The sequence below is a fragment of the Cupriavidus pauculus genome (assembly GCF_003854935.1).
Lineage (GTDB): Bacteria > Pseudomonadota > Gammaproteobacteria > Burkholderiales > Burkholderiaceae > Cupriavidus > Cupriavidus pauculus_C.
Genome location: NZ_CP033970.1, coordinates 1,308,945 through 1,423,199, shown reverse-complemented (window position 1 = coordinate 1,423,199; position 114,255 = coordinate 1,308,945). Strand labels below are relative to the sequence as shown.

At 70.1% G+C, this 114,255-nt stretch carries 98 protein-coding genes, 1 tRNA gene and 1 pseudogene (2 of these 100 running past the window's edge); 47 read left to right on the top strand and 53 right to left on the bottom strand.

Features of this window, described 5'->3' with window-relative positions:
• On the bottom strand, positions 1–746 hold the 5' portion of the coding sequence (locus EHF44_RS24470; protein ID WP_124686263.1) for a LysR family transcriptional regulator. It extends 184 nt beyond the left edge of the window; the window shows 746 of its 930 coding nt (coding positions 1–746); it begins with the start codon at positions 744–746; the stop codon falls past the left edge of the window.
• A 138-nt stretch (positions 747–884) separates the two neighbouring features.
• On the opposite strand from EHF44_RS24470, the gene EHF44_RS24465 reads away from it, so the two are divergent.
• Both EHF44_RS24465 and ahbB read left to right on the top strand, forming a co-directional pair.
• A complete protein-coding gene (locus EHF44_RS24465) occupies positions 885–2,129 on the top strand; it encodes an MFS transporter (protein ID WP_172966175.1) in 1,245 nt (414 codons plus the stop codon).
• Positions 2,130–2,271: 142 nt separating this feature from the next.
• The gene (ahbB, locus tag EHF44_RS24460; RefSeq protein WP_124686262.1) at positions 2,272–3,282 is read left to right on the top strand and encodes a siroheme decarboxylase subunit beta; all 1,011 of its coding nucleotides are present in this window, start codon (positions 2,272–2,274) and stop codon (positions 3,280–3,282) included.
• 1 nt (position 3,283) lies between these two features.
• On the opposite strand, the gene ubiT is transcribed toward ahbB, so the two are convergent.
• The 4 genes from ubiT to EHF44_RS24440 form a co-directional block, all read right to left on the bottom strand.
• Positions 3,284–3,736, bottom strand: a complete 453-nt coding sequence (gene ubiT, locus EHF44_RS24455) for a ubiquinone anaerobic biosynthesis accessory factor UbiT (RefSeq protein ID WP_124686261.1) — start codon at positions 3,734–3,736, stop codon at positions 3,284–3,286.
• The gene (locus EHF44_RS24450; RefSeq protein ID WP_124686260.1) at positions 3,733–4,689 is read right to left on the bottom strand and encodes a U32 family peptidase; all 957 of its coding nucleotides are present in this window, start codon (positions 4,687–4,689) and stop codon (positions 3,733–3,735) included. The genes ubiT and EHF44_RS24450 overlap by 4 nt, the downstream gene beginning before the upstream one ends.
• Before the next feature lie 53 nt (positions 4,690–4,742).
• Complete coding sequence (gene ubiU / locus EHF44_RS24445; RefSeq protein ID WP_124686259.1) at positions 4,743–5,768, bottom strand: ubiquinone anaerobic biosynthesis protein UbiU; 1,026 nt, start codon at positions 5,766–5,768, stop codon at positions 4,743–4,745.
• 111 nt (positions 5,769–5,879) lie between these two features.
• Positions 5,880–6,689: an IclR family transcriptional regulator gene (locus EHF44_RS24440; protein ID WP_124686258.1), complete on the bottom strand. Its 810-nt coding sequence runs from the start codon at positions 6,687–6,689 to the stop codon at positions 5,880–5,882.
• 163 nt (positions 6,690–6,852) lie between these two features.
• On the opposite strand from EHF44_RS24440, the gene EHF44_RS24435 reads away from it, so the two are divergent.
• The 4 genes from EHF44_RS24435 (at position 6,853) to EHF44_RS24420 (ending at position 10,087) form a co-directional block, all read left to right on the top strand.
• Entirely contained in the window at positions 6,853–8,301 is a 1,449-nt protein-coding gene (locus EHF44_RS24435; RefSeq protein ID WP_124686257.1) for an NAD-dependent succinate-semialdehyde dehydrogenase, read from the top strand.
• Positions 8,302–8,352: 51 nt separating this feature from the next.
• The gene (locus EHF44_RS24430) at positions 8,353–9,510 is read left to right on the top strand and encodes an iron-containing alcohol dehydrogenase (RefSeq protein ID WP_124686256.1); all 1,158 of its coding nucleotides are present in this window, start codon (positions 8,353–8,355) and stop codon (positions 9,508–9,510) included.
• Between the two features lie 196 nt (positions 9,511–9,706).
• A complete protein-coding gene (locus tag EHF44_RS24425) occupies positions 9,707–9,865 on the top strand; it encodes a DUF3309 family protein (RefSeq protein ID WP_124686255.1) in 159 nt (52 codons plus the stop codon).
• Positions 9,866–9,898: 33 nt separating this feature from the next.
• On the top strand, positions 9,899–10,087 hold the full coding sequence (locus EHF44_RS24420; RefSeq protein WP_124686254.1) for a DUF3008 family protein: 189 nt from the start codon (positions 9,899–9,901) through the stop codon (positions 10,085–10,087).
• 75 nt (positions 10,088–10,162) lie between these two features.
• Here EHF44_RS24420 and EHF44_RS24415 read toward each other — a convergent pair whose 3' ends face one another.
• From EHF44_RS24415 to EHF44_RS24405, 3 genes are read right to left on the bottom strand one after another with little or no spacing between them, the layout of a single operon-like run.
• Positions 10,163–10,888: a ParB-like protein gene (locus EHF44_RS24415; RefSeq protein ID WP_124686253.1), complete on the bottom strand. Its 726-nt coding sequence runs from the start codon at positions 10,886–10,888 to the stop codon at positions 10,163–10,165.
• 11 nt (positions 10,889–10,899) lie between these two features.
• On the bottom strand, positions 10,900–11,388 hold the full coding sequence (locus EHF44_RS24410) for a hypothetical protein (RefSeq protein ID WP_124686252.1): 489 nt from the start codon (positions 11,386–11,388) through the stop codon (positions 10,900–10,902).
• Between the two features lie 36 nt (positions 11,389–11,424).
• Positions 11,425–12,282 carry an SDR family oxidoreductase gene (locus tag EHF44_RS24405; protein ID WP_124686251.1) on the bottom strand — a complete coding sequence of 286 codons (858 nt, stop codon included), beginning with the start codon at positions 12,280–12,282 and terminating at the stop codon, positions 11,425–11,427.
• A 227-nt stretch (positions 12,283–12,509) separates the two neighbouring features.
• Between EHF44_RS24405 and EHF44_RS24400 the strand changes: the two genes are divergently transcribed.
• Positions 12,510–13,142, top strand: a complete 633-nt coding sequence (locus tag EHF44_RS24400) for a ParB-like protein (protein ID WP_124686250.1) — start codon at positions 12,510–12,512, stop codon at positions 13,140–13,142.
• Here the strand turns inward: EHF44_RS24400 and EHF44_RS24395 are convergent.
• From EHF44_RS24395 to EHF44_RS24375, 5 genes are all read right to left on the bottom strand, one after another.
• Positions 13,121–13,576 carry a hypothetical protein gene (locus tag EHF44_RS24395; RefSeq protein WP_124686249.1) on the bottom strand — a complete coding sequence of 152 codons (456 nt, stop codon included), beginning with the start codon at positions 13,574–13,576 and terminating at the stop codon, positions 13,121–13,123. The two genes, EHF44_RS24400 and EHF44_RS24395, sit on opposite strands and share 22 nt — an antisense overlap.
• A gap of 258 nt (positions 13,577–13,834) precedes the next feature.
• Positions 13,835–14,908 (bottom strand): DNA topoisomerase IB, encoded by a 1,074-nt coding sequence (locus tag EHF44_RS24390; protein ID WP_124686248.1) that lies wholly within the window; start codon positions 14,906–14,908, stop codon positions 13,835–13,837.
• 134 nt (positions 14,909–15,042) lie between these two features.
• Positions 15,043–15,969, bottom strand: coding sequence for an alpha/beta hydrolase family protein (locus EHF44_RS24385; protein WP_124686247.1), 927 nt, complete (start codon positions 15,967–15,969; stop codon positions 15,043–15,045).
• Positions 15,956–17,155 (bottom strand): DUF3182 family protein, encoded by a 1,200-nt coding sequence (locus tag EHF44_RS24380; protein WP_253700206.1) that lies wholly within the window; start codon positions 17,153–17,155, stop codon positions 15,956–15,958. The genes EHF44_RS24385 and EHF44_RS24380 overlap by 14 nt, the downstream gene beginning before the upstream one ends.
• A 58-nt stretch (positions 17,156–17,213) precedes the next feature.
• On the bottom strand, positions 17,214–17,741 hold the full coding sequence (locus tag EHF44_RS24375; protein ID WP_124686246.1) for a low affinity iron permease family protein: 528 nt from the start codon (positions 17,739–17,741) through the stop codon (positions 17,214–17,216).
• A gap of 220 nt (positions 17,742–17,961) precedes the next feature.
• Between EHF44_RS24375 and EHF44_RS24370 the strand changes: the two genes are divergently transcribed.
• A complete protein-coding gene (locus EHF44_RS24370) occupies positions 17,962–18,312 on the top strand; it encodes a BON domain-containing protein (protein WP_124686245.1) in 351 nt (116 codons plus the stop codon).
• A gap of 48 nt (positions 18,313–18,360) precedes the next feature.
• Here EHF44_RS24370 and EHF44_RS24365 read toward each other — a convergent pair whose 3' ends face one another.
• The 5 genes from EHF44_RS24365 to EHF44_RS24345 all read right to left on the bottom strand — a co-directional run bounded on the left by EHF44_RS24365 (position 18,361) and on the right by EHF44_RS24345 (position 22,390).
• Positions 18,361–18,825 carry a PRC-barrel domain-containing protein gene (locus EHF44_RS24365; protein WP_124686244.1) on the bottom strand — a complete coding sequence of 155 codons (465 nt, stop codon included), beginning with the start codon at positions 18,823–18,825 and terminating at the stop codon, positions 18,361–18,363.
• A 29-nt stretch (positions 18,826–18,854) separates the two neighbouring features.
• Complete coding sequence (locus EHF44_RS24360) at positions 18,855–19,424, bottom strand: hypothetical protein (RefSeq protein ID WP_124686243.1); 570 nt, start codon at positions 19,422–19,424, stop codon at positions 18,855–18,857.
• A 112-nt stretch (positions 19,425–19,536) separates the two neighbouring features.
• The gene (locus EHF44_RS24355) at positions 19,537–19,863 is read right to left on the bottom strand and encodes a hypothetical protein (protein ID WP_124686242.1); all 327 of its coding nucleotides are present in this window, start codon (positions 19,861–19,863) and stop codon (positions 19,537–19,539) included.
• 172 nt (positions 19,864–20,035) lie between these two features.
• Positions 20,036–20,857, bottom strand: a complete 822-nt coding sequence (locus tag EHF44_RS24350; RefSeq protein ID WP_124686241.1) for a sensor histidine kinase — start codon at positions 20,855–20,857, stop codon at positions 20,036–20,038.
• A gap of 132 nt (positions 20,858–20,989) precedes the next feature.
• The gene (locus EHF44_RS24345; RefSeq protein WP_124686240.1) at positions 20,990–22,390 is read right to left on the bottom strand and encodes a sigma-54-dependent transcriptional regulator; all 1,401 of its coding nucleotides are present in this window, start codon (positions 22,388–22,390) and stop codon (positions 20,990–20,992) included.
• A gap of 314 nt (positions 22,391–22,704) precedes the next feature.
• Here EHF44_RS24345 and EHF44_RS24340 point away from each other — a divergent pair, with 314 nt between their 5' ends.
• The 6 genes from EHF44_RS24340 to malQ all read left to right on the top strand — a co-directional run bounded on the left by EHF44_RS24340 (position 22,705) and on the right by malQ (position 37,432).
• Positions 22,705–23,721: a sigma-54 interaction domain-containing protein gene (locus EHF44_RS24340; protein ID WP_253700205.1), complete on the top strand. Its 1,017-nt coding sequence runs from the start codon at positions 22,705–22,707 to the stop codon at positions 23,719–23,721.
• 306 nt (positions 23,722–24,027) lie between these two features.
• Positions 24,028–27,324, top strand: coding sequence for an alpha-1,4-glucan--maltose-1-phosphate maltosyltransferase (locus EHF44_RS24335; RefSeq protein WP_124686238.1), 3,297 nt, complete (start codon positions 24,028–24,030; stop codon positions 27,322–27,324).
• Positions 27,321–30,701: a maltose alpha-D-glucosyltransferase gene (gene treS / locus EHF44_RS24330; protein ID WP_124686237.1), complete on the top strand. Its 3,381-nt coding sequence runs from the start codon at positions 27,321–27,323 to the stop codon at positions 30,699–30,701. The genes EHF44_RS24335 and treS overlap by 4 nt, the downstream gene beginning before the upstream one ends.
• 2 nt (positions 30,702–30,703) lie before the next feature.
• Complete coding sequence (gene glgB / locus EHF44_RS24325) at positions 30,704–32,977, top strand: 1,4-alpha-glucan branching protein GlgB (RefSeq protein WP_124686236.1); 2,274 nt, start codon at positions 30,704–30,706, stop codon at positions 32,975–32,977.
• A gap of 76 nt (positions 32,978–33,053) precedes the next feature.
• A complete protein-coding gene (gene glgX / locus EHF44_RS24320; RefSeq protein WP_124686235.1) occupies positions 33,054–35,201 on the top strand; it encodes a glycogen debranching protein GlgX in 2,148 nt (715 codons plus the stop codon).
• The gene (gene malQ, locus EHF44_RS24315) at positions 35,198–37,432 is read left to right on the top strand and encodes a 4-alpha-glucanotransferase (RefSeq protein ID WP_124686234.1); all 2,235 of its coding nucleotides are present in this window, start codon (positions 35,198–35,200) and stop codon (positions 37,430–37,432) included. The genes glgX and malQ overlap by 4 nt, the downstream gene beginning before the upstream one ends.
• Before the next feature lie 13 nt (positions 37,433–37,445).
• Here the strand turns inward: malQ and EHF44_RS24310 are convergent, their stop codons facing one another.
• The gene (locus tag EHF44_RS24310; protein WP_124686233.1) at positions 37,446–39,317 is read right to left on the bottom strand and encodes a hybrid sensor histidine kinase/response regulator; all 1,872 of its coding nucleotides are present in this window, start codon (positions 39,315–39,317) and stop codon (positions 37,446–37,448) included.
• Positions 39,318–39,910: 593 nt separating this feature from the next.
• Between EHF44_RS24310 and EHF44_RS24305 the strand changes: the two genes are divergently transcribed.
• From EHF44_RS24305 to treY, 4 genes are all read left to right on the top strand, one after another.
• Positions 39,911–42,466 carry a glycogen/starch/alpha-glucan phosphorylase gene (locus tag EHF44_RS24305; RefSeq protein WP_253700367.1) on the top strand — a complete coding sequence of 852 codons (2,556 nt, stop codon included), beginning with the start codon at positions 39,911–39,913 and terminating at the stop codon, positions 42,464–42,466.
• A gap of 270 nt (positions 42,467–42,736) precedes the next feature.
• Complete coding sequence (glgA, locus tag EHF44_RS24300) at positions 42,737–44,335, top strand: glycogen synthase GlgA (RefSeq protein WP_172966174.1); 1,599 nt, start codon at positions 42,737–42,739, stop codon at positions 44,333–44,335.
• 59 nt (positions 44,336–44,394) lie between these two features.
• Positions 44,395–46,347 carry a malto-oligosyltrehalose trehalohydrolase gene (gene treZ / locus EHF44_RS24295; RefSeq protein ID WP_124686762.1) on the top strand — a complete coding sequence of 651 codons (1,953 nt, stop codon included), beginning with the start codon at positions 44,395–44,397 and terminating at the stop codon, positions 46,345–46,347.
• 23 nt (positions 46,348–46,370) lie between these two features.
• Positions 46,371–48,968, top strand: coding sequence for a malto-oligosyltrehalose synthase (gene treY, locus EHF44_RS24290; RefSeq protein WP_124686230.1), 2,598 nt, complete (start codon positions 46,371–46,373; stop codon positions 48,966–48,968).
• A 43-nt stretch (positions 48,969–49,011) separates the two neighbouring features.
• Here treY and EHF44_RS24285 read toward each other — a convergent pair whose 3' ends face one another.
• Both EHF44_RS24285 and EHF44_RS24280 read right to left on the bottom strand, forming a co-directional pair.
• Positions 49,012–49,458 carry a hypothetical protein gene (locus EHF44_RS24285; RefSeq protein WP_253700203.1) on the bottom strand — a complete coding sequence of 149 codons (447 nt, stop codon included), beginning with the start codon at positions 49,456–49,458 and terminating at the stop codon, positions 49,012–49,014.
• 315 nt (positions 49,459–49,773) lie between these two features.
• Positions 49,774–50,640: a LysR substrate-binding domain-containing protein gene (locus EHF44_RS24280; RefSeq protein WP_124686229.1), complete on the bottom strand. Its 867-nt coding sequence runs from the start codon at positions 50,638–50,640 to the stop codon at positions 49,774–49,776.
• Between the two features lie 125 nt (positions 50,641–50,765).
• On the opposite strand from EHF44_RS24280, the gene EHF44_RS24275 reads away from it, so the two are divergent.
• From EHF44_RS24275 to EHF44_RS24240, 7 genes are all read left to right on the top strand, one after another.
• Positions 50,766–51,353 (top strand): cysteine dioxygenase family protein, encoded by a 588-nt coding sequence (locus EHF44_RS24275; RefSeq protein ID WP_124686228.1) that lies wholly within the window; start codon positions 50,766–50,768, stop codon positions 51,351–51,353.
• Positions 51,354–51,449: 96 nt separating this feature from the next.
• On the top strand, positions 51,450–53,063 hold the full coding sequence (locus tag EHF44_RS24270) for a rhodanese-like domain-containing protein (RefSeq protein ID WP_172966172.1): 1,614 nt from the start codon (positions 51,450–51,452) through the stop codon (positions 53,061–53,063).
• 54 nt (positions 53,064–53,117) lie between these two features.
• A complete protein-coding gene (locus EHF44_RS24265) occupies positions 53,118–54,122 on the top strand; it encodes a Bug family tripartite tricarboxylate transporter substrate binding protein (protein WP_124686227.1) in 1,005 nt (334 codons plus the stop codon).
• A gap of 51 nt (positions 54,123–54,173) precedes the next feature.
• Positions 54,174–55,388 (top strand): cystathionine beta-lyase, encoded by a 1,215-nt coding sequence (gene metC / locus EHF44_RS24260; RefSeq protein WP_124686226.1) that lies wholly within the window; start codon positions 54,174–54,176, stop codon positions 55,386–55,388.
• On the top strand, positions 55,372–56,403 hold the full coding sequence (locus EHF44_RS24255; protein ID WP_124686225.1) for a M14 family metallopeptidase: 1,032 nt from the start codon (positions 55,372–55,374) through the stop codon (positions 56,401–56,403). The genes metC and EHF44_RS24255 overlap by 17 nt, the downstream gene beginning before the upstream one ends.
• A gap of 304 nt (positions 56,404–56,707) precedes the next feature.
• A complete protein-coding gene (locus EHF44_RS24245) occupies positions 56,708–57,667 on the top strand; it encodes a Bug family tripartite tricarboxylate transporter substrate binding protein (RefSeq protein WP_124686224.1) in 960 nt (319 codons plus the stop codon).
• Positions 57,668–57,671: 4 nt separating this feature from the next.
• Positions 57,672–59,918 (top strand): molybdopterin-dependent oxidoreductase, encoded by a 2,247-nt coding sequence (locus tag EHF44_RS24240; protein ID WP_124686223.1) that lies wholly within the window; start codon positions 57,672–57,674, stop codon positions 59,916–59,918.
• 269 nt (positions 59,919–60,187) lie between these two features.
• Here the strand turns inward: EHF44_RS24240 and EHF44_RS24235 are convergent, their stop codons facing one another.
• A complete protein-coding gene (locus EHF44_RS24235; protein WP_124686222.1) occupies positions 60,188–61,453 on the bottom strand; it encodes an NAD(P)/FAD-dependent oxidoreductase in 1,266 nt (421 codons plus the stop codon).
• A gap of 9 nt (positions 61,454–61,462) precedes the next feature.
• On the bottom strand, positions 61,463–62,452 hold the full coding sequence (locus EHF44_RS24230) for a LysR substrate-binding domain-containing protein (protein WP_124686221.1): 990 nt from the start codon (positions 62,450–62,452) through the stop codon (positions 61,463–61,465).
• A gap of 145 nt (positions 62,453–62,597) precedes the next feature.
• Here EHF44_RS24230 and EHF44_RS24225 point away from each other — a divergent pair, with 145 nt between their 5' ends.
• The 5 genes from EHF44_RS24225 to EHF44_RS24205 all read left to right on the top strand — a co-directional run bounded on the left by EHF44_RS24225 (position 62,598) and on the right by EHF44_RS24205 (position 69,031).
• The gene (locus EHF44_RS24225; RefSeq protein ID WP_124686220.1) at positions 62,598–63,623 is read left to right on the top strand and encodes a tripartite tricarboxylate transporter substrate binding protein; all 1,026 of its coding nucleotides are present in this window, start codon (positions 62,598–62,600) and stop codon (positions 63,621–63,623) included.
• A gap of 21 nt (positions 63,624–63,644) precedes the next feature.
• Positions 63,645–65,168 (top strand): UxaA family hydrolase, encoded by a 1,524-nt coding sequence (locus EHF44_RS24220; protein ID WP_124686219.1) that lies wholly within the window; start codon positions 63,645–63,647, stop codon positions 65,166–65,168.
• Positions 65,169–65,220: 52 nt separating this feature from the next.
• Entirely contained in the window at positions 65,221–66,690 is a 1,470-nt protein-coding gene (locus tag EHF44_RS24215) for an NAD-dependent succinate-semialdehyde dehydrogenase (RefSeq protein WP_124686218.1), read from the top strand.
• A gap of 44 nt (positions 66,691–66,734) precedes the next feature.
• The gene (gene hpaI, locus EHF44_RS24210) at positions 66,735–67,538 is read left to right on the top strand and encodes a 4-hydroxy-2-oxoheptanedioate aldolase (protein WP_124686217.1); all 804 of its coding nucleotides are present in this window, start codon (positions 66,735–66,737) and stop codon (positions 67,536–67,538) included.
• A gap of 83 nt (positions 67,539–67,621) precedes the next feature.
• A complete protein-coding gene (locus tag EHF44_RS24205) occupies positions 67,622–69,031 on the top strand; it encodes an FAD-binding oxidoreductase (RefSeq protein WP_124686760.1) in 1,410 nt (469 codons plus the stop codon).
• On the opposite strand, the gene EHF44_RS24200 is transcribed toward EHF44_RS24205, so the two are convergent.
• Positions 69,012–70,214 (bottom strand): sensor histidine kinase, encoded by a 1,203-nt coding sequence (locus tag EHF44_RS24200; RefSeq protein ID WP_172966171.1) that lies wholly within the window; start codon positions 70,212–70,214, stop codon positions 69,012–69,014. The genes EHF44_RS24205 and EHF44_RS24200 overlap by 20 nt on opposite strands.
• 91 nt (positions 70,215–70,305) lie before the next feature.
• Positions 70,306–70,497 carry a CsbD family protein gene (locus EHF44_RS24195; protein ID WP_124686215.1) on the bottom strand — a complete coding sequence of 64 codons (192 nt, stop codon included), beginning with the start codon at positions 70,495–70,497 and terminating at the stop codon, positions 70,306–70,308.
• Between the two features lie 420 nt (positions 70,498–70,917).
• On the opposite strand from EHF44_RS24195, the gene EHF44_RS24190 reads away from it, so the two are divergent.
• Complete coding sequence (locus tag EHF44_RS24190) at positions 70,918–71,976, top strand: porin (protein WP_124686214.1); 1,059 nt, start codon at positions 70,918–70,920, stop codon at positions 71,974–71,976.
• 69 nt (positions 71,977–72,045) lie between these two features.
• Here EHF44_RS24190 and EHF44_RS24185 read toward each other — a convergent pair whose 3' ends face one another.
• The 4 genes from EHF44_RS24185 to EHF44_RS24170 form a co-directional block, all read right to left on the bottom strand.
• Positions 72,046–74,046 (bottom strand): lactonase family protein, encoded by a 2,001-nt coding sequence (locus tag EHF44_RS24185; protein WP_124686213.1) that lies wholly within the window; start codon positions 74,044–74,046, stop codon positions 72,046–72,048.
• 199 nt (positions 74,047–74,245) lie between these two features.
• Positions 74,246–75,505 (bottom strand): MFS transporter, encoded by a 1,260-nt coding sequence (locus EHF44_RS24180; RefSeq protein WP_124686212.1) that lies wholly within the window; start codon positions 75,503–75,505, stop codon positions 74,246–74,248.
• Between the two features lies 1 nt (position 75,506).
• Positions 75,507–76,007 carry a flavin reductase gene (locus EHF44_RS24175; protein WP_124686211.1) on the bottom strand — a complete coding sequence of 167 codons (501 nt, stop codon included), beginning with the start codon at positions 76,005–76,007 and terminating at the stop codon, positions 75,507–75,509.
• A gap of 25 nt (positions 76,008–76,032) precedes the next feature.
• Positions 76,033–77,406, bottom strand: a complete 1,374-nt coding sequence (locus EHF44_RS24170; protein WP_124686210.1) for an LLM class flavin-dependent oxidoreductase — start codon at positions 77,404–77,406, stop codon at positions 76,033–76,035.
• A gap of 666 nt (positions 77,407–78,072) precedes the next feature.
• Here EHF44_RS24170 and EHF44_RS24165 point away from each other — a divergent pair.
• Positions 78,073–78,639 carry a helix-turn-helix domain-containing protein gene (locus EHF44_RS24165; RefSeq protein WP_124686209.1) on the top strand — a complete coding sequence of 189 codons (567 nt, stop codon included), beginning with the start codon at positions 78,073–78,075 and terminating at the stop codon, positions 78,637–78,639.
• On the opposite strand, the gene EHF44_RS24160 is transcribed toward EHF44_RS24165, so the two are convergent.
• From EHF44_RS24160 to EHF44_RS24130, 7 genes and pseudogenes are all read right to left on the bottom strand, one after another.
• Entirely contained in the window at positions 78,640–79,437 is a 798-nt protein-coding gene (locus tag EHF44_RS24160; protein WP_124686208.1) for a GntR family transcriptional regulator, read from the bottom strand. It abuts the gene before it with no gap.
• Positions 79,438–79,518: 81 nt separating this feature from the next.
• Positions 79,519–80,376, bottom strand: coding sequence for an isocitrate lyase/PEP mutase family protein (locus tag EHF44_RS24155; RefSeq protein ID WP_124686207.1), 858 nt, complete (start codon positions 80,374–80,376; stop codon positions 79,519–79,521).
• Positions 80,373–80,921, bottom strand: a complete 549-nt coding sequence (locus EHF44_RS24150) for a 3-isopropylmalate dehydratase (protein WP_124686206.1) — start codon at positions 80,919–80,921, stop codon at positions 80,373–80,375. The genes EHF44_RS24155 and EHF44_RS24150 overlap by 4 nt, the downstream gene beginning before the upstream one ends.
• A complete protein-coding gene (locus EHF44_RS24145; RefSeq protein WP_124686205.1) occupies positions 80,918–82,192 on the bottom strand; it encodes a 3-isopropylmalate dehydratase large subunit in 1,275 nt (424 codons plus the stop codon). Before EHF44_RS24145 ends, EHF44_RS24150 begins: the two co-directional genes overlap by 4 nt.
• Positions 82,193–82,202: 10 nt before the next feature.
• A complete protein-coding gene (locus EHF44_RS24140) occupies positions 82,203–83,174 on the bottom strand; it encodes a tripartite tricarboxylate transporter substrate binding protein (RefSeq protein ID WP_124686204.1) in 972 nt (323 codons plus the stop codon).
• A 242-nt stretch (positions 83,175–83,416) separates the two neighbouring features.
• Positions 83,417–85,276 carry a dihydroxy-acid dehydratase gene (gene ilvD, locus EHF44_RS24135; RefSeq protein WP_124686203.1) on the bottom strand — a complete coding sequence of 620 codons (1,860 nt, stop codon included), beginning with the start codon at positions 85,274–85,276 and terminating at the stop codon, positions 83,417–83,419.
• Between the two features lie 149 nt (positions 85,277–85,425).
• Positions 85,426–85,862 (bottom strand): annotated as a pseudogene (locus tag EHF44_RS24130) (Lrp/AsnC family transcriptional regulator).
• A gap of 120 nt (positions 85,863–85,982) precedes the next feature.
• On the opposite strand from EHF44_RS24130, the gene EHF44_RS24125 reads away from it, so the two are divergent.
• The 6 genes from EHF44_RS24125 to EHF44_RS24100 all read left to right on the top strand — a co-directional run bounded on the left by EHF44_RS24125 (position 85,983) and on the right by EHF44_RS24100 (position 89,348).
• Positions 85,983–86,888: a DMT family transporter gene (locus tag EHF44_RS24125; RefSeq protein WP_216643996.1), complete on the top strand. Its 906-nt coding sequence runs from the start codon at positions 85,983–85,985 to the stop codon at positions 86,886–86,888.
• A 53-nt stretch (positions 86,889–86,941) separates the two neighbouring features.
• Positions 86,942–88,189 carry a serine hydrolase domain-containing protein gene (locus tag EHF44_RS24120; protein ID WP_124686202.1) on the top strand — a complete coding sequence of 416 codons (1,248 nt, stop codon included), beginning with the start codon at positions 86,942–86,944 and terminating at the stop codon, positions 88,187–88,189.
• Positions 88,190–88,280: 91 nt separating this feature from the next.
• Positions 88,281–88,562: a hypothetical protein gene (locus EHF44_RS24115; RefSeq protein WP_124686201.1), complete on the top strand. Its 282-nt coding sequence runs from the start codon at positions 88,281–88,283 to the stop codon at positions 88,560–88,562.
• A gap of 67 nt (positions 88,563–88,629) precedes the next feature.
• Complete coding sequence (locus EHF44_RS24110; RefSeq protein WP_124686200.1) at positions 88,630–88,809, top strand: hypothetical protein; 180 nt, start codon at positions 88,630–88,632, stop codon at positions 88,807–88,809.
• A 54-nt stretch (positions 88,810–88,863) separates the two neighbouring features.
• A tRNA-Val gene (locus EHF44_RS24105) sits at positions 88,864–88,940 on the top strand.
• A gap of 78 nt (positions 88,941–89,018) precedes the next feature.
• On the top strand, positions 89,019–89,348 hold the full coding sequence (locus EHF44_RS24100) for a DUF2322 family protein (protein WP_124686199.1): 330 nt from the start codon (positions 89,019–89,021) through the stop codon (positions 89,346–89,348).
• 96 nt (positions 89,349–89,444) lie between these two features.
• Here EHF44_RS24100 and EHF44_RS24095 read toward each other — a convergent pair whose 3' ends face one another.
• The 6 genes from EHF44_RS24095 to EHF44_RS24070 form a co-directional block, all read right to left on the bottom strand.
• Positions 89,445–91,112 (bottom strand): cation acetate symporter, encoded by a 1,668-nt coding sequence (locus EHF44_RS24095; protein WP_124686198.1) that lies wholly within the window; start codon positions 91,110–91,112, stop codon positions 89,445–89,447.
• Positions 91,109–91,414 (bottom strand): DUF485 domain-containing protein, encoded by a 306-nt coding sequence (locus EHF44_RS24090; protein ID WP_124686197.1) that lies wholly within the window; start codon positions 91,412–91,414, stop codon positions 91,109–91,111. The genes EHF44_RS24095 and EHF44_RS24090 overlap by 4 nt, the downstream gene beginning before the upstream one ends.
• A 172-nt stretch (positions 91,415–91,586) precedes the next feature.
• Positions 91,587–91,880, bottom strand: coding sequence for a GYD domain-containing protein (locus EHF44_RS24085; RefSeq protein ID WP_124686196.1), 294 nt, complete (start codon positions 91,878–91,880; stop codon positions 91,587–91,589).
• A 273-nt stretch (positions 91,881–92,153) separates the two neighbouring features.
• Positions 92,154–92,483 (bottom strand): hypothetical protein, encoded by a 330-nt coding sequence (locus EHF44_RS24080; RefSeq protein WP_124686195.1) that lies wholly within the window; start codon positions 92,481–92,483, stop codon positions 92,154–92,156.
• 255 nt (positions 92,484–92,738) lie between these two features.
• Positions 92,739–93,122 (bottom strand): hypothetical protein, encoded by a 384-nt coding sequence (locus EHF44_RS24075; RefSeq protein ID WP_124686194.1) that lies wholly within the window; start codon positions 93,120–93,122, stop codon positions 92,739–92,741.
• Between the two features lie 220 nt (positions 93,123–93,342).
• On the bottom strand, positions 93,343–94,170 hold the full coding sequence (locus tag EHF44_RS24070; protein ID WP_124686193.1) for a class I SAM-dependent methyltransferase: 828 nt from the start codon (positions 94,168–94,170) through the stop codon (positions 93,343–93,345).
• A gap of 330 nt (positions 94,171–94,500) precedes the next feature.
• Here EHF44_RS24070 and EHF44_RS24065 point away from each other — a divergent pair, with 330 nt between their 5' ends.
• Positions 94,501–94,851: a hypothetical protein gene (locus EHF44_RS24065; protein WP_124686192.1), complete on the top strand. Its 351-nt coding sequence runs from the start codon at positions 94,501–94,503 to the stop codon at positions 94,849–94,851.
• A gap of 36 nt (positions 94,852–94,887) precedes the next feature.
• Here the strand turns inward: EHF44_RS24065 and EHF44_RS24060 are convergent, their stop codons facing one another.
• Together EHF44_RS24060 and EHF44_RS24055 are read right to left on the bottom strand one after the other, a co-directional pair.
• On the bottom strand, positions 94,888–96,684 hold the full coding sequence (locus tag EHF44_RS24060; protein ID WP_124686191.1) for an ABC transporter ATP-binding protein: 1,797 nt from the start codon (positions 96,682–96,684) through the stop codon (positions 94,888–94,890).
• Positions 96,685–96,785: 101 nt separating this feature from the next.
• A complete protein-coding gene (locus EHF44_RS24055) occupies positions 96,786–97,550 on the bottom strand; it encodes a hypothetical protein (RefSeq protein ID WP_124686190.1) in 765 nt (254 codons plus the stop codon).
• Positions 97,551–97,741: 191 nt separating this feature from the next.
• Between EHF44_RS24055 and EHF44_RS24050 the strand changes: the two genes are divergently transcribed.
• Entirely contained in the window at positions 97,742–97,936 is a 195-nt protein-coding gene (locus EHF44_RS24050) for a diguanylate cyclase domain-containing protein (protein ID WP_124686189.1), read from the top strand.
• 157 nt (positions 97,937–98,093) lie between these two features.
• On the top strand, positions 98,094–99,005 hold the full coding sequence (locus EHF44_RS24045; RefSeq protein ID WP_124686188.1) for a sterol desaturase family protein: 912 nt from the start codon (positions 98,094–98,096) through the stop codon (positions 99,003–99,005).
• 75 nt (positions 99,006–99,080) lie between these two features.
• Here the strand turns inward: EHF44_RS24045 and ybaL are convergent, their stop codons facing one another.
• Together ybaL and EHF44_RS24035 are read right to left on the bottom strand one after the other, a co-directional pair.
• Entirely contained in the window at positions 99,081–100,814 is a 1,734-nt protein-coding gene (gene ybaL / locus EHF44_RS24040) for a YbaL family putative K(+) efflux transporter (protein WP_124686187.1), read from the bottom strand.
• A gap of 118 nt (positions 100,815–100,932) precedes the next feature.
• On the bottom strand, positions 100,933–101,415 hold the full coding sequence (locus EHF44_RS24035) for a VOC family protein (protein WP_124686186.1): 483 nt from the start codon (positions 101,413–101,415) through the stop codon (positions 100,933–100,935).
• 284 nt (positions 101,416–101,699) lie between these two features.
• On the opposite strand from EHF44_RS24035, the gene EHF44_RS24030 reads away from it, so the two are divergent.
• From EHF44_RS24030 to dmeF, 4 genes are all read left to right on the top strand, one after another.
• On the top strand, positions 101,700–102,407 hold the full coding sequence (locus tag EHF44_RS24030; protein WP_124686185.1) for a hydrolase: 708 nt from the start codon (positions 101,700–101,702) through the stop codon (positions 102,405–102,407).
• 72 nt (positions 102,408–102,479) lie between these two features.
• Positions 102,480–102,674 (top strand): hypothetical protein, encoded by a 195-nt coding sequence (locus EHF44_RS24025; RefSeq protein WP_124686184.1) that lies wholly within the window; start codon positions 102,480–102,482, stop codon positions 102,672–102,674.
• 75 nt (positions 102,675–102,749) lie between these two features.
• Complete coding sequence (locus tag EHF44_RS24020) at positions 102,750–103,025, top strand: metal/formaldehyde-sensitive transcriptional repressor (protein WP_124686183.1); 276 nt, start codon at positions 102,750–102,752, stop codon at positions 103,023–103,025.
• Positions 103,026–103,035: 10 nt separating this feature from the next.
• Positions 103,036–104,040, top strand: a complete 1,005-nt coding sequence (dmeF, locus tag EHF44_RS24015; RefSeq protein WP_124686182.1) for a CDF family Co(II)/Ni(II) efflux transporter DmeF — start codon at positions 103,036–103,038, stop codon at positions 104,038–104,040.
• Here the strand turns inward: dmeF and EHF44_RS24010 are convergent.
• From EHF44_RS24010 to czcI, 4 genes are all read right to left on the bottom strand, one after another.
• Positions 104,028–107,213 carry a CusA/CzcA family heavy metal efflux RND transporter gene (locus EHF44_RS24010; RefSeq protein ID WP_124686181.1) on the bottom strand — a complete coding sequence of 1,062 codons (3,186 nt, stop codon included), beginning with the start codon at positions 107,211–107,213 and terminating at the stop codon, positions 104,028–104,030. The two genes, dmeF and EHF44_RS24010, sit on opposite strands and share 13 nt — an antisense overlap.
• A gap of 15 nt (positions 107,214–107,228) precedes the next feature.
• Positions 107,229–108,479, bottom strand: coding sequence for an efflux RND transporter periplasmic adaptor subunit (locus tag EHF44_RS24005; protein WP_124686180.1), 1,251 nt, complete (start codon positions 108,477–108,479; stop codon positions 107,229–107,231).
• Between the two features lie 12 nt (positions 108,480–108,491).
• Positions 108,492–109,766 (bottom strand): TolC family protein, encoded by a 1,275-nt coding sequence (locus tag EHF44_RS24000; RefSeq protein ID WP_124686179.1) that lies wholly within the window; start codon positions 109,764–109,766, stop codon positions 108,492–108,494.
• A 72-nt stretch (positions 109,767–109,838) separates the two neighbouring features.
• Positions 109,839–110,183 carry a cation efflux protein, CzcI family gene (gene czcI, locus EHF44_RS23995; RefSeq protein ID WP_124686178.1) on the bottom strand — a complete coding sequence of 115 codons (345 nt, stop codon included), beginning with the start codon at positions 110,181–110,183 and terminating at the stop codon, positions 109,839–109,841.
• Between the two features lie 339 nt (positions 110,184–110,522).
• Between czcI and EHF44_RS23990 the strand changes: the two genes are divergently transcribed.
• On the top strand, positions 110,523–110,987 hold the full coding sequence (locus tag EHF44_RS23990) for a hemerythrin domain-containing protein (RefSeq protein ID WP_124686177.1): 465 nt from the start codon (positions 110,523–110,525) through the stop codon (positions 110,985–110,987).
• Between the two features lie 204 nt (positions 110,988–111,191).
• On the opposite strand, the gene EHF44_RS23985 is transcribed toward EHF44_RS23990, so the two are convergent.
• The gene (locus EHF44_RS23985) at positions 111,192–112,103 is read right to left on the bottom strand and encodes a manganese catalase family protein (protein ID WP_124686176.1); all 912 of its coding nucleotides are present in this window, start codon (positions 112,101–112,103) and stop codon (positions 111,192–111,194) included.
• Between the two features lie 275 nt (positions 112,104–112,378).
• Here EHF44_RS23985 and EHF44_RS23980 point away from each other — a divergent pair, with 275 nt between their 5' ends.
• Positions 112,379–112,990: a ProQ/FinO family protein gene (locus EHF44_RS23980; RefSeq protein WP_124686175.1), complete on the top strand. Its 612-nt coding sequence runs from the start codon at positions 112,379–112,381 to the stop codon at positions 112,988–112,990.
• A 157-nt stretch (positions 112,991–113,147) separates the two neighbouring features.
• Here the strand turns inward: EHF44_RS23980 and EHF44_RS23975 are convergent, their stop codons facing one another.
• On the bottom strand, positions 113,148–113,972 hold the full coding sequence (locus tag EHF44_RS23975) for an alpha/beta fold hydrolase (RefSeq protein ID WP_124686174.1): 825 nt from the start codon (positions 113,970–113,972) through the stop codon (positions 113,148–113,150).
• A gap of 118 nt (positions 113,973–114,090) precedes the next feature.
• On the bottom strand, positions 114,091–114,255 hold the 3' portion of the coding sequence (locus EHF44_RS23970; RefSeq protein ID WP_124686173.1) for a hypothetical protein. 90 nt of this gene lie beyond the right edge of the window; only the last 165 of its 255 coding nucleotides appear in the window; its start codon lies off the right edge, out of view — the gene reads right to left on this strand; it ends in the stop codon at positions 114,091–114,093.

The following is a 114,255-nucleotide window of genomic DNA, read 5'->3' as shown; positions in this document are numbered from 1 at the left end:
TCGTCGCAGACATGCCATGTGGAATGCATGGCAATCCCGAAACCGGCCAGCGCCGCGTCCGACAGCAGTTCCCCCGTATTGGCCTCCACGCGCCCCCGCACGCGCACCGCAATTTCCCCGCCCTTGCCGTCCTCGAACCGCCAGACATCGGCCCGGCCCTGCGCGCCCACCAGCACCAGGCACTGATGCCCCGTCAGATCGGCCGGCGTCCGCGGCATGCCGTGCGCGCGCAGGTAGTCGGGCGACGCGCACAGCAGCCGCTGGTTGTCGGCCAGCTTGCGCGCCACCAGCGTGGAGTCGTCCAGCGAGCCGATGCGGATGGCCAGGTCGAAGCCGCTGCTGACCACGTCCAGCACGCGGTCGTCCAGGTTGACGCTGACATGGACGTCCGGATACCGGCGCAGAAATTCGGTCAGCAGCGGCGACACGTACTGCCGCCCGAATGACGCCGAGGTCGTCAGCCGCAGCGTGCCCGAGATGCCGCTGCCCGCCTGGCGCAGCGACCCGGCCAGCGCCTCCAGGTCTTCCACCAGCGGCCGCCCCTGCTCGGCCAGCACCGCGCCCTCGGGCGTGGCATGCAGCCGGCGCGTGGTGCGATGCAGCAGCCGGACGCCCAGTTCGCGTTCCAGCCGTTGCAGCCGCTGGCTGGCCACCGCCACCGAAATGTCCAGGCTGCGCGCCGCCGCGCTGATCGATCCCAGGTCCAGCACCCGCAGGAACAGCCCGATGTCGCCGATGCGATCCATGATTCTCAACGATTGATTGAAACTGATTCTCGATATTGCCCGTTTTTCGAAGAATCAGAAAGGCCGAGACTGGCGGCCTGCTCCGCTCCCCCGGCCGGCGCCGTGCTCGCCGGTCCACCTTTTTTGCGAGAACCGACCATGACCGCCCCCGTTCCACCCGTTTCCACCCCCGCCACCGGCGCCCCGCCCGCGCGGATGCCGGCCGCCCTCTACGCGCTGACTGCCGGCTCGTTCGGCATCGGCTGCGCCGAATTCGTGATCATGGGCCTGCTGCTGCAGGTGGCGTCAGACCTGGGCGTGACCATCGCGTCCGCCGGCATGCTGGTGTCGGGCTACGCGCTCGGCGTGTTCGCCGGCGCGCCGGTCCTGACCCTGCTGACGCGCCGCATGCCGCGCAAGGCCGTGCTGATGGGACTGATGATGGTCTACACGGTCGGCAACGCCGCGTGCGCGCTGGCGCCCGACTACACCACGCTGATGGTGGCGCGCGTGGTCACGTCGCTCACGCACGGCACGTTCTTTGGCGTGGGCGCCGTGGTGGCCACCGGCCTCGTGCCGGCCAACCGCCGCGCGTCGGCCATCTCGGTGATGTTCTCGGGCCTGACGCTGGCCACGCTGCTCGGCATGCCGGCCGGGGCCTGGCTGGGACTGCATTTTGGCTGGCGTGCCACGTTCTGGGCCATGACCGCCATCGGGCTCGTGTCGCTGACGGTGATCGCGCTGCTGGTGCACGGCAGCCGCGACGACAGCGCGCCGGTGCGGCTGGTCGACGAACTGAAGACCATCGGCCGCCCGCAGGTGCTGCTGGGCCTGCTGATGACCGTGCTGCAGGCGCTGGGCACGTTCGCCGTCATCACCTATATCCAGCCGATGCTCACGCGCGTGACCGGCTTCGGCGAGGCCGCCGTGTCGCCCATCCTGCTGCTGTTCGGCGGCGGCATGATCATCGGCAACATCCTCGGCGGCCGCATGGCGGACCGCCACCCCACCGGCGCGCTGCTGGGCGCGGTGGCCGCGCTGACCGTGGTGCTGGCCGCGATGACGCTGTCGCTGCACAGCCACGTGGGCGTGGTGATCTTTGTGGGCGTGCTGGGCATCGCCGCGTTCTCGACCGTCTCGCCGCTGCAGCTGCGCGTGCTGCGTCATGCGCAGGGCGCCGGCCAGAACCTGGCGTCGAGCTTCAACATCGCGGCGTTCAATCTTGGCAACGGGCTGGGGGCGTGGCTGGGCGGCGTGGTCGTCGACCACGGCCCGGGCCTGCCGGCGCTGCCGTGGGTGGCCGCGCTGGCGCCGCTGGCGGCGCTGGGCATCGCGCTGCTGGCCGTGCGGCTGGAACGCCGGGCGGCCGGCGCGGGCGGCGCCTACCATCTCGACCCGGCTTGATGGCGGTCAACGAGGCCGCTGCCGATCTTGACGATGATGATGCCCGCATATTGCGGGCGTGCTCCGGTCCGTCGCAACACATGGCGCCTGCGCATCGACCCTGTGCCCAACCCACGCACTCCGATTGCCCCACACGCTCGCCATGCCCGTTGCCGACCTCGACGAATTCGCCCTCTACAACCGCATCCAGGACCATTTCCCGCTCGACGCGCGCCCGTACCAGAGCGCCGGCGAGCCGTTCAACCTGTCCGAACACACGCTGCTGAGCCTGCTTGCCCGCGACCTGGGCAACGGCCGCATCAGCCGCATCGGCGCCGTCTTCGCGCCGAACACCATTGGCGCCACCACAGTGGCCGCCCTGTCGATCCCGCAGGCCCGGATGGAGCACGCGGTCGACCGCATCAACCTCGATCCCGACATCAGCCAGAGCCATGCGCGCGAAGGCCACCGCTACAACCTCTGGTTCGTGGCCGGCGCGCGCGACCGTGGCACGCTGGACGGCGTGCTGGCGCGGATTGCCGCCGACCTGGGCCAGCGCCCCGTGGACCTGCCGCTCGAACGCGAATACCGGGCCGACCTGGGCCTGCCGCTCGGCGCCGGCCGGGGCGGCCGCCGCGTGCCCGCGCAGCCGCCGCTGATCCTGAGCCCGCCCGAGCCGCCCATCCTCGACGAGGCCGACTGGCGGCTGGCGGCGGCGCTCGAAGCCGGCTTGGCGCTGACGCCCCACCCCTACCACGCCCTCACGCGCCGCGCCGGGCTGCCGCTGTCCGATACGCTCGCGCGGCTGGCGCGCTGGCGCAGCGCGGGCGTGATCCGCCGCTTCGGCGCGATCCTGCGGCACCGTCCGTTCGGCTATACCCATAACGTGATGTGTGTCTGGAATGTGCCCGACGCGCGCGTGGATGCGGTCGGCATGCGGCTGGCCCATGTGCCGCACGTCAGCATGTGTTTCCGGCGCGCGCGGCGGCTGCCGCTGTGGCAGTACAACCTGTTCGCGATGATCCACGCGCGCAGCGCCAGCGAGCTGAATGCCACGCTGGCGCGCTTTGACGCCGTCGGCGGCCTGGCCGACGCGCCGCGCGCCGTGCTGCGGGCCAGCCACTGCTTCAAGCAGCGCGGCACGCGCTACGGCGGGGCACTGCCCGAGTTCTGAATCAGGCGCCGCGCGGCTCGGGGAACAGCAGCGCCAGCCGCTGCGCCATCGCCCCCAGCCATTCGGGCCGTGGCGCGGCATCGAGCCAGTACTTGACTTCGAGCCCCAGCGCCGTGTCGCCCCGTATCGATAGCCTGCGCTGGAAGAACAGCGTGTCGGTGTCGGCATCGCCGCTGATCAGCCGCAGGTAGCTCAGCGCGCCCGCGTGCAGCGTCAGGTCGGTCTCCCGATCGTCGAACGGCCCCGGCAGGAACCGGCCGTTGGCACAGTGAAAACGCACCGCCAGGCCGATGTCGTCCACGGTCAGCGAGAACGTCCGGCCATCGAGCGCGGCTGGCGGCGCCAGCCAGCCGGCCCGGCGCATCGCTTCGAGCGCCACCACCAGCGGCGCGGCGCGCAGCGGGGCGGGCAGGTGGCGATGTACGCGCGTCGCCACCGATTGCAGGATCGTCATGCCAGCGCTCCTTGTCCGGCTTCTTGTTCCGTGTGCGACAGCCACCGGATGCCCGGCGCGCCGCTCCAGTAGCCATTGCTCGGCAACGCCCCGGCCGGGGTCACGCTGGCCGGGGCCGCCTCGCGCGCACCGCGGCGGATGGCGTCGAGATGGGCGATGACATCGAACGTGCCCGAGGCGTGCGGGCTGATCCGCAGGTAGCCGATGCCCGCCGCGGCCATCCGCGACGCCTGCGCGCACAGGTCCAGGCACGTGGCCGACTGCGTCTGGATGCCGTTGAGCGTGAAGAACGCCTGTCCCTCGCCCGTGTCGGCCACCAGGCCATCGGGATAGTCCATGCAGCGGAACTCGCACGCGTCCTTGCGCAGCCGATGGTGCCGCGCCGTGAAGCAGCGCGCCGAGAACGCCAGCGGCATGCGGCCCCAGACCATCGCCTCCAGGTCCATCCCGCCCGGCCGGGCCGCAGCCAGCGCCGCCATCGTGTCGCCATCCATCTCCACCGGTACCGTGCAGCCCGTGGCGCCCAGTTGCGCCAGCCAGGCCAGCGTGCCGGCGTGGTAGACGTTCAGGTGCGGCCCGCCGATGAACGGCCGGCCCGCCATGTTCTGCACTGCGCCCAGGTCGTTGGCCTCGACCAGATAGTCGTCCTGCGCGCAAACCCGGCGCATCACGGCGATGTCGCTGTCCGATTCCACGAGCACCGGCGTGGACAGCACCACCTGCTTGCCGGCGTCGCGCAGCATGCCGGCCACGTCGAGCCAGTCGGCCAGCCGCATCTCGTGGCGGCGCGTGCAGACGGCCTCGCCCAGGTAGACGCGGTCTACGGCGGTGTCGGCGACGGACGCATAGAACTGCAGCACGGTCGCGCGAGGCCAGTAGTAGAGCAGCGGGCCGAGCGCAAGCCGGCACGCCGGGGCCGTCGGGGCCGGATTCGTGGAAAGGGGGGTAGCCATGGTGGATGTGGGCGGAAGGTGCAGCGTGGGGGGATTCGGGAAGCGGGATCGGGCTATCGCCACGGACGGTCGTAGGCGCCCTGCGTGACCTGGTCGCCCTCGGCATGGCGGCCCAGCGTGGCCTGCCAGTCCTGGCGCGGCACGAAGCGCCGGGGGTCGCGGCAGGCATCGTCGATGGCAGCGCGCAGCACGCCCACCACGTCGGCCACATAGCGCGGGCTGCGCTGGCGGCCTTCGATCTTGATCGCCGCGATGCCGATGTCGATCAGCGACGGCAGCAGCGACACCGCGTTCAGGCTGGTAGGCTCCTCCAGCACGTAGCCGCGCTCGCCTTCCACCGTGAACCGGCCCTTGCACAGCGTGGGATAGCCGGCCGGTTCGCCGGGCGCGTAGCTGTCGATCAGGATGCCGGACAGCCGCGCCTGCATGGTGCCGTCGCGCTCGTCCCAGCGCACCGCGTGGGCCGGCGAGCAGACGCCCTTGTTGTTGGGCGAGTCGCCCGTGGCGTAGGACGACAGCAGGCAGCGCCCTTCGGCCATCACGCACAGGCTGCCGAAGCCGAATACCTCCAGCTCCACGTCGGTCTGGCGCGCCAGCCGGGCGATCTGCGGCACCGACAGCACGCGCGGCAGCACCACGCGCCGGATGCCGAACTGCTGGCGCATCAGCTCGATGGCATCGGCATGGGTGGCGGAGCCCTGCACCGACAGGTGGATGCGCAGCGACGGGTGCCGCTGCGCGGCGTAGGCGATGAGCCCGGCGTCGGCCATGATCACGGCATCCGCGCCCAGCGCGGCGGCGGCGTCCACGGCATGGTGCCAGCGCTCCACGTGGCCCATCTGGGCGAAGGTGTTGATGGCGAACAGCACCTCGGCGCCGCGCGCGTGCGCTTCGGCCACGCCGGTGCGGATATCGTCCTCGCTGAAGTTCAGGCCGCCGAAATTGCGCGCGTTGGTGGCATCGCGCAGGCCCAGGTAGACGGCGTCGGCGCCATGCTGCAGCGCCATGCGCAGCGCCGCCAGCGACCCGGCCGGCGCTACCAGTTGAGGGCGGCGGATCGCGCCCGGGGATTGTGTCATCGCGTGATGCATCGGGAAGGGGAACCCCCGGATGCTAGCGATTTGACGAGATCGCGCCTTTGACCGTGCGCAAATCCGACAGCGGGCGGACGGGCCGGCCGCCGGGCCGGCTCAGCGCGGCGCCGCGCCCAGCCGGGCCGAAAGCTGGTCGGCCAGCGCGCGCACCTGCCGGCCGATACGTTCGCCGGTGGCGGCGTCTATCTCGCTGCTCAGGTAGCTGACCGCGATGGCACCGGCGGCCCGCGTCTGCTGCGCGTCGAACACGGGCGCGCCGAAGCAGGTCATGCCTTCGCGCATCTGGCCGTTGTCGATCGAATAGCCGGCCGCGCGCACCTGCTCCAGCTCGGTGGCCAGTGCCGCCGCGCTGCCCACGCTGGCTCGCGTCAGCGGCGCCGGCAGGCCATCGGCGAACAGGCGCCGCACGTCGGCGGACGGCAGCGTGCTTAGCATCGCCTTGCCGGTGGCCGTGTACGGCGCGGGCAGCCGCATGCCGATGCGGAACGTCACGCCCAGCGGCCGGTCGCCGTTCTGGCAGGCCAGGTAGACCACTTCGGCCCCTTCCAGCGTGGACAGCGTGACCGTGGCGTCGTGGAAGGCATCGGTCTGGGACCAGAGCGCGCGGAATTCCTCGGTGATCTGGGTCTGCGCCAGGAAGGCGTTGACCCAGCCCATCACGTGCGGGCCCAGCGCCATCGCGCCGCTCGGCAGGCGCTTGAGCAGTTGAAGCTGCGCCAGCGTGTCGCACATGCCGTGCAGCGAACTCTTGGGTGCGCCGGTCAGGCGCGTCAGGTCCGCCAGCGTGAGCGGGGTGGCCGACGCGGCGATGGCATCGAGCACCTGCACGGCCCGGACCACGGCCGGCGAGGTCGGCCGGCTGTCGGGCGTCAGGTCGGCAGGCGGGGTATAGGCGGATTTGGGCATTGGAGACGGCAGGACTGGAACGGATGGCGATGCTGGCGGTCTGCCCGGCATGGGCGTATGATCGAGCATCGTTCGACATACGGAATATAGTTCAATCTATTGAACGCCGGCAAGTCTGACGTGAGGCTGCGCCGACGCCGTGACTCTCTCGGGGAAATTCGCCATGCAACTGAAGGATCCTTCGCTCTTCCGCCAACTCGCTTATGTGGACGGCCAGTGGCAAGGCGCCGATTCCGGCGCGACGTTCGACGTGACCGACCCGGCCACCGGCGAGGTCATCGCCAGGGTGGCGGACCTGGGCGCCGCCGAGACCGAGCGCGCCGTGGCCGCCGCCGAGGTGGCGCAGAAGGGCTGGGCCGCGCTGACCGGCAAGGCCCGCGCCGCCATCCTGCGCCGCTGGTTCGACCTGATGGTTGCCAATACCGACGACCTGGCCTACCTGATGACCCGCGAACAGGGCAAGCCGCTGGCCGAGTCCAAGGGCGAGATTGCCTACGCCGCGAGCTTTATCGAATGGTTCGCCGAGGAAGCCAAGCGCGTGGACGGCGAGGTGCTGGCGTCCCCCGCCGCCGACAAGCGCCTGGTCACGCTGCGCCAGCCGGTGGGCGTCTGCGCGGCTATCACGCCGTGGAATTTTCCGGCGGCGATGATCACGCGCAAGGCGGCCCCGGCGCTGGCCGCCGGTTGCGCCATCGTCATCAAGCCCGCCGAACTGACGCCGCTGTCGGCCTTTGCGCTGGCCGAGCTGGCCCATCGGGCGGGCGTGCCGGCCGGCGTGCTGCAGGTGGTGACCGGCAATTCCAGGACGATTGGCGCCGTGCTGACGGGCAGCCCAATCGTGCGCAAGCTGTCGTTCACGGGATCGACCGAGGTGGGCCGCATCCTGATGGCCCAGTCAGCGCCCACGGTCAAGCGGCTGTCGCTGGAACTGGGCGGCAACGCGCCGTTCATCGTGTTCGACGATGCCGACGTGGACGCCGCCGTGGAAGGCGCCATCGCCGCCAAGTACCGCAACGGCGGCCAGACCTGCGTCTGCGCCAACCGCTTCTATATCCAGGACGGCATCTACGACGCCTTCGCGGCCAAGTTTGCCGAGCGCACCAGCCAGTTGCGCGTGGGCAACGGGCTGGAGGACGGCGTCGTGATCGGCCCGCTGATCGAGGACAAGGCCATCGACAAGGTCACGTCGCTGATGGACGACGCCACGTCGAAGGGTGCCCGGGTGCTGACCGGCGGCGGCAAGCACAAGCTCGGCGGCACGTTCTACACGCCGACCGTGCTGGCCGGCGCCACGGCCGAGATGCGCGTGGCACGCGAGGAAATCTTCGGCCCGGTGGCGCCGCTGTTCCGCTTCACCCGCGACGAGGACGCCGTGGCCGCCGCCAACGCCACCGAATTCGGGCTGGCCGCCTACCTGTACACGCGCGACATCGCCCGCGCCTGGCGCACGGCCGAGGCGCTGGAATACGGCATGGTGGGCCTGAACACGGGCCTGATCTCCAACGAGGTGGCGCCGTTCGGCGGCATCAAGCAGTCCGGCATCGGCCGCGAGGGCTCCCGCCACGGCATCGAGGAGTACCTGGAGATCAAGTATCTTTGCCTGCAGGTTTGATGACGATTACGGTTGCGCTGCCGACGGTTTAATCAAGATCCAGGAGACCCCATGAACCCCTTCCGCTTCCAGACCGTGCCGACGGTCATCGTCGAAGCTGGCGCGGCGCGCCGGCTGGGCGCGCTGCTGCGCGAGTCGTACCCGCAGGCGCGGCGCCTGTGCGTCGTGACCGACGGGTTCCTGGCCCGCAGCGGCCTGCTGGCGCCGGCGCTGGACGACCTGCGCCAGCACGACTGGCAGGTGACCGTGATCGACGACGTGGTGGCCGACCCGCCCGAGCACGTCGTGCTGGAAGCCACCGAGCGCGCGCGCCAGGCCGATGCCGAGGTGGTGCTGGGCCTGGGCGGTGGCTCGTCGATGGACGTCGCCAAGCTGATTGCCGTGCTGCTGCCGGCCTCGCAGTCCATCAAGGACATGTACGGCGTGAAGAAGGTCACCGGCACGCGGCTGCCGCTGGTGCAGATGCCGACCACGGCCGGCACCGGCTCCGAGGTCACCGCGGTGTCCATCGTCACGACCGGCGAGACCACCAAGATGGGCGTGGTGGCGCCGCAGCTCTTCGCGGACCTGGCCATCCTGGACGCCGAGCTGACGCTGGGCCTGCCCCGCGCCGCCACGGCGGCCACTGGCATCGACGCGATGGTCCATGCGATCGAGGCCTACACCAGCGCCCATCTGAAGAATCCCGTCTCCGACATGCTGGCCGTGCGCGCGCTGGAATTGCTGTCGCAGAACCTGATGCGCGCCTGCGACAACGGCCAGGACCGCGCCGCGCGCGAGGCGATGCTGCTGGGCGCGATGTTCGCCGGGCAGTCGTTCGCCAACGCGCCGGTGGCGGCCGTCCATGCGCTGGCTTACCCCATCGGCGGCATCTTCCACGTCGCGCACGGGCTGTCCAACGCGCTGGTGCTGCCGCACGTGATGAAGTTCAACGCGCCGGCCGCCTGCAAGCGCTACGGGGAGCTCTGCGACGTGGTGCTGCCCGGCACCACGGGCAGCGACGAAACCAAGTCCGCCGCGCTGATCGCCCATATCGAGGGGCTGGTGGAAGCCACCGGCATCCCGCGCACGCTGCGCGAGGTGGGCGTGCAGGAGACCGACCTGGACCGCCTGGCCGCCGATGCGATGCTCCAGACCCGCCTGCTCGTGAACAACCCGCGCGAAGTGACCCAGGCCGACGCGCACGCCATCTACCGCGCCGCGCTGTGACGCCGGCGGGCGCCGCCGCCATGGTTCCGGCCGGCGGCGGCGTCCCAATCCAGCAGAAGTCGTCCGATTCCTACACTGATTTCAGCCCCAGACCGCCTCAGCGCGGAGTGGTGCTGTCCTAACCTGAAGGCACAGGGACAGCCAGCGCGACAGTACCCGTCTGCCGCGCTGCAGCACCACAACAAAGGAGCGCACCATGGGTATCGGTACTATTCTTCTGATCATTCTCGTCCTGCTGCTGATTGGCGCACTGCCGACGTGGCCGTACAGCTCCGGCTGGGGCTACGGACCGTCCGGCGGCCTGGGCCTGATCGTCATCATCGTCGTGCTCCTGGTTGTGTTGGGCCGCATATAAGGCCCGGGTTTCACGAACCGAAGGAGATCGACCATGCCAGCCAAATCGAAGGCACAGCAGATGGCGGCCGGCGCCGCCTTGTCGGCCAAGCGCGGCGAGCGCAAGGCCAGTTCGCTCAAGGGCGCATCGAAGTCGATGGCCAAGTCGATGAGTGAAGGCGAGCTCAAGAAAATGGCCAGCACCAGCCAGAAGGGCAAGCCCACGCACAAGTCCAAGCGCTGACGCGCGCGGCCTGCCGCGCGGGCGGCAAATGACGGAGGGGCGGTGAAAACCGCCCCTCCGTTGCTTTCTGCCCGGCTAGCCCTTGGACGACTTCGACGCTTTCCCTGCGGACGCCTTCTTCGTCGGCTTCTTCTTCGTCGACTTCTTCCCGGCGGCCTTCTTCCCGCCCGCTTTCTTCCCGGCTTCCTCTTCAAACCGCACCGGCCCCACATAGCCCGGCAGCCGGCGCGCCTTGCCGCTGCGCGCCAGCGGAATCGCCACGGTCATCGCGCGCGCAAAGCCGGCGATGCTGTGCATGTCTTCCTCGACGCAGCGCCGGAAGAAATCGGCCCAGCGGAAGTCGCCATAGGCGTTGCCAGGCTTCTGGTAGGCCCCGGCATTGCGCGTGAACGCGGCGAGGCTGCGGTACGGGTCGTCGCGCATGCTCATCACCGTGGCCGGCAGGTCCTTCTCGGTCAGGTGCTGGCCGTGCTCGTCATATGGATTCAAGTGCCCAAGCGCGCGCATCTGCTTCCAGAACTTGCCCGGCGACAGGTGGCTCAGGTCCGCGATGATGCGCACCGGCGCCTCTTCCCAGCCCAGTTCCAGCCAGGCGCGCGCCCAGTGGTGGTGATCGGCGATATAGAGCGCGCCGCCCGGCCCCACCACCGTCTCGATGCGATGCTCGGCCAGAAAGCGCTTCTGCGCGGCCGGGCTGCGCGGCCGGGCCGAGACGTCCATTTTCTCGTGCACCTGGTACATGCCGAGCGTGATCTGCGTGGGGCGCAGCGTATCCAGTTCCGCGGTCGTTTCCGTGGCCATCGGCAATGTCCTTAGCTGTTGCTGGCCACCTGGCGGTCCACGTAGTGCTCAAGCTCGCTGCCAGGGTCCTCGTTGCCGGTGCTGTCCTCGGCCACGGCCTCGTGCGCCACCGGCGCGGCGTGGGCCGGGCGCGTGGCGTCCGGCGATGCCTCGCCCGACGGCTTGCCCTTGCCACCCGGCATCGGCCAGTACTCGCCTTCCGGCGCGCCGATCAGCGACGGCGCCCGCTTCGGGTCGAAATCGGTCCACTGGCCGCCTTCCCAGGTGCCCTTGGCCTGCTCGCAGTCGCTGGCGCCGCCTTCGCGCAGCACCTCCAGCACTTCGTCGCGGCGGTCGCCCTTGGCACGCGCGGCCAGCAGCACGCCGGGCGGCCGGGCACCGCCCGGGTCCACCGACATGATCGAGACGTCCCAGACCGAGAAGCCACGCGCGTAGAGCTTCTGGGCGGCCTGCTCGGCCTCGGGGATGGATGCAAAGCGTCCGGCGACTATCGAAGACATGATCGTTTCTCCCTGTTTATCCTGCGGTCAGAGGCATCAGGCGTTCACCACCTCGCCACCATTGATGTGGAGGATCTGCCCGGTGATATAGCTCGCGGCGTCCGACGCCAGGAACACGTAGCCGGCCGCCACCTCGAACGGCTGGCCGGGGCGCTCCATCGGCGTCTTCTTGCCGAATTCCGCCACTTCCTCGGGGCTGAACGTCGACGGAATCAGCGGCGTCCAGATCGGGCCCGGCGCCACCCCGTTCACGCGGATACCGCGCTTTACCACCTGCAGCGCCAGCGAGCGCGTGAACGCGACGATGGCGCCCTTGGTGGCCGAATAGTCCAGCAGGTGCGCGCTGCCACGGTAGGCGGTGACCGACGTCGTGTTCAGGATCGTCGACCCCTTGCCCAGGTGCGGCAGCGCCGCGCGCGTGACGTGGAACATTGCAAAGACGTTGGTGCGGAACGTCCGCTCAACCTGGTCGGGCGTCACCTCTTCCAACGATTCCTGCGGATGCTGCTCTGCCGCATTGTTCACGAGGATGTCCAGCCGGCCGAACCTGGCGAGCGTGTCCGCCACGACCTTGTCGGCGTGCTGGACATCGGCGATATCGCCGGCAATGGCCAGCGCCCGCTGGCCGGCGTCCTCGACCAGCCGCTGGGTTTCCTTCGCATCCTCATGCTCGTCGAGATACGCAAACGCAACGTCCGCCCCCTCGCGCGCGAAGGCCACGGCGATGGCCCGGCCGATGCCACTGTCGCCGCCGGTCACCAGCGCCACCCTGCCTTGCAGGCGGCCGCTGCCGACGTAGTCGTCGGCGCCGCTGTCGGGCTTCGGCGTCATTTCGCTTTCCAGGCCGGGCTGGCGGTCCTGGTGCTGGGGCGGGAGCTTCTCGGGTGTGGACATGGCGTGCGTTCCGTAGGATCTGGCGGTGAATGGATCAATACGGCAAGGCGCGCAAATTCCGTGCCGCGGCGCGCGCAGGCAACCATCGGCAGCCGCTGCCACGGCGATGCGTAACCGTTACAAGCGCTGGCAAGGATTGCACCGGCCACACGGCGCCGCATCGGAAAGCACGGCGGCACAAACCTTGCTCCACCGTCGCCGGTACTGGCTTTTGCGAGAACAGATCCATGGGTAAGCGAAAAAGACGGCTTGGCGAAGGCGCGGCGCTGATGGTGCCGATCGACCATCTGCGGCCCACACAGATGACCGTGGGCGCGTACCACGTCGCGCAGAAGATGCACGTCACGCGGCGGCTGTCGCACGCCGATCTGCCTGCCTTTCTGGACCAGCATCGCGTGCACGTGGTGCAGGGCCCCGACCAGACGCTGTTCGTGGTGGACCATCACCACTGGGTGCGCGCGTGGCAGGAGATGGGCATCGACATGGTGCCGGCGCTGGTGCGGGACGACCTGAGCCACTTGTCGTGGCGCGAGTTCTGGAAGCAGATGGACGCCGAGAACATGGTCCACCCGTACGACGAGCACGGCCGGCGCCGGCCGATCCGCGAGCTGCCAGAAGACGTGCACAGCATGCGCGACGACCCCTACCGCAGCCTGGAAGCGTTCGTGCAGCTTGCCGGCGGCTACCGCAAGGTGTCGACGGCCTATTCGGACTTCCGCTGGGCCGATTTCTTCCGCAAGCACATCAAGGGGCCGCTCGATACGCACCACACGTTCGCCGGGGCGCTGGCGCGCGCCGTGAAGCTCGCGCTGAGCCCGAAGGCCCGTGGCATGCCCGGCTACATCGGGCCGGCCGACTGACCGGCCTGCGCCTTGCGCCGGGCGATGTCCCGCGCGTGCGTCAGCGCGCAGCACAGCAGCAGGTAGGCCCGCTTGAACTCACCGGCGGCCTCGCGCGGGCTGCCGTTGCGCGCGTGGCGAAAGCCGGCTTCGAGCCGGGCCTCGATGCCGCGCTCCACGTCGGGCTGCGTGAACAGCGCGCGCTCGCGGCTGTTCCACAGGGCCATCGTCGTCGCCTGGCGCGTTTCCAGCGCCGCGGCCGACAGGTCCTCGTCCGGCTTGCAGAATTCCAGCCGCATCTCGCACAACGCCTGCATCAGCACGCGCGTCTGCCGCAGGTCCTTGCCGCGCGCGGCGCGCGGGGTGCCACCCTTGCCGCGCTGGACAGCCGTGGCCAGGCGCGCCGGCGACACGTGCAGGCCGTGCCGCGCCGGCCCGCCATCGCTGGCGGTCACGATGCAGGCATTGCCGGATGTCTCGGACGATTGGAAAGATTCAGCAGCAGGCAGCGACGGGCGCGCCTCGGTATGGAAGTTTGCCTCGCTGCTGCTGTCAGCGTGAAGGCAACCAATGACTGCATGTTCCACCTTGAGCCTCGATTGCGATGCGTGTTGTGCTTGTTATGGGTATCTGCATCGATGCAATTGCCGTGCCGGTCGATGCCGTGCCGGCGCTCACCCGAACGGGTGCCGCTTCAAGCGGCTTCAAGCGCTTCAGGCGGCCTTGCGCGGCGAGGACGATACCGTGGCGGTGTTTTCCAGCAGCGCCAGCAGCCGGGCCTCGTCGGACCGCAGGCGCGCCGCTGCACGCGGTGCCGGTAAGGCGTGCAATGTGTCGTCCATGAACGCGGCCAGCACGTCGGGATGCACGTAGCACTTGCGGCAGACGGCCATCGTATTGCGCAGCCGCTGCGCCACGGTGCGGATGACTTCGACCACCGCGCGCTTGCGCGCCGTCTCGCTGTCGGCGGGCGTCTTGCGCAGCAGCGCCAGCGCATGCACGCTGCCCGCCCACGTGCGGAAATCCTTGGCGGTGAACTCGCCTCCGGTCACCTCCTGCAGGTAGGCGTTGACGTCGGTCGAGCCGATCTCGCGGATCTGGCCCTCGGCGTCCTGGTACTTGAACAGCCGTTGCCCGGGCAGCTCGGCGCAGTTGCGCACCACGCGCGCCAGCCGGGCGTCGTTGACCGAGACGTCGTGCGTCACGCCGCTCTTGCCCGTGAACTGGAAGCGCAGCCGGCTGCCGCGCACGGCCACGTGCTTGCGCTTGAGCGTGGTCAGGCCGTAGGTGCGGTTCTGCTCGGCGTAGCGCGGCGTGCCAACGCGTACCAGCGTCGCGTCGAGCAGCGCCACCACGGCCGCCAGCACCTTCTCGCGCGGCATGCCGTTGCGCGCCAGGTCGCGCGTCACGCGCCCGCGCAGGTGCGGCAGCGCGTGGCCGAATGCCATCAGCCGCGCGTACTTGTCGGCATCGCGCAGCGCGGCCCATTCGGGGTGGTAGAGGTACTGCTTGCGGCCCCGGGCGTCGCGGCCGGTGGCCTGCAGGTGGCCGTTCGGGTCCAGGCAGATCCAGACCGATTCGTAGGCCGGCGGAATCGCCAGCGCGTTGATGCGGGCCAGCGTGGCTTCGTCCACGCGCTTGCCGTCGGGCCGGACGTAGGTAAAGCCCTTGCCCGCCCGCCGCCGGGCAATGCCGGGCTCGCTGTCCTCGACGTAGTGCAGCCCCGCCTTGCGCAGCGCCGCGTCCAGGCTCGGGGTTTCCACATCGGCAACGGGGGTCGGTTTCATGTGCATGCGGGTACGCATGAGTCGTGCCACCCCGGGCGGGCGCGCCGTCGCGCCCTTTTGCAATGCTTACCGATCCAAACGGGCGACCCGGGCAACTTTGCAAGTCCTGCAAATCGCCCTGCCCGCCAGCCCCATCAGCGGCTCTTGTGCATCGGCGGGGCCGACGCGGCGATCACCTGCGGGTCGTTGTCGTCGTCATCCCCGGCCATTACCGCCTCGCGCGTCTCTTCCCTGGCCAGGCTGTCGGGCTCCAGCCCGTCGTCGTGATGCGGCGTCTTCGCCACCGACGACGGCTTGGACGGCCGCGCCGGCACGGCGGGCCCGGTACGCGCCTCGGTCACCATTTCGCGCAGCCAGCCCAGCAGCAGCCGGGTGTAGGCCCGCTGGCTGTCCTCGGACGTCAGGCCGTGATCGGCGCCCTTGAGCACGCGATAGGTGATGGAGCTGGCCTGGATGCAGGCATCGACGTAGCTGAGCACGGCCGTGTGCGGCACGATGTTGTCGTGCTGGGATTCCACCACCAGCACGTCGCCCTTGAAGTTGGTACACGCGCGCAGGGCGCGGTTGGTGTCGGCCGCCACCACCTTGCGGCGGTACGCCACCAGGTCCTGGTCGCGGTGAAGCTGGCGCTTGGGCACTTCCCAGCCTTCGTCCATGTACAGCGCCGGGGCGCGGAAGGCGAGCCAGCGGATGGGCCGCAGCTCGCACAGCACGGCGGCCAGGTAGCCGCCGTAGCTGCTGCCGACCACGGCAATCGCGTTGCGGTCCACCTCGGGGTGCCGCACGAGCATGTCGTAGGCGGCCAGCACGTCGGCCAGGTTGCGCATGCGGCTGACGGTCTCGTACTGGGCGGACGTGCCGGCGTGGCCGGTCAGGTCGAAGGTCATGCAGACCGCGCCCAGCCCGGCCACCTCGCGGGCACGCGCCAGGTACTGCTGCTGGCTGCCGCCCCAGCCGTGCACGAACAGCACGCCGGGCAGCTTGGTGGCGGGCGAGATCACCGTGCCGGCGATCATGCCCCCTTCGGTATGGATCTGTATCGATTCTTCATGTGTGGCCATCGGATGTCGACTCCAGTCTCGCGTATTTGGTCAGTGCGCCAACACTGCGGTCTTCTCCCTGAAAATAGACGTCCGCGTCTTGGGGCACGGTCGCGTCCTTGCCATAGATTTCGCGCGTGCTCGCCGTGGCGCGCACGCATTGCGGGTCGTCGCGGAACGCCGCCAGCGCCGCCAGTTCGGCGCCGGTGGCCCCGCCCACGCGCCAGGACTGCTCCAGCACGCCCAGCAGCGGCCGGCCCTGGTGCGTGCCGAACGCCACGTCGTAGTTGCAGCGCGACACCAGCACGCCCGGAAAACAATCAACGGCCGCCGCATGGTAGGCCACGGCCGCCCGCACCGCATCGCGCAGGTGGGCTTCCACCGGGTGCGCCAGCAGGTCTTCCAGCGTACCGCGCACGACGCGCAGCGTCGACCCGCCGTACACGAGCTGGCCACGGTTGTCCGGCGTCAGGTCCTGGGTGCCGCAGTAGCTGGCGCGCAGGTCGCCAATCTCCACCTGGCCGACGCTGAACGTCTGCACGTTGTCGAGATTGCGCTCCAGCACCAGCCCTTCCCGGTCCACGCTGTCCGCGTCCAGGTCCTGCAGCACGCTGTCCAGCTCGGCCTCGGTCGACACCACATGCTGGCCCAGGCCGCCAATGCCGCACGGCTCCTTCACGCGGACCTTGCCGTCGCGCAGCATCGCCACGCCGGCCTGGCGCGCATCGGCCAGCGAGAACGCGGTGTAGCCGGGCAGTACGTGGTCGCGCACGCGGTCCGTGAAATCGGCGCTCCATCCCTCGGGGGCGCGCGCGTCGGGCGCCACCAGCCCGTGGGAAATCACCTTCGTGCCGATGAACGCGTGCGGCACCACGCCGCCCAGCAGGTCCTGCAGGCTGCCGATGCCAAGCTGGCGCGCGGTGTCGATGCCGACCAGCGTATGGGCCGGCACGAAGTAGAACCGCCCGCCGGCGCCGTCGAACGGCTGCTGCATGGCGGCGTCGTAGGTGCCGGCGAACGTGAAGCCGGCCAGGCGGGCCACGCGCTCGGCAATGCCGCGCAGCGTGGCGCCTTGGTGGCTGTCCGGGTCATCGCAGTCGGCCCGGCCGTACGCCACCACGCGCACGGTGCGGGTCTCCGGCTCGGGGGCCGCGGCGGTTTCCACCGGGGCGATCGCTGCTGCATCGGGAGTCACTGGGGTTGCCAAGTCGGGCTCCTTCGCGGCCGGGCCGCATCTCCTGCATTGACGGACGGGGTGCCGCGGCTCAGGCCACGGCCGAAGTCTCGCTGTGCGCGTCGCGCTTGTCCTGCGCCGGGGGCTTGTTGCCGCGGGCGTGGCGGGCCCGGGCCTTCTGCGCGTGGTTCTCGTTGGCCTCGTCGATCGAGTGGCTGCACTTGACGTCGCCCTCCTCGTCGGCCAGTTCGGCAAGATGGCGATAGAACTTCACGAGCTGCCGCAATTCCTCCTCGTCGAGGTCCTCGATGGCCACCAGGTGGTTGCTGGCCTCGCGGTGCGACGCCAGCAGTTCGTTCAGCTTCAAATGCACCGCGATCGAATCCTTGTTCTGGCTCTGCTGGATCAGGAACACCATCAGGAACGTAACGATCGTGGTGCCGGTGTTGATCACGAGCTGCCAGGTTTCCGAATAGCCAAACATCGGCCCGGTGATGGCCCACGCGGCCACCACGAACACCGCCAGGGCGAACGCGACCGGCGACCCGGCCTGCTGCGTGGCGGCGCCGGCAAAGCGGTCGAACAGATGAAAAAGGCTGCGCGTCTTCTGCTGGCTCATGTCTGACTCCCTGGGACAAGCGGGACTGTCTACATTGTAGGGAGCGCCCTCATGCAGTTTCAGTCGGTGGCGTCCTACAAGGATGTCATCCGGCACCGTGACACGTCGTATTTACAAGCCACGACCCGGCGCCGCGGACGCGCGGTGGGCATGACGATTGCTGCTCTCCGCACGGGCGCGGCATCGTGCCGCGCGTATCCCATGACCGACGAGGACTGCCATGACCGAAAGCGAAGCCCCGGGCCGCACCAGCCCCGACGACGAAGACGAACTGCTGCGCGAGCGCGTGGGCACCTGCATCGCCGAATTCTGCGGCGGCGACATGCCCGACGGCGTGGCCGTGCACGTGGTGGACCGGCGCGTGACGATCACGGGCCAGGTGGAGGACATCGATATCGCGCAACGGATCGAAAAGGCCGCGTCGACGCCGCCAGGCATCCTGGGCGTGTCGAATCAGCTCACCACGCGCGTGCCGCCGCCCGCCGAGCCGATGGGCCAGCCGCCCCAGGCCACGGGCATGCGCGCCGACCCGGCGGAAAAGCCGGCCGGGCAGGTGAATCACAAGGTTTGAGGCAGCAGCCTGCTGGGAGCTGGCTCCCAGCAGGCAATATCACCTGCCTCACCCCCACGGGTCGTACCGGTCCTTCTCCCAGTACGGCGAAATGCCGTAGTACTCGTGGATGCTGGTGGCCCATTGCGAATTGGCCATGGTCGGCCAGTGCTCCTTGTCGAAGCCCGGCGCGGCCTTGATGCGGTCCTTCTCAACGCCCAGCACGAAGCATTTGCGGCGCGTGTCCAGCGTCAGCGCGGACCACGGCAGCGCGTGAAGCTTTTCGCCGATGCCAAGGAAGCCGCCCATGGCCAGCACGGCATAGGCAATCCGGCCGCCCAGCACGTCGAGCATGATGTGGTCGATGGTGCCGATTTCCTCGCCGGACGGGTCCACCACCTTGTTGCCTTCCAGCGTGTCGGACGCCATCACGAACGGGCCGCAGCCCGCGCCGGTCTGGTCGACGTCACCGATGATCGCGGCACCGCGCGGCGGCGTGTCGGCCGGCGGTACCTGGGGGTCCAAGGGCTTCATGTGCAAATTCCTCCTGGTGGATGAAAAACTCAGCGGCCAGCCGGAACGGGCGGCCGCAGGGGGTCGAAGTCTTCCCAGCGGCCGTCGCGCCACTGGCCTTCCGCGCGCTCCACGTCCTGCGCCCCGTTGCGGCGCAGTTCGTTGGCCACCAGCGACGTGTTGTCCGCGCTCACGTGCGCCGCCAGCAGCACGCCCGCATGCCGCACCGGGCCGCTGTGTGCATCGGTCTTGGCCAGCGCACCCATCAGGGACCCGGCGTAGGCGCCCAGCCCCGTGGCAAACGCCATCACCAGCACCAGCACCCATGGCTGCGGGGCGGCCGTGGCAAACCACGCGCGCGCCGCCGCCACCAGGCAGATGCCGATGGCAAAGCCGATGGCCGCGCCGATCACGATGCCGCGCCCGGCGCCCGGCCCGGCCTTGCGCGCGGCCGGGTCCACGGCCTCGTCGCCGCCAATCGGATAGGTGCCGTGCTGTCCCGGCGGGTTCACATAGAACATGGTCAGATCGTCCTGCCTGACACCCTGGGCCATCAATCGCGATGCGGTGGTCTCGGCCCGGTCGAACGTTTCGAATCGTCCTGCGATGATCGTAGACATCCTGAGGCTCCGTTCAAGGCATGTTGCAGTGCAATGGTCTCGGGGCGCACACTTCGCGACCCGTCGCGCGGAAAAGTCGCCGCCGGCTGCGGCGGGATCAGCGCTTTTCGAATCAGCGCTTTTTCTTGTCGCCGCCCTTGTCGGTGGCGCCGGGCCGATGTGCCGCGGCCTTCTCGCCGGCCGGCTGGTGCTCGCTGCCCTTCTTCAGGGTCCAGTCCACGTCGTCGCGCTTGGTGGCGGTCTGGCGCTCGGCATGGGCTGCCGCGCTGGGCGAGATCGGGTCGCTGGCCGGGAAGGTCATGTCCAGTGACTCGTCAACGGCTTCCTGGTAGGTTTTCTTGGCCTTGTCGGCCTTGCCCTTGCTAGCCTGGTCGGCCGACGCGGTGGACGGCTTGGCGGAAGGCTTCTGGGATTCCTTCGAGGCTTTGGCTTGTGCCATGGCATCTCTCCTGTTCGAATGACGTCCGCGCCCTGTCTGCGGGGCTGCGTCGAACAACGATGCAAACGGCGGGCCAGCGCCAAGGTGCGCGCCACGGCGCGCCAGCACAGGGATCAGGGGGGAAGATGCCCGGCCTGGCGCTGCAGATTGTGCGCCAAGCGGTAAAAAGTGCTCAGGTTGGGCGGGCGCTGATGGCGCGCGGAAAGCGCACCGCAATGCAGACCGTGACGTTGTCGCTGTCGCAATCCTGGTTCTCGGCGGTCAGCACCGCGCCCTGCAGCTCGACCATGCGGCGGGTCAGCAGCAGCGCCGTGCTCTGGCGCGGCGAATGGCCGCCGTTGTCGGGCGGCCGGCGGTCGAAGAATTCGCTCAGCGCCGACAGCCGGCTGGCGCCACGCGAGCGGTCCACGGGCGGGCTTTCGGTCACGCGGAACTTGACGAAGTCCGGCTCCGCGCTCAGGTGCACGCGCACGGAACCGCCCGCCGGCGCGCGCCACAGGCAGTGCACCAGCAGATGCCGCAGCAGCGGCCCGGCCCGCAGGGAATCGCCGGGCACGGCAAACCCGAGCCCGTGGTCGTCGTGGCATTCCAGCGGCGACAGGATGACGCCACGCGCCTCGGCTGCTGGCCGCTTGTCCTCGATGGCCAGCGCGGCCAGCATGCGCAGGTCGGTGTCTTCCCAGGTCGGCGCGCGCTCATCGGCCAGCAGCCGCACGCCTTCTTCCATTTCCTCGATCAGCGCCAGCTGCTGCTGCATGCCGGACCGCATGCCGTCCAGCGCGCGCTGCGCCGGGGCGGCCAGCGTGTCGATGGAACGGTCCAGCACATAGCTCCAGCTCTGGATGGCATTCAGGGACGACCGCAGGTCATGCGATGCCTGCTCGATCAGCGCGGATACCTCGCCAATGCTGCGCACCGTGGCCGGCGCCTGCCCGGTTGCGCCGCCACTGTCGGCGGGCACGGCGGAAGGGGGGATACGCGGAGCGTCAGTCATGGTCAACCGTCGGTAAGGCAATCGAATCAGGAACCTCCACGGGCTCCGGCACGCAAGAACCGTGCGCTGGCACGGTCAGCCCGTGTCCGGCGCACCGCCGCATGCCCCCGCCGCCGCTTTTTGCCGCCGCCATCATGCGGCGGGCGGCGCGGCATCGCTGCTGCGAGAAGCCCTCAGCCACTCCGGCAGTTCGCCTTTCGCGGCGTAGTCCTCCAGACGGTTGTACAAAGTCTTCAAACTGATGCCCAGAATTTCAGCCGCGTGCTTCTTCACGCCGGCGCACTGCTCCAGCGTGGCGAAGATCAGCTGGCGGTCGGCCTCGGCCAGCGACATGCCCACCGGCACTGACACCACCGCGGTGCCGGCGCTGGGCGCCGCGGCCACCTGCAGCGGGATCTGGACCTCGGTGATCACGTCCTGGTCGGCCATGATGTAGGCGCGCTGCACGAAGTTGCGCAGCTCGCGGACGTTGCCCGGCCACGAATGCATGCGCAGGCTTTCCAGCACCGCCGACGAGAACCGGCGCTGCGTGCCCTGCTCCGCGTTGAGCTGCTCCAGCATCGTGTTGGCAATCTGCACCACGTCGTCGCCGCGCGCGCGCAGCGGCGGCAGCTCGATCGGGAACACGTTGAGCCGGTGGTACAGGTCGGCGCGCAGCTTGCCGTCGGCCACCGCTTCTTCCGGATTCCGGTTCGTGGCAGCCAGCACGCGCACGTCGGCATGGGTCTCGCGGTTGGTCCCCACGCGCATGAACGAGCCGGTTTCCAGCACCCGCAGCAGCTTGACCTGCAGCTCCAGCGGCATCTCGGTGATTTCGTCCAGGAACAGCGTGCCGCCGTCGGCGCGTTCGAAGTAGCCCTTGTGCTGGCGGTCGGCGCCCGTGAAGCTGCCGCGCTCGTGGCCGAACATCTCGGTCTCGATCAGCGTCGGCGAAATGGCGCCGCAGTTCACGGCCAGGAACGGCTGGCGGCGCCGCTGCGACAGCTCGTGCACGGTCTGCGCGGCCAGTTCCTTGCCGGTGCCGCTCTCGCCGATCAGCAGCACGGTGGCCTCGGTCGGGCCCACCTTGCTCAACTGGTCGTAGACCGACTGCATGGCCTCGGAGCTGCCCAGCAGGCGGCCAAAGCGGCCGTAGCGGCGCAGCTCGCCGCGCAGCGAATGCACCTCGGCGCGCAGCTCGCTGGTCGTGGCAATCCGCTTGAGCACGGTCTGCAGCCGCGTCACGTTGATCGGCTTGACCAGGTAGTCGGTGGCGCCCAGGCGCAGCGCCTCGACGGCCGATTCCACGCTGGCGTAGCCGGTGGTCAGGATGACTTCGACACCGGCGGAGCCCACCTCGTCGAACAGCTCCATGCCGTTGCCGTCGGGCAGGCGCAGGTCGGCCAGGATGGCGTCCGGCATGCGCCAGCCGATCTGCAGCCGCGCCTCGCGCAGGGTGCCGGCGGTGGCGGAGGAAAAGCCTTCGATCGCGACGATTTCCGCCAGCGCCGCGCAGGCGTTCTCGTCGTCGTCAACGATCAGGATATGTGGCATAGGAGAACGTGGAAGCGTCGTATGACCGGCGTCTGTTTGTCATGGCCCGCGGGGCGTGGCTAATGGGATCACGGCGCGTACGGGACGGCACGCGCCTGAGGATAGCCTGAAGTGTAGCGACAGTGGCTGCGCCGTTATGCCAGTGTCCGTCTGACACGCCTGTGGGACCTTGCCGCGACAGCGTTTCAGGCGGTAGCCACCCGCCGCCTGAACAGATAGCATGATAGGCATCTTCCACCATTGCGACGTGCCTGCGCCCCCGAACCCGTCCGCCACCGCGCGGGCCGGCCGGGCAGGAGGCCACCTTCACGCCCGTGTCGACCACTGCCACGCTACCTTCCGGCCGCCCCGCCGCCCCGCCTCGCGCATCGGGACGCCGCGCCGCACCCGCGCAGGTCTCGCTGCTCTGGGAAAGCACCTCCCCCGCCATGCAACGGCTGATCGGTCAGCTGAATCGCGTGGCCGCCACCGACGTCACCATGCTCGCCGTGGGCGAAAGCGGCAGCGGCAAGGAAGTGGTGGCGCGCGCCGTGCACGAGCGCAGTACGCGCCGGAGCGGCCCGTTCGTGGCCGTGAACTGCGGCGCCATCGCGCCCACGCTGATCGAATCCGAACTGTTCGGCCACGAGAAAGGCGGCTTCACGGGCGCGCTGGAGCAGAAGGCCGGCTACTTCGAGCAGGCCCAGGGCGGCACGCTGTTCCTGGACGAAGTCACCGAAATGCCGGTGGAGATGCAGATCAAGCTGCTGCGCGTGCTGGAAAGCCGCTCGTTCCACCGCGTGGGCGGCGACGCCCCGCTGGTCAGCGACGTGCGCATCCTGGCCGCCACCAACCGCGACCCGATGGATGCCGTGCGCGACGGCCAGTTGCGCGAGGACCTGCTGTACCGCCTGGCCGTCTTTCCGCTGCATATCCCGCCGCTGCGCGAGCGGACGGAGGACATCATCCCGCTGGCCCGGCACTTCCTGGACGAATTCAACACGATGGAGCAGACCGAGAAGACGTTCTCGCCCGGCTCCCTCGAACGGCTGGTGCGCTACGACTGGCCCGGCAACGTCCGCGAGCTGAAGAACACGATCTACCGCGCCTACATCCTGGCCGACCGCCAGGTCGAGATCGGCAACCCCGGCCTCGCCAGCCAGCCGCCGCGCCCCACCACCGTGGATGGCGTGGTCAGCGTGCGCGTGGGCACCACGCTGGCCGACACCCAGCGCGAGATCATCCTGGCCACGCTGGCCAAGTTCGACGGCGACAAGCGCCAGGCCGCCAAGGCGCTGGGCATCAGCCTGAAGACGCTCTACAACCGCCTGGACGTCTACCGCTCCAGCTGACCGCCGCGCCATCCGCGTATCCGCTGGATCACACCGCCGGTGGCTGTCCGCGTGCACCAGTGCGGCCCAACGCCAGCGGGCATTCCTACTCCATCGCCACCCCGGGCGTGCACTTTTTACATCCGGCGGCCCAGCGCCGCCCGCCGCCCCAACCGCCCGTCCGGCGCGATTCCTTGCTGCACCGCACTCTGCCGGAAATGGCCGCCAAAGCGGCGAATCTGGCACGGCCTCTGCATGTCCGGACGGAATTGACATGACGCGCGCCCAACCTGCCCACGGGCGCCCCACGGCCAGAGGACGTGTGACGTGCGCATTTGCCAACTCAACCTGAAGAACGCGAAAGCGCTGGACCCCGAGCAACTGGGCCGCGCCGCGAAACTTGGCTTCGACCATATCCTGCTGGCCGGATGGTCGGCACCCCACACCCGCCCGGACGTGCTTCAGGCGGCATTCGCAGCCTGCCGGCAGCATGGACTGGCGCCGCTCGTCGACCTGTCGCTGGACCGCTTTCCGCATGACGCGGCGGGCATGCACGACGGCTGGGTCGACCACGCCCGCCCGGCCGGCAGCCCCGACGCCAGCGACAGCCACCTGCCCGGCGTGCGCGTGCGCTGGTTCGACGACGCCACGGCCAGCCAGTTGCTGGCGTGGTGGACGGCGCAGTTGCGGGACGTGGTGGATGCCGGCGTGGCCGGGTTCTGCTGCCGTGCCCCGTCGCGCGTGGCCGGGCGCCACTGGGCCGAACTGATCGAGACGCTGCGCCGCCAGTCCGGCGCCGCCAGCCCGGTATTCCTGGCCTGGACGCCCGGCACCACCCCGCAGCAGATCGACGACCTGTCCGCCGCGCCGTTCGACGGGGCGTTCTCGTCGCTGCCGTGGTGGGACTACCGCAGCGCGTGGCTGACCGAGGAAATCGCCCGCCTGCGCCGCTTTGGCCGCGTGCTGGCCACCCCGGCGCTGGCGCCCAATGGCGTGGACGTGCTGGCCGCGCGCCGTGCGCTGTGGACGGCCGCCGCCATCGGCGATGGCTGGCTGGTACCGGCCGGCTACGAGACCGGTGCCCATGCCGACGGTGCGGCGATCGACACGGCGCCCGCGTCGCAGGCCGACGGCCATCCCGACGACATCATCGACGCCCCGTACGACCTGACCCACGAACTGATGCAGGCCAACGCGTGGCTGGCCGCGCGCGACGACGCCCCGGCCGTGGCCGTGCGGCAGGTCAGCGGCCCCGATGCGCCGCTGACGGTGCTGGCGCGAGTACCCCGCCACCTGGCCAACGGCGCGGCCGGCGAGCCAGCGCTGACCGTGGTGCTGAACCCGTGCCCGATGGAGCCGGCCTCGTTCGGCGTGGACCGCGTGCTGAGTGCGCTGCCGCAACCGGCCGCCACGCTGGCGCCCGTCGACGGCGGCCCGGGCGGCACGCTCGAAAACGGCCAGAAGCTGGACCCATGCAGCACCATCACGCTGCCGCCGGCCGATATCCGGCTGTTCGAGGCGATCCCGAGCCCGGCCGTCCCGGTGGCCAAGCCCAGGCGCGGCGACAGCGCCGCCAAGGCCGCCGACCGCGCGCTGGCCGTGGCCATGGAGGCGCCGCGCGTGGCCATCGAGAACCTGTCGCCCACCACCGACCACGGCCGCTTTGCCGTGCGGCGCACCGTGGGCGAGCGCGTGGAGGTCTGCGCCGACATCTGGATGGACGGGCACGACAAGCTCGCCGCCGCGGTGCTGTGGCGCGGCCCGGGCGAGCAGGAATGGCATGCGTCGCCGATGGTCCACACCGTCAACGACCGCTGGCGCGGCAGCTTTCCCATCGCCACGCTGGGCCGCCACGAATTCACGGTAGAGGCGTGGCGCGACACGTTCGCAAGCTGGCTCGACGAGGTCGGCAAGAAACGCAAGGCCGGCGTGAACATCGCGCTGGAGATCGAGGAAGGCGCCCGGCTGGTGGCAGATACGCTCGGCACGCCCGACGGCCAGTCGATTGACGATGCAAACGCCATCCTGGCCGACCTGGCGGCCGCCGCCGGCGACGACGCGCTGCGGCTGGAAATCCTGCTGTCGCCGCGCACCGAGGCTGCCATGCGCGCGGCGATGGCCAGCCCGTCGGGCCGCCCGTTCGCCAGCCGCTACCCGACGCCGATGCCGGTCGAGGCCGACCGGCTGGCTGGCCGCTTTGCCAGTTGGTACGAACTGTTCCCGCGCTCGGAAAGCGGCGACGTGAACCGCCACGGCACGTTCGACGACGTGATCCGGCGCCTGCCGGCCATCCGCGCGATGGGCTTCGACGTGCTCTACTTTCCGCCGATCCACCCGATCGGGCAGGCGCACCGCAAGGGCAAGAACAACAGCCTGAAGGCCGAGCCGGGCGACGTGGGCAGCCCCTACGCCATCGGCAGCGCCGAGGGCGGGCACGACGCCATCCACCCGCAACTGGGCACGATGGAGGACTTCCAGCGCCTGCGCAAGGCCGCTGCCGACATGGGCATCGAACTGGCGCTCGACTTCGCCATCCAGTGCTCGCCCGACCACCCGTGGCTGCGCGAGCATCCCGAATGGTTCTCGCACCGGCCCGACGGCTCGCTGCGCTACGCCGAGAATCCGCCCAAGAAGTACGAGGACATCGTCAACGTCGACTTCTACGCCCAGCCGCCGGCCGGGCAGCAGCTCTGGCAGGCGCTGCGCGACGTGGTGATGTTCTGGGCCGACCAGGGCGTGCGCATCTTCCGCGTGGACAACCCGCACACCAAGCCGCTGCCGTTCTGGGAATGGATGATCGCGGACGTGCGCGCCAAGCACCCGGACACGCTGTTCCTGGCCGAGGCGTTCACGCGGCCCAAGATGATGGCGCGGCTGGCCAAGCTGGGCTTCTCGCAGTCGTACACGTACTTCACGTGGCGCAACACCAAGGCCGAGCTGATCGAGTACATGACCGAGCTGACGCAGAGCCCGCTGCGCGAGTTCTACCGCCCGCACTTCTTCGTCAACACGCCCGACATCAACCCGTTCTTCCTGCACGACGGCGGGCGCCCGGCGTTCCTGATCCGCGCCGCGCTGGCAACGCTGCTCTCGGGGCTCTGGGGCATGTACAACGGCTTCGAGGTCTGCGAAAGCGCGCCGCTGATCCTGAACGGCGTGGAGCGCGAGGAATACCTGGATTCCGAGAAGTACGAACTGCGCGTGCGCGACTGGAACCAGCCCGGCAACATCGTGGCCGAGATCTCGCGCCTGAACCAGATCCGCGCCAACCACCCGGCGCTGCAGAACCACCTGGGGCTGCGCTTCTACCACGCCAGCGACGACGCGGTGCTCTACTTCGCGCGCTTCGTGCCCACCGGGGCCGAGCACGCGGGCGCGTTCGGCGACGACGTGCTGCTGGCGGCCATCAGCCTGGACCCGCGCAACGCGCGCGAGTCCGAGATCGAGCTGCCGCTCTGGGAGTGGGGCCTGCCGGACCACGCGTCGCTGGAGGCCGAGGACCAGATGTTCGGCCGGCGCTTCACCTGGCATGGCAAACGCCAGCGCATCCGCCTGAACCCCCATGAGCTGCCGTTCTCGCTCTGGCACGTCAGGCCACAACAACAACCTGGAGACCCGGCATGAAGCGACTCTCGGAGCGCGCCAACGCCGCCCTGTTGACTGCGGACCCCCTCTGGTACAAGGACGCGGTCATCTACCAGCTGCACATCAAGTCCTTCTACGACGCCAATGGCGATGGCGTCGGCGACTTTGCCGGCCTGCTGGCCAAGCTCGACTACCTGGTGAACCTGGGCGTCGACACCATCTGGCTGCTGCCGTTCTACCCGTCGCCGCGCCGCGACGACGGCTACGACATTGCCGACTACCGCAACGTGCATCCCGACTACGGCACGCTGGCCGAGGCCAAGCGCTTCGTGGCCGCCGCGCACGCGCGCGGGCTGCGCGTGATCACCGAGCTGGTCATCAACCACACGTCGGACCAGCATCCGTGGTTCCAGCGTGCCCGGCGCGCCAAGCCCGGCTCGGCCGCGCGCAACTACTACGTCTGGTCCGACAACGACCAGAAGTACGCCGGCACGCGGATCATCTTCTGCGACACCGAGAAGTCGAACTGGAGCTGGGACGCCGAGGCCGGCGCCTACTTCTGGCACCGCTTCTACTCGCACCAGCCGGACCTGAACTTCGACAACCCACAGGTGCTCAACGAGGTGCTGTCGGTCATGCGGTTCTGGCTGGACATCGGCATCGACGGCCTGCGGCTGGACGCCGTGCCGTACCTGGTGGAGCGCGAGGGCACCAGCAACGAGAACCTGCCCGAGACGCACGAGGTGATCCGCAAGATCCGCCGCCACCTGGACGAGCGCTACCCTGGCCGGATGCTGCTGGCCGAGGCCAACATGTGGCCCGAGGACGCCCAGCAGTACTTTGGCGGCGCCAGCGGCGGCGGCACGGCCGACACCACCGGCGCGGCCAGCCCGGACGGCGGCATCGCGGGCGACGAATGCCACATGGCGTTCCACTTCCCGCTGATGCCGCGCATGTACATGGCCATCGCGCGCGAGGACCGTTTCCCTATCACCGACATCATGCGGCAGACGCCGGAGGTGCCGCCGAACTGCCAGTGGGCCATCTTCCTGCGCAACCATGACGAACTGACGCTGGAAATGGTCACCAGCAGCGAGCGCGACTACCTGTGGGAGGTCTACGCCTCTGACCGCCGCGCGCGCATCAACCTTGGCATCCGCCGCCGGCTGGCCACGCTGATGGAGCGCGACCGCCGCCGCATCGAGCTGATGAACAGCCTGCTGTTCTCGATGCCGGGCACGCCCGTGATCTACTACGGCGACGAGATCGGCATGGGCGACAACATCCACCTGGGCGACCGCGACGGCGTGCGTACGCCGATGCAGTGGTCGCCCGACCGCAACGGCGGCTTCTCGTCGGCCGACCCCGAGCGACTGGTGCTGCCGCCGCTGCAGGGCCCGCTGTACGGCTACGAGGCCGTCAACGTGGAAGCGCAGACGCGCGACCCCCACTCGCAACTGAACTGGATGCGCCGCATGCTGGCGCTGCGCCGCCAGCACCGCGCGTTCGGGCGCGGCACGCTGCGGTTCCTGTTCCCGGGCAACCGCAAGATCCTGGCGTACCTGCGCGAGTACGAGAACGAGCACATCCTGTGCGTGGCCAACCTGTCGCGCGCGCCGCAGGCCGTGGAGCTGGACCTGTCCCAGTTCAACGGCCGCGTGCCCGTGGAAATGCTGGGCGCCACGCCCTTCCCCGCCATCGGCCAGCTCACCTATCTGCTGACGCTGCCGCCGTATGGCTTCTACTGGTTTGTGCTCAGCGAGGACGCGCAGCCGCCGTCGTGGCACGTCAACGCCCCGGAACAGATGGTGGATCAAGTCACGCTGGTACTGCAGAACGTCGGGGGCCGCTCCGAACTCACCGAGTCGGCCCGGCGCGCGCTGACCACCGAGGTACTGCCCAACTACCTGGCGCGCCGCCGCTGGTTCGCCTCGAAGGGCGAGCGCATCGAGCGCGTGAACGTGGCCTACGCCTGGCCGCTGGCCAAGATCGGCAACACCGAGGAAGTCTGGCACTGCGAGGTGGAGGTCCAGCTGCCGGGCCGCACCGAGTGCTACCAGCTCCCGGTGGCGCTGCTGTGGGACCGCGAGAACACCGAGGGCATGCCGCAACTCGTGCACGGCCTGTCGATGGCGCGCGTGCGGCGCGGCCCGCGCGTGGGCGTGGCGACCGATGGCTTCGTGGTCGAAGCCTATGCCCGTGCCGTGGTGCAGGCCATGCGCGACCGCACGTCGGCCGACGTCTCGCACGGCACCATCCACTTCCTGCCCGAACCGGGGCTGGCCGATGCGCCGCTGGAATCCGAACCGGTGCAGTGGATGTCGGCCGAGCAGTCGAACAGCTCGCTGGCCTACGGCAACACGGGCGTGCTGAAGCTGGTGCGCAAGGTGGCCGGCGGCATTCACCCCGAGGCCGAGATGACGCGCTACCTGACCAGCAACGGCTACCGGCATTCCGCCGCGCTGCTGGGCGAGGTGGTGCGCACCGGCGCCGACGGCACGCCGCACACGCTGATGCTGCTGCAGGGCTACATCCTGAACCAGGGCGACGGCTGGGACTGGACGCTGGATTACCTGAGCCGGTCCATCGACGACGCACTGCCGCTGACCGACGGCGACGACGAGTTCGGCGAGGCGCTGACCGGCTACGCGACGATGGTCGGCACGCTGGGCCGGCGCCTGGCCGAGCTGCACGCCGTGCTGGCGCGCGAGACCGACGAGGAGGCCTTCACGCCGGTGGCCGCCACCGACGCGCAGGCCAGCGACTGGGCCGAGGAAGCGATGAAGTCGCTGGACGAGGCCGTGGGCCTGCTCGAAGCGCGCCGCGAGACCGCATCGGGCGACTTCGCGCGCGACATCGAGACGCTGCTGGCCGCCCGCGACAAGCTGCCGAAGCTGGTGGCGCGTCTGGCCGCCGCCGCGCCGGGCAGCCTGCAGACGCGCATCCACGGCGACTTCCACCTGGGCCAGGTGCTGATTGCGCAGAACGACACCTATCTGGTCGACTTCGAGGGCGAGCCGCGCCAGCCGCTGGCGTTCCGGCGCCGCAAGACGTCGCCGCTGCGCGACGTGGCCGGGCTGCTGCGCTCGATCGACTACGCCGCCGCCACCGTGGGCACCGACCGCCAGGAGCGGACCCACGCACAACTTCCGCCCGCGCAGGCCGACCGCCGCGCCGCGCTGCTCGACCGCTTCCGCACCACGGCGGGCGAGGCATTCCTGAACTGCTACCAGCAGTCGATGGCGTCCGCGGCCCAGCCGTGGGCCACGCCCGAACAGCTACAGCCGCTGCTGGACCTGTTCCTGCTGGAACGCGCCGCGTACGAGGTGGGCTACGAGGCCGCCAACCGCGTGGCGTGGATCGACCTGCCCACCAGCGGCCTGGCCCGGCTCGTGCGCAAGCTGACTGGAGATTGAAGATGGCAAGCAATGATGCCGCAACGCTCGCCGCACCGGCCCCCACGCTGCCCGGCCCGGTCATCGACGCGCTGCGGGAGGCCCGCCTGGCGGACCCGTTCGGCGTGCTGGGGCCGCACCGCGACGAACATGGCGTGGTGGTCCGCGCGATCGTGCCCGGCGCCGCCGCCATGCAGCTCGCCACGCGCGACGGCGAATTCGTTTCCGACATGACCCGGCTGCATGCCGACGGCGTGTTCGCGGGCCGCCTGCCCGACGCGGCGAGCGGCCAGCTATCGGCGGCCGACTATCGCCTGCGGATCCGCTGGCCCGACGGCAGCGAGCAGATCAGCGCCGACCCCTATGCGTTCGGCCTGCTGCTGGGCGAGCTGGACCTGCACCTGTTCAACGAGGGCCGGCACCTGGAACTGGGCAAGTGCCTGGGCGCCCAGTGCCTGACCATCGAGGGCGAACCCGGCGTGCGCTTTGCCGTCTGGGCGCCCAACGCCAAGCGCGTGTCCGTGATTGGCGACTTCAACGGCTGGAACGCGTCACGGCACCCGATGCGGCTGCGCCACGGCTCCGGCGTCTGGGAACTGTTCATTCCGCAAGGCATGGGCGTGGCGCCGGGCAGCCGGTACAAGTACGACATGACCGGCCCGCACGGCGAGGAACTGCCCGACAAGGCCGACCCGGTGGCGCAGGCCACCGAACTGCCGCCGGCCACCGCATCGGTGGTGGCGTGCGCCGGCCAGGCCGCCCCGCCGTTCCAGTGGAACGACGCGGCCTGGATGGAACAACGCGCCAAAACCGACCCGTACAGCGCGCCGATGTCGGTGTACGAGCTGCACGTGACGTCGTGGCAGCGCGCCGCCAACGACAGCGGCCGGGGCTGGGACATCCTGGCCGAACGGCTGGTGCCGTACGTGCGCGACCTGGGCTTCACCCATATCGAGCTGCTGCCGATCACCGAGCACCCGTTCGGGGGATCGTGGGGCTACCAGCCGCTGTCGCTGTTCGCGCCCACCGCGCGACTGGGGTCGCCCGAGCGCTTTGCCGCGTTCGTCGACCGCTGCCACCAGGCCGGCATCGGCGTGATCCTGGACTGGGTGCCCGCGCACTTTCCGACCGACCCGCACGGGCTGGCGATGTTCGACGGCACGGCGCTCTACGAGCACCAGGACCCGCGCGAGGGCTATCACCAGGACTGGAACACGCTGATCTACAACCTGGGCCGCAACGAGGTGCGCGGCTTCCTGCTGGCCAACGCGGTGCACTGGCTGGAGCACTACCATGCCGACGCGCTGCGCGTGGACGCCGTGGCGTCGATGCTCTACCGCGACTACAGCCGCGAGCCGGGCCAGTGGGTGCCGAACCGCTTTGGCGGGCGCGAGAACCTGGAGTCCGTGGCCTTCCTGCGCGAGATGAACACCGTGGTGCACCAGCGCTGCCCCGGCGCGCTGACCATCGCCGAGGAATCCACCGCGTGGCCCGGCGTCACGGCCAGCGTGGAATCGGGCGGCCTGGGCTTCAGCTTCAAGTGGAACATGGGCTGGATGCACGACACGCTGCGCTACCTGTCCCACGAGCCGGTGCACCGCCCGTGGCACCACGGCGACATGACGTTCGGCATGGTCTACGCGTGGTCCGAGGCGTTCGTGCTGCCGCTGTCCCACGACGAGGTGGTACACGGCAAGGGCTCGATGATCAACAAGGCGCCGGGCGACGACTGGCAGCGCTTTGCCAACCTGCGCGCGTACTACGGCTTCATGTGGACGCATCCGGGCAAGAAGCTGCTGTTCATGGGCGGCGAGTTCGCCCAGTGGCGCGAGTGGAACCACGACGACGAGCTGGACTGGGCGCTGCTGGACCAGCCGGCCCACCGGGGCGTCCATTCGCTGGTGCGCGACCTGAACCGCCTGTACCGCGAGCTACCCGCGCTGCATGCGATGGACCACCGGCCCGAAGGCTTCCAGTGGATCGTCGGCGACGACCAGCAGAACAGCGTGTTCGCCTACCTGCGCCGCGCCGCGCCCAACAGCGAGGAAGTGGTACTCGTCGTCGTCAACATGACGCCGGTGCCGCGCCACGGCTACCGGCTGGGCGTGCCGTTCGCGGGCACCTGGGAGGAATGCCTGAACACCGACGCCGAGATCTATGGCGGCAGCAACCTCGGCAACGGCGGCCAGGTGCGCGCCGAGGACACGCCGTCGCACGGGCAGCCGGCCTCGGTGTCGCTGCTGCTGCCGCCGCTGGCCGCGCTGGTCCTGCGCTACGCACCGGGAGCAAACGGTTGACGCCAGGGCGGCGTAGCGGGCGGGCGGCCCGGCCGGGCCACACAGAAGAACCAGAAGAAACGGAGGAGCAACACGCATGGCCAGCACTACCGTCGACCGCCTGCTGCCGGGCAAGCCCTATCCGCTCGGCGCGCACTGGGACGGGCTCGGTGTCAACTTCGCGGTGTTCTCCGCGAACGCCAGCCGCGTCGACCTGTGCCTGTTTTCCGCCAACGGCCGCAAGGAGGTGCAGCGCCTGCCGCTGCCCGAATGCACCGACGAGATCTGGCACGGCTACCTGCCCCACGCGCAACCCGGCCTGCAGTACGGGCTGCGCGCGTTCGGCCCGTACGATCCCACGCGCGGCCACCGCTTCAACCCGTACAAGCTGCTGCTGGACCCGTACGCCCGCGCGCTGAGCGGGCCGGTGCGCTGGTCCGACGCGCTGTTCGGCTACCGGCTCAACAGTCCGCGTGCCGACCTGACGCCCGACCGGCGCGACAGCGCGCCGACCATGCCCAAGGCCGTGGTGATCGACGAGAGCTTCAACTGGGGCGACGACCGCCCGCCCTGCGTGCCGTGGCCGACGACCTCGATCTACGAGGTGCACGTGCGCGGCGCGTCGATGCTGCGCGAGGACCTGCTGCCGCAGTATCGCGGCACGTTCGCCGCGCTGGCCGACCCGCGCTTCATCGAGCACCTGCTGCAGCTTGGCGTGACATCGATCGAGCTGCTGCCGATCCACGCCTTCCTGCAGGACCGCTTCCTGATCGAGCGCGGCCTGCGCAACTACTGGGGCTACAACACGCTGTCGTTCTTCGCGCCGGAGCCGCTGTACCTGTCCGGGCGCCAGCACCACGAGGTCAAGATCGCCGTCCGCCGCCTGCACGCGGCCGGCATCGAGGTGCTGCTGGACGTGGTCTACAACCACACCTGCGAAGGCAATGAACTGGGGCCCACGGTGTCGTGGCGCGGGCTGGACAACGCCAGCTACTACCGGCTGATCCCCGGCGACGAACGCCACTACATCAACGACACGGGCTGCGGCAACACGCTGAACCTGTCGCACCCGCGCGTGCTGCAGATGGTGATGGACTCGCTGCGCTACTGGGTGCAGACCTTCCACGTCGACGGCTTCCGCTTCGACCTGGGCAGCACGCTGGGCCGCGAGAGCAACGGCTTCGACCCCGGATCGGGCTTCTTCGACGCGATCCTGCAGGACCCGGTGCTGTCGCGCGTGAAGCTGATCTCGGAGCCGTGGGACCTGGGCCCCGGCGGCTACCAGGTGGGCAACCATCCGCCCGGCTTTGCCGAGTGGAACGACAAGTTCCGCGATAACGTGCGCCGCTTCTGGCGCGGCGACGCGGGCCAGCGCGGCGAGCTGGCGGCCCGGCTGACCGGATCGGCCGACCTGTTCGACCGCCGCCACCGCAAGCCGTGGGCCAGCGTCAACTTCGTCACCGCGCACGACGGCTTCACGCTGGCCGACGTGGTCAGCTACGCGCACAAGCACAACGAGGCCAACCACGAGGACAACCGCGACGGCAACGACGACAACGCCAGCGCCAACTGGAGCCCGGACGGCGCCGTGGAAGGCCCGACCGAGGACGACGCCATCCTGGAGACCCGCGGCCGCGTGGCGCGCGCGATGATGGCCACGCTGCTGCTGTCGCAGGGCACGCCGATGCTGACCGCCGGCGACGAATGGGGCCGCAGCCAGCAGGGCAACAACAACGCCTACTGCCAGGACAACGAGCTGTCGTGGCTCAACTGGGACGATGCGGCGCACCCGTCGAACGCGCCGATGCGCCGCGTGGTCAGCCGCCTGCTGGCGCTGCGCCGCCGCCTGCCCGTGCTGCGCGAGAACCGCTTCGTCCACGGCCGCTCGCAGCCGGCGCCGGGGCTGCCCGACATTGCGTGGTTCGGCCCCGACGGCAACGAGCTGAGCAGCGAGCAGTGGGCCAACCCCGAGGACCGCACGCTGGCGCTGCGGCGCGCGATGCACAGCCCCGAGGACGAGGTGGAGGCCATCCTGCTGTGCCTGAACGCCAGCGGCGAGGACGTGGTGTTCCGCATGCCCGTGCCCGGGGAGGACTGGCACCTGCTGTTCGACAGTACCGCACCCGACCTGGAGGACGAACCCGTGTCGCTCGATGACGAGGGCCGCCCCGCCTACCGGGTGCCCGCACGCGGCCTGGCCCTGCTGACGGCCGCCGTGCCCAAGGAAGAGGACATCCCACGATGAGCGAGCATGAATCGCTATGGCGCCTGGCCGAACGGGCCGGCCTGCAGGTGCGCTGGCGCGACGCCTGGAACAACCCGCAGCAGCTGTCCCCCGACGCGCTGCACACGGTACTGACCGCGCTGGAGCTGCCCTGCGGCACGCAGGGCGAGTGCGAGGCGTCGCTGGCGCGGCTGGCTGCCGATGACGGCGCGATGGCGCTGCCGCCACTGATCACGGCCGACCAGGGCCGGCCCGTGGCCGTGCCGTGGGCGCATACGGTGCCGCAGCGGCCCTATCGGCTGGAGCTGGAGGACGGCACGACCGTCGAGGGCGTGGCGCAACGCACGGGCGCCGGCACGATGGAGATCGCGCCGATCGACCAGTGGGGCTACCACCGGCTGCTGCTTGGCGACGTGGAAACCACGGTGGCGGTAGCGCCGCCGCGCTGCTTCGGCGTGGCCGACGCGCTGGCGGCGAACGGCCATGCCGACCGCACCGGCAAGCCCTGGGGCCTCGCCGTGCAGCTCTACGGGCTGCGCCGCGGCGCCGACACGGGCCTGGGCGACCTGACCACGCTGGCGCTGGCCGCCGAAGCCGCCGCGCAGGCCGGCGCCGATGCCATCGCGATCAACCCGCTGCACGCGGGCTTTGCCGCGCTGCCCGAGCGCTACAGCCCGTACTCGCCGTCGAGCCGCATCGTGTTCAACCCGCTCTACGCCGACCCGGCGCGCGTGTTCGGCCAGGATGCGGTCCACCAGGCCGTGGCGGCGCTGGGCATCGGCGCCGCGCTGGCCGAGGCCGAGCGCCGCACCGAGATCGACTGGCCCGCCACGGCCGCACTGCGGCTGCGGCTGTTCCAATGGCTCTGGCAGCACCACGACGCACTGCTGCCACCCGCGCAGAAGCAGGCGTTCGCGGCGTTCCGCGCGCGCGGCGGCAAGGCGCTGCTGGCGCACGCGACGTTCGAGGCCATCCAGGCCGAGCGGCTGGCCGCCGCCACCGACGAGGCGTCCGCGCGCGACGCCGCCGACTGGCGCCGCTGGCCCGCCACGCTGCAAAGCCCCGACGGCGCGGCCGCCGCGGCCATGGCGACGACCGGGGCGGACGCCCTCGGCTACCACGCATTCCTGCAGTGGCTGGCCGCCGACGGACTGGCCGATGCGCAGCGCCGCGCGCGCGACGCGGGCATGGCCATCGGCGTGATTGCCGACCTTGCCGTGGGCACCGATCCCGGCGGCAGCCATGCCTGGGCCCGCCAGACCGAGATCCTGAACGGCTTTCATGCCGGCGCGCCGCCCGACCTCTACAACCCGCTGGGGCAGGACTGGGGCGTGGCCGTGTTTTCTCCGCGCGGGCTGCGCCGCAATGGCTACGCCGCGTTCATCGAGATGCTGCGCGCCAACCTGGCCCACGCGGGCGGGCTGCGCATCGACCACGTGCTGGGGCTGGCCCGCATGTGGCTCGTGCCGGCCGGCGCGCCGGCCAGCGCCGGGGCGTACCTGAGCTTTCCGCTCGACGACCTGCTGCGGCTGGTGGCGATCGAGTCGTGGCGCCATCGCGCGATCATCATCGGCGAGAACCTGGGCACGGTGCCCGAGACGCTGAATGACGCGCTGGAGTCGCGCGGCGTGCTTGGCATCGACGTGCTCTGGTTCGTGCGCGAGGAGGAAGAGGAAGACGGCGCCGACGGCGACAACGTCGCCGCGCCGGCCACCGAGGCGCCGGCGTCTGCCACGCCCGACCCCGCGCCGTTCCTGCCGCCCGAGGCATGGCCCGCGCTGGCCGTGGCCACCACGACCACGCACGACCTGCCGACCATCGCGGGCTGGTGGGCCGGCAACGACATCGCGTGGCGCGCGCGGCTGCACCAGCTGGGCGCCGACGAAACCGAGGCGGGGCTGCTGGACGGCCGCGCCGCCGAGCGCGCAGCGCTCTGGCAGGCGATGGTCGACGCCGGCGCGGCCCAGGGCGAGGTGCCGCCCGCCGACCGCCCGCCGGTCGACGTCCTGCTCGCCTGGCTCCATCGCGCGCCCACGCCGCTGCGGCTGGTGCCGGTGGAAGACCTGCTGGCGCTGGCCGAGCAGCCCAACCTGCCCGGCACGGTGGCGGGCCATCCGAACTGGCAGCGGCGGCTCGATGCCGACGTACGCCACCTGTTCACGCGCGCGGACGTGGCGAGGCGCGTCGCCGCCGTGCGCGATGGCGCGGCGCTGGGCGCCGTCCGCGCCAACGGCGCCGATGCGGATGCGTGAGGGGGTGGCGCGGTCAGTGCCCGGCAGGATCGGCCAGCGCCTTGCAGAGCGCCTCGACGGTCAGCGGCTTGACGAGGTGCGCGTCAAAGCCGGCCGCGTCGGTGCGGCGCCGGTCGTCGGCGGAACTGCGCCCGGTCAGCGCGAAGATGCGGCACGTGGTGCCGGCCTCGCGCAGCACCCGCAGCACGTCGTAGCCGCTCATGTCGGGCATTTCCAGGTCCAGCAGCACCACGTCGGGCGCAAAGCCGCGCACCGCTTCCACGGCCTGCAGGCCCGAGTAGACCGGCTGCGCCGCATGGCCCAGCACGGTCAGCAGTTCCGCCATGCTGTCGGCCGAATCGGCGCTGTCATCGACGATCAGGATGCGCCGGCCCGCGCAGGGCGTGGCACTGGCGCGCGTGACACTGGCGCCGTCCATGTACACCTGCGGCAGCAGGATCGTAAACGTGCTGCCGCGCCCTTCGCCCCCGCTGCTGGCCTGGATGGCGCCGCCGTGCGCCTCCACCACGGCCCGCGCCAGCGCCAGCCCGATGCCGAGCCCGCTGCGGGCCGACTCGTCGCCCTCCTGCGCGAACAGGTTGAAGATGCGGTCCAGCGCCTCGGGCGCGATGCCGCGGCCGGTGTCGGCAATCGTCGTGATCACGTTGCCGCCTTCGGCCCGCACGCGCACGGTCACCGTGCCGCCGCGCGGCGTGTACTTGGTGGCGTTGCTGAGCAGGTTGGACAGCACCTGCTCCAGCCGCGCCGCATCGCCATTGACGAACACGGGCTCGGCCGGCAGCGACACCGCAAGCTGCTGGCTGGCGCCGTCCAGCGCGGGCCGCATGGCCTCCACGGCCGCGTTCATCACGTCGTGATACGGAATCGGCACCGGCTGCACCTTGAGCTTGCCCGAGGTGACGCGGCCCACGTCCATCAGGTCGCTCACCAGACGGGTCAGCAGCTGGAGCTGCCGGCCGATGATCTCGGCGCAGTGCCGGATGCGCTGGTCGCCGCCCGGCGTCAGCCGGATCACGTCGACGGCGTTGCGGATGGGCGCCAGCGGGTTGCGCAGTTCGTGCGCCAGGATGGCCAGGAACGACTGCACGCGGCGCCCGGCGCTCTCCAGGTCGGCCAGCCGCGCGGCGCTGGTGATGTCCTGCGCGGTCCAGAGCACGCCCGACACGCTGCCGCCGGCATCGCGCAGCAGCACCTGCCGCACGTGGCAGCGCACCAGCGAGCCGTCGTGCCGCTGCAGCCGCTGGTCGCCGGCCCACGCGCCGCTGGCACGCACGCCGTCCAGCGCGCCGGGCGTATCGCCGGACGGCACGTCGTGTTCGGAGTACAGCAGCGACAGCGGCTGGCCCACGGCCTCCTGCGCCGTGTGGCCGAACAGCGCCTGCGCGCCGGGGTTCCAGCTTCGGATCTCGCCCTCGGGGCCCAGTTCGCAGATGGCGCAGTCGTCCAGCGTATCGACGAGGTCCTGCCAGCGGGCCGCCATGCCGCGCGCGTATTCCTCGGCCGCGTACTGGACCGTGAAGTCGCGGTAGACCACGGCAAAGCCCTCGGGCGCGCCCTCGGCGGCGGGCACCGCCACGACCACGGCGCTCACGTAGAGCAGGCTGCCGTCCTGGCGGACGCGCCAGCCCTTGTCCTCGGCCCGGCCGTGCCGGCGCGCGGCGTCCAGCAGGCGCTCGGCATCGCCGGCGGCCACGGACTCGGGCGGGTGGAAGCGGGACATGGCGTGGCCGGTCACGTCGGCGGCGGCATGGCCGAGCAGGCGGCGGGCGGCGTCGGACCACGCCGAGACAAGCCCGTCCGCCGACAACGCGAAGACCGCGATGTCGTCGACCGCATCGAGCCATGCCGGCAACGGCACGCCGTCAATGCGCGTGTGCGTATCCATGGGAACGCTCCCTCATGTCTTGCTGTCGCTGCTTTTCTTGGAAGCAGTGGTTGCACCCCGGCGTCGCCGACGCAAGGGTGCCAGGCTTTCAATCATAGGCGCGAGCGCACGTACACGTGCCGGTCCTTCGCGCGAACACGCATGCAGAAACTACAACGGAACGTCTGGAATGTCAGCCAGGATTGCGCCCCGCCCCACGGACGGAGGGCGGCGGCGGATGCTTGTCGGGCAGGTTGCGCGCCGGCTGGTCGCCTTTTTCCTTGTTGTGGTCGGGACTCTGGTCCGGCCGGCGGTCTGGCCGGCGCACAGGGTCATGCGGAATGTGGGTCGCCATGGCGCGTCTCGGGTAGGTTGCAGGGATGGGAAGCCCCCTGCGTGCTGCAGATTTCATACCAGCACTGACAGCAGTGATTCTGCGTGCATCCGCCGCAAAACTTTTCTAGCCTGATCTAGCCTGAAGGATTTTCGCCCCCTTTGATCCGCCCAGGAGTCAAGTGATGACCGAAGCATCCCGGCTGCGGCCGGCTACTGCCGATGCCACCCTGTCCACCCCGGCATCCGGCCAGGAACATGTCGACGATACGCGCACGGCGATGTCCAGCGCCACCATCCGGCACGCGTTCCTCGATCACGTGTTTTATACGCAAGGCAAGCTGCCCGGCCACGCCAGCGGCAACGACCTGTACCAGGCGCTGGCCCATACCGTGCGCGACCGGCTCGTGCAGCGCTGGATCAGCACGGCCGAGACCTACCAGAACCAGCCGTCGCGCACCGTCGCCTACCTGTCGGCCGAATTCCTGATGGGCCCGCACCTGGGCAACAACCTCGTCAACCTTGGCATCTTCGACGAGGTCCGCGCGGCGATGACCGCGCTGGACCTGGACCTCGACGACATCCTGGCCCACGAGGAAGAGCCCGGCCTGGGCAACGGCGGCCTGGGCCGGCTGGCGGCCTGCTTCATGGATTCGCTGGCCACGCTGGAGATTCCCGCACTGGGCTACGGCATCCGCTACGAGTACGGCATCTTCCACCAGAACATCATCGACGGCCAGCAGGTGGAAACCACCGACACCTGGCTGCGCCACGGCAACCCGTGGGAGATCCAGCGCTCCGAATGGGCCGTACAGGTCCGGCTGGGCGGCCATACCGAGCACTACACCGACGACCGGGGCCGCTACCGCGTGCGCTGGGTGCCCGAGAAGACCGTGGTGGGCGTGCCGTTCGACTCGCCGATCCTGGGCTACCGCGTCAACACGGTCAACACACTGCGGCTGTGGCGCGCCGAAGCCACCGAGGCGTTCGACTTCCACACGTTCAACCGGGGCGACTACCTGGGCGCGGTCAGCAAGAAAGTGACGTCCGAGAACCTGACCAAGGTGCTCTACCCCAACGACGAGACCCAGCAGGGCAAGGAGCTGCGGCTCGAACAGCAGTATTTCTTCGTCGCCTGCTCGCTGCAGGACATGCTGCGCCTGATGGCCTCGCATGGCATTCCCGTCACACGCTTTCACGAGAAGTTCGCGGTCCAGCTCAACGACACGCACCCGGCGGTGGGCATCGCCGAGCTGATGCGGCTGCTGATCGACGACCACGACCTGGCCTGGCACGACGCCTGGCACATCACGCGCAACGCATTTGCCTATACCAACCACACGTTGCTGCCCGAGGCACTGGAACAGTGGCCGCTGGAACTGTTCCGCCGCATCCTGCCGCGCCACCTGGAAATCATCTACGAGATCAACGCCCGCTTTCTGGACGAGGTGCGCATCGGCTTCTACGGCGACGAGTCGCGCGTGGCCCGGCTGTCGCTGGTCAACGAGCAGGGCGGCCGTTACGTGCGGATGGCGGGGCTCGCGTGCGTGGGCAGTCACGCGATCAACGGCGTGGCCGAGCTGCATTCGCGGCTGATGCGCGAGGACGTGCTGCAGGACTTCTACGCCATGTGGCCCGAGAAATTCACCAGCATCACCAACGGCGTGACGCCGCGCCGCTGGCTGGCGCTGTCCAACCCGCGCATGACGCAGCTGGTCAGCGACGCCATCGGCGACGGCTGGATCAAGGACCTCGACCAGCTCCGCGCGCTGGAGCCGTACGCCGACGACGCAGGCTTCCGCGAGCAATGGCAGGCCGTGCGCCGCGCCAACAAGCGCGACCTGGCCCAGCTGATCCGCGACTGCACCGGCGTGGTGGTGAACCCGGACTCGATGTTCGACGTGATGGTCAAGCGCATCCACGAGTACAAGCGCCAGCACCTGGCCGTGCTGCACATCATAGCGCTCTATCACCAGATCAAGTCCAGCCCCAACGCCGACGTGCCGCCGCGCACGTTCCTGTTCGCCGGCAAGGCGGCGCCGGGCTACCACTACGCCAAGCTGATGATCCGCTTCATCACGTCGGTGGCCGACGTGGTCAACCGCGACCCGCAGGTGCGCGACCGCCTGAAGGTGGTCTTCCTGCCCAATTTCAACGTCACGTACGGCCAGAAGATCTACCCGGCGGCAGACCTGTCCGAGCAGATCTCGCTGGCCGGCAAGGAGGCGTCCGGCACGGGCAACATGAAGTTCGCCATGAACGGGGCCATGACGATCGGCACGATGGACGGCGCCAACATCGAGCTGCGCGACGCCATCGGGGCCGACAACTTCTTCCCGTTCGGGCTCAACGCGTCGGAGGTCTACGCGCTGCGCGCCGCCGGCTATCACCCGTCCAGCTATTACGAGTCCAGCCCCGAGCTGCGCGCCGTGGTGGACCTGATCCAGCACGGCTTCTTCTCCAAGGGCGACGCGGCCGTGTTCCGGCCGCTGTTCGAGGGGCTGCTGCAGCACGACCCGTACATGCTGATGGCCGACTTTGCGTCGTACCTGCAATGCCAGCGCGAGGTATCGGCCGCCTACGCCGACCAGGACCGCTGGCAGCGGATGTCCGTGCTGTCGTCCGCCCGCTCGGGCCGCTTCTCGTCGGACCGGGCGATCCGCGAATACTGCGAACGGGTCTGGCATGTCGATCCGGTGCCGGTCTGCCTGCTGCACCGCGCCAGCGGCCACGTGCAGGGCCCGCGCCGGGGCGGGGACGGCGCCAGCGGCACCGGCGGCACGGCTGGCAACACGTCATCCAGCGTGGCCGGCGGCTTCAGCGAGCGCTGCCAGTAGCGCGTCCGGCGGCGCAGCGCTGGAACAGCGCTTTGCAGATTCTCGGCACGCCGCCGGGCCCGCGGCAGTTTCTACAACGGCACGGGCAGCTTATACACCGCCGTTGCCACGGACGCCCGTAACCGTGGTGGTGGCGCCAGCGTGGAGGCCGATTGTTGCGCGGCACAAGAGCTGGCACAAAGTTCGCATAGCCGTTGCCCTGCGCCGTGTCCTCGATGGCGCATTCCTCCAAAGCACCCGGTAACGACACCAAAAATGCGGGAGTTCTCCTTGAACGCGAATACCTTATTTGTGGCGGCTGAAGCCCAGCCCCTGGCCAAGACCGGCGGGCTTGCCGATGTGGTGGGCGGCCTGGCGCAGGCGCTGCAACAGCGCGGCAGCGACGTCACGATCCTGATGCCCGGCTATCCCCGGGCGGTGGCCGCCGCGCGCGACGTGCGCAGCCTGGGCGCCATCCGCCTGCCGATGGCCCTGCCGCCCGGACACAGCCCGGCGCGCCTGCTCCAGGGCCTGATGCCCGACGGCGTGCGCGTGGTATTCCTCGACTGCCCGTCGCTGTACGACCGTCCCGGCTCGCTGTACGTGGATGCCACCGGCCGCGACTTCTGCGACAACGCCCAGCGCTTTGCCGCGCTGGCCCACGCCGCCACGGCCATCGCCGCCGGCGAGACGCCGCTGCCGGTGCCCAGCCTGGTCCATGCCCATGACTGGCATGCCGCGCTGACGCCACTGCTGATGCACCTGCGCGGGCTGCGCATCCCCACGGTCTGCACGATCCACAACCTGGCCTTCCAGGGCGTGTTCCCGATGGAGACGGCCGGCGCGCTGGGCCTGCCCGCCGAATGCCTGACGCCGGACGGTATCGAGTTCTGGGGCAAGATCAACTTCCTGAAGGCGGGCATCCGCTACGCGGACCGCGTGACCACGGTCAGCCACACCTATGCGCGTGAAATCCTGACGCCGCATTTCGGCCACGGGCTCGACGGGCTGCTGGCCCACCGCGCCGACGTGCTGGGCGCGATCCCGAACGGCGTCGACGTCGACGCCTGGTCGCCGCGCACCGACCGCCTGCTGCCGCAGCGCTACGACGTACGCAACATGACCGGCAAGCGCGCCTGCAAGGCTGCGCTGCAGGCCCGCCACGGGCTGCCGGTGGACCCGGACCGCCCGGTCATCGCCATGGGCAGCCGCCTGACTCATCAGAAAATGGCCGATGTGGCGCTCGACGCCATCGCGCTGACGCTGGAGACCGATGCCGACGCCCAGTTCGTGGTGCTCGGCTGCGGCGACCCGAAGCTGGAAGCGGCCTACACGGCGCTGGCGCAGCGCCATCCGGGCCGCGTCGGCGTGACCATCGGCTACCGCGAGGAAGACGCCCACCTGCTGCACGCGGGCGCCGACATCCTGCTGCACGGCAGCCGCTTCGAGCCATTCGGGCTGACGCCGGTCTACGCCATGCGCTACGGCACCGTGCCGATCGTCTCGCGCGTGGGCGGCCTGGCCGACACCGTGCGTGACGTGGGCGACGAAGCCATGCCGGCCGCGCGCGCCAACGGCATCGTTTTCGACGGCGATTCGGCCGAAGCCATGCGTGCCGCCATCGTCCGTGCACTAGGATGGTATGGCCGCCCACGCTACTGGCGCAGCCTGCAACGGACCGGCATGCAGACCGACTTCAGCTGGGAGGCGCCGGCCCGCCAGTACATGGCGATGTACGGCGCGCTGTCGCCGGCACTGGCCGACCTGCCCGTCATCGCCCCCGTGGTGGAAGAGGCGCCGGCCCGGCCCGTGCGCAGCCGCCGCCCCGTGGTGGTGGCCGAGCCGCCGGTGCTGTCGCCGGCCGACGCTGGCGCGGCATCCCCGGCATGACCGGCATGACCGGCATCCGGCGTTCTGCATGGCGATTTGCGTGAAGGTGGCCCACCATGATGACTGCATCACCCGCTCTGCCGCCGCGCCACGGCGTGCCCCCGGCGGTACCGAACTGGCAGACGCTGGGCGCCGACACGCGCCTGCTGCCGTGCGGCGACGATAGCGACGAAGCGTACTGGTTCGGCCCGGTCCGCCTGGCCGACGGGCGCGTGCGCTTTCGCCTGTGGGCGCCAGACGCCGCCGCGCAGGGCCAGACGGTACGGCTGGAAGTGGCCGGCATGGCACCGGTGCTGATGGTGGAAGGCCGCAAGGGCTGGTTCGAGGCCGTGGCGCCGTGCTGCCATGGCGCGCGCTACTGGTTCCGGCTTGACGACGGCACCATCGTGCCGGACCCCGCATCGCGGCTGCAGGCCGACGACGTGCACGGCGCCAGCGTGCTGTGCCTGCCCGAGCCCGGCGCCGCGTACCGCTGGCAGCATGCCGAATGGCGCGGCCGCCCGTGGCACGAGGCCGTGATCTACGAAATCCACGTCGGCCTGTACGGCGGCTACGCGGGCGTCACCGCCGAACTGCACCGGCTGGCCGCGCTGGGCTTCACCGCCATCGAGCTGATGCCGCTGGCCGAGTTTCCGGGCGCGCGCAACTGGGGCTACGACGGCGTGCTGCCGTTCGCGCCCGAGCGCAGCTACGGCACGCCCGACGAACTGCGCGCGCTGGTCGATACCGCGCACGGCCTGGGCATGATGGTGTTCCTGGACGTGGTCTACAACCACTTCGGGCCCGAGGGCAACTACCTGCCCACCTACGCCAGCGCCTTCTTCCGCAACGACCGGCAGACGCCGTGGGGCCCGGCCATCGACTTCCGCCGCGCCGAGGTGCGCCGCTTCTTTGGCGAGAACGCACGCTACTGGCTTGAATCGTTCCGCTTCGACGGCCTGCGGCTGGACGCCGTGCACGCCATCGACGACGAAGGCTGGCTGCCCCGGCTGGCCACCGACCTGCGCGACTGCGTGCAGGGCCGGCATATCCATCTGGTGCTGGAGAACGACCACAACGACGCGGCGCTGATCGAGGGCGGCTACGACGCGCAGTGGAACGACGACGCCCACCATGCGCTGCACGTGCTGCTGACCGGCGAGGACGACGGCTACTACCGCGAATACCAGGCCGACCTGCCCGGCAGCCAACGCACGGACACCGCCGGCTCGCCGGCGCTGCACCACCTGGCGCGCGTGCTGCGCGAGGGCTTTGCGTGGCAGGGCGAGGTGTCGCCGCACCGCAGCGGCGACGAGAACGGCCCGCTGCAGGGCCGCGAGGTGCGGCGTGGGCAGCCCAGCGCGGCGCTGGCGCCCACCGCGTTCGTGATGTTCGTGCAGAACCACGACCAGACCGGCAACCGCGCGTTCGGCGACCGCCTGACCACGCTGGCCGACCCCGACGCGCTGCGCGCCGCCGTGGCGCTGCAACTGCTCTGCCCGCAGATCCCGCTCGTGTTCATGGGCGAGGAACTGGGCGCGCGCGAGCCGTTCCTGTATTTCACCGATCATCCGCCCGAACTGGCGCAGGCCGTGCGCGATGGCCGGCGCCGCGAGTTCGCGGCGTCCGCCGCGTTCCGCGACGAGACCCACGCCGCGCGCATCCCGGACCCGAATGCCGTGGAGACGTTCGACGCCTCGAAGCCGGTCTGCGACAACAGCGACGGCAACTGCCGCGCGTGGAACCACTACTACGGCGAGCTGCTATCGATCCGGCGCAACGAGATCATGCCCCGGCTGCCGCACAGCCAGTCCGCCGGCGTCACCATCCTGGGCGAGCGCGCGCTGCTGGCGCGCTGGCGCATGGGCGACGGCAGCCTGCTGTCGATCTGGCTCAACCTCGGCACGGAGCCCGTGGAAGTGGACTGCGACGGCGGGCGGATGCTGCATGCCAGCCAGTCCGGCGCCATCGCGTCGCTGATGGCCGGCACGCTGCCGGGCCTGACCAGCGTCGCCTGCCTGCAATCGTCCTGACGGCCCGCCAGGGCCCTGCCTACATGACAGACAACGTCGATCTGGACCACGCCGGCGTGCCGCGCGCCACGGCGCGGCTGCAGTTGCACGCCGGCTTTACGTTTGCCGATGCCGCCGCGCTGGTGCCCTACTACGCCGGGCTGGGCGTCAGCCACCTGTACCTGTCGCCGATCACCGCCGCGCGGCCCGGCTCCACGCACGGCTACGACGTCACCGACTTCACGCGCGTCAACCCCGAACTGGGCGGCGAAGAAGGTTTCCTCGCGCTGGCCGCGCGCGCCCGCGAGGCCGGGCTTGGCCTGGTGGTGGACATCGTGCCGAACCACATGGCGTCCGACGCGCTGCACAACCCGTGGTGGCGCGACGTGCTGGCGCGCGGCGAGCAGAGCGCCTTTGCGCACTATTTCGACATCGACTGGCAGCCGGCCGACCCCGACCTGCGCGGCAAGGTGCTGGTGCCGATCCTGGGCGACCCGTACTGGCAGACGCTGGAATCCGGCGCCATCGCCGTGCGGCATGGCAACGACGGCAGGCTGGCGCTGCACTACGGCGACCACGACCTGCCGCTGGCCGACGGCGAGACCGAGGTGCCGGCCGATGCCAGCGCGCTGCACGCGCTGCTGGAGCGCCAGCACTACCGGCTGGCGTGGTGGCGCACCGGCGCGGCGCAACTGAACCGGCGCCGCTTCTTCGAGATCACCGATCTCGTGGGCGTGCGCGAGGAATGCGAGGACGTGTTCGAGGCCGTGCACGCGCTGCCGTTCCGGCTCTACCGCGAAGGCTGGATCGACGGGCTGCGCATCGACCACGTCGATGGCCTGGCCGACCCGGCCGGCTACTGCCGCCGCGTGCGCGAGCGGCTGGACGCGCTGCGCCCCGGCCGGCCCGGCGAGCTGGCGCGCATGCACCCGTGGCTGGTCATCGAGAAGATCCTGGGCGAAACGGAGCCGCTGCCGCACGACTGGAACGTCGACGGCACCACCGGCTACGACTTCATGGACGAGGTGGGGGCCGTGCTGCACGACCTGCACGGCGAGGCGCCGCTTTGCATGCTCTGGATGCAGATCAGCGGCGACGCGCGGCCGTTCTCTGACTACGTGCGCGCCGGCCGGCACCGCGTGCTGGCCCGCCACCTGATTGCCGAAGCCGATGGCGTCTGCGCCCGGCTGCACGTGCGGGCGCGCCAGGACCCCGCCACGCGCGACCTGACGCCGCACGCGCTGCGCCACGCGCTGACCGCGTTCATGACCGCGATTCCGGTCTATCGCAGCTACTACACGGCGGCCGGCGCCGCGCCGCGCGACACCGCGTTCGACGACGCGATGGTCACGGCCGCCGCCGCCGACGCGCGCCGCCTTCTGGCGCCCGACGAGGCGGCCGCGCTCGATTTCATCGTCGCCTGCCTGCGCGTGGACGACCCCATCGACAGCGATCCGGGCCGGCTGCGCACAAAGCTCCAGCAACTGATGCCGGCGCTGGCCGCCAAGTCGACCGAGGACACGGCGTTCTACCGCTACGGCCGCCTGCTGTCGCGCAACGAGGTGGGCAGCGACCCCGGCACGCTTGCGATGGCGCCCGAGCGCTTTCATGAACGGATGCAGGCGCGCGCCGCCGACTGGCCGCACGCGATGCTGGCCGTGGCCACGCACGACCACAAGCGCGGCGAGGACGCCCGCATGCGGCTGGCCGTGCTCAGCGAGCGGGCCGACGAATGGGCCGAGGCCGTGGCAGGCTGGGAAGCGCGGCTGGCGCCGCTGCTGAGCGCCTCGCCCACCGGCCCGGACGGCGTGGACCGCATGATGCTGTACCAGACGCTGGTTGGCGCGTGGCCGGCAGATCCGCGTGAACTCGCCGCCGATGACGCCCAGCGCGCGTTCATCGACCGCGTCCTGGCGTGGCAGCAGAAGGCCATCCGCGAAGCCAAGCGCCATGGCAGCTGGACCCATCCCGATACGGCCTACGAGGACGCCTGCGAGGCGTTTCTGCCGGCCATTGCCAGCGGCGGGCCCGACAGCGTGCTGGAAAGCATCGGCGCCTTTGCGGGCCGCATCGGCACCGCCGCCGCGCTGAACAGCCTGGCGCAGACGCTGCTGCAACTGACCGCGCCCGGCGTGCCGGACCGCTACCAGGGCAACGAGACCTGGGACTTCAGCCTGGTCGACCCGGACAACCGCCGCGCGCCCGACTATGCGCGGCTGCAATCGCAGCTCGAATGCCGGGGCGGCTGGCCGCACTGGCTGGCGCACTGGCGCGATGGCCGCATCAAGCAGCAGTTGATCCGCAGCGTGCTGGCGTTCCGGCGCGACCACGCGGCGGTGTTCGCGCAGGGCAGCTATCGCCCGGTGCCGGCCAGTGGCGAGCGGGCGGGCAACGTGCTGGCGTTCACGCGCCAGTTCGGCAATACCGAGGTGATGGTGGCCGTGACGCGGCTGGCGGCGCGGCTTGTCGATCCGGCGCAGCCGCACGTGCCGCCGCACTGCTGGCAGGACACGGGCCTGCGCGCGGCCGATGCCAACTGGACCGACGCGCTGACCGGCCACGCCGTGGCCAACCACGCCGGCTGGCTGCGCGCCAAGGACGTGTTCGCGACGCTGCCGGTAGCACTGCTGGTTCGCGGCTGACCGGCTACGCCGCGCGGTCCGGGCGACACCTGGCCTGGCGCGTTCAGTGCAGCCGGTGCGCGTCGAGGTCCAGCGCCTTCTCGGCCGCGTCGCCGGTCAGGCCGCGATAGTAGAGGTGCACGCCGATGGCCAGCGAGTCGTGGCGGATCTCGTGCAGCGCGCGCCATGCCTGCACGGCATCGGTGAAGACCAGGTAATGGGCCTCGCGCGCGACCAGCGTCGCCACGTCATGCAGCCCGTGGTTGTGCAGCGCGCCGACCAGATGGTCCAGGCTGCGGTGCGTGCGGGCGTCGGTGCGCGGGTAGAGCATGTGCAGCACCGCCACGGGCGCCGCCGCTGCGACGGCCGTCGCTGACGGAGCCGCCGTGAAGGCCGCCACGATGTCCTGGTGGTGGATCGCCGTGACCGTGGGGCCGGCCGGGGTGCGGGCGGACGTGAGTCCGGTTTGTGCCTGGGCGGCCTGGGCCGCTGCGCGGGTCGTGTTGTTCATGTCAGCACCTCCTGGTCAAATCTGAACGACTGTGGTGCAAAGATAGGGCATGGATGACGCGGCGCAATATGCATTTGGCGCAACAGTGAATTCCACCGTCTTCCGCAGAACGGAACGGCTGGCAGCCTGTCCATGCAACCCGAATCTTTCCGGACACTTTCAACCGGCTTTCGGCTGGCTTTCAGCGCCGGCGTGGCAAGGGATCCGCCGGGCCGCCGCACATATCGTTACGCGATCTTCTTCGTTGGCGGCGCAGGGCCGGCCGCCTACGATCCTGCTTTTCCGCCGCCGCGCAGACGCCGGCCGGGCCGCGCCTCAGGCGCTGGCCAGGCCGCGCTGCAAGGCCGTTTTGAGCATCGAGAAGACATGTCGCGCCACAGGATTGACCGCGTTGGGACGCGCCCAGAGGTAGTAGGTGACATCGGGCAGGCGCGGCAGGCCGTCGGCCTCGCCCAGGATGCGCATGTCCGCCTGGAGCAGGTCGATGCTGCGCGCCGTGATGCCCAGCCCGCCGCGCAGCGCCGCCTTGATGCCGATCAGGCTCGGCGCCAGGTAGGCGATGCGCCACGGCACGCCGGCCTGCGTCAGCGCCTCCAGCGACAGCTTGCGGAACAGGCTCGGCTCGTCAGCCAGGATCAGCGGCACGGGCGTGCCTCGCTCGTAGACGAAGTCCGCCGCGCAGACCCAGATCGTCGGCGTGGTGCGCAGCGCGATGCCATCGAGCGTCGCGTCCTCGCGCGTGGACACGGTCAGGTCGATCTCGCCGCGCCGGAGCTGCTCCATCAGGAACGGGCTGCGCCCCACGTGGATCTCCAGCCGCAGCGCCGGCGACGACCGCGCGATATGCGACAGCAGCACCGGCAGCATGGTGTCGGCCACGTCGTGCGGCGCGCCGATGCGCAGCGAACCGGTCAGGTCCCCTTCGCGCAGCACGCGCAGCGCCTCGTCGTTGGTCGTCAGCAACTGCCGCGCGTATTCCAGCAGCTTCTTGCCGTGGCGCGTGAACTGCTTGCCGCGCCCCTGCCGCTCGAACAACGCCAGCCCGAGTTGCTCTTCCAGCCGCTGCATCTGCTGGGTGACGGCCGACTGGGTGCGCTGGACGGCCGCCGCCGCCGCGCCAAAGGTCTCATGGTCCGCAATGGCCACCAGCGTGCGGAGCAGGTCGAGGTCGAGGTTACGCATTCATTAGCCGTGCTAATGGGTTTTCGTCGCGCATTAAGTGGTTTTCAGGACAGGTGTTCATTACAGTGAAACACGAAGCACCGTTCTACCCCCGAAAAACAGAGATTGCAAGGATAGACCGCACCATGTCCATCGCAGAACAGCGTCAGTCGGCCGTCGGCGAAACGATCGAATCCATTAGAAACATCGTAGACAACGGCGGCGTGACCCGCGCCAGCCTGGCCCAGGTGCTGACCCTGGTGGAAGACCTGGCCGCCCGCACCGATTTCTGGAGCGAGGCCGACTACCCGCCGCCCGAGGCCACCGAGCGCCAGGCGCGCTACCTGATCGCCGAGGATCCGGACCAGACCTACGCGCTCTACCTGAACGTGATGCGGCCGGGCAAGCGCATCCCGCCGCACAACCACACCACCTGGGCCTGCGTGGCGGGCGTGAGCGGCGTGGAGTTCAACGACGTCTACACCCGCACCGACGATGGCAGCCAGCCCGGCGTGGGCACGCTCGCGCACGAGCGGACCGTGGAAGTGGGGCCGCGCCACGGCATCGCGCTGCTGCCCGACGACATCCATTCGGTCGAGATCCGGGGCGACGACGTCATCCGTCACTTGCACATGTACGGCCGCTCGCTCGAAACGCTGACCGAACGGCTGTCGTTCGACCTTGAGACCGGCCGCTGCCAGGTCATGAACGTGGGCGTGCAGACCCGCCGCTAGACATAGCCTGACGGGGCCGCCGCGCCCCGACTCCCGAGAATCCCGCCGCCACTTCGCGCCCCGCGCGCGAGGACGGCCCCCTTTTGCCCAAAATTCATGACCCAGGCCATCTATCGACCCGTCGACGCCCCCACGCTCAAGGGCTGGCTGCACGACCCCGACGAAATCGCGCTGTTCGACGTCCGCGAGCACGGCCAGTATGGCGAGGGCCATCCGTTCTACGCCGTGCCGCTGCCGTACAGCCGGCTGGAGCTGGACGTGGGCCGCCTGGCGCCCCGCACCGACGCCCGCATCGTGCTGGCCGACGACGGCGACGGCGTGGCCGCGCGTGCCGCCGCCGCGCTGGCCCGGCTGGGCTACCGCAACCTGCACGTGCTCGACGGCGGCATGCCGGCCTGGCAGGCGGCCGGCTACACGCTGTTCGCGGGCGTGAACGTGCCGTCAAAGACGTTCGGCGAACTGGCCGAGCACCACTACCACACGCCGCGCGTGTCGGCGCAGGAGCTGGCGGCCATGCGTACCGGCGCGCAGCCGCCCGTGGTGCTGGACGGCCGCCCCGCCAGCGAATTCCGCAAGATGAACATCCCCGGCGCCATCTGCTGCCCGAACGGCGAGCTGGCCTACCGGCTGCGCGATCTGGTGCCGGACACCACCACGCCGGTCGTCATCAACTGCGCCGGCCGCACGCGCAGCATCATCGGCGCCCAGTCGCTGATCAACTTCGGCGTGCCCAACCCGGTCTACGCGCTGGAAAACGGCACCCAGGGCTGGTACCTGAACGATTTCGTGCTCGAACACGGCGGCACGGCGCGCTACCCGGACACCGGCACGCCCGCTGGTGCCGATGCGGCCCGCACGGCCGCCCGGGCCCTGGCCGAACGCTTCGGCGTGCCGATGATCGCGCCCGAACAGGCTATCGGCTGGCTGGCCGACGCCACACGCACGACGTTCCTGTGCGACGTCCGCACGGCCGAGGAATACGCCGCGCGCACGCTGCCCGGCGCCCAGCACACGCCGGGGGGCCAGTTGATGCAGGCCACCGACCAGTACGTCGGCGTGCGCCGCGCCCGGCTGGTGCTGTTCGATGCCGACGCCGTGCGCGCGCCGGTCGTCGCCAGCTGGCTGCGCCAGATGGGCCATGACGCCGTGGTGCTGGACGGCGGGCTCGACGCCGGCCTGGCCGCGGGCGTGCGCGGGCCGCACGGCCCGGCGCCCGAAGTCACCGCGCTGCCGACCGTGACCAGTGCGCAACTGTCGGCCGGCATGGCGGCGCAAGCGATGCTGGCGCTTGATCTGCGCGGCAGCATGGCCTATCGCGCCGGCCACGTCGACGGCGCGCGCTGGTCCACGCGGGCGCGGCTTGCGCAGGACCTGCACGGCGTGCCGCACGACACCACGCTCGTGCTGGTGGGCGACGCCGATGCCGACGATCCGGCCGACCTCGCCGCCGCCGACCTGCTGGCGCTGGGCTACCGCGACGTGCGCCGGCTGCAGGGCGGACTGGGCGCGTGGCGCGCCGCCGGCCTGCCCGTGCGGCACGGCGCCGACACGCTGCCCGACGCGCGCTGCATCGACTACCTGTTCTTCGTCCACGACCGGCACGACGGCAACAAGGCCGCCGCGCGCCAGTACCTAGCGTGGGAAACGGGCCTGATCGCCCAGCTCGACGCTCAGGAGCTGGCGACGTTCCGCTTCCCGCCCGCTGCCTGACCGCCATCCGAACCTGACCCCCACCACCTGCCCAACGCATAACGAGGTCGCCCCATGTCCCGTCCGATCACCCGCCGTCTGTCGCAGTACCTGGTTGCCGCCTGCACCGTCACGCTCTGCGCCGCCGCGCTGGCGCAGCAGCCGCTGGCGCCCGTCAACGGATTTCCGGCGCAGCCGCTGCGCATCGTGTCGCCGTTCCCGGCAGGCGGCGGCAACGACGCCGTGACGCGCGTGGTGGCCACGCGGCTGTCGCAGGTGCTGGGCCAGAGCGCGGTGACCGACAACCGCGGCGGCGCCGGCGGCAACATCGGCACGCGCTACGTGGCCGAGGCCAAGCCCGACGGCTACACCGTGCTGACCTCGCAGGTGTCGATCATGGCCGTCAACCCGACGCTCTACCGCGCGCCGGGCTTCGACCCGGTCAAGCAGTTCATCCCGGTCACGCAGATCAACGCCGCGCCGCTGGCCATCGTGGTGTCGGCCAACGCGCCGTGGAAGACGTTCGAGGAACTGGCCACGCAGGCCAGGGCGCAGCCGAACAAGATCACGTTCGCCACGCCGGGCAACGGCACGCTGTCGCACCTGGTGGGCGTGGTGCTGGACAAGGACAGCAGCGTGTCGCTGCAGCACGTGCCGTACAAGGGCGCGGGCCCGGCCATCAACGACCTGCTCGGCGGACAGGTGGATGTGCTGATCACGTCGACGTCGTCGGTGGCCAGCTTCATCCAGGCCGGCCGCATGCGTGCGCTGGCCGTCACCAGCCCGCGCCGGCTAGGGGTATTCGCCAAGGTGCCCACGCTTGAGGAAATGGGCTACCGCAATGCACGCTTCGAGGACTGGTACGGCTTCTTCGTGCCGGCCGGCACGTCGCCCGAACGCGTGGCGCTGCTGAACCGCGCCATCGTGCAGGTGCTGCAGATGCCCGACGTGGTCAAGACCATCAACGACGGCGGCAGCGACGTGGTGGCCAACACGCCCGAGGCATTCGCCGCGCAGCTCAGGCAGGACATCGCGCGGTGGTCGCAGATCGTGCGGCTGTCCGGCGCGCATGTCGACTAGGCACGCGCCTTGCAAAACCCCACACACCTTCCGCCAACCCACAGGCAAGCCATGACCAAAGCGCTCTCCACCCGCCTGGCCCACGCCGGACGCACCGCCAGCGTGCCCGGCGGCCAGCCGGTGAACCCGCCCGTGGTGCGGGCCAGCACCGTCCTGTTCGAATCGGTCGCCCAGCAGCGCGAGATGCGCGCGCGGCGCGACACCGAGCGCCTGTTCACCTACGGCGCGCGCGGCAATCCCACCAACTTCGCGCTCGAAGACATGGTGACGATGCTGGAAGGCGGCCACCGCACGCGGCTGTTCCCGTCCGGGCTGGCCGCGGCGGCGATGACGATCCTGGCCTACGTGCGCCCCGGCCAGCACGTGCTGCTGCCCGACTGCGTCTACGAGCCCGTGCGCAACCTGGCCAACGGCTTCCTGCGCCAGCACGGCATCGGCGCCGACTTCTACGCCGCCGACGGCACGGACCTGGACGCGAAGCTGCGGCCCGAGACGCGGCTGGTCTACGTGGAGGCGCCGGGATCGCTCGTCTACGAGATGTGCGACCTGCCCGCGCTGGCCGCCCGCGCCCATGCGCACGGCGCACTGGTGGCGGCGGACAACACGTGGGGCTCCGGCCTGCTGTACCGGCCGCTGGCGCTGGGCGCCGATATCTCGCTGATGGCCGCCACCAAGTACCTGGGCGGCCATTCGGACGTGATGATGGGCACGGTCTGCACCACCGAGGCCGCGTGGCAGCCGCTGGCGGCCATGGCCGACGCCTTCGGCATGACCGTGAGCCCCGACGACGCCTACCTGGTGCAGCGCGGCATCCGCTCGCTGGGCGCGCGGCTGGCGCAGCATCAGGCCGGCGCGCTCGACGTGGCACGCTGGCTGCTGGACCGCCCCGAGGTGGCGCAGGTCTTCTGCCCCGCGCTGCCGCACGACCCGGGCCACGCGCTGTGGCGGCGCGACTGCCACGGCACCAACGGCCTGCTTTCGTTCACGCTGCGCTCGCCGGCCCCGGTGGCGCCCGAGCGTTTCGTCGACAGCCTGCGGCTCTTCGGCATCGGCGCGTCATGGGGCGGCTTTGAAAGTCTGGCCGTGCTGGCCGACATGCGCCGCGCGCGCAGCGTCACGGACTGGGCCGCCCACGGCACCGTGATCCGGCTCCACATCGGGCTCGAAGCGGTGCCCGACCTGCTGGCCGACCTGGACCAGGCGTTCGCCGCCATCGCCACGCTCGAACCCTCCAACAAGGACACTTCCCATGCCTATCATCGGTGACTGGCTGCGCCAGCAATCGGGCCCGGCCCGCACCAACGGCCAACTACCGGTCGGCTCCATGGCCTCGGGCATGGCCGTCACGCTGCCGTACGTGGCGGTGCGCGGCGCCCATCCCGGCCGCACGCTCTGGCTGCACGGCCAGGTGCACGGCGACGAGATCAACGGCATGGTGGCGGCGCTGCGCTTTGCCCGCGGCCTGGACCCGGCCACGATGCACGGCAACGTGGTGGTCACGCCCACCGGCAACCCGCAGGCGCTGGACGCGCGCCGCAAGCGCAATCCGTACGACGAACTCGACCTCGACCAGACCTATCCCGGCAACGCGGGCGGCCTGGTATCGGAACGGCTGGCCCACGCGCTGATCGCCGAAGTGCGCGGCGTGGCCGACGTGCTGATCAACCTGCACACGATGAACCCGCTGTTCGATGCCCGGCCCTACACGGTCTACAAGGTGCATCCGGACAGCCCCGTCACCGAGGCCGACGTGCTGGCGGCCATGGCGCCATTCCATCCGCACGTGGCCTGCCAGCAGGACGTGGGCGGCAAGGGCGAGCTGCCCGGCAACATCGCCGGCGCGCTCGACTACCAGTGCCTGGCCGCCGGCGTCTGCGCGTTCATGCTCGAACTGGGCAGCGGCAGCCGCTTCGAGCCCGACAACATCGCCGTGGCCGAAACCGGCTTCCAGACGCTGGCCGTGCAGATGGGCATCCTGTCCGGCCCGCCGGCGCAGCCAGCCGCCACGTCGCTGCGGCGCGTGAAGCGGCGCGGATGGATCACCGCCGACGAAGGCGGCCTGTTCATCCCCGGCGCCCGCGCCGGCGACCTGCTGCGCGAAGGCCAGTCGATCGGCGACACGCTCAAGCTCGACGCATCGCTCACCCCCGTCAGGCCGTTCCCGCGCGACGGCGTGCTGATCGGCCTGCGCAGCGACCCCGTGGTCCACACCGGCGAACGGCTTGCGTTCGTGGCGTGGGAGTGGGACCAGGTGTCGCTGTCTTCCGGCGCCGTCGCATGACGGACGGCCGGCCCTCTCCCCCAGCCCCTCTCCCGCAAGCGGGAGAGGGGAGCAAACCAAAGGCATCTGGACAGCTGGTGGTGGTCTCCCCTCTCCCGCGCGCGGAAACGCGGAGCAAACCCAAGCCATCTGGACAGCCCGCGGTTGTCTCCCCTCTCCCGCGCGCGGGAGCACGGAGCAAACCCAAGCCATCTGAACAGCTGGTAGTTGTCTCCCCTCTCCCGCGCGCGGGAGAGGGGCCGGGGGAGAGGGCAGGCATCGCAACCTCTTACCCAGTTTCACACAAGATCTTCGGAGCCTCACCATGCTTCCCCGCCACACCCTCCTCCTAGCCCTCGCCCTGCTTTCCCCGCTGGCCCACGCCGCCTGGCCCGACCCGGCCAAGCCGATCCGCGTGGTCGTGGGCTTTCCGCCCGGCGGCGGCGCCGATGCGCTGGCGCGGGCCATCGCCCCGGCGCTGTCGGACCAGCTCAAGGCCAACGTGATCATCGACAACCGGCCCGGCGCCGGCGGGCTGATCGCCACCGAGTTGGTGGCCAAGTCCGCGCCGGACGGCTACACGCTCTACATCGCCACGCCGGGGTCGTTCACGATCTGGCCCAACCTGCGCAAGCTCAACTACGACCCGCAGAAAGACTTCGCGCCAGTGAGCGTGCTGGTGACCATGCCCAACGTGCTGGTCACCGGCGCCGACACGCCGTACAAGGACGTGCAGGGCATGCTGGCCGCCGTGCGCAGCGCCAACGGCCGGTTCTCGTACGCGTCCGGCGGCAACGGCACCATCGGCCAGATCGCCGCCGAGCAGTTCAAGATGCTGGCCCACGTGCAGATGCAGCACGTGCCGTACAAGGGCACCACGCCGGCGCTGACCGACGTGATGGGCGGCGTGGTGCCGATCACGTTCTCCGACCCATCGGCCAAGCCGCTGATTGCTTCCGGCAAGCTGCGCGCGCTGGCCGTGACCACGGCCACGCGGTCGGCCCAGTTCCCGGGCGTGCCGACCGTGGCGGAAGCCGGCGTGCCCGGCTACGAGGTCACCAACTGGTACGGGCTGGTGGCGCCGGCCGGCACGCCCGCCGACGTGGTTGCCACGCTGAACAAGGCGCTGGTCAAGGTCATGGCCGATCCGGACATCCGCCAGCGGCTGGCGGTATCGGGCATGGATGCCACGTCGGACACGCCGCAGCAGTTCGCGCGGCTGCTGGCCACCGAGCGCACCAAGTGGGGCGACCTGATCCGCAAGGCCGGCATCCAGGGCGACTGATACCGTGATCGTCCGCCGCTATCCGCAACTGGCCCACTGGGGCGCCTTCACCGCCGTGGTCGAGGACGGCCGGCTGATCGCTTGCGAGCCGTTTGCCGCCGACCCCGATCCGTCGCCGCTGCTCGACGCCATCGTACCGATGGTCTACTCGCCCACGCGCATCCGCGCGCCGATGGTGCGGCGCGGCTGGCTGGCGCGGCGCGAGTCCAGCGACGGCCACGCGCGCGGCCGCGACGATTTCGTGGAAGTGTCCTGGGACGACGCGCTCGACCTCGTCGCCGGCGAGATCGCCCGCGTGCGCGGCACGTACGGGCCGTCGGGCGTGTTCGGCGGATCGTACGGCTGGTCGTCGGCGGGACGGCTGCACCACGCGCGCTCCTTGATCCGCCGCTTCCACTTCACCGGCGGCGGCTGCGTCGACCAGGTCGGCAACTACAGCTGGGGCACGGCGCAGTTCCTGCTGCCGCACGTGATTGGCACCTACCAGCCGCTGACCGGCCGTGTGACCGCATGGCCGAGCCTGATCGCCCATACCGAGGTGTTCCTGGCCTTTGGCGGGCTGGCGCTCAAGAACGGGCAGGTATCGTCCGGCGGCGCGGCCGAGCATACGCAGGCGCAATGGCTGCGCAAGCTGGCCGCCAGCGGCGCCACGGTCATCAACGTCAGCCCCACGCGCGACGACTGCCCGGACTTCCTGGGCGCCGAATGGGTCCCGATCCGCCCGAACACCGACGTGGCGCTGATGCTGGCGCTGGCCTACGCGCTGCGCCGCGCCGACGCGCACGACGCGGCGTTCCTGCAGTCGCATTGCAGCGGCTGGGCCGAGCTGGAAGCCTACCTGCTGGGCGATAGCGACGGCACGCCCAAGACGCCGGCGTGGGCGGCCGCCATCACCGGCATCCCGGCCGCGCGCATCGAACGGCTGGCCGCGCAACTGGCCGGCCGGCGCAGCTACATCACGTGCAGCTTCGCCGTGCAGCGCCAGCATCGCGGCGAGCAGCCCTACTGGATGGCGATTGCGCTGGCGGCCATGCTCGGGCAGATCGGGCTGCCGGGCGGCGGGTTCGGCTTCGGCCATGGGTCGATGAATGGCGTGGGCAATCCGCGCGTGGCCACGCCAGGGCCCGAGATGCCGGTGGGCCGCAATCCGGCGGACCTGGACATCCCGTGCGCGCGGCTTGCCGACATGCTGCTGCATCCTGGCACCCCGTACCGCTTCCAGGGCGAGACGCGCCACTATCCCGACGTGAAGCTCGTGCACTGGGCCGGCGGCAACCCGTTCCATCACCACCAGCAGCTCGCGCGGCTGCGTCAGGCGTGGGCGCGGCCGCAGACGGTGATCGTGCAGGACATCGTCTGGACGGCCACCGCGCGCCACGCCGACATCGTGCTGCCCGTGACCACGGCGCTGGAACGCAACGATATCGGCGGCTCGTCGCGCGACCGCTACGTGCTGGCGATGCACCGCGCCATCGCGCCGCTGCACCAGGCGCGCAGCGATCTCGACATCTTCACGGGACTGGCCGAACGGCTGGGCTACCGCGACGCATTCACCGAGCGCCGCGACGAGCCCGGCTGGATCGAGGCCATCTACGCCCGCTGCCGCGAAGCACAGGCGCGCGCCGGCATCGACCTGCCCGACTTCGACACGTTCTGGCGCGCGGGCCATGTCGCCCTGCCGCCGCCGGCCGAGGACTTCGTGCTGTTCGACGATTTCCGCCGCGACCCGCTGGCCCACCCGCTGCGCACGCGGAGCGGCCGCATCGAGCTGTCCAGCGCCACGCTGGGGCGGCTGTCCGACGACTGCGGCACCCATCCGAACTGGCAGCCGCCAGCCGAATGGCTGGGCGCACCCGAGGCGCAGCGCCATCCGCTGCATCTGGTCTCGGTGCAACCGGCCGACCGCCTGCACAGCCAGCTCGACGCGGCACCGCTGGCCCAGTCGGGCAAGGTAGCCGGCGCGGAACGCATCACGCTGCACCCCGCCGACGCCGCCGCGCGCGGCCTGACGCCCGGCATGCGCGTACGCGTCCACAACACCCGCGGCGCCATCGCCGCCGGGCTGGCCGTCAGCGACGGCATCACGCGCGGCGTGGCCATGATCGCCACCGGGGCGTGGTACAACCCGGACGCCGACGGCCTGGACCGCGCCGGCGCCGCCAACACGCTGACGCTCGACATCGGCACGTCGGACCTGACGCAAGGACCGAACGCGATGAGCTGCCTGGTGGAGGTATCGGGGGAGGGATAAGGTGGGGCTGATCGCCGGCCATCGCATCTTGAACCGCTGGCCCTCACCCCTAACCCCTCACCCAGAGGGAGAGGGGAAAAACAAGCGCCAGGGCCAGCCACCGCCCGCGTGTTTGCTCCCCTCTCCCGCATCGCGGGAGAGGGGCCGGGGGAGAGGGCGTGGCGGTGCTGCTTGCCGACCATGGCATGTTGAACCGCTGGCCCTCACCCCTCTCCCAGAGGGAGAGGGGAAAAACAAGCGCCAGGGCCAGCCACGCGCCGCGCCAGGCGCTAGCCGCCGAAGCGGCGCGGATCGTACGGCGCGGGGTCGACGTACGGTGTGTCGCGGTCGAACAGCTCGGCCAGCAGGCGCGCCGTGGCCGGGCCCAGCGTCAGGCCCTGGTGCCCGTGGCCGAAGTGGAACCACAGGTTGGCGTGGCGCGGCGCGCGGCCCACCACGGGCCGCATGTCGGCGATGCACGGCCGCGCGCCCATCCACGGCGTGGCTTCCACGGGCGGGCCCAGCCGCACCAGATCGGCCGCCAGCAGTTCGGCGCGCGCGGACTGCACCGGCGTCGGCGGTGCGTCGTGGTGGGCGAACTCGGCGCCCGTGGTCAGCCGCAGCCCCTGCCGCATCGGCGCCAGCAGCATGCCGTTCTCGGCGTCGAGCAGCGGGCGGGCCGGCATGGACGCCACGCGATAGTGGCGGTGATAGCCGCGCTTGACGAACAGCGGCAGGCGGTAGCCAAGCCGCTGCGTCAGCCCGGCCGCCCACGGGCCCAGCGCAATCACGGCGTGTTCGGCGTCGATGGTGCCGTCGGCGGTCTGCACGGTCCAGCCGCTGCCCGACGCGCGCAGCGTGTCGGCATCGGCGCGCAGCAGCACGCCGCCCTTGCGCTCGAACAGCGCCGCGTAGCGCGCCACCAGTTCGCCCGGATCGCTGACGGTCCATGGGTCCTGCCAGTGCACGGCGCCGGCCAGCGTGCGTTGCAGCGCCGGTTCCTCGCGCGCCAGCGCGGCGCCGTCCAGGATGGCATGGCGAAGATCGTGCGCGGCGGCCACCGTGCCAGCCTCGCGCGCGGCGGCGTCGAACGCGGCCGGGGTCCGGTACGCCTCGAACCAGCCGGTCTTGCGGATCAGGTCCTGCGCGCCGGCGCGCTCGACCAGCGGCGCGTGTTCGTCGATGCAATGGCGGATCAGCGCGGCATAGGCGCTGACCGTGGCGGCGTAGCGCTGCGGCGCCGACGCGTGCCAGTAGCGCGCCAGCGCAGGCACCAGCGACGGCAGCGCCCGCAGGTGGTAGTGCACGTCGTTGCCGCGCCGCGCGGCCACGCGCAGGATGGCCTGCCAGGCGCGCGGAAACGCGTAGGGCTGCACCGCCTCGCGCTGGATGATGCCGGCATTGCCGTACGAGGTCTCGCGCCCCGGCGCGTTGCGATCCACCAGGCAGACCGCGTGGCCGCGCTGCTGCAGCGCCAGCGCCGTGGCGACGCCGACGATGCCGGCGCCCAGCACGATCACATCGGTCCGGCGGGAGGGTCTCGGGTGTTCTGTCATGACGTCCTGTCAGGTCTCGCGGGTGGTCTTTCGGGTTCGGGGCCGGGGCGCGGCGGCGCCGGCGCGTTCGATGTCGCGCGCCGCTTCGCGCAGGCAGGCGGCCAGATCGGATACGGCCGGCGGCAGCCGGCGGTCGCGCAGCGTGATCAGCCCCACGGGCGGCAGGTCTACCTCCACCGGCATCGCCAGCACGTGAAAACGGCCCTCGGCCTGCAACTGGCGGCCCACGGCGCGGGCGACGAATCCTACCGCCTGGCGCTGCGCGACGAACGTGGTCACGGCCAGGTACGACGACGATTCCATGATGTCGGCCGGCAGCGTCTGGCCGTGCCGATGCAGTGCCTGCTCGATCTTCACGCGCAGTGACGCCCACGGCGGCGGCAGCACCAGCGGCTGGCACGCCACATCGGCCCAGCCCGGGCGCGCCTTGCCGGCCAGCGCGTGGCCGGCCGCGACGATGGCGACCATCGGCTCCTCGTACAGCGCCTCGGTGACGAGGTCCGGCGCCGCGTAGGCCGGTTCCAGCCGGCCGACGATCACGTCCAGCTCCGACAGCCGCAGCCGGGGCAGCAGGTGCGTCAGGTCGCCCTCTTCCACCAGCACCGTGGCGCGCGGCGACTGCGCCTTCAGGCGTGCCACGGCCTGGGCCAGCAGCACGGGCAGCGTGGCGCCCATCGACCCCACGCGCACGCGGCCGGCCGCGCCGCTGGCCACGGCCTCGATCTCGTCGCGCGTCACGTCGTACTGGGCCAGCACCGCGCGCGCAAAGCGCACCAGCGATTCGCCGGCCGGCGTGGGCTCGGTGCCGCGCGTGGAGCGCGTGAACAGCGTCAGCCCCAGCATCTTCTCCACCTCGGCCAGCACCTTCGACACCGCCGGCTGGCTGACCGACAGGAACTCGGCGGTCCGGCCCAGGTGACGGAACTCGTCCAGCGCCACCAGCAGTTGCAGGTGCCTGAGCTTGATGTTGGAACGGAAGGCGCGGTCGATATGGGCCATGGCGGCGAGTCTACCTAACCGGCAGGTTATGAAGCAATGCCAATTTTCTATTGGATGGTTATGTTGCCCGCGCCCACAATCGCTGGCAGAGCGGATGGGCGTCACAGCCCGCCCGCGACCTAGAACAGCGTTGGAGACAATCCCCATGACACACGGCCTTCCCGCCAGCCTTTCGCGCCGCCGCCTGCTGCTGGGCAGCGCCGCCGCCACCGCCGTTGCCGCCACCGGCACGGCCGCCCTGCTGGGCCCGCGCATCGCGCGCGCCGCCAGCGAGTATCCGGACCGCCCCATCAAGTTCATCTGCCCGTGGCCCGTGGGCGGCACGGCGGACCAGTCGATGCGCACGCTGTGCCAGGTGGCGTCGGGGTTGCTCAAGCAGTCCATCGTGGTGGAAAACCGCGCCGGCGCGTCCGGCATGATCGGCACCAAGGCGCTGGCCAGCGCCGCGCCGGACGGCTACACGATCGGCCAGATCCCGATCTCGGTCACGCGCTTCTCGCAGCTCGGCATGCTCCAGCTTGACCCGCGCACCGACCTGACCTACCTGGCGCGCACGTCGGGCCAGACCTTTGGCATCGCCGTGCCGGCCAACTCGCGCTACAGGACGCTGGCCGACGTGATTGCCGAGGCCAAGGCCAACCCGGGCCGCGTGACGTACGCGCACGCCGGCATCGGCGGCGCCACGCACGTCGGCATGGAACAGTTTGCGCTGGCCGTCGGCGTCAGGTTCAACGCGGTGGCCTACAAGGGCGGCTCGCAGGCGCTGCAGGACGTGCTGGCGAACCAGGTGGAGCTGCTGGCCGATTCCAGCTCGTGGGCGCCGCACGTGGAAGCGGGCAAGCTGCGCCTGCTGGCCACCTGGGGCGAGCAGCGCACGCCGCGCTTCAAGGACACGCCCACGCTCAAGGAACTGGGCTTCAACGTGGTGGTGGAGGCGCCCAACGGCATCGGCGCGCCCAAGGGCCTGCCGCCCGACGTCGAGAAGAAGCTGCGCGACGCATTCCGCGCGGCGGTGGCCAGCGCCGAGTTCAAGGCCGTGGCGTCGCGCATCGACGCGCCGGTCATGTACCTGGACGGTCCCGAATACAAGAAGTACGTCGCCGCGGTCTACGACCAGGAGACCCAGCTCATCCAGCGCCTGAAACTCAAGGACATGCTCGCGCAGAGCTGATCCGCACCGCCCCCGACCACCGTGACCCTGAACCCCGTCATCCGCCTGCATGCCAACGACAACGTCCTGATCGCCCGGGGCGACCTGACGCTGGGCCAGCACCTGCCCGACCTGGACGTGCGCGTGCGCGCCCAGGTGCCGGCCGGGCACAAGATTGCCGCGCGCGCGATTGCCCGCGGCGAGCCGGTCAGGAAGTACGACACCGTGATCGGCGTGGCCGACCGCGACATCGTGCCCGGCGAGCACGTGCACAGCCACAACCTCCGGCTCGTCGACTTCTACCGCGACCCGGCCTTCTGCGCCGACGTGCGCCCGGTGGCCTACGTGCCCGAGGCCGAGCGCGCCACGTTCATGGGTTACGTGCGGCCCGACGGCCGCGTGGGGACGCGCAACTTCATCGGCATCCTGTCGTCGGTGAATTGCTCGGCCACGGTCATCAAGCACATCGCCGCGCATTTCACGCCGGAACGGCTGGCGGCCTATCCGAATGTCGACGGCGTGGCCGCCTTCGCGCAGAGCAGCGGCTGTGGCATGTCGTCGCCGAGCGAGCATTTCGACCTGCTGCGCCGCACGATTGCCGGCTATGCCCGGCACCCGAACCTGGCCGGCGTGCTGATCGTCGGGCTGGGCTGCGAGCGCAACCAGGTGGCGTCGCTGGTGGATTCGCAGGGACTGGTGCCCGGCGAGAACCTGCACACGCTGGTCATGCAGGACACCGGCGGCACCCGCGCCACCATCGCGGCCGGCATCCGCGCCATCGAGTCCATGCTGCCGGCGGCCAATGCGTACCGCCGCCAGCCGGTCAGCGCGAGCCACATCAAGATCGGGCTCGAATGCGGCGGGTCGGACGGCTTCTCGGGCATCACGGCCAACCCGGCGCTGGGCGCGGCCATGGACATCCTGGTGCGCCACGGCGGCACGGCCATCCTGTCCGAGACGCCCGAGATCCACGGCGTGGAATACATGCTCACGCGCCGCGCGGTCACGCCCGAGGTCGGCCAGAAACTGCTGGACCGCCTGGCGTGGTGGGAGCGCTACACCGCCGGCCACAACGCGCAGTTCAACGGCGTGGTGGGCCACGGCAACCAGCAGGGCGGGCTGGCCAACATCTTCGAGAAATCGCTGGGCTCGGCCATGAAGGGCGGCACCACGCCGCTGCAGGCCGTGTACGAGTACGCCGAGCCGATCGACCAGGCCGGCTTCGTGTTCATGGATTCCCCCGGTTACGACCCCGTGGCCGCCACGGGCCAGATCGCCAGCGGCGCCAACCTGATCTGCTTCACCACCGGGCGCGGCTCGATGTTCGGCTCCAAGCCCGCCCCGACGATCAAGCTCGCGTCCAACTCGCCGATGTACCGCCGGCTGGAGGAAGACATGGACATCAACTGCGGGCTGGTGCTGGACGGCGAACTGAGCGTGGCCCAGATGGGCGAACGGATCTTCGCGCACATCCTGCGCGCCGCCTCCGGCGAGCGCACCAAGAGCGAACTGCTGGGCCTGGGCGACCACGAATTCGTGCCGTGGCACGTGGGGATCGTGAGCTAGCCGTCTCCCCCACGGCGCTTGCCGGCCTTCCAACGTCTGACCACCCCACCCGATGCTGACCACCCTCACCCACCCCGCCCTGCTGCGCACGCAGAACTTCATCGACCAGCAATGGTGCGACAGCGGCGCCCGCTTCGACGTGACCGATCCGGCCACGGGCGCGGTCATCGCCAGCGTGCCGGACAGCGACGCCGGTGACGCCCGCCGCGCCGCCGACGCCGCCGCGGCCGCCTTTCCCGCCTGGAGCCGCCGCCCGGCCCGCGAGCGCGCGCAGCTGATCAAGCGCTGGCACGCGCTGATCCTGGCCCACGAGCCGGACCTGGCGCGCATCATCTCCGCCGAACAGGGCAAGCCGATGCACGAGAGCGTGGGCGAGGTGCGCTACGGCGCGTCGTACGTCGAATGGTTTGCCGAGGAAGCCACGCGCATCTGCGGCGACGTGGTGGCCGAGGCCGTGCCGGGCCGCAAGATGCTCGTGCTCAAGGAGCCGGTGGGCGTGGTGGCGGCCATCACGCCGTGGAACTTCCCGCTGGCGATGATCGCGCGCAAGATCGCCCCGGCGCTGGCGGCCGGCTGCACCGTTGTGGCCAAGCCGGCCGAGGACACGCCGCTGACCGCGCTGGCGCTGGTGGCGCTGGCCGAGCAGGCCGGACTGCCGCCGGGCGTGCTGAACATCGTCACCGCGTCGCGCGCCCATACGCCGGCCGTGGTCGATGCCTGGCTGGCCGACCCGCGCGTGCGCAAGATCACGTTCACGGGCTCCACGCCCGTGGGCAAGCACCTGGCGCGGGAATCGGCCGGCACGCTCAAGAAGCTGTCGCTGGAACTGGGCGGCAATGCGCCGTTCATCGTGTTCGACGATGCCGACCTCGATGCCGCCGTCGACGGCCTGATGGCCGCCAAGTTCCGCAACGGCGGCCAGACCTGCGTCTGCCCGAACCGGGTCTACGTGCAGGCTGGCGTGCACGACGCGTTCGTGGCCAGGCTGGCCGCCTGCGTGGGCGCGCTGCACGTGGGGCCGGCCACCGAGCCCGCCGCGCAGATCGGGCCGATGATCAACGCGCGGGCCGTCGACAAGATCGAGCGCCACGTGCGCGACGCCGTGGCCAGGGGTGCCCGCGTGGTGGTGGGCGGCGAGCGCCTGCGCACCGCCGACGGCCCGCACTACTACGCCCCGACCGTGCTCGTCGATGCCACGCCGGCCATGGAACTGGCCCACGAGGAAACCTTCGGCCCGGTGGCGCCCGTGTTCCGCTTCACGCACGAGGACGAGGTGGTCCGCGACGCCAACGACACCCCGTTCGGACTGGCCGCCTATTTTTATTCCAGCGACGTGCGCCGCGTCTGGCGCGTGGCACAGGCGCTGGAAACCGGCATCGTCGGCATCAACGAGGGCGCGCTGGCGTCGGAGGCGGCGCCGTTCGGCGGCGTCAAGGAATCGGGCTACGGCCGCGAGGGGTCGCGCCACGGACTTGACGACTACATGCATACCAAGTATCTGTGCCAGGGCCAGCTAGGCTGAGCCACCCGGCATCCGGCCGCCTGGCCCTTCGAGGAGACAACCCCATGCCTGCCCATAACCCGTTCAAGGCCGCCCTGGCCGCCCGCCAGGCCCAGATCGGCCTGTGGATGTCCGCCGCGTCGCCGTACCTGGCCGAGATCACCGCCACGGCCGGCTTCGACTGGCTGCTCGTCGATGGCGAGCACGCGCCCAATGACGTGCGCTCGATCCTGCAGACGCTGCAGGCGCTGGGCCCGTACCGCTCGCAGGCCGTGGTGCGCGCCGTGTCCGGCGAGACCGCGCTGATCAAGCAGCTGCTGGACGTCGGCGCCCGCACGCTGCTGATTCCGATGGTCGACACCGCCGAGCAGGCCGCCGCGCTGGTGCGCGCCACGCGCTATCCGCCGTTCGGCGTGCGCGGCGTGGGCAGCGCCGTGGCGCGGGTGTCGCAATGGAGCGCCCGCAAGGACTACCTGGACGTGGCCGACGACGAGGTCTGCCTGCTGGTGCAGGCCGAGACCGTGACCGCCATGCAGAACCTGGACGCGCTGTGCGCCGTCGACGGCGTGGACGGCGTGTTCATCGGCCCGGCCGACCTGGCGGCGTCGATGGGCCACCGCGGCAACCCGGGCCATCCCGAGGTGCAGGCGCAGATCGAATCGGCCATGCGCACGATCGTCGCCAGCGGCAAGGCGGCCGGCACGCTGACATCGGACAACGCGCTGGCGCGCCGCTACCTGGAGCTGGGCTGCACGTTCGTGGCTACCGGCGTCGACGTGCTGGTCTACGCCAACGCGGCGCGCAAGCTGGCCGCCGAATTCCTGCCCGAGCGCGCCCAGCAGGTGTCCGCGCCCGGCGCTGCATACTGATCCCTCCCCGACGTTCCGAGCCCCGAAACATGCCGTCCCCGACTTCCGAAGCCCTGTCCCACCCGGACGCCCTGCGCCACGCCATGGCGGCCATCGTCGGCCCGCAAGGCTGCCTGAGCGACCCCGCCGACACCGAGCCGTACGTGACCGACTATCGCCGCATCTATCACGGGCGCTCGCCGCTGGTGGTCATGCCGACGACCACCGAGCAGGTCAGCCGCGTGATGGCGTGGTGCCATGCGCACGACGTGCCGGTGGTGCCGCAGGGCGGCAACACGTCGCTGATGGGCGGCGCGGTGCCCGACGACAGCGGCACGGCCGTCGTCATCAGCCTCAGGAAGATGCACCGCGTGCTGGCCATCGACACGGTCAACGACACGATGACCGTGGAAGCCGGCGTGACGCTGTCCGCCGCGCGGGCGGCCGCCGACGAGGCCGGGCGGCTGTTTCCGCTGCGGATTGGCTCGGAGGGGTCGTGCCAGATCGGCGGCAACCTGTCGACCAATGCCGGCGGCACGGCGGTGCTGCGCTACGGCAACATGCGCGACCTGGTGCTGGGAATCGAGGTGGTGCTGCCCGACGGACGCGTGTTCTCGTCGCTCAAGGGGCTGCGCAAGGACAACACCGGCTACGACCTCAAGCACCTGTTCATCGGCGCCGAGGGCACGCTGGGCATCATCACCGGCGCCGTGCTGAAGCTGATGCCGCAGCCGCGCGCCACGGCCGTGGCGTTCGTGGCCGTGCAGAGCCCCGAGGCGGCGGTGCGGCTGCTGGGCGAGGCGCGCGCGCTGTCCGGCGGCGCCGTCACGGCGTTCGAGCTGATATCGGCCCCGGCGCTGGACCTCGTGCTCGAATACCTCGGCGATATCCCGTCGCCACTGCCGGCTCGGCACGACTGGATGGTGTTGATTGAGCTGACGTCGGGCACCGACGCCGAGACGCTGAACGGCACGCTGATGGAGATCCTGGAAACCGGCCTGGGCAACGAATGGGTGGTGGACGCCGCCGTGGCGTCGAGCCTGGCCGACGTTCAGCAGTTCTGGCGCATCCGCGAGGAAATCTCCGACGCCCAGACGCGCACCGGCGGCAGCATCAAGTGCGACATCTCGGTGCCGGTGTCGCGCATCGCGCAGTTCATAGAGCGGGCGTCGGCCGAGGTGCTGGCGCTGGAGCCGGCCACGCGCATGGTGATCTACGGCCACATGGGCGACGGCAACGTCCACTTCAACCCGCTGCGCCCGCGCGACCGCGACGCCAGGAGCTTCCTGGCGCAGTGGTACAAGCCCGTGTCCGACCTCGTTGACGGGCTGGCCTACGCCGAGAATGGCTCCATTTCGGCCGAGCACGGCATCGGCGTGGCCAAGCGCGACGACCTGAGCCGCTACAAGTCGCCCGTGGAGCTGGAGCTGATGTGGCAGGTCAAGCGCGCGCTGGACCCCAAGAACCTGCTGAACCCGGGCCGCGTGCTGCCGCCTACAGGCGATCGACCGTGATTGTCCACGCGGCGCCCTGACCCGTGGCTGACGCCACGTCCAGCCGGCCGCCAATGCCCTCCAGCATGCGGCGCACCGTGCGCAGGCCCACGCCTTCCTCTCCGGGCCCGGCCGGCAGCCCCCGGCCATCGTCCGACACGCGGACCACGCAGCCGCGCGGCGGCGACGCGGCCAGCGACACCCGGATCTCGCCGCTGCCGCCCGCGAACGCGTGTTCCACGGCATTGGCGACCAGTTCGTTGACGATGATGCCGATGGTCGTGCAGCGGTCCAGGTCGGCCACGAGCCCGAACTGGACGTCCAGGTTGAACGCGATGCCGCTGGCCTTGAGGTCGTAGAACTCGTCGAAGCTGGCCGCCAGCCCGCCCAGGTAGCGGCCCAGGTCGGCATGCTGCGCCTGCTCGCTCAGGCCCAGCAGGTGGTTGTAGAGCGACGCCATGGCAAAGATGCGGCGCTCGATCTCGCGCAGCGGCTTGCGGCCGTCCTCGCTGGCCAGGAACGTGCTGCGCTGGACCATCGCGATGATCATCTGGAAATTGTTGCGCACCCGGTGCTGCTGTTCGCGCAGCAGCAGCGCCTTGGCGTCGCGCTCCAGCGCCAGCGCGGCCTGCGCGCGATGCTTTTCGATGCATTCGGCCAGCATGCCGGCCACCGACGCCAGGAACGACATCTCCAGCGCGCCAATTTCCACCGTTTCGCGGAAATCCACCTCCAGCACGCCGTAGGCGCCGTCGTGGTTGATCAGCGGCAGGTTCACCGAGGTGACCACCGCGTTCTCCACGAAGATCGCCGGCAGGACGTCGCGCGGGCGGCGCCGCACGTCGGCGTCCACCACGGGCGCGGCCTGCCGCAGGGCCTCGCCGGGCGGGTTGCCGCTGGCGGCCTCGCCCACCTCGCGGCCCATGTCGGCCGCTTTCAGGCCATGGTGGCTGCGGATGACCAGGGTGCCCCGGGCGGCGTCCAGTTCCAGCACCTTGCCCATGGGCGCGCCGCAGCCCTGCGCGGCCGTGCGTACCGCGCTGTCCAGCACCTGCTGCAGCGTGACGTCGCCCTGCATGGCCTCGACCATCTCGGCAAAAAGCTGCCGCTGGCGCAGGACTTCCTGCAGCGGCACGGTCTGGCCAGGGGCCGCGACGATATCGCCCATCGATGCCGCCAGCGTCGCGGTTTGCGCCGATCTCATCGCTTGTCCCCTGCAAATCATGGTGCGGACGTGAAAAAGGCGGGGTTCGCGACCCCGCCTTCCGTGCCATCCGGCAGTGTCTGCCGCGCGATCAACGCGGGTTCTTCTGCGGATTCTTCTTCATGTCGGCCTTGGTGTCGCCGTAGGCGGCCTGGGTGCGGCCCGCCACCTGCTCGGCCTTGCCCTTGATCTCCGTGGAGGTCTTGCCGGTCATCTTGCCGGCCAGTTCCTTGGCCTTGCCCTTGGCCTCGTTCATTCGGCCCTTCACCTGATCCTTGTTCATGGTCGCACTCCTGTGGTCGGTTCCTGAATGTCCGGCCTGCCGGCCACGTGGAACGCGGCGTTGGGGCAGGCATCGGCGCTGGTTTCCAGTGTAGGAAGCGTGGGCCGCGGGGCTTGTAGGACGTGCACCGAATCGGGTGTCGGAATGGTTCGACGCGGCGGCCAGCAGCGATACGCGCGCGCCACACCGGCCATCGCCAAACCCCTGTGGCAAGGCGTTTTCGCGCAAGTGCAACAGATCGCAGGCGGTTGTCCGCGCCTTTTCGTACAAGTGCCACGCGGGCCGTACGCCGATGCCAGGCGGCCATGCCACGGTGCGAAAAATCGGCCACGGATTGCACAAATGTCGAGCTATATCAAAGCCGCGAACCGGCTGCCTTCCCATCATTGCCGGACCTTTTTCAACCTCGGAGAACAAGGCATGAAAATCAAACTGGCGGCTGCAGCGGCCACCGCATTGCTGGCCGCAGGCGCACAAGCCCAGTCCAGCGTCACCCTGTACGGTGTGGCCGATGCCGGCATCGAGTACCTGTCCCGCGACGGCGGCAATAACAGCAACGTCCGCGTGCAGTCCGGCAACGGTGTCACCACGGGTTCGTGGTGGGGCCTGCGCGGCACCGAGGACCTGGGCGGCGGCATGAAGGGCCTCTTCGTGCTGGAAAGCGGCTTCGACATCGACACGGGCGCCTCCAACGGCGGCCGGCTGTTCAACCGCCAGGCCTACCTGGGCCTGCAAGCCGGCTTCGGCGCCCTGACGCTGGGCCGCCACCAGACCCCGATCTACGACTTCACGCTGGCGTTCGACCCGATGGCCGCCGACGTGCAGTACTCGATCGTGAACATGGACGCCGCCATGGCCAGCCGCGCCGACAACTCGCTCAAGTACACGGGCAAGTACGGCGGCTTGACCGCCTCGGCGCTGTACAGCACGGGCTACGACATGACGGCCGTGCCGGGCTTTGGCGCCGGCGAGATCCCCGGCGACTACAAGAGCGGCCGCCAGTACGCGGCCAGCCTGCGCTACACGGCCGGCCCGCTGGACCTGGGCCTGGTCTACGACCTGCGCCAGCCCAACGGCCTGCTCAAGGACCAGCGCGCCGCGCTGGCCGCCAGCTACGCAGTGGGCCCGGCCAAGGTCTACGCCGGCTACCGCTGGGAAAACCTGACCGGCCTGGGCCATGGCGCCTTCCACCGCAGCAACATCTACTGGCTGGGCATGGGCTACCAGGTCACGCCGGCGCTGACGCTGAAGGGCTCGGTCTACTACCAGGACTACGGCCATACCGGCGCGGACCCGCTGGTGCTCGTGGCATCGGCCGACTACGCGTTCTCCAAGCGCACCAGCGCCTACCTGAACATGGGCTACGTCTGGAACCAGACGGACAAGGGCCTCGGCTCCACGGTGTCGCTGGGCGGCACGGGCGTGACCGCCGGCGACAACCAGTTCGGCGCCATGATGGGGGTCCGCCACCGCTTCTGACCTGCCTTACCGACACTTTCCGCTTTTACCCGGCCCCGCGCCGGGTTTTTTTATGGGCGGACGGCGGCCTCAGGGGCGCGGTTCGACGATGGCGATCGACGTATTGCCAAAGCCCGTCGGGAACGGGCTGCCGGGAATCGGCGTCAGCGCGCCGGTCGTGGCGTCGATCGAGAACCCCGACACCAGATTCTGGTTGAACATGGCGACGTACAGGCGACGGCCGCCCGGTTCCACCTTGAGGCGGCCCGAGCCCGAACCGGGGCCGGTGGGCGCGATGCCGGGCAGCGGCACCACGCCGGGACCGACGACCTTGTAGCCCGTGATACCGGCGCCGATGCCGCTCAGCACGAAGGCAAACTGCCCGGATGGCGTCATGGCGACATCGGACGGGAACGGGGCTGTCGGCACCAGCTGGCTGGACTGGATCTGCCCCCCTGCCGGGTCGACCGTGCCCACGCCGAGCAAGCCGTCCTGCTCGCTGGTATAGAGCAGCGTGCGGCCGTCTGGCGAAAAGGACATGGCACTGGGCATGATGACACCGACGGAATAGTCGATCGACCCAAAACCGATCACGCCGCCATTGCTGGCAATGGGGAATTTGGGGATCTGGCCCACGATCGAATTGGCGGTATAGAGGTACAGCCCGTCAGGAGAGAACTCGACGTCGCGCGTCTGGCCCAGGCCCGACGCCTCGTAGTCCACGCCGCCCGCCGGCACCAGTGAAGCTGGATCGATGGGGTACCACACGATCCCCCGCCCGGCCCCAACAATCAGGGACCTGCCCGTGGGATGGACGGTAACTGCCTGAGGCGCAGTCAAGACCGAACTGCGAGCCGAGCCCGGAATCTCCGCCATCGCACCCGTGGCCGGGTCAAGCCGGAAGCTCACCACCCGGTTGGTATTCGGCATCACCGCATACCCCACCTGGCCGTTCGGCAGGAAGGCAATGTCGTTGACGTTGTCCCCAGAGGTGAACGGGCTGCCCTGCACGGCCGCCAGCGCGCCGCTGGCCGGGTCCACGCGGTAGACCGAGAACGTCTGGTCCGCCCGGTTTGCCACCACGACGAACTGGGCCTGCACGCACGCCACCGCGATGTCGGCGACGTTGCCGGACGCCACCGTGCCGGTCCCGTGGGTCACGGAGCAGGTCTGGCCCGCCGGTTGCGCCGACACCGATACCGCATAGGACGAAGCGCCCGGACGCGGGGTCGGCATCGTGAATACGCCATTGCCGGCGATGACCTGCGTATCGCCGCTGATATCGGCCAGTTGCAGGCTCTTGCCGGCCGCCAGCCCGGAGACCGTGCCACCCACGGTATAGGTCGGCGGCAGCGACGTGTTGCGCGTCAGCGCCGCGTTGGCACAAAGGCGGGGGCCAGCGGGCGCGTCGGCGCAGGCGGTCAGTGTCGCGGCCGCCGCACTGTATGCCGAGCCGGGGCTGGCTACCTTGGCGCCACGGCCATCCGCCGCCGGGGTCACGACAAAGCTGGCGTCATCGCTGGTCCAGGACCAGTTCGCCAGGTCGGCCACGCCGTCCACGCCATCGGAGCGGCGCACCGCCACGGACACGGTCTGCGCGGCGGCGCCGGCCACCACGGTCAGGGTCGCCGGCGTGAGCGTCAGCGTGTACGACACGGCCGGCGTGGCCTGCACCGTCAGATGGGTCACGCTGGCGATACGGCTGCCGTCGGGCAGGGTGGCCGTGGCCGTGATATCGGCCCGGCCGGCCGCCAGGGTGCGGATCGTGGCGTAGATGCCGACCGGCGCGGCCGCCGTCGGGGCCTTGTCCGAGGCCGACAGCACGGTAGCCACCGTCTCGTCCGACGACGTCCAGGCAAAGCTGGCGCCCTTGACCTCGGTGCCGTCGGCGGCCAGCAGCGTGGCCTTGAGCGTCAGCGTGCCGCCCGCAACCGGCGCAGCGCTGCCGGTATCGACCACCAGCCGCGACGCCGCCGGCGTGGCGGGCTGAGCCGGGGAATCGGCATCGTCCGAGCCGCAGGCGGCAAGCAGCGCCGCGGCAAGCATGGCAAGGCCGGCAGCGCGCGCGCCGGCAAAAGCGTAAGAAAACATCGACCTGACCCGTATTTGTCGTTATCTGGAGCGAAAGCCGCCCGGATTGCGGGCAGCGGCCACGCCAGCGCGTACGACAGCGGGTTGCGCGCGACTGTAACAGCACGTCCCCAGCCGGACATCCCCCGATTGGGGTGACGAGTCAACAATTTGCAACAGCCGGGCGATGGACGTTCGCCTGCCCTGCCGCCCTGCCGCCCTACCGCCGCCCCCCGGCCAGCCGGCGGGCGTCCGGGTGTTGCCGCAGCCGCCACATCGCCACGCAGCCCAGCGCCGGGCCGATGGCCAGCATGCCGAAGCCGGCGCGCCAGCCCAGCCACGCGACGACGTCCGGCACCAGGTGGATGCTGACCAGCGTCAGCAGAAAGCCGGCGCAAGTCTGCGCCGTCAGCAGCGTGCCGATCGACGACGGCTCGGCCAGTTCGGTGATGCTGGCCGAGAACTGCGCGGAATCGGCGATGACCGACACGCCCCAGACCAGCGCCACGGTCACGAGCACCGCCATCGGCGCGGCGCCCAGCCAGCCCATCAGCGCCGCGCACGACGCGCTGGTGGCCATCGCGCCAATCGTCACGGCCGTGCGGCCCACGCGGTCTGCCAGCCAGCCGCCCAGCCACGCGCCGAGCGCCCCGATGGCGATGGCCGCGAACGTCAGCAGTTCCGCCCGGCCGCGCGGGTCGGACAGGCCGCGCGCGTCGAACGTCTGCTGCAGGAACAGCGCCAGCCACGCCCACATCGCGTACAGCTCCCACATATGACCCAGGTAGCCCAGGTTGGCCAGCCGCACGGCCGGCTGCCGCCATGCCTGGGCAATCTTGGCCGGGTCGATGCGCGCCGCCTTGCGCAGGTTCGGCCCGACCGCCGCCAGCCCGATCAGCAACGCCGCACCGGCCGCGCAGGCCGCCGCCGTGCCGTAGATCGCGCGCCAGTCGAGCCCGCCCGCCGTGGGCACCAGGTAGGCCGCCACCAGGTGGGGGCTGGCCGATCCCAGCGTCAGCGCACCCACCAGCAGGCCGATCAGCAGCCCCAGGTCCGCCTGCGCCCAGGTGGCGGCCAGCCGCATGCCAACCGGGTAGACACCGGCCATGCACATGCCCGTGATGAAGCGCAGCACCACCACCAGCCCGCCGGTGGGCGCCACGAAGGCCAGCGTGCCGGTGGCCAGTGCCGCCACCAGCGCCGATCCGGCGAACAGCCGGCGCAGGTCGTAGCGATCTGGCAGCGACAGCAGCGCCGACGCCAGCGTGCCCGCCACGAAGCCGAACTGGACGGCGCTGGTCAGCAGCGCCTCGTCGAACGCGGTGATTGCATGTGTCCCCTTGATCACCGCCACGGCGGTGCTGGCCGAGAACCAGACGCCCATGGCGGCCACCTCGGCCAGCAGCAGGATGGCGATGGAAAACAGCTTGCCGCGCTGGCGCCGCGGCACCGGGGCGGCGGTGGAAGTGGGCGTCGTCATCTCACGCCAGCGGCAGGTCGCCCGCACCCACGGCGTGGAAGTCGCGTCCGAAGTAGATCAGCCCGGCCCGCGCGGTATCCGTGCGGGCGGCCTTGACCGCGCAGAAGAAGACCGTATGGGTGCCCACCTCGGTCACGGATTCGACCACGCAGTCCAGCGCGCTGACGGCGCCGCGCAGCACCGGGGCACCGGTGGCCAGCCGCGCCCATTCGGCGCAGGCAAAGCGTTCATCGAGCGACAGGTCCTTGTCCGCAAAGCGCATGGCCAGGTCGCGCTGCTCGGCGGCCAGCACGTTGACGCAGAGCCGGCCGTTCTCGCGGATGGCCGCGTTGTTGCGGCTGGCGCGGTTGATGCAGACCACCAGCGTGGGCGGGTCGTCCGTGACCGGGCAGACGGCCGACGCCGTACAGCCGCCCACGCCCGCCACGCCGTCGGTGGTGATGACGTTGACGGCGGCGCCCAGCCCCGCCATGGCGTCCCGGAAAGTCGTCTTGTCTACCATGATGCCTCTGTGATGGCCGGCCGCCCTATGCCGCGCCGGCGCCGGTGCCCCGATATTGCGCCGCCACGTGCGAGGCTGGCAAGCGGGCCCGGCCGAACAGCTTGTCCCGGTAGGTGCCGGGCTGATACGCCGTCTTGTAGGCACCGCGTTCCTGCAGCAGCGGCACGACCAGGTCGATCACGTCCTCGAAGCACTCCGGCACCACGGTGCGCGACAGGTTGAAGCCGTCCACGCCGGTTTCCTCGCTCCAGGCGATCAACTGGTCGGCCAGGCGCGCGGCGGACCCCACCCAGGGCGGCTGGCGGCTGCCCAGCACCATCTGCTCCAGCAGCTTGCGGCGCGTCCACTGCGGGCCGGCGCTGCGGTTCATCGCCTCCACGTTCGACACGATAGCCTGGCTCTTGCCGGTCTCGATCGGCGCGTCCAGGTCGTACCGCGCAAAGTCGATGCCCAGCGACGCCGCCGCGTGCACCAGCGCGGCCTCGGAACTGACGTAGCGGCGGTATTCGTCGAACTTCTCCTGCGCCTCGGCATCGGTGCGGCCAACCACCAGCGTGGCGCCAAGGAACACCTTGACGTCGTCGGCCTGCCGCCCCAGCCGGACGGCCTGCGCCCGAATGTCGTCGACGATCTCGCGCACGCCCTCTTTCTTCTGGCCGTTCACGAACACGCATTCGGCATGCGTGGCGGCGAACTGGCGGCCGCGCGCGGATGCGCCAGCCTGGTACAGCAGCGGCGTGCGCTGCGGCGAGGGCGCGCACAGGTGCATCGCATCGACCCGGTACTGCGGCCCGCGATGGTGGATCACGCGCACCTTGTCCGGATCGGCATAGACGCCGGCCGCGCGGTCCGCCCGCACCGCGTCGTCGTCCCAGCTACCTTCCCAGAGCTTGTAGACCAGCGCCATGTACTCGTCGGCCAGGTCGTAGCGGTCGTCGTGGGCCACCTGCCCATCCATGCCGATGGCCCGCGCGGCGCTGTCCAGGTACCCCGTGACGATGTTCCAGCCAATCCGGCCGCCGGTCAGGTGATCCAGCGTGGACATGCGGCGCGCGAACAGAAACGGCTGCTCGTAGATCAGATTGGCGGTCACGCCAAAGCCCAGGTGCCGGGTCACGGCCGCCATGGCCGGGATCACGAGCGTCGGGTCATTGACCGGCACCTGCACCGCCCCGCGTAGGGCCGCGTCCGGGCTGCCGCCGTAGACGTCGTAGACACCCACCACATCGGCAAAGAAGATGCCATCGAACAACCCGCGTTCGAGCGTGCGGGCGTAGTCGGTCCAGTACTGAAGTTCGGCATAACGATGCGACTGGTCGCGCGGATGGGTCCACAACCCCTGCTGGATGTGGCCGACACAAAGCATGTCGAAGGCGTTCAGACGGATTTCACGCGGCATGGGGGCTCCCGGGTTTCATCCACTATAGTGGACGAATGGGCATTATCGTAAGGAGGATGCGGATGGGGTTTACCCGGGAGTGCCTGGGGGACTTTTATAATCCGCCAGCGTCACCGTGGTGGAGGGGGCAAGGCATCGGGACGTCGAGCTCGAAGCCTAATTCCAGCGATGGTGGTCTCCCCTCTCCCGCAACGCGGGAGAGGGGCTGGGGGTGAGGGCATTGAGGCGCTGCTTGCCGACCACATCGCAAGTTGAGCCGCTGGCCCTCTCCCCCAACCCCTCTCCCGCAAGCGGGAGAGGGGAGCAAGACATCGGGACATCGAGCTCGAAGCCGAATTCCAGCGATGGTGGTCTCCCCTCTCCCGCAACGCGGGAGAGGGGAGCAAGACATCGGGACGTCAAGCTCGAAGCCGAATTCCAGCGATGGTGGTCTCCCCTCTCCCGCAACGCGGGAGAGGGGCTGGGGGGAGAGGGCGTTGAGGGGCTGCTTGCCGACCATGTCGCAAGTTGAGCCGCTGGCCCTCTCCCCCGACCCCTCTCCCGCCAGCGGGAGAGGGGAGCAAAACTTCGGGATATCGAACACAGCCTGAGGCTGCCAATTGTGGTCTCCCCTCTCCGCCACGTGGGAGCAGAAAGCAAACCAACGCATGCAAACACCCTTCCACCATGACCCGACCCGCTGAAGACCCCACCACTGCCATCTCCGCCCGGGTGCGGATCGAGCGGGAATCGCGCGGGTGGTCGCTGGCGGAGCTGGCGGAGCGGTCCGGGGTGTCCAAGGCGATGATCAGCAAGATCGAGCGGGGCGAGGCCAGCCCCACGGCGACGGTGCTGGGGCGGCTGTCCGGCGCATTCGGGCTGCAGTTGTCGATGCTGCTGGCGCTGGCCGAGCAGGCGGGCGAGCGCCTGAGCCGGGCCGCCGACCAGCCGGTCTGGCAGGACCCCGAGACTGGCTACATGCGCCGCGCGGTGTCGCCGCGCAACGGCGGCATGCTGGAACTGGTGGAAGTGTCGCTGCCGGGCGGCGCGCGGGTGTCGTACCCGTCGTCGGCGTTCACGTTCCAGCACCAGCAGGTGTGGGTGCTCGATGGCACGCTGGTGTTCGAGGAAGGCGAGATCGTCCACACGCTGCACGCCGGCGATTGCCTGCAACTGGGCCCCCCGGCGCCCTGCACCTTCGTCAATCCGGGCACCGGCGCCTGCCGCTACGTGGTGGCGCTGGTGCGCCGCTGATCAGGACTGGTCGGCGTCGATCCACACGCTGGTGGACGCTCCCGCGCGCGTCAGCCGCATCTGGTACGTGTAGCGCTCGGGGTGGTACAGCCCGACCAGGAACTGCACGGGCCGGCCCTCGGCGTCCGCTGCCACGCGCGACACGCGCAGCAGCGGCACGCCCGGCGCGATGCGGAAGATGCGCGCCACGTCCAGGTCGGCCACGGCGGCGCCCAGCGTCTGCTCGGCCGATACCACCTCAACCCCGTGCTGCGCCAGCGCCACCAGCATCGGCGTGTCCTGCAGCGTATGGCGATCGAGCGCGGCGGCCAGGTCGCCGGGCACGAACACCTCGGTATAGGAAATCGGCTGGGCCTTGAACTTGCGCACGCGCACCACCTTGAGCACCGGCGCGCCGGGCGGCAGCGACAACGCCGCGCTGACGGCCGGCGGCGCCGGCATGCGCTTCCATTCCAGCACCTGCACGCGCGTGCGCATGCTGACGCTGACGATGTTGTCGAGCAGCCCGCCGCGCACGGTCTGCACGGCCTGGGCCGATGCCCGCGCCGGGGCCGCCGCGTGGCGCGCCGTGGGCACGGTGCCCTTGCCGCGCGAACGCTCGACCAGCCCTTCCTCCTGCAGCCGCGCCAGCGCCGAGCGCACCGTCACGCGCGCCACGCCGAATTCCTCGGCCAGCTGGCGCTCGCCGGGCAGCGGCAGGCCGGCCTCGTAGTGGCCGCCGCGAATGCGCTCGCGCAGGATCAGGCGCACCTGCTGGAAGCGTGGCAGCGTGGTCAGGGGGGCGTGGACATCGAGCATCGGGCGGGGCGATTCGGGGGCAATGCCGCCACGGTACGCGCGCCAGCCCCTGCAATGCAAGCGGCCGGCGCGCGGCGGGCGTTATTCGTACTGCTTGCCCAGCGCCAGCATCTCGGGCGTGCCGATCACGTCGTTGAGCGCCTGGAACGACAGCATGCGGTCCAGGTACGGCGTGGTGGTGCCGCTGGCGTGCAGGCTGGCCAGGTAGTCGCGCAGCGCAAAGCTCAGCGCGCGCACGGTGCCACCGGGAAAGATCACGATGCGGAAGCCGATGTCCTGCAGCTCGGCGGCCGGTAGCACCGGCGTCTTCCCGCCCTCGACCATGTTGGCCAGCAGCGGCGCGCGCTTGCCCAGGCGGGCGATGGCGGCGGTCATGTCATCGCGGCTGCGCAGCGCTTCCACGAACAGCACGTCGGCGCCGGCCTCGGCATACTGTTCGGCGCGGGCCAGCGCGGCCTCCATGCCCTCCACGGCCACCGCGTCGGTGCGGGCGATGACCAGCGTATTGGCGTCGCGGCGCGCATCGCAGGCCGCGCGGATCTTGCCGGCCATCTCGGCGGCGCTGATGACGGTCTTGCCGTCCAGGTGGCCGCAGCGCTTGGGCATGGCCTGGTCTTCGAGCTGGATCGCCGTGGCACCGGCGCGCTCCAGCACGCGCACGGTGTGCATGACGTTGAGCGCGTTGCCAAAGCCCGTGTCGGCGTCGACGATCAGCGGCAGCGTGGGGCAGCGCTCGCGGATGCCGCGCGCCACCGACGCCACGTCTTCCAGCGACAGGAAGCCGATGTCCGGCCGGCCCAGCCGCGTGTAGGCGATGCTGGCGCCCGACAGGTACGCGGCCTGGAAGCCGGCCTGCTCCACCAGCAGCGCGGAGAACGCATCGTAGACGCCGGGCGCCGTGACGATGCCGGAGCCTTGCAGACGTTGCTTGAGGGTCATTGCCGATCCTTGTTCATGGTGAGTTGGCCCGACGCGATGCGGCGCGCCAGGTGCGGCACCAGCCCGCCGTCGCGGATCATGGCCACGAGATGAGGCGGCACCGGCTCGCACTGTATCGCAGGCGCGCCATCGCGAAACACCTGCCCGGTGTCGATGTCGCAGCCCACGCGCTGCCCGGCCACCATCGGCGGCAGCGCGGGGCACGTCAGCAGCGGCAGGCCCAGGTTGAAGCCGTTGCGATAGAACAGCCCGGCGAACGACGGCGCCACCACGGCCACCACGCCCAGGTGGCGCAGCACCTCCACGGCCTGCTCGCGCGACGATCCCGCGCCAAAGTTGCGGCCGCCGAAGACGATGTCGCCGGGCCGCACCTGCGTGGCGAACAAAGGCTCCACCGCTTCCAGGCAGTGCCGGGCGATTTCCTCGATGCCGAACTTCATGTAGGCGCCGGGCGCCAGCAGGTCGGTGTTGATGTCGTCGCCGAACACCCAGGCGCGGCCGGTCAGGCGGCCGTCGGCCGCAATCGAAATCGGTACGGCGCTCATGCCAGCATCTCCCGTGGATCGGCGATCCTGCCCGCGATGGCCGAGGCCGCGACCGTGTACGGCGAGCCCAGGTACACCTGCGACGACGCCGCGCCCATCCGGCCCTTGAAATTGCGCGCGGTGGCGCTGATGACCACGCTGTCCTCGCCAAAGCGGTGCTCGCCGTAGCCGGCGCACGCGCCGCAGGCGTTGGGCAGCAGTTCGGCGCCGGCATCGGTCAGCGCGGCCAGCGTGCCTTCCTGCGCGGCGCGCTGCTGGTCTGCCGCGCTGGCCGGCGCCACGAGCAGCCGCGTGCCACGGGCCACGCGCTGGCCGCGCAGCACCTGGGCCGCCATGCGCAGGTCATCGAGCTTGGCGCCAGTGCAGGCGCCGATGTAGGCAATGTCGATGTCCACGCCGCCAAACAGGCCCACGTCGTCGGCATCGGCCGGGGTATGCGGGCGCGACACCTGCGGCGCCAGCGCGGCGGCATCGAAGTCATGCACGGCCATGCAGGCCGCGTCGGCGTCCGTCTGCCAGCCGCCGACGTCGATGGCCTCGGGCGCCACGCCGGCCGCCAGCAGCCAGTCGCGCGTGGTGGCGTCGGGGGCGATCAGGCCCACCTGCGCGCCCAGTTCGGCCGTCATGTTCGACAGCGTCATCCGTTCCTGCATCGACAGCGCGGCCACGGCGCCGCCCGTGTATTCCACGGCCTGGTACTGGCCGCCGTCCATGCCGAACTGCGTGCACATGCGCAGCATCATGTCCTTGGCCGACACGCCCGTGCCCAGCCGGCCGTGCCACTGCATGCGGATGGTCTCCGGCACGCGCACCCAGATCTCGCCCGTAACCAGCACGCCAAGCATCTCGGTGGCGCCGATGCCGAACATGTAGGCGCCAAACGCGCCGCCGGTGGACGAATGGCTGTCGCCGCCCACCGCGAACATGCCCGGGCGCAGGTAGCCGTTCTGCGGCACCACCACGTGGCAGATGCCTTCCATGTCGTGAAAGCGCGCCACACCCTCGTCCCGCACCCAGTCGCGCGCGATCTGGACGATGCGGCGGCTGTCGGCATCGTGGGCCGGCACGTAGTGGTCGGTCACCACGACCACGCGGTCCGGGTCCCACACCTTCGCGCCGAGCTTTTCCAGCATCGGCTTCACGCGGCGCGGGCCGCTGGAGTCATGCAGCATCGCCAGATCCACGCGGCAGGTGACGATTTCACCGGGCGCCACGCTGGTCCGGCCCGCCGCGCGGGCGAGCAGCTTCTGCGCCAATGTCTGGCCAGTCATCTCGATTCCTTCATTCCACCTTGGTGCCAGACGCCTGGATCACGCGCGCCCAGTGCGCGATGTCGCTGCGCACGAATGCGCCAAACGCCTGGGGCGTCATGCTGATGGCGCTGGCCGCCTCGGTTTCCATGCGCTTGCGGTACGCCGGGTCGTCCACGGCGATCTTCACGGCGCGGTAGAGCTGGTCGGTCACGGCCTGCGGCAGCCGGGCCGGGCCAAACAGCCCGAACCACGCCGACGACTCGAAGCCCTTGACCGTCTGCCCGATCGGCGGCACGCCCGGAAACTGCGCCAGCGCGTCCTTGCTGCTGACGCCCAGGAACTTCAGCGTGCCGGCCTTCACGTGCGGCAGCACGTTGACCGTGCTGGCGAACATCAGGTCGACGGTGCCGCCCAGCAGGTCGGTCAGCGCCGGGTTGGTGCCCTTGTACGGGATGTTCACGATGTCGGTGCCGGTCTGGAGCTTGAACTGCTCGCTGGCCAGATGCAGCGACGACCCCTGCGCGCCGATCGCGAACGTCAGCTTGCCGGGGTTTTTCTTCGCGTAGTCGACCAGCCCGGCCGTGGTGTCGAACGGCACGCCCTTGCGCGCCACCAGCACGCTCGGCACGCGCGCGACCATCGTGATCGGCGTGAAATCCTTGACCGGATCGAACGGCAGGTTCTTGTAGAGCGTGGCGTTGATGGTGTGGCCGGTGAAGCTCATCAGCAGCGTGCTGCCGTCCGGCGTGGCGCGCGCCACGTACTGCGCGGCGATGTTGCCGCCCGCGCCGGGCCGGTTGTCCACCACCACGGAGCGGTGCAGCGTCTCGGCCATCGAGCGCGCGATCAGGCGCGCCAGCGCGTCGGTGGTGCCGCCGGCGGGGCTGCCCACGACGATGGTGATGGGCTTGTCCTGCGCCAGGGCCGGCGCCACGGGCGCCAGGGTGGCCAACATGGCCAGCGCGGCGCCGGCCAGGATACGTCTTCGACTGATCGACATCGTTTGTCTCCGCCTCTGTTCCTCTGTTCTCTTGCTTTCGGGGTTCAGGCGGACTCTATGCCCCACGGCCGGGTCACTCAATGGAACCAGCTGGTCCTATCGACCGGACCACGGCGGGCATGTGCGGGCATGTGCGGGCATGTGCGGATATATGAAGAGATGCGCGGGCGGCGGGGGCGCCGCCCGGCTTCCGGCGCGGGGAACGCCGGACGATGCGGCCGGGCGCGAGACCCGGCCGTCGGTCAGTCGTCCAGCAGCGACGGGTCGCGCACGGCGCCCTTGTCGGCCGACATGACCAGCTTGGCGTATGCCTTCAGCGCGGCGGACACCTTGCGCGGGCGCGGCCGGGCCGGCTTCCAGCCTCGGGCGTCCTGCTCGGCGCGGCGCGCCGCCAGTTCCTCGTCGGACACCAGCACGTCGATGGTCCGGTTCGGGATGTCGATGCGGATGCGGTCGCCGTCACGGACCAGGCCGATGGCGCCACCGGCCGCCGCCTCGGGCGAGCAGTGCCCGATCGACAGGCCCGAGGTGCCGCCCGAGAAGCGGCCGTCGGTCAGCAGCGCGCATGCCTTGCCCAGGCCCTTGGACTTGATGTAGCTGGTCGGGTAGAGCATTTCCTGCATGCCGGGGCCGCCCTTGGGGCCTTCGTAGCGCACGATCACCACGTCGCCGGCCTTGACCTTGTCGTTCAGGATGTTCTCGACCGCCTCGTCCTGCGACTCGGTCACGTGCGCCGAGCCCTCGAACACCAGGATGCTCTCGTCCACGCCGGCCGTCTTGACCACGCAGCCGTCCAGCGCGATGTTGCCGGTCAGCACGGCCAGGCCGCCTTCCTTCGAGAACGCATGGTCGTACGAGCGGATGCAGCCCTCGGCGCGGTCCAGGTCCAGGCTGGGCCAGCGGGTGTTCTGGCTGAACGCCACCTGCGTGGGCACGCCGGCCGGGCCGGCCATGTAGAACGTGCGCACGGCCTCGTCCTGCGTGCGGACGATGTCCCACTGGTCCAGCGCGTCCTTGAGCGTCGGCGTGTGCACGGTGGGCACGTCGGTGTGCAGCTTGCCCGCGCGGTCCAGCTCGCCCAGGATGGCCATGATGCCGCCGGCGCGGTGCACGTCCTCGATGTGGTACTTGTTCGTGTTCGGCGCCACCTTGCAGAGCTGCGGCACCGAGCGCGACATGCGGTCGATGTCGGCCATCGTGAAGTCGATCTCGGCCTCGCGGGCAATGGCCAGCAGGTGCAGGATCGTGTTGGTGGACCCGCCCATGGCGATGTCCAGCGTCATGGCGTTCTCGAACGCCTTGAACCCCACCGACCTCGGCAGCACGCGTTCGTCGTTCTGCTCGTAGTACATGCGGGCCAGGTCGACGATGCGGCGGCCGGCGCGGCGGAACAGTTGCTCGCGGTCCGCGTGCGTGGCCACCACGGTGCCGTTGCCGGGCAGCGACAGGCCCAGCGCCTCGGTCAGGCAGTTCATCGAGTTGGCCGTGAACATGCCCGAGCACGAGCCGCACGTCGGGCAGGCCGAGCGTTCCACCTGCTCCACCTCTTCGTCGGTGTACGACGCATCGGCGGCCATGACCATCGCGTCCACGAGGTCCAGCTTCTTCAGTTCGATGGTCTTGGTCACCGGGTTGGCCAGGCGCGTCTTGCCGGCTTCCATCGGGCCGCCCGAGACGAAGATCACGGGGATGTTCAGCCGCATGGCGGCCATCAGCATGCCCGGGGTGATCTTGTCGCAGTTCGAGATGCAGACCATGGCGTCGGCGCAGTGCGCGTTGACCATGTATTCCACCGAGTCGGCGATGATGTCGCGGCTGGGCAGCGAGTACAGCATGCCGTCGTGGCCCATGGCGATGCCGTCGTCCACGGCGATCGTGTTGAATTCCTTGGCCACGCCGCCGGCGGCCTCGATCTCGCGCGCCACGAGTTGGCCCAGGTCCTTCAGGTGGACGTGGCCGGGCACGAACTGGGTGAACGAATTGACCACCGCGATGATGGGCTTCTGGAAATCCTCGTCTTTCATGCCGGTGGCGCGCCACAGCGAGCGCGCGCCGGCCATGTTGCGGCCGGCGGTGGAGGTCTTGGAACGGTATGTGGGCATTGTGGGTGCTTGGAAAATACGCAAACGCAGCGGCCCACGGGGGGATCGGTCAGGGCCAGGACACACCCGTGCGGGCGGCCTTGTGAGCCGGGCGCCGGGCAAAACGCGGCATTATCCCACAGCGCCGCCGGCCCGGCCGCCCTGCCCGGCTACAGCGGCGGCAGGCGCCGCCGCACCGGCTGGGACTTGACGATGGCCGAGCTGGTCTCCGCCATCTCGGTGATCTGCTCCAGGATGTGGTCCAGGTGCTCGATGGACCGCAGGTAGAGCCGGCCGATGAAGCAGTCGTCGCCGGTCACCTTGTCGCACTCGGCGAATTCGGGAATGCCTTCGATCAGCTTCTGCACCGCGTGCAGCCGGCCCGGCAGCGGCCGGATGCGGACGATGGCCTGCATCGCAAAGCCCAGCGTGCGCGGCTCCACATCGACCGTGAAACCGCGGATCACGCCGCGGTCCTCCAGCCGGCGCAGCCGCTCGAGGTGCCCGGGGACGACAGCCCCACCTGTTCGGCCAGCGCCTTGACCGGCATGCGGCCGTCCTGCTGCAGCAGCGCCAGCAGCCGGCGGTCGATATCGTCGAGCGACATAAGGTTTTCCTCGCCTTGACCTTACGGAATACGGAAAAAATGGCGGTTTGCCTGCCATTTCGCCTGTGGATTGTAGGCCACACCCGATAGACTGCAACCCTCGAACTTGGGGAGACAGCCGTGCAGGAGCGAACGCGGGGGATGCTGGAAATGGTGGCGGCGATGGTGATCTCGGGCACCATCGGCTGGCTGGTGGTGGTGTCGGGGCGGCCCGTCACGCAGGTGGTGTTCTGGCGCTGCGCGTTCGGCGCGCTGGTGCTGATCCCGGTGTGCCTGGCGCGCGGCTACCTGCGGCCGGGCCAGATCACGGGGCGGCAGGCGCTGCTGGCCGTGGCGGGCGGGGTGGCCATCGTCGCCAACTGGCTGCTGTTGTTCTCGGCCTACGCGGGCGCGTCGATCTCGATCGCCACGGCCGTCTACAACACCCAGCCGTTCATGCTGGTGGCGCTCGGGGCGCTGTGCCTGGGCGAGCGCATCACCGGCGCCAAGGTGGCGTGGCTGGTGCTGGCTTTCGGCGGCATGCTGCTGATCGTGCAGGCCCGGCCCGGTGGCGGCGCGGCGCACGGCAGCTACCTGGGCGGCATCGCGCTGGCGCTGGGCGCGGCGTTCTGCTATGCGCTGGCCGCGCTGATCGCCAAGCAGCTACGCGGCGTGCCGCCGCACCTGATCGCGCTGATCCACGTGCTGGTGGGCAGCGTCCTGCTGCTGCCGCTGGCGCTGCGCGCGGACCTGCCGGCCGGCGCGCTGCCATGGGCCACGCTGGCCACCATGGGCGTGGTGCATACGGGGCTGATGTACATCCTGCTATATGGCGCCATCCAGAAACTGCCCACCCACCTGACAGGGGCGTTGTCGTTCATTTATCCTATCGTGGCCATTCTGGTGGACCGGCTCGCATTCGGGCATCAGCTACACCTGTCGCAAGTGGGCGGTGCCGCGCTGATCCTGCTGGCCGCCGCCGGCATGACGCTGGGATGGCCGTGGCGCGGCCTGCTGCCGTGGGGGGCGCGCAAACCCTCCGCCTGAACGCGCGCCGGGCCCTCCCCCCAATTCAATCCCATCGCAAGGAGGCACCGGATATGCAGGACACGCAGGGGATGTCCCGGGACCGGCTGGACCGGATCGGACGCTTCATCGACGAGACCTACGTCGCGCCGGGCAAGCTGCCGGGCGCGCTGGTGCAGGTGTGGCGGCGCGGCGGGCTGGCGCTCAACGCGGTGCTGGGCCAGGCGGACCGCGAACGGCAGGTGCCGCTGGCCGACGATGCGATCTTCCGCATCTATTCGATGACCAAGCCGATCACGTCGGTGGCCATCATGATGCTGGTGGAGGAGTGCCGGATCGCGCTGGACGATCCGGTCAGCAAGTACATTCCCGCCTGGGAAAACCTGGGTGTGTTCGCCGGCGGCTTCATGGAGGGCTTTCAGACCCGCCCGCCGGCCCGGCCCATGCTGGTGGTGGACCTGCTGCGCCATACCTCGGGCCTGACCTACGGCTTCCAGCAGAACAGCAACGTCGACGCGGCCTACCGCAAGCTCAAGATCGGCGAACTGGCCACCGAAGGCACGCTGGACGACATGATCGCCAAGCTGGCCACGCTGCCGCTGGAATTCTCGCCGGGCGAGGCGTGGAACTACTCGGTGTCCACCGACGTGCTGGGCTACCTGGTCGGCAAGATCAGCGGCATGCCGTTCGACGCGTTCCTGCGCCAGCGCATCCTGGACCCGCTCGGCATGGTCAATACCGGCTTTCACGTGCCGGCGCACAAGGCCAGCCGCTTCTGCGCCTGCTACGCCGTGGGCACGCTGGGTTCCAAGGTCATCACGCCGCGCGGGCCGATGCTGCAGGACGATCCGCAGACCAGCCCGTACCTGAAGCCGCCCGCGTTCCTGTCCGGCGGCGGCGGGCTGGTGTCGACGGCGGCCGACTACATGCGCTTTGCGCGGATGCTGCTGAACGGCGGCGAACTGGACGGCGTGCGGCTGCTGTCGCCCAAGACACTGGCGCTGATGACCGCCAACCACCTGCCCGGCGGCGCGGACATCCCGCGGCTGACCCGCTCGATGTTCAGCGAGGCCACCTACGACGGCGTGGGCTTCGGGCTGGGCTTCGCGACGACCATCGCGCCGGCCAGCACGCTGATCCCGGGCAGCGCGGGCGACATGTTCTGGGGCGGCGCGGCCAGTACGTTCTTCTGGGTCGATCCGCAGGAAGACCTGATCGGGCTGTTCCTGACGCAGTTGCTGCCGTCGTCGGCCTATCCGGTGCGGCGCCAGTTGCGCACGCTGGTCTACAGCGCGATCACCGACGCCGGCCCGGCCCGCTGATGGCCCACACCCGCCGGCCGGACGGCTGGCGGGAATCCCCGCCCCAACGCGGGTAGAATCCGCCCAACTGCCACACCGATACGTATCCACCATGCGCCTGAAGACCCTGCTCCCCGTGCTTGTGATCGCCATCGCGAGTCCGATGGTGCATGCCAGCGTGGCGTCCGATGCACACGCGTTCAAGGAAGGCGTCAAGGAGGCCGGCAAGAAGACCGGCCACGCGGTGGCCGACGTGGCGCGCACGATCGGCCATGGCGCCAAGGAAGCCGGCCGCACCATCGGCCACGGCGCGCGCGACGCGGGCCATGCGGTGGCCGATACCACCAAGCGCGGCTATCAGGCGACCAAGCAGGCCATCAAGGGCGACGACTGACCGCCGGGTCGCGCGCCATGGCCGCACCTGCGTACAATGCCCGGCTCAACCAATTGGGAAGCTGTCCGTGAAGAAAACCGACCTGGAAAAGAACAAGGGCCTGAAGATCAATAACCATCTCAAGCAGGCCGGCGCCAACCGGGCAGGCTCGCTGCCGAAATCGCCGCGCCAGCAGGGCGCCGGCAAGAACGGCCTGCTTGGCAAGCTGCTGGGCAAGACCGTGCCGCCCGACAAGACCGACGAATGATGCAGCAGGGGCTTGCGCTTTGCGAAAGCTCTCTATAGAATTCGCGCCTTCGCTAGGCTCGTAGCTCAGCTGGTTAGAGCACCACCTTGACATGGTGGGGGTCGTTGGTTCGAGTCCAATCGAGCCTACCAACGCACAATGCAGAACGGACGGTCGCCCTTGCAGGCGCCGTCCGTTTTTGCTTTTCCGACCGCAAGGAACGCTTCTCCATGATCCAGCCGCAACCGGTCTTCAAGGACAACCTCGCCCAACTGCCGGCCATCGACGGCATCGCCCGCATCGAACTGGCCGACGCCAGCGGCGCCGTGGTGGCCAGCATCGACAACGTGCCGGGCAAGCAGGGTTCGGTGGCCGTGTACCACTACCTGCAGCAGGCATTCGGCACGCTAGACGCCCGCGCGGCCGAACATGGCCTGGCAGTCTTTGCCGAGCATACGGCCGACGCCCGCAACCGCCCCGGCGCGCATCCGAACGTCGACCGCCTGCTGGCCATCGTGGCCGGCGGCCCCGCGCTGCAGGTACGCATCGTCCGCGTCTGACGCCAGCCCCCCATAAAGCAAGACGGCCACGCCGGGTCATCCCGCCGTGGCCGTCTTGCCTTCTGCCGTTGTGCCTCTGCGCCCTGGGGCGCCGGATCAGTGCGCGGCGGCTTCGCCCGCGCCGATGCCGGTTTCCGAACGCAGCTCCTGTGCCTCGAAGCCGGCCTTGTCGATCAGCGCGCGGCGCGACCGGTCGGTGACCGAGAACAGCCAGATGCCGACGAAGCCGATGGTCATCGAGAACAGCGCCGGCGACGTGTACGGGAACGGCGCGCTCTTGAAGTGGAACACGTCCACCCAGACCGCCTGCGACAGCACGGTCAGCACCACGGCCGACAGCAGGCCCAGGAAGCCGCCGATCATCGCGCCGCGCGTGGTGCAGCCCTTCCACAGCACCGACAGGAACAGCACCGGGAAGTTGGCCGACGCCGCCACGGCGAACGCCAGCGACACCATGAACGCGATGTTCTGCTTCTCGAACACGATGCCCAGCACCACGGCGACCATGCCCAGCACGACGGTCGTGATCTTCGACACCCGCAGTTCCATCGCGCTCGACGCCTGGCCGTGCTTGAACACGGTCTGGTACAGGTCGTGCGACACCGCCGACGCACCCGCCAGCGTCAGCCCGGCCACCACGGCCAGGATGGTCGCGAACGCCACGGCCGAGATGAAGCCCAGGAACACATTGCCGCCCACGGCGCTGGCCAGGTGCACGGCCGCCATGTTCACGCCGCCCAGCAGCTTGCCGCTGCCGTCCTGGAAGCTGGCGTTGGTGCCGACCAGCACGATGGCGCCAAAGCCGATGATGAACGTGAGGATGTAGAAGTACCCGATCCACGTGGTGGCCCAGAACACCGACTTGCGCGCCTCCTTGGCGTTGGGCACCGTGAAGAAGCGCATCAGGATGTGCGGCAGGCCGGCCGTGCCGAACATCAGCGCGATGCCGAACGAGATGGCCGAGATCGGGTCCTTGATGAAGTTGCCCGGGCTCATGATCGAGTCCTTCTTGGCGTGCACCTCCACGGCCTTGGCGAACAGCGCCTCGGGGCTGAAGTGGAATTGCGCCAGCACCATGAACGCCATGAACGACGCGCCGCCCAGCAGCAGGCACGCCTTGATGATCTGCACCCACGTGGTGGCCGTCATGCCGCCGAACAGCACGTAGATCATCATCAGCGCGCCGACGATGACCACGGCCACCCAGTATTCCAGCCCGAACAGCAGCTTGATCAACTGGCCCGCGCCCACCATCTGCGCGATCAGGTAGAACGCCACCACCACCAGCGTGCCCGACGCCGCGAACGCGCGGATCGGCGCCTGGCGGAAGCGGTACGCGGCCACGTCGGCAAACGTGAAGCGGCCCAGGTTGCGCAGGCGCTCGGCCATCAGGAACGTGATGATCGGCCAGCCCACCAGGAAGCCGATCGAATAGATCAGCCCGTCATAGCCGCTGGTGTAGACGGCCGCCGAGATGCCGAGGAACGACGCGGCCGACATGAAGTCGCCGGCAATGGCCAGCCCGTTCTGGAAGCCCGTGATGCCGCCGCCGGTGTAGAACGTGGCCGCCGAGCGCGTCTTCTTGGCCGCCCACTTGGTGATGAACAGCGTGCCGATCACGAACACCATGAACATGCCGATGGCCGTCCAGTTGGTGGCCTGCTTGACGGCCTGCCCCAGGTCGCCGCCGGCCGCGCAGGCGGCACCTGCCGACAGCAGCGCCGCGCCGGCCGCCGCGATGACGGATGCGTGCCGGGCGCTCATGCCACCTCCTGCTTGATGCGGTCGGTCAGGTCGTCGTAGACCCGGTTGGCGTGGCGCACGTAGAGGCCCGTGATGACGACCGTGAAGAGAATCACGAACAGCCCGATCGGCATGCCCCACGTCATCACGCCCTGCCCCACGCGCGTGGCCAGCAGTTCCTTGTCGAACGCAATCAGCAGCACGTAGCCGTAGTACACCACCAGCATCACCGCCGTCAGCAGCCATCCCAGCCGGCCGCGCCGGCGCACCAGCTCGCGATAGTGGCGGCTGGCCTTCAGTTTCTCGATCAAATCGTCTTGCATCCTGTCTCCTGCATTCCTTGTCGATGCGCCACGCGCGTGCCCGCGCCCGGCATGGCTACAAGGTAATGCGCGCCGCTTACCCGGTTCTTACACGGGCGCCGCGCGGGAGACGGGGTAAACCACAACCGGTGCCGGCAGCGGGGCCGGCACCGGCGGCACGACGTGCCTGTGCTCAACGCATCTTGCCGAGGATGCCCTTCATGTCATCCTCGGAGAACGCGCGCAGCGTTTGCGTGTGCACGTTGCCCTGGGCGGCGATGCTGAGCCCGAAGGCCGTGACCGCCGTGTCGTCCTGCGCCTCCAGCGTCAGGACCACGTCGTATTTGCCGAGCGTCCAGAACACGTCGTTCACCTTCACGCCGAACTGCGGCGCCATTTCGCGCACGGCCGCCGCGCGTTTGGTGGTGTCCTTGACGCTGCGTATGCCCTGGTCTGTAAAGCTTGCGAGCACGATGTACCGGTTCATGGCGAACCTCCGACAGGTAGAAGATCGGCGCCGCCCCTGGGGAAGGGACGGTGGCTCATGGCTTCTGAGCGCGGCCGGAGGGCGCTGGCGCGCGCCGGACCTGGCATGCAAGAGCGATGGCGCGCACATGGCGTGGCGGCTCGCCCGGGAGCGTGGGCAAACCCCGCATCACGCAATATGCACGCCACGGGCGGCGGCAAGCCGTTTGCGGGCAGGCACCGGGCCGGGCCACGGGCAGGGTTGCCGTGAAGGTTGCAGCGGTGAAACGGGGGGCTAGTTGCGCGCCGGGCCGGGACACGCCTTGAGCCCGATCCAGACCACGCCGATCACGATGTTGACAGGCACGGCCAGCGCGCCCGGCACGTAGAAGAAGGCCGACAGCACCGGTGCGCGCATCAGCGTCTCCACGGCGCCGCCGATGCCGTACAGCAGCAGCCCGCACCAGAGCCAGCGGCGCATATAGGTCAGCAGCCAGTGGGCGCGCGCCTGGTTGAAGCGCCACGCGGCGGCGCGCGCCACGATGTCGCCCCGGCTGACGTCCTTGAACAGCCAGTCGAAGAAGAAATAGCGGTACAGCAGCGTACGGAAGGCAAGTTTCTGCATGGCGGTTCCCAGTCGCGCACAGACCATGCCCGCGGCGCGGTACACGCCGGGACTTCAATCACTGTAGGTGCTCGGCAAGCGGCACGGAACCCTTTCCCGCCGAAGGTGCCGCGCAAGCCGCTCCGGTCAGCGGGTGCCGCAGTGGCGGGCCATGAAGTCGAGCAAGGCGTCTGGGAACAAGCGCGTAGTGGCGGCTGACGCGCGGTGCAACGCCACGCGCCGCACAGCCTCTGTGCAGCGCGGGCACAGGCGCGATCAGGCGCCGTCGAGGAAGCGGTTGCGCTGGCCCAGGCGCGTGCCGAGCGCATCGGGCGGCAGGCTCATCGCGGCGGGGTCCACCACGGCGGCCGGCGCGGGCGGCGGGGCCATCGACACGGCGCCCGGTGCGGGCGGCACGCCACGCTGCACGGATTCCATCGAGCCCTGCGCATAGGGGCTGGCGGCGGCGGGCGCGGCCGGGGCGGCATAGCCAGCGGCGGGCGCGGCCTGCACCGGCTGGGCGGTCACGGACGACGGGGCGGCTGACGGGGCGGGCATCGGCTGGGCCTGCTGGACGGGGGCCATCTGCTGGGCAAGCAGCGGGTACGACGCGACCAGCGCGCCGGCCATCAACAGGGATTTCGCCAGATGTTGCTTCATTCGATTACCTCCTGAAAAAGCCCGGAAAACTCGGGAACGGCCACTGTAGCGGCCTCGCGCCTGACAATCTGTTCCGTTTTGCAACTGTCATTTACGAGGCTTGCCGCCGACATGCATCCACGTTATTTACGCGCGCGGGCCCGCCCGGCCGCCGCTGCGCGGGCGTGTGGATGCCGGCACGGCGCGCGGGGCGCGTGCCGTGCCCAGGGCCGTCGCCGCGTCAGGGCCGCTTGACGGTCACGCGCAGGAACGTGGCCGGGATCGACGTGGCGTCAGCCTTGCCGCTCTGGTTCTGCGCCGCGAACAGCGTCTCCAGTTCGCGCTGCAGGTCGGCCCGCTTGCCGCTGGCCTCGGCCGCCGCAAAGGCGTTCATGGTGGGGCCGTAGTAGTCGCGGAAGATCGCCAGGAAGTCGGACGGCGCGCCGTCGTAGCGGAACACGTAGGTCTCGCGGGCGAACTCGATGTTCTCAGGCGGCACGCCGGCCGCGCCGAAGCGCTCGGTCACGGCGGCCTCGTTGCCCCAGAGCATCGGGCTCACGAAGCCTTCCGGCGGCGGTGGCGAATACGCCATGCTGGTCTTCAGCACCTGGGCCACGAGCGTGGGGTCGTTCGGGATCCAGTTGCCCATGACGATGCGCCCGCCGGGCCGCGTCACGCGCACCATCTCTCTGGCCACGTCGCCGGGCTTCGGGGCGAACATCGCGCCGAACATGCTGACCACCAGGTCGAACGACTGGTCCGGCAGGCCGGTCAGCGCGCAGGCGTCGCCCTCCTGAAAGCGCACGTTCGCCAGCCCCGCCTCCTGCGCGCGGCGGTTGCCGGCCGCGACGAGATTGCTGGCGATGTCGACCCCCAGCACGTCGGCCCCGCGCCGGGCCTCGGGCAAGGCGGTGGTGCCGTCACCGCAGCCCAGGTCCAGCACCTTCATGCCCGGCGTGATGCCCAGGCTTTCCACGAACTGGTCGCCGCTTTCGCGCATGGTCGCCGCCAGCCGCGTGAAGTCGCCCTTCTCCCACAGCGCCTTGTTCGGATTCGGATTGGCATTCATCTGCTGCCCCCTTCGATCTTGTCGAGTCTTGTTGACTGGTCTCGCGCGCCAGCCGCGCGCGCCACGGCCCCCGGGTTCTCGTTTTGTAGATCATGGGCGGGTCAATGCAAAGGCGCCGATGACGGCGCGGGCATGGCGGAATCAGACGGACACCGACACGCGGGATAGAAGCGCGGCGCGTAGCCGGCAAGGCGCGGTGTTGCCTAGACTCGAATCTTGTACTGGCGAGGCCCCGGGCCACGTCCGGGTACACCTCGTCGCACCGCGTGGCGCTGCCCTCTCCGAGTGGCGCCTGCGATGCATTCCGCGATTCGATATGGAGCCAACAACATGAAATATCCGTTCATCGTCGCTCTCTGCGCGGCCACTCTGACTGGCTGCGCCATGTCCCCCTACACGCCTCCCCCGACGCAGGCGACGCGCCCCATCGGCGAGAGCAAGCTGGCCCCGAAGGCCGCCGCGCAGTGTATCGGCCAGAGGTGGGCCGATGCGACGCGCCAGCAGGTGTTCATGCAGTACATGCTGGCCAACGACCAGGCATTTGACGTGTACGTGCCGGGCCAGCAGCCGCCGAACGGTGCGGCGGCCGTGGTGCGCAAGTCGACCAGCGGCCCCGGCTCGTGGCTGGGCTACCGTGGCCAGGACAACGGCGAGGCTGCCGCCATCAGCCAGTGCCAGTAAGCCGCTAGCGGCATCCCGCGCAAGGCGGCTCCCCGCTCAGTGGGGACGCCTTGCGAGCACTTCTTCGCGCGGGCCGGCGTCGACGACCCGGCCGGCTTCCACCACGACAAGCGTATCGAAGCGCGCCAGCAGGCTCGGCCTGTGCACCGAAGCGACGATGCAGGCCGTCGGAAACGCGGCGAACATGCGGTCGAAGACCCGGCCCTCGGCCTGCGGATCGAGCGCACTGGTGGGTTCGTCCAGCAACAGCAGCGAACTGCCGCGCGCCGCCAGCGCGCCGCGTGCCAACGCCAGCCGCTGGCGCTGCCCGCCCGACAGGTTGGCGCCGCGCTCGCTGAGCGGGCTGTCGAGCCCGTCGGGCAGCCTTTGCAGCACCTCGTCGAACACTCCCGTATGCACCGCCGCTTCCAGCGCGGCCCGCTCGGCCGGCTCGCCGAACGTCAGGTTCTCGGCCACGCTGGCCTCGAAGACTTCCGCTTCCTGCGGGATCAGCGTCGCCAGCGTGCGCAGTTCGCTCCAGTCCACCAGATGGCCATCGCGCGCCAGCTCGCCATGCTGCGGCCGATAGAGGCCGGCCAGCGCGCGCAGCAGCGTGCTCTTGCCGCCACCGCTGGGCCCCACCAGCGCAATGCGCGCGCCGCGCTGCAGCAGCAGGTCCACGCCGTGCAGGCCGCCGCGTGCGTCGTCGGCGTAGCGCCACGTGGCGCCGCGCAGCGCCAGCGTCCGCCAAGGGGCGTCGGGCACCACGGCCGGCACCGGCGCGTCCGGATCGCCGGGGGCGGCCCAGATTGGCTCGGCGCTGCCGAAGTCGGTATGCATCCGCGCGAAGCTCTGGAAGTTCGACGCCATCGCGCCGACCACGGTGGCCGCCTGCTGCGCGTACTGGTAGATCATGAACACCGTGCCCAGCAGCACGGCCTGCCCCGGCTCGCGTGCCTGCAGCACGTACACCACCACCAGGATCCACGTCAGGCCCATGCCCAGCAGGTCCACGGTGAACCACTTGCCCTCGTTGACCATCACGGCCCGGCGCAGCGGCGCCATCACGGCCTGCATGCGGCGGTCCAGCAGCTTGCGCGACGCCGCCTGCAGCCGCAGGCCGATGACGGTGCCGGCGTTGCCGACGAAGTCCAGCAGCGCGGCCGCGTAGCGGCGTTCGTCGTCGTTCTCGGCGCGCGCGAGCTGCATCAGCGTGCGGTCGAACCGCAGGATGATCAGCGCGATCACCACGTAGCCGGTGACCGCGATCACGCCGCTGGTGCGAGACAGCAGCGCCAGCGCCACGATGGGCCCCACGAAGTTGAACGCGCTCTGCAGGTAGCCGAACTGGTTCTGGGCGAAGTCCGACAGCGCGCGGCTGGACTGCACCACGCGGTGCTGCAATTCGCCCGAGTGCCGCCCGTCGCGCCACGCCAGCGGCGACGCCGCGATGCGCGCGTAGAGCTGGTCCGCCAGCCGCTCGCGCACCTGCACGCCGACGTTGCGCTCCAGCACGCGGCCCGGGCCGTGCAGCAGCCACGACAGCAGGTAGATGCCGATCAGGTAGACGATCCAGCGGCCGGCCACGTCCATGTTGCCCTGCTGCAGCGCGTTGATGGCCTGCGCGGCCAGCCACGGCATGGTCAGCCGCAGCAACTGGGCGCCCGACAGCAGGCCCGCCGCGCCGAGCATGTGGCCACGCACCCCGGCGGCATGGCGCCAGAGCGCGCGGTACAGGTCGCGCGCGGCGCTGCCAAGGCCGATGGCGGAAGGACGTGCGGGAGAAGCCGGAGAAGCCGGGGAAGCCTGGGAGCCACGCGAGGGAGATTGCGGAAGGGATTCTGGCGCCGTCATGCGGTCATCGTTCCTGTGCCGGGGGGCGCGACGACGCCATGCGGGCGCCGGCGCCGGCCAAAGGCGCCATTGTGCCAAACCCCCGCGCCAGCCGTGCGGGGCTAGCAGCCCAGCGAGCTCTGCAGGTTCAGCAGGTTCTGCGGCTTCACGCGGATCAGGCCGCCGCGCGGGCTGTCGATATCGGCAATCAGCGCCAGCGACACCGCCACCGTCAGCGGCAGGATCAGCAGCAGGCCCAGTTGCGGCCGTGCGTTGCGGGCCCCGTAGCCCTGCATCAGGCTGCTGAAGAACGCGATGCCGACCATCAGCCCCCACGCCGCCACGGGAATCCGGTTCAGCCAGGCCGCTTCCGTGTAGCCCTGCGAGTTGATCACGTCGTTCATGCCGGACACGGTCAGCGCCGTGATCGGCGTGGGCGTCTTCAGCCCGGCGTCGCGCACCACGGCCCACATCTCGTCCTGGGTCCGCGCGGTGGCGGCCGCGATCTGGCGCAGCGCGTCGTCGTCGCGCGTCTGGTAGTACTCGATGCGCTGGGCCAGGTAGCTGGCCAGCAGCGTCCGCGCCCGCTCGGCGGCCTGCGCGTCCAGGAACTGCGCGCGCAGGTACTCGGTGCCGATGGCGTTGGCCTCTTCCTCTTCCAGGTTCTTGCGCTGGTCGTAGCGGCCCACCGCCATCGACAGCGTGAAGCCGATCAGCAGCGCCAGCAGCGTCAGCGTGGCCCCCTGGATGATGTTGAAGTCGTCGCGGCTGTCGGCCGGAATGGGCCGGAAGCGGCGCAGCAGCAGCGACCCGATCGCCACGGCAATCGCCAGGACGACCAGCAGCACGACGAACAGGATGGCCGGATGCCGCAAGAGCTGACCCATGATGCTCCGATCGTTGGACGCGGGCCGGCCCCGTTGCCGGCCCGTTTGTCGACGCCCCTATTCTAGGGACGCGCCGGCGGTGCGCCGTAGTGAACCTTTGCGGAGCCGATCTGAAATCTTTCGAAGAACGGCCGACGGACCGGCGCGCCGGGCGACGATACGGTTCGCATCGGCTGACCACGGAGCGGCACATGCCGGCCCGCCTGGGCGGCGAGGAATTCGCCGTGCTGCTGCCGCGCGCCACCGGCCAGCAGGCGGCGGGCGTGGCCGAGCAACTGCGCGGCATCGTGGAAGCGCTGGCCTGCGAGCCGGCCGACGACGCGGCGGCGCGCGGCACCATCCGCTTCACGGCGTCGTTCGGCGTGGCCCGCGTGGTGGCCGGCTGAAACGTCCGCAAACCGTTGCCCGTGGCCGCTTTCCGGGCCGTGACATGCCTCGACATAATTGCCGGATGGCGCCCGGCCCGACCGCCCCCTACAGTTGGCTCACCGACGCCGCGACTGCCAAGCCAGGCGTCCCCCGCCAACCTCGAAAGGGACGATCATGCAACTTCATCTTCTCACCCTCTACGCCACCGGATTCATCGTGGCGGCTTCTCTGGTCGAAGCGTACTGCCTGGCCCGCAAGGCCCGCCTGCAGGGCCGCGGCTATCCCTGGCACGCGATGGGGCTGTCGCTGGTCGACATGATCGGCCGCAAGCTGATGGCGCTGCTGCCGCTGTCGCTGGCCACGCCGATCTTTGCCTACGCCTGGCAGCACCGGCTGTTCACCGTGGAGATCAACAGCGCGCTGGCCGTGCTGCTGCTCTTCATCGGCCAGGAGTTCTGCTACTACTGGTACCACCGCGCGTCGCACCGCATCCGCTTCTTCTGGGCCACGCACGCGGTGCACCACTCGCCCAACGAGCTGACGCTGGGCACGGCCTACCGGCTGGGGTGGACCGGCAAGCTCACGGGCACCGCCATCTTCTTCGCCCCGCTGGTGTTCCTGGGCGTGCGCCCGGAGGTGGTGCTGGCCACGCTGAGCCTGAACCTGCTGTACCAGTTCTGGCTGCACACCACGTGGATTCCCAGGCTGGGCTGGCTGGAATACGTGTTCAACACGCCGTCGGCCCACCGCGTGCACCATGCGTCGAACGTCGACTATCTCGATGCCAACTACGGCGGCGTGCTGATCGTCTTCGACCGGCTGTTCGGCACCTACGTGGCCGAGCGCGACGACGAACCGTGCCGCTTCGGGCTGGTCCACCCCACCACCACGCACAACCCGCTGGTCAACCAGTTCGAGCACTGGATCAGCCTGGGCAAGGACATGCTGCAGGCCAGACGCCTGGCGGACGCCGCCGCCTACCTGGTGATGCCGCCGGGCTGGGCGCCGGACGGCCAGGGCACGACGACCGAGGCGCTGCGCCGGCAGCAGGCGGTGGCGCGGGAGGGGGTGGCCGTGGCGCCCTGAGCAACGGCGACGACAAGAAAAACGGGCAGCCTGGGCTGCCCGTTCGCGTATGGCCTGGCGCCTGGCGCGTGGCGCCTAGAGCGGCACCGGATTGGCCGTCATGCCGTCGGCACTGGCCGGGACAAAGCGCCCGAGCACATGCCCGGCCATGCCCTTGGCCAGTTCTTCCTCGCCGTAGAACACGGTGCCCAGCCCTTCCTTGCGCAGCAGCGCGGATTCATCCTCGCTGTGGGTGCGCAGCACGATCTCGACGTCGGGATTGAGCGTGCGCGCGGTTTCCACCATCTGGCGCACATGCAGCGGCTCGGGCACCGCCACCACCAGCATCGCGGCATGGGCGATATGGGCCTGGATCAGCACGGCCGGCTCGGCAGCGTTGCCGGACACGGCGGCAAACCCGGCCTTGCGCAGGCCCTCCACGAGTTCACGGTTCTCGTCGGCAACCACGAACGGAATGCCGCGCGCCTGCATGGCACTGGCGATCCGGCGCCCGACGCGCCCGTAGCCGACCAGCACCACCTGCCCCTGCAGGAAACGCCGCTCGGTTTCCACCGGCAGTTCGGCATAGGGGTCGCCGCGCTGTTCCAGCCGGCGCGCGGTGGCCGAGCGGGCCAGGATCCAGTTGCGCACCGGCTCCACGGCGGCAAACAGCAGCGGGTTCAGCGCGATCGAGATCAGCGCGCCGGCCAGGATCAGGCTCATGCCTTCCTCGGGCAGCAGGTTCAGCGTCACGCCCAGGCCCGCCAGGATGAACGAGAACTCGCCGATCTGGGCCAGGCTGGCCGACACCGTCAGCGCCGTGTTCAGCGGGTAGCGGAACGCCAGCACCAGCACGAACGCCGCCAGCGCCTTGCCCAGGATGATGACGGCCACCACGGCCAGCACGTGCAGCGGCTGCTCCATCAGGATGGCCGGTTTGAACAGCATGCCGACCGACACGAAGAACAGCACCGAGAATGCGTCGCGCAGCGGCAGCGATTCCTCGGCGGCGCGGTGGCTGAACTCCGATTCGCGCATCACCATGCCGGCAAAGAAGGCGCCCAGCGCAAATGACACGCTGAACACCTGCGCCGCGCCAAAGGCGATGCCGATGGCCGCGGCCACCACGGCCAGCGTGAACAGCTCGCGCGAGCCGGTCTTGGCCACCTGCCACAGCAGCCACGGCAGCACCCGTCGCCCCGCCACCAGCATCAGCGCGATAAAGGCCACCACCTGCAGCAGCGTCTGGAAGATCGTGATGCCGATCGACTGCGAAGGCTGCGCCGCGTCGGCCGTGCCGCCGCCGAGCAGCCCGGCCAGCGGCGGCAGCAGCACCAGCACCAGCACCGTGGCCAGGTCTTCCACGACCAGCCAGCCCACGGCGATGCGGCCGTTCATCGTTTCGAGCACGCCCCGGCTTTCCAGCGCCTTGAGCAGCACGACCGTGCTGGCGCACGACAGCGACAGCCCGAAGATCAGCCCGGTGCCCCAGTGCCAGCCCCAGATCCAGCCCAGGGCCATGCCGAGCAGCGTGGCGATGCCCATCTGGACCACGGCGCCCGGAATGGCAATGCGCTTGACGGCCAGCAGGTCGCGCAGCGAGAAATGCAGCCCGACGCCGAACATCAGCAGCATCACGCCGATCTCGGACAACTGCGCCGCCAGGTGGACGTCGGCCACGAAGCCCGGCGTGCCGGGCCCGATGATGATGCCGGACACGAGGTAGCCAACCAGCGCCGGGATCTTCATGCGCTCCGCCAGGAAGCCGAGGACGAGCGCGATGCCGAAGCCGGCGGCGAGCGTGGTGATGAGGGTCAGGTTGTGATCCATGCGGGCGGGCGCGGGGGCGCGGGACGGCTGAAGGGGTGCAAGGATTGTAACCGTCGCACCGGCCCTCTCCGCCAGCCCGCCGCCCACTGATCGGCCGCTGATCGGCGCTGTTCGCCCGCTATTTGCCGGCCACCGCCGCCTCGATCTTTGCGATATCGATCTTGCGCATCGTCATCATGGCGTCGAAGGCCCGCTTGGCCGCCGCGCGGTCGGGGCTCGTGTAAGCCTGGGTCAGCACGCGCGGCGTGATCTGCCAGGACAGGCCCCAGCGGTCCTTGCACCAGCCGCACTCGCTCTCCTGGCCGCCGTTCTGGACGATGGCGTTCCACAGCCGGTCGGTCTCGGCCTGGTCGTCGGTGGCGATCTGGAACGAGAACGCCTCGCTGTGCTTGAAGGCCGGCCCGCCGTTCAGGCCGATGCAGGGAATGCCGGCCACGGTGAACTCGACGGTCAGGACGTCGCCTTCCTTGCCGTCCGGATAGTTGCCGGGCGCGCGGTGCACCGCGCCCACCTTGCTGTCGGGAAACGTGCTGGCATAGAAGTTCGCGGCGTCCAGCGCGTCGCGGTCGAACCACAGGCAGATCGTGTTCTTGCTGATCATTCGGGTCTCCTTGGAATGGGGGCGGAAGCCGGCCGGCGGCCGCAACCGTTCCTCATGGTAGTCAACGCGCCGGGGCGGGCGGATGACACGCCGTCGCCTCAATTCAATTATTTTGAATAACTATGACAGCGATAGCCTGTTTCCTCGGGGCCGGCGGTCGCTATAGTTCAGCACATGGACGGCGCGACAACGCAGCGAAGCGAAACGAAGCGCGACAAAGCGAAGCCAGCACCGTCCAATAACCACTCAAATTCATTGAATCACCTTTTATACCGGAGCCCATCATGTCGAACGCCAACAACGCCAAGCTGCAAGTCCTGACCCCGCGCAACAGCCAACTGATCATCATCGACCACCAGCCCCAGATGGCCTTCGGCGTCCAGTCGATGGACCGCCAGACGATGAAGAACAACGTCGTCGGCCTGGCCAAGGCGGCCAAGATCTTCGACGTGCCGACCACCATCACCACGGTCGAGAGCGATTCGTTCTCGGGCTACACCTACCCCGAACTGCTCGACGTCTTCCCGGGCAAGGAAACGCTGGAACGCACGTCGATGAACTCGTGGGACGACCAGAAGGTGCGCGACGCGCTGGCCGCCAACGGCCGCAAGAAGATCGTGGTGGCCGGGCTCTGGACCGAAGTCTGCAACACGACGTTCGCGCTGTCGGCCATGCTGGAAGGCGACTACGAGATCTACATGGTGGCCGACGCCTCGGGCGGCACCACCAAGGAAGCGCACGACTACGCCATGCAGCGCATGATCCAGGCCGGCGTGGTGCCGGTCACCTGGCAGCAGGTGCTGCTGGAATGGCAGCGCGACTGGAAGAACAAGGAAACGTACGACGCGGTGACCGGCCTGGCCAAGGAACACTCGGGCGCCTACGGCATGGGCATCGACTACGCCTACACGATGGTCCACAAGGCCGCCCAGCGCACGCAGACCCAGCACCCGTCGATCGCGCCGGTGCATGCGCCGGTGACGGAGTACTGATCCAGCCCGATCCAGCCTGATCCACGTCAACGGCCGGGGGGATGCGCCCCCGGCCAAGCGCCCTCAATCATCATGAAAACGAGCCAGAAAGCCACCCCGATCTGGGAAATGGCCACCTTTGCGTTCCTGACCGGCTTTGCCGCGCACGGCCAGACGTCGTCGTCGCTGGGCGTGTTCGCCGGCACCCTGTCGGTCTGCGCGCTGGTCGCCCGGGCATCGCGGCGCCCCCGCAGCCTGCCGGCCAATGGCGGGGTTGCGCTGGCCTGACCGGTGGGACAGCGGGGTGTGCGGGGTGCGCGGATTTAGGTACTATACCCCCCTACCCTATTTACGCCTCCGGCCATGAGTCATACCATTCAGGACAAGCAGAAGCTGCTGAACCGCGTCCGGCGCATCCGCGGACAGATCGACGCCATCGAGCGGGCACTAGAGGAAGAAAAAGGCTGCCTCGACGTGCTGCAGCAGATCACCAGTTGCCGCGGCGCCATGAACGGGCTGCTGGCGGTGGTACTGGAAGAGCACATCCGGTGTCACCTCGTCGATGCCGAACCGGCGCGCGAGGGCCAAAGCGACGCCCGCGACGTGCTGGTGGAAGTGGTCCGCAGCTATTTCAAATAGGGGCGGCACCATGCGCACACACGATCTTTCCCCCTGGACCCATTCCCACGTCTTCGACGGCGGCAACCGCGCGGCCGAGCGCCGCACGCGGCTGGTGATGCTCATCGCGGCCGCGACGATGTTCGTCGAGATTGCCGCCGGCCTCTGGTTCAACTCGATGGCGCTGCTGGCCGATGGCTGGCACATGAGCTCCCACGCGCTGGCCATCGGCCTGAGCGCGTTTGCCTACGCCGCCGCGCGCCGCTACGCCAACGACGCGCGGTTCTCGTTCGGCACCTGGAAGATCGAGGTGCTGGCCGGCTTTGCCAGCGCCGTCTTCCTGCTCTGCATCGCCGGGCTGATGGTGTTCGGATCGGTCGAGCGGATGATCAGCCCGCAGGACATCCACTACAAGGAGGCAATTGCCGTCACGGTGGTCGGGCTGGTCGTCAACCTGGCCAGCGCGCTGATCCTGGGCGGCGCCCACGACCATGGGCATCATCACGGCCACCACGGCCATTCTCATGACCACCACCACGACCACCACCACGACCACCACGACCTGAACCTGCGGTCCGCGTACGTCCATGTGCTGGCCGATGCGGCCACGTCGGTGCTGGCCATCGTGGCGCTGGCGGGCGGCTGGCTGCTGGGCTGGGGCTGGCTGGACCCCGTGATGGGCATCGTCGGCGCCGTGCTGGTCGGCACGTGGGCGCTGGGCCTGCTGCGGCAGACCGGCGTGGTGCTGCTGGACCGCGAGATGGACCACCACGTCGTGGCCGAAATCCGCGAGGTGCTGGCGCCGTTCGAGGCCGCGCCCGGCAACACGCGGATCGCCGACCTGCACGTCTGGCGCGTGGGCAAGGAAAAGTTCTCGTGCGCGCTCAGCCTGGTCACCGACGACGCCATGCTGTCGGCGGCGACGATCCGGCAGGCGCTTTCCATCCACGAGGAAATCGTCCACCTGACCGTCGAGATCCAGCGCTACAGCGATCTGCCGGCAGCCGGCCACCACCCGGCGCCTCACGCGGGCTGAGGTCCTGCTCCCTGCGCCGGTGCGGCCTCGGCGGCCTCGGCCGACGGATCGGCGTCGCGCCGGTGGGCCAGCCGGTACAGCACCGGCAGCACCAGCAGCGTCAGCGCCGTGGACGACAGGATGCCGCCGATCACCACGGTCGCCAGCGGCCGTTGCACCTCGGCGCCGGTGCCGGTGGCGATGGCCATCGGCACGAAGCCCAGCGACGCCACCAGCGCCGTCATCAGCACCGGCCGCAGCCGTGTCAGCGCGCCCAGCCGCACGGCGTGGTCAAGCGGATGGCCTGCTTCGCGCAGCGCGCGGATGAACGACAGCATCACCAGCCCGTTCAGCACCGCCACGCCGCATAGCGCGATAAACCCCACCGCCGCCGTGATCGACAGCGGGATGCCGCGCAGCCACAGCGCCAGGATGCCGCCGGTCAGCGCGAACGGGATGCCGGTGAACACCAGCAGCCCGTCGCGCACGTTGCCGAACATCGCGAACAGCAGCGCGAACACCAGCAGCAGCGCCACCGGCACCACCACCTGCAGCCGCGCCCGGGCCGACTCCAGTTGCTCGAACGTGCCGCCCCAGGTCGTCCAGTACCCCGGCGGAATCCGCACCTGCCGCTGGATGGCCGCCTCGGCCTCCGGCACGAACGATCCGATGTCGCGCCCGCGCACGTTGGCGCTGACCACGATGCGGCGCTTGCCGTTCTCGCGCGAAATCTGGTTCGGGCCCGGCGCCACGTCCAGCGTCGCCACCTCGCTGAGCGGAATGAACGTGGTGCGGCCCTCCACGGCGCGGGGCAGCGGAATCGGCAGCCGGCGCAGCGCCTCCACGTCGGCGCGCACGGTCTCGGGCAGCCGCACGACGATGTCGAAGCGGCGGTCGCCCTGGAAGAACGTGCCCGCCTCGCGGCCGCCGATGCCGGTGGCCACGGCCTCCTGGACGTCGCTCATGTTCAGCCCGTAGCGCGCGGCCTTGTCCCGGTCGATGTTGACGGTCATCATCGGCAAGCCCGTGGTCTGCTCCACCTTGACCTCCTGCGCGCCCGGGATGCCCTGCAGCACGGCCGCCACGCGCCGCGCCGTGTCGTCGAGCACCGCGTTGTCGTCGCCGAAGATCTTGACCGCGACGTCCGCGCGCACGCCGGAGATCAGCTCGTTGAAGCGGAGCTGGATGGGCTGCGAGAACTCGTAGTTGTTGCCCGGGATCGTGGCTACCTCGGCCTGGATGGCTGCCAGCAGTGCCGCGTGAGTCTTGCGCGGCGCGGGCCAGTCGCGCTCGGGCTTGAGCATGATGTAGCCGTCGGACACGTTGGGCGGCATCGGGTCCGACGCAATCTCGGCCGTCCCGGTCCGCGCGAACACGCGCTCGATCTCGGGAAATTTGGCCTTCAGCGTGGTCTCGATCTGCTGCTGCATCGCCACGGACTGCGACAGGCTCGTGCCCGGAATCCGCAGCGCCTGGATGGCCATGTCGCCCTCGTTCAGGTTCGGGATGAACTCGCTGCCCAGCCGCGTGGCCATTGCCACGCAGAGCACCACGGCCACGCCCGCGAACGTCAGCACCACCGGCGTGTTGGCCAGCGACCGGTCCAGCATCGGCGCATAGCGGCGGCTGGCCCACTGCATGAGCCGGTTTTCCTTCTCCGCCACGCGCCCGCCGATGCCCAGCGCCACCGCCGCCGGCACGAACGTCACCGACAGGATCATGGCGCCCAGCAGCGCCAGCACCACCGTGAACGCCATCGGGTGGAACATGCGGCCTTCCACGCCGGTCAGCGCAAAGATCGGCAGGTACACGATCATGATGATGAGCTGGCCGAAGATCAGCGGCCGGCGGGCCTCGCGCGCCGCCGCGAACACCTCGTCGAAGCGTTCGGCGCGCGTCAGCGGCCGGCCGTGGCTGGCCTGCGCATGGGCCAGCCGCCGCACGCAGTTCTCCACAATCACGACCGCGCCGTCCACGATGATGCCGAAGTCCAGCGCGCCCAGGCTCATCAGGTTGGCGCTGACGCGGTAGCTGACCATGCCCGTGAACGTGAACAGCATGGCCAGCGGAATCACCATCGCCGTGATGACCGCCGCGCGAAGATTGCCCAGGAACAGGAACAGGATGGCGATGACCAGCACGGCCCCTTCCAGCAGGTTCTTCTTGACCGTGGCGATGGCCTTGTCCACCAGCCGCGTGCGGTCGTACACGGTGACGATCTTCACGCCATCGGGCAGCGTGCGGTTGATGGCCGCCACTCGGATGTCCACGGCGCGCGCCACCGCGCGGCTGTTCTCGCCGATCAGCATGAAGACGGTGCCCAGCACCACCTCCTTGCCATTCTCGGTGGCCGCGCCGGTGCGCAGTTCCCGGCCCACCGACACGTCGCCGATGTCGCGCACGCGGATCGGCTGGCCCTGGGCCGTGCCGACGATGATGTTGCGCAGGTCGGCCTCGGACCGCACCTGCCCCGGCGCACGCACCAGATACTGCTCGCCGCGCCGCTCGATGTAGCCGGCGCCCACGTTGTCGTTGTTGCGGTTCAGCGCGTGGACCACGTCGGTGAGCGTCAGCCCGTAGGCGGCCAGCCGCTCCAGGCTGGGCGCCACCAGGTACTGCTTGTCGAAGCCGCCAATCGTGTTGACTTCGGTCACGCCGGGCACGTTGCGCAACTGCGGCCGGACGATCCAGTCCTGGATCTCGCGCAGGTCCGTGGGCGTGTAGGCGGTGCCGTCCGGCTTGCGCGCGCCGTCGACGGCCTCCACGGTCCACAGGTAGATCTCGCCCAGGCCGGTGGAGATCGGCCCCATCGCCGGCACCACGCCGGCCGGCAGCTTGTCCTTGGCCTCCTGGATGCGCTGGTTGACCAGCTGGCGCGCAAAGTAGATGTCGGTGCCGTCGTCGAAGATGACCGTCACCTGCGACAGGCCGTAGCGCGACAGCGAGCGCGTCTGCGCCAGCCCCGGCAGCCCGGCCATCACCACTTCCAGCGGATAGGTGACGCGCTGCTCGGTCTCCAGCGGCGAATAACCGGGCGCGGCCGTGTTGATCTGCACCTGGACGTTGGTGATGTCCGGCACCGCGTCGATCGGCAGCCGGCTGTAGTTGTAGGCGCCCAGCGCGGCCATGGCCAGCACCGCGCACAGCACCAGCCACCGCTGGGCGATGGCGAATCGGATCAGACGTTCGAACATGGCGGTCTCTCCGGGTCAGTGGCTGTGCTCGGCGCCGGCCTTGCCCAGCTCGGCCTTGAGCACGAAGCTGTTGGCCGCCGCGTAGCGCGTGCCCGGCGCCAGGCCGTCGACGATTTCCACCACGCGGCCGTCGGCGCGGCCGGTCTTGACGGGCCGGACCACGAAGCCGTCGGCCACCGCCACGAACACGGCGGGCCGGCCATCGATCTGCTGCACGGCGTCGGCCTGCACCGCCACCGGCACCTGCACCTCGGCCCCGTAGACGTCGACGGTCACGAACAGCCCGGGCCGCCACGCCATCTGCGGATTGGTCAGCGTCACGCGCGCCTTGGCCGTGCGCGTCTGCTCGCCCAGCAGCGAGCCGACGTACGACACCGTGCCCTCGGCGCGCACGTCGGACGACGTCGACGTGATCGTGGCCTTCTCGCCGACGCGCACCTTTTCCAGGTCCTTGGCCGATACCACGAACTCGGCCCAGACCGACGACAGGTCCGACAGCGTGAACACGTTGGCGTTGTCGGCCACCGCCTCGCCCAGCGCGATGTGCTTCTCGACAATCAGCCCGTCGAACGGCGCGCGCAGCTCGTAGCGGTTCAAGGCCGTGGCGGCATCGCTGGCACCAATGGCGGTGAGCTTCTGGCGCGCGTTGCGGACGCTGATCTGGGCCTCCTGCAGCGCGTTGCGCGCGGCCAGGTAGTCCTGCTCGGCGGAGATCTTCTGCTCGAACAGCCGCTTCTCGCGGTCGAAAGTGACGCGGGCCAGGTCCAGCCGCTGCTGCGCGGCCAGCAGCTCGCTGCGCTGGTCGGACAGCGTGGAGCTGGCCAGCACCGCCAGCACCTGTCCCTTGCGCACTTGCTGGCCGATGTTGGCCGGCACGCTCTCCACCACGCCGGTCAGCCGCGGCACCACGTGCGCGGTGCGGTCCTCGTTGAAGCGGATCTCGCCCGGAAAGGCCACGCCGGTACGCAGGCGCGCCGGCGCCGCGGCCTGCACGGTCACGGCCGCGGCGGCGAGCTGGGCGGGCGTCAGCACCACCTTGTCCGGCGTGGCGTTGGCGGCGGCCGGGGTGGCCGGGGCGGACGCCGGGGCCGGATGCGCCGCCTGTTCGTTCGCGTGCGGCTCGCTGGCCGTGTGGGCCTCGGCATCGGCGTGTCCGGCATGGTCGTGGGGGGCCGAGCGGCCCGTCATCAGCACCGCGCCCGTCGCGATGCCGCCCACCAGTACGATCGCCGCGATGGCGGCCTGTTGTTTTGGGGTCATGGCCATGATGTGCGGCTCCTAGCGTCCGAGGATGCGGTCGATCGTCGTCGCCGCCTGATAGGTCTGCCCCAGCACGCCGAGGTAGCGGATACGTGCCTGGAACAGCGTGCGCTGTGCGTCCAGCACGTCGAGATAGTTGAACTTGCCGGCCTCGAAGCCGATGGTCGCGGCGTTGTACGCCTGTTCGGCGCCGGGCAGCACCGTGGCCTTCAGGGTCTGGGCCGACGCGCGCGAGACCGATAGCTGGTTCGACGCCTGCAGCAGGCTGCGGGTCAGGTTGATCCGGTTCGCCAGATGTTCGTCCTGCGCCTTGTCGGCCTGCCGGATCGCCGCGTAGAGGTTGCCCTGGTTGCGGTCGAACAGCGGCAGCGGAATGGCCACGCCAAGCACGGCCATGTTGCGGTTGGCCTCGTTGTCGCGCTTGGCGCCCAGGCTGACGGTCACGTCGGGATACTGGCGGCTGCGCTCGACGCCGATCACGGCCTGCCGGCGGTCCAGTTCGGCCCGGCTGGCGGCCACCAGCGGCGAGCCTTCCAGTTCCTGCTGCAGGATGGCCGGCGCGGGCCGGGACGGCAGCGCGTCGAGGTTGCCCTGCGCCTCGGCAAAGCGCGGGGCCGTGTTGCCCCAGAGCGCCGTCAGCGCCTGCCGTGCCGATTCCAGGCCCGCGGTGGCCTCGGCCAGTTCCAGCTCGGCGTTGGCCTGCTCCACGCGCGCCTTGGTTTCGTCGACCGGCGAGATCTTGCCAGCCGCCACGCGCCGGGCAGCGGCCTGGGCGCCGCGCGCGGCGATATCGGCCGATCCGGCGGCCAGCTTGACGCGCTCCTGCGCGATCAGCACGGCAAAGAAGCTTTCGATCACCTGCGCGCGGATGTCGCCACGCACGCTGGCCAGCGTCGCCTGCGCCAGTTCGCGCGTGCGCTCGGCGGCGTCGATCCGTGCGGACCGCTTGCCGCCCAGTTCGATCGGCAGGTTGACCTGCCCCGTCGTGCTGCGCGTGGCGCGCCGCGTGTCTTCCATGACGGCGGCAATCTCGGGGTTGGGAATGGTCCGCGCCTGCATGATGCCGCCCTCGGCGGCGTCCACGTCGCGCGCGGCGGCGGATACGCTGAAGTTGCTGGCCGCCGCCAGCGCCAGCGCGGCGTCGAGCGTCAGCGGGCCGGCCGTCTCAAGCGGCAGCGCCGGCCACGCGGGCGCGACGGCCGGCGGCGGCGTGGCGGGGCCTGGCTGCGCCAGGGCAACGGTTGGGCTGAGGCATGCTGCCGCCAGCCCGAGCGGCATGAATAGTCTTCGCATCGAATTGCACCAGGGTTCTTGACCGGGAGAATTCGGCGAGACGCGAAGGAGAGAAAGTCGTCGTCCCGCCGGTCAGGCGAGACGCAGCCACTGGGGCCGGTCGGGGGCGCGGGCGTTCATCGACGTGAAGGCCGCCGGGTGGGTCGCGTGCAGCGGCTGGGCGCGCCGGATGCCGTCCAGCCTGGCCGGCTGGGCATCGACGAACGGCAGGGAGATGGCGTGGCAAACGCCGCAGTCGGTATCGGCAACCGCCTTTTTGTCCACATCGGGGGCGGCGTCCTGATGGCGATGCTCGTGGTGGCCCAGGTGACGCGCGGCGGCTGCGGCGGTCTCGTGCTGGCAATAGCGTGCCGCCGCCGCCCACGAAAACTGGAACGGCAGAATCAGCAGCAGGAATATCAGCAGGTAGCGTCGCATGCCAGCGGCGGGAAGATCGCTTTGAGACGGGGGCGGGTCCACAGAACCGGGCGAGTTTACCGGAATCCCGGCCCGCCCAACATGACAAACACCTTACTTTTGCGGCCGTGGCCGCGCCTTGGCGCAGGTCACCCGGTTGGCATTCTTTCAATGCGTGGCGTTTATCGCCACCGGCTTGACAAGCGGCCGGCGCGCGCCGTGGCGCACGGTCCGCACCAGCGGGCCCATCGCGCGCCATGCGGCGCTGGAATGCGATTTGCTATCCCGTAAGAAGGGGCGGACCCGCGCGCCGGGCCCCCGCCCTGCCAGACCAAGACCAACCCCACAGCACGAGACATCATGGACAAATCCAAAGTACCCGTGGAGCAGCGCGCCGCGCTCTCCCTGCTGGTGGACGACCACCGCGCCGTCAAGAAGCTGTTCAAGGCGTTCCAGGATGCCAAGGACGATGCCACGAAGCAGTCGATTGCCGCCGAGACCTGCCAGATGCTGAAGGTGCACGCGCAGATCGAGGAAGAGATCTTCTACCCGGCGCTGCGTGGCGCCAGCGACAAGATCGACGACATGCTGGACGAGGCCCAGGTGGAGCACGCCGTGGCCAAGGACCTGGTGGCCAAGGTGGAGGCGGGCGACAAGGAAATGCTGGAGGCCCACTACACGGTGCTGTCCGAATACGTGGGGCACCACGTCGAGGAAGAGGAAGGCGAGCTGTTCCCGGCCGTGATCCGCGCCAAGGTGGACCTGCGCGAGGTGGCCGAGCAACTGGAAGCCCGCAAGACCGAACTGATGGGCCAGCCGGCCTGATCACCTGATCCCCCGCGATCGCCCGCCGGCTCCGGCCGGTACGCCAGCGCCTATCGGCGCTGGCTTCGCTTCGGCCCGCCGTATCCGCTCAGATCAGCCCGGCCAGCGCGCAGAGTCCGGCCACGTTGACCAGCAGGCCGGACAGCAGCCGCAGCGGATGGCGGCGCCAGCAGCGCCGGGCCGCCATCGTCACGCAGCCGTCGTTCACGTCTTGCTCGCGGCCATGTCCTGGCCGGTGCCATCGGCATCGCCCTCGGCCTTGCCCAGGTCGACGCCGGTCTCGGGATCGCTGTCGACGTCAGACTGGCCGCGCGTGGCAAACGCTTCGAGCGCCGATAGCTGGTCGGCTGGCATCGACACGCTGGCCGAGCCGTCGCCCCCGTCCACCGCCGGCGGCGGGTCTTCGACGAACTCGAACGTACTGTCGGCATTCCACGGGCCGCGCAGCGTCTCGGCACCCTGCGACATCTTGAAATAGACGCTGGCGAACTTGGGGTCGGCCGGCGCCTTTCCGGGCGGGAAGCTCGGGGTGATCGAGTACAGCGCCTTTTCGAACGACTTCTGGTGCGATACCTCGCGCGTCATCAGGAAGCCCAGCGCCTCCTGCACGCCGGGGTCGTCGGTGACGTTCATCAGCCGTTCGTAGATGATCTTGGCGCGCGCCTCGGCCGCGATGTTCGAGCGCAGGTCGGCCGTGGGCTCGCCGATCGAATCGATGTACGCGGCCGTCCACGGCACGCCCGCCGAGTTGATCAGCGCGGGCCCGCCGCCGTAGAGCAGCTGCGTGACGTGGCTGTCGTTGCCGGCGCCCTGCAGGGACCGGTACAGCTCCGCCTCCTGCTGCACGCCTTCGGCCAGGTCGCCCTTGGCGCCACGGTTCAGCATGGCGATGATCGAGCCGATGACCTCCAGGTGGCTCAGTTCCTCGGTGGCGATATCGAGCAGCATGTCCTTGCGCCCCGGGTCTTCCTCGGCCAGCGCCTGCGTGAAGTAGCGGCACGCGGCCGCGAGTTCGCCCTGCGGGCCGCCGAACTGTTCGAGCAGCAGGTTGGCCAGGCCCGGGTCGGGTTGCGAGACGCGGACGGTGTATTGCAGACGCTTGTTGTGCACGAACATGGGAGACCCCTCCAGAGTGCGATGGTAAAAGCCCTGTCTTCAGGACGCGCTTACCTCCGCAACGACCATGCCACTGCGGCGCGTGAGGTCCGCCGTGCCCATGCCCCCGCCGTTCGCACCGATGCGGCCGGCGCCGGTGTAATCGAGAAGTGGAGGTTTTTCCGACCGATGCCGCCGCACGCGCGCGGCAGGCGCCACGTTCGGTTCCGGCGCCGGTTCGGGCCGTGCAGGGCGCGGCTGATATAATCCCGCGACGTTTTATTGGGCTTGACGAAATGGGCTTCGAACAACTGGCAGCACTCAAGGCAAAACTCGCCGAACAGGCAAAGAAGGAGGCACGGGAAAAGCAGCCCCGCGCCCCCCGGCGTCCCGCGCCCGCTGCCAAGGCCAAGCCCCCGGCAGAGGGCAAGGCCGCTACGGCCAAGCCGAAGGCCGAGGCACCGGTCGATCCGGTGGTGCGCACCTTCGGCAAGCTGCAGAAGCGCTTTCCGCTGGCATTCCCGAAGAATCCCGCGCCCAAGGTGCCGCTCAAGGTCGGCATCTTCGAGGACCTGATGACGCATGCCGAGCAACTGGGCCTGACCGAGGCCGAGCTGCGCGATGCGATCCGCACGTGGTGCCGGGGCGGCCGCTACTGGGCCTGCCTGACCGAAGGCGCGCCGCGCGTGGACCTGGCGGGCGAGCCCGCCGGCGAAGTGACCGCCGCCGATGCGCGGCGTGGCCGCCAGTTGCTGGCCGGCCGTTCGCGCCAGGGCCAGGCACGCGCCAAGAAGCCCGCCCAGCCGGCCCAGCCGGCCGAACAGGCAGCGGCAGGCGACACGGCCCCACCCGCTGCATCGGCACCGCAGGAACCTGCGGCGCCCACGCCGGCACCGACCGGCGAATGACCGACAGCCCGGCGCACCCGCGCCGGGTTTTTTGTTGCAGCCTTGCTCCCTCCCGCCACGTTCTGACATCAGCGGCCGCTCGCGCCGCCCATGCTGCCGCCACCGCCATTGACAGCCGGGCACGCCCCGGGGGCGGGCAGGCGTGCCCGCGCCGGGGTCAGCCGCGGATGAACGCCAGCAGGTCGGCGTTGATGGTGTCCGCGTGCGTGGTCGGCATGCCGTGCGGGAAGCCCTTGTACGTCTTCAGCGTGCCCTGCCGCAGCAGCTTGGCCGACAGCGGCCCGGAATCGGCGTACGGCACGATCTGGTCGTCATCGCCATGCATGACCAGTGTCGGCACGCCAATCTTCTTCAGGTCTTCCGTGAAATCGGTCTGCGAGAACGCGACGATGCCGTCGTAGTGCGCCTTGGCGCCGCCCTGCATGCCCTGGCGCCACCAGTTGGCGATCACGCCTTCCTGCGCCTTCGCGCCGGGCCGGTTGTAGCCGTAGAACGGGCCTTCCGGGATGTCGCGGTAGAACTGCGCGCGGTTGTTGGCCACCTGCGCCTGGAAGCCGTCGAACACCTCCTTCGGCAGCCCGCCCGGGTTGGCTTCGGTCTTGACCATCAGCGGCGGCACGGCGGCAATCAGCACCGCCTTGGCCACCCGGCTCTCGCCGTGGCGGGCCAGGTAGCGCACCACCTCGCCGCCGCCGGTGGAATGGCCGACGTGGATCGCGTTCTTCAGGTCCAGATGTGCGGTCACCGCCGCCAGGTCGTCGGCATAGTGATCCATGTCGTGGCCGTCGGCGGTCTGCGTGGAGCGGCCGTGGCCGCGCCGGTCGTGGGCGATCACGCGGAAGCCCTGGTTCAGGAAGAACATCATCTGCGCGTCCCAGTCGTCCGCGCTCAGCGGCCAGCCGTGCGAGAAGACGATGGGCTGGCCGCTGCCCCAGTCCTTGTAGAAGATGTCGACGCCATCCTTGGTCCTGACGGTTTGCATGCTTTCCTCCCTGTGAATGCCCGGCGCGCGGCCGGGGCTTGCGTTGGCGGCCCCCTGGAAGACGGCATCGTCCCATCGCGGGGTGGGAGGGGTGAAGTGAAAGTTTTCTGCGTCGAGATTAGTCTTGTCGCAATGCCGCGCCGGGCGGCTCCCAGGGCTGCCGCGCGCGGTCCGCGGCGGCGCGGGTCCAGCGCAGCGCGCGCAGGCTGTGCTGCATCGTATGCAACACCCGCAGGGCCAGCGCGGTGTCGCCGGCGTCGCGCCGGCAGGCCCGGATCAGGGC

Excerpts from the sequence above, each read along its gene's own strand:
- EHF44_RS24435 (WP_124686257.1), top strand. The coding sequence starts at position 6,853 with ATGCAACTGAAGGATCCTTCGCTCTTCCGCCAACTCGCTTATGTGGAC.
- EHF44_RS24035 (WP_124686186.1), bottom strand. The coding sequence starts at position 101,415 with ATGATCAGCAAGAACACGATCTGCCTGTGGTTCGACCGCGACGCGCTG.
- EHF44_RS24185 (WP_124686213.1), bottom strand. The coding sequence starts at position 74,046 with ATGTTTTCTTACGCTTTTGCCGGCGCGCGCGCTGCCGGCCTTGCCATG.
- treY (WP_124686230.1), top strand. The coding sequence starts at position 46,371 with ATGACAGACAACGTCGATCTGGACCACGCCGGCGTGCCGCGCGCCACG.
- EHF44_RS24030 (WP_124686185.1), top strand. The coding sequence starts at position 101,700 with ATGTCGAACGCCAACAACGCCAAGCTGCAAGTCCTGACCCCGCGCAAC.
- EHF44_RS24170 (WP_124686210.1), bottom strand. The coding sequence starts at position 77,406 with ATGCCGCGTGAAATCCGTCTGAACGCCTTCGACATGCTTTGTGTCGGC.
- dmeF (WP_124686182.1), top strand. The coding sequence starts at position 103,036 with ATGCGCACACACGATCTTTCCCCCTGGACCCATTCCCACGTCTTCGAC.
- EHF44_RS24060 (WP_124686191.1), bottom strand. The coding sequence starts at position 96,684 with ATGACGGCGCCAGAATCCCTTCCGCAATCTCCCTCGCGTGGCTCCCAG.
- EHF44_RS24090 (WP_124686197.1), bottom strand. The coding sequence starts at position 91,414 with ATGCAAGACGATTTGATCGAGAAACTGAAGGCCAGCCGCCACTATCGC.
- EHF44_RS24345 (WP_124686240.1), bottom strand. The coding sequence starts at position 22,390 with ATGCCACATATCCTGATCGTTGACGACGACGAGAACGCCTGCGCGGCG.
- EHF44_RS24140 (WP_124686204.1), bottom strand. The coding sequence starts at position 83,174 with ATGTCGATCAGTCGAAGACGTATCCTGGCCGGCGCCGCGCTGGCCATG.
- ybaL (WP_124686187.1), bottom strand. The coding sequence starts at position 100,814 with ATGGATCACAACCTGACCCTCATCACCACGCTCGCCGCCGGCTTCGGC.
- EHF44_RS24180 (WP_124686212.1), bottom strand. The coding sequence starts at position 75,505 with ATGACGACGCCCACTTCCACCGCCGCCCCGGTGCCGCGGCGCCAGCGC.
- EHF44_RS24410 (WP_124686252.1), bottom strand. The coding sequence starts at position 11,388 with ATGTCTTCGATAGTCGCCGGACGCTTTGCATCCATCCCCGAGGCCGAG.
- EHF44_RS24120 (WP_124686202.1), top strand. The coding sequence starts at position 86,942 with ATGCAGGACACGCAGGGGATGTCCCGGGACCGGCTGGACCGGATCGGA.
- EHF44_RS24065 (WP_124686192.1), top strand. The coding sequence starts at position 94,501 with ATGAAATATCCGTTCATCGTCGCTCTCTGCGCGGCCACTCTGACTGGC.
- EHF44_RS24050 (WP_124686189.1), top strand. The coding sequence starts at position 97,742 with ATGCCGGCCCGCCTGGGCGGCGAGGAATTCGCCGTGCTGCTGCCGCGC.
- EHF44_RS24370 (WP_124686245.1), top strand. The coding sequence starts at position 17,962 with ATGACCGAAAGCGAAGCCCCGGGCCGCACCAGCCCCGACGACGAAGAC.
- EHF44_RS24175 (WP_124686211.1), bottom strand. The coding sequence starts at position 76,007 with ATGGTAGACAAGACGACTTTCCGGGACGCCATGGCGGGGCTGGGCGCC.
- ahbB (WP_124686262.1), top strand. The coding sequence starts at position 2,272 with ATGCCCGTTGCCGACCTCGACGAATTCGCCCTCTACAACCGCATCCAG.
- EHF44_RS24010 (WP_124686181.1), bottom strand. The coding sequence starts at position 107,213 with ATGTTCGAACGTCTGATCCGATTCGCCATCGCCCAGCGGTGGCTGGTG.
- ilvD (WP_124686203.1), bottom strand. The coding sequence starts at position 85,276 with ATGCCCACATACCGTTCCAAGACCTCCACCGCCGGCCGCAACATGGCC.
- EHF44_RS24245 (WP_124686224.1), top strand. The coding sequence starts at position 56,708 with ATGCTTCCCCGCCACACCCTCCTCCTAGCCCTCGCCCTGCTTTCCCCG.
- EHF44_RS24305 (WP_253700367.1), top strand. The coding sequence starts at position 39,911 with ATGTCCAGCGCCACCATCCGGCACGCGTTCCTCGATCACGTGTTTTAT.
- EHF44_RS24275 (WP_124686228.1), top strand. The coding sequence starts at position 50,766 with ATGTCCATCGCAGAACAGCGTCAGTCGGCCGTCGGCGAAACGATCGAA.
- EHF44_RS24390 (WP_124686248.1), bottom strand. The coding sequence starts at position 14,908 with ATGAAACCGACCCCCGTTGCCGATGTGGAAACCCCGAGCCTGGACGCG.
- EHF44_RS24005 (WP_124686180.1), bottom strand. The coding sequence starts at position 108,479 with ATGGCCATGACCCCAAAACAACAGGCCGCCATCGCGGCGATCGTACTG.
- EHF44_RS24020 (WP_124686183.1), top strand. The coding sequence starts at position 102,750 with ATGAGTCATACCATTCAGGACAAGCAGAAGCTGCTGAACCGCGTCCGG.
- EHF44_RS24405 (WP_124686251.1), bottom strand. The coding sequence starts at position 12,282 with ATGTCCACACCCGAGAAGCTCCCGCCCCAGCACCAGGACCGCCAGCCC.
- EHF44_RS24350 (WP_124686241.1), bottom strand. The coding sequence starts at position 20,857 with ATGACTGACGCTCCGCGTATCCCCCCTTCCGCCGTGCCCGCCGACAGT.
- EHF44_RS24415 (WP_124686253.1), bottom strand. The coding sequence starts at position 10,888 with ATGGCCACGGAAACGACCGCGGAACTGGATACGCTGCGCCCCACGCAG.
- EHF44_RS24080 (WP_124686195.1), bottom strand. The coding sequence starts at position 92,483 with ATGCAGAAACTTGCCTTCCGTACGCTGCTGTACCGCTATTTCTTCTTC.
- EHF44_RS24145 (WP_124686205.1), bottom strand. The coding sequence starts at position 82,192 with ATGACTGGCCAGACATTGGCGCAGAAGCTGCTCGCCCGCGCGGCGGGC.
- EHF44_RS24310 (WP_124686233.1), bottom strand. The coding sequence starts at position 39,317 with ATGGATACGCACACGCGCATTGACGGCGTGCCGTTGCCGGCATGGCTC.
- glgB (WP_124686236.1), top strand. The coding sequence starts at position 30,704 with ATGGCAAGCAATGATGCCGCAACGCTCGCCGCACCGGCCCCCACGCTG.
- EHF44_RS24265 (WP_124686227.1), top strand. The coding sequence starts at position 53,118 with ATGTCCCGTCCGATCACCCGCCGTCTGTCGCAGTACCTGGTTGCCGCC.
- EHF44_RS23990 (WP_124686177.1), top strand. The coding sequence starts at position 110,523 with ATGGACAAATCCAAAGTACCCGTGGAGCAGCGCGCCGCGCTCTCCCTG.
- EHF44_RS24205 (WP_124686760.1), top strand. The coding sequence starts at position 67,622 with ATGGCGGCCATCGTCGGCCCGCAAGGCTGCCTGAGCGACCCCGCCGAC.
- EHF44_RS24270 (WP_172966172.1), top strand. The coding sequence starts at position 51,450 with ATGACCCAGGCCATCTATCGACCCGTCGACGCCCCCACGCTCAAGGGC.
- EHF44_RS24465 (WP_172966175.1), top strand. The coding sequence starts at position 885 with ATGACCGCCCCCGTTCCACCCGTTTCCACCCCCGCCACCGGCGCCCCG.
- malQ (WP_124686234.1), top strand. The coding sequence starts at position 35,198 with ATGAGCGAGCATGAATCGCTATGGCGCCTGGCCGAACGGGCCGGCCTG.
- glgX (WP_124686235.1), top strand. The coding sequence starts at position 33,054 with ATGGCCAGCACTACCGTCGACCGCCTGCTGCCGGGCAAGCCCTATCCG.
- EHF44_RS24430 (WP_124686256.1), top strand. The coding sequence starts at position 8,353 with ATGAACCCCTTCCGCTTCCAGACCGTGCCGACGGTCATCGTCGAAGCT.
- EHF44_RS24425 (WP_124686255.1), top strand. The coding sequence starts at position 9,707 with ATGGGTATCGGTACTATTCTTCTGATCATTCTCGTCCTGCTGCTGATT.
- EHF44_RS24155 (WP_124686207.1), bottom strand. The coding sequence starts at position 80,376 with ATGACCCTCAAGCAACGTCTGCAAGGCTCCGGCATCGTCACGGCGCCC.
- EHF44_RS24360 (WP_124686243.1), bottom strand. The coding sequence starts at position 19,424 with ATGTCTACGATCATCGCAGGACGATTCGAAACGTTCGACCGGGCCGAG.
- metC (WP_124686226.1), top strand. The coding sequence starts at position 54,174 with ATGACCAAAGCGCTCTCCACCCGCCTGGCCCACGCCGGACGCACCGCC.
- EHF44_RS24215 (WP_124686218.1), top strand. The coding sequence starts at position 65,221 with ATGCTGACCACCCTCACCCACCCCGCCCTGCTGCGCACGCAGAACTTC.
- EHF44_RS24355 (WP_124686242.1), bottom strand. The coding sequence starts at position 19,863 with ATGGCACAAGCCAAAGCCTCGAAGGAATCCCAGAAGCCTTCCGCCAAG.
- EHF44_RS24285 (WP_253700203.1), bottom strand. The coding sequence starts at position 49,458 with ATGAACAACACGACCCGCGCAGCGGCCCAGGCCGCCCAGGCACAAACC.
- EHF44_RS24385 (WP_124686247.1), bottom strand. The coding sequence starts at position 15,969 with ATGGCCACACATGAAGAATCGATACAGATCCATACCGAAGGGGGCATG.
- EHF44_RS23975 (WP_124686174.1), bottom strand. The coding sequence starts at position 113,972 with ATGCAAACCGTCAGGACCAAGGATGGCGTCGACATCTTCTACAAGGAC.
- EHF44_RS24085 (WP_124686196.1), bottom strand. The coding sequence starts at position 91,880 with ATGAACCGGTACATCGTGCTCGCAAGCTTTACAGACCAGGGCATACGC.
- czcI (WP_124686178.1), bottom strand. The coding sequence starts at position 110,183 with ATGCGACGCTACCTGCTGATATTCCTGCTGCTGATTCTGCCGTTCCAG.
- EHF44_RS24225 (WP_124686220.1), top strand. The coding sequence starts at position 62,598 with ATGACACACGGCCTTCCCGCCAGCCTTTCGCGCCGCCGCCTGCTGCTG.
- EHF44_RS24190 (WP_124686214.1), top strand. The coding sequence starts at position 70,918 with ATGAAAATCAAACTGGCGGCTGCAGCGGCCACCGCATTGCTGGCCGCA.
- EHF44_RS24025 (WP_124686184.1), top strand. The coding sequence starts at position 102,480 with ATGAAAACGAGCCAGAAAGCCACCCCGATCTGGGAAATGGCCACCTTT.
- EHF44_RS24045 (WP_124686188.1), top strand. The coding sequence starts at position 98,094 with ATGCAACTTCATCTTCTCACCCTCTACGCCACCGGATTCATCGTGGCG.
- EHF44_RS24200 (WP_172966171.1), bottom strand. The coding sequence starts at position 70,214 with ATGAGATCGGCGCAAACCGCGACGCTGGCGGCATCGATGGGCGATATC.
- EHF44_RS24230 (WP_124686221.1), bottom strand. The coding sequence starts at position 62,452 with ATGGCCCATATCGACCGCGCCTTCCGTTCCAACATCAAGCTCAGGCAC.
- EHF44_RS24115 (WP_124686201.1), top strand. The coding sequence starts at position 88,281 with ATGCGCCTGAAGACCCTGCTCCCCGTGCTTGTGATCGCCATCGCGAGT.
- EHF44_RS24055 (WP_124686190.1), bottom strand. The coding sequence starts at position 97,550 with ATGGGTCAGCTCTTGCGGCATCCGGCCATCCTGTTCGTCGTGCTGCTG.
- EHF44_RS24280 (WP_124686229.1), bottom strand. The coding sequence starts at position 50,640 with ATGCGTAACCTCGACCTCGACCTGCTCCGCACGCTGGTGGCCATTGCG.
- EHF44_RS24255 (WP_124686225.1), top strand. The coding sequence starts at position 55,372 with ATGCCTATCATCGGTGACTGGCTGCGCCAGCAATCGGGCCCGGCCCGC.
- EHF44_RS24075 (WP_124686194.1), bottom strand. The coding sequence starts at position 93,122 with ATGAAGCAACATCTGGCGAAATCCCTGTTGATGGCCGGCGCGCTGGTC.
- EHF44_RS24440 (WP_124686258.1), bottom strand. The coding sequence starts at position 6,689 with ATGCCCAAATCCGCCTATACCCCGCCTGCCGACCTGACGCCCGACAGC.
- EHF44_RS24420 (WP_124686254.1), top strand. The coding sequence starts at position 9,899 with ATGCCAGCCAAATCGAAGGCACAGCAGATGGCGGCCGGCGCCGCCTTG.
- EHF44_RS24195 (WP_124686215.1), bottom strand. The coding sequence starts at position 70,497 with ATGAACAAGGATCAGGTGAAGGGCCGAATGAACGAGGCCAAGGGCAAG.
- EHF44_RS24160 (WP_124686208.1), bottom strand. The coding sequence starts at position 79,437 with ATGCTCGATGTCCACGCCCCCCTGACCACGCTGCCACGCTTCCAGCAG.
- EHF44_RS24000 (WP_124686179.1), bottom strand. The coding sequence starts at position 109,766 with ATGCGAAGACTATTCATGCCGCTCGGGCTGGCGGCAGCATGCCTCAGC.
- EHF44_RS24070 (WP_124686193.1), bottom strand. The coding sequence starts at position 94,170 with ATGAATGCCAATCCGAATCCGAACAAGGCGCTGTGGGAGAAGGGCGAC.
- EHF44_RS24365 (WP_124686244.1), bottom strand. The coding sequence starts at position 18,825 with ATGAAGCCCTTGGACCCCCAGGTACCGCCGGCCGACACGCCGCCGCGC.
- hpaI (WP_124686217.1), top strand. The coding sequence starts at position 66,735 with ATGCCTGCCCATAACCCGTTCAAGGCCGCCCTGGCCGCCCGCCAGGCC.
- EHF44_RS24235 (WP_124686222.1), bottom strand. The coding sequence starts at position 61,453 with ATGACAGAACACCCGAGACCCTCCCGCCGGACCGATGTGATCGTGCTG.
- ubiU (WP_124686259.1), bottom strand. The coding sequence starts at position 5,768 with ATGACACAATCCCCGGGCGCGATCCGCCGCCCTCAACTGGTAGCGCCG.
- EHF44_RS24165 (WP_124686209.1), top strand. The coding sequence starts at position 78,073 with ATGACCCGACCCGCTGAAGACCCCACCACTGCCATCTCCGCCCGGGTG.
- EHF44_RS24150 (WP_124686206.1), bottom strand. The coding sequence starts at position 80,921 with ATGAGCGCCGTACCGATTTCGATTGCGGCCGACGGCCGCCTGACCGGC.
- EHF44_RS23985 (WP_124686176.1), bottom strand. The coding sequence starts at position 112,103 with ATGTTCGTGCACAACAAGCGTCTGCAATACACCGTCCGCGTCTCGCAA.
- EHF44_RS24095 (WP_124686198.1), bottom strand. The coding sequence starts at position 91,112 with ATGAGCGCCCGGCACGCATCCGTCATCGCGGCGGCCGGCGCGGCGCTG.
- EHF44_RS24100 (WP_124686199.1), top strand. The coding sequence starts at position 89,019 with ATGATCCAGCCGCAACCGGTCTTCAAGGACAACCTCGCCCAACTGCCG.
- EHF44_RS24400 (WP_124686250.1), top strand. The coding sequence starts at position 12,510 with ATGGGTAAGCGAAAAAGACGGCTTGGCGAAGGCGCGGCGCTGATGGTG.
- EHF44_RS23980 (WP_124686175.1), top strand. The coding sequence starts at position 112,379 with ATGGGCTTCGAACAACTGGCAGCACTCAAGGCAAAACTCGCCGAACAG.
- ubiT (WP_124686261.1), bottom strand. The coding sequence starts at position 3,736 with ATGACGATCCTGCAATCGGTGGCGACGCGCGTACATCGCCACCTGCCC.
- EHF44_RS24375 (WP_124686246.1), bottom strand. The coding sequence starts at position 17,741 with ATGAGCCAGCAGAAGACGCGCAGCCTTTTTCATCTGTTCGACCGCTTT.
- treS (WP_124686237.1), top strand. The coding sequence starts at position 27,321 with ATGAAGCGACTCTCGGAGCGCGCCAACGCCGCCCTGTTGACTGCGGAC.
- treZ (WP_124686762.1), top strand. The coding sequence starts at position 44,395 with ATGACTGCATCACCCGCTCTGCCGCCGCGCCACGGCGTGCCCCCGGCG.
- EHF44_RS24450 (WP_124686260.1), bottom strand. The coding sequence starts at position 4,689 with ATGGCTACCCCCCTTTCCACGAATCCGGCCCCGACGGCCCCGGCGTGC.